Origin of the sequence: Mycobacterium sp. GA-1841 (assembly GCF_001954135.1) — a bacterium.
In the GTDB taxonomy this organism is placed as follows: domain Bacteria; phylum Actinomycetota; class Actinomycetes; order Mycobacteriales; family Mycobacteriaceae; genus Mycobacterium.
This window is the reverse complement of sequence record NZ_MBEQ01000114.1, coordinates 1-114,945: the sequence shown is the minus strand read 5'-3', so window position 1 is coordinate 114,945 and position 114,945 is coordinate 1. Positions and strand designations below refer to the sequence as shown.

The 114,945-nt window shown below is 66.0% G+C and carries 104 protein-coding genes, 1 tRNA gene and 3 pseudogenes (1 of these 108 only partly in view); 55 read left to right on the top strand and 53 right to left on the bottom strand.

Annotated elements, in window-relative coordinates; genetic code table 11:
• The 3 genes in view from A5740_RS26305 to A5740_RS26295 are tightly spaced (at most 28 nt apart) and all read left to right on the top strand, a layout consistent with a single transcriptional unit that may run on beyond the window.
• Positions 1 to 712, top strand: partial view of an MFS transporter gene (locus tag A5740_RS26305; protein WP_254849347.1) — the 3' portion only. It extends 512 nt beyond the left edge of the window; only the last 712 of its 1,224 coding nucleotides appear in the window; its start codon lies off the left edge, out of view; the stop codon is at positions 710 to 712.
• On the top strand, positions 712 to 1,869 hold the full coding sequence (locus A5740_RS26300) for an acyl-CoA dehydrogenase family protein (protein WP_076199062.1): 1,158 nt from the start codon (positions 712 to 714) through the stop codon (positions 1,867 to 1,869). Before A5740_RS26305 ends, A5740_RS26300 begins: the two co-directional genes overlap by 1 nt.
• Before the next feature lie 28 nt (positions 1,870 to 1,897).
• Positions 1,898 to 2,704, top strand: coding sequence for an acyl-CoA thioesterase II (locus A5740_RS26295; RefSeq protein ID WP_076199060.1), 807 nt, complete (start codon positions 1,898 to 1,900; stop codon positions 2,702 to 2,704).
• Here A5740_RS26295 and A5740_RS26290 read toward each other — a convergent pair.
• Complete coding sequence (locus tag A5740_RS26290) at positions 2,694 to 4,172, bottom strand: PucR family transcriptional regulator (RefSeq protein WP_076199058.1); 1,479 nt, start codon at positions 4,170 to 4,172, stop codon at positions 2,694 to 2,696. The two genes, A5740_RS26295 and A5740_RS26290, sit on opposite strands and share 11 nt — an antisense overlap.
• Before the next feature lie 111 nt (positions 4,173 to 4,283).
• Here A5740_RS26290 and gabT point away from each other — a divergent pair, with 111 nt between their 5' ends.
• Together gabT and A5740_RS26280 are read left to right on the top strand one after the other, a co-directional pair.
• The gene (gabT, locus tag A5740_RS26285) at positions 4,284 to 5,630 is read left to right on the top strand and encodes a 4-aminobutyrate--2-oxoglutarate transaminase (protein WP_076199056.1); all 1,347 of its coding nucleotides are present in this window, start codon (positions 4,284 to 4,286) and stop codon (positions 5,628 to 5,630) included.
• Positions 5,627 to 7,078 (top strand): NAD-dependent succinate-semialdehyde dehydrogenase, encoded by a 1,452-nt coding sequence (locus tag A5740_RS26280; protein ID WP_076199054.1) that lies wholly within the window; start codon positions 5,627 to 5,629, stop codon positions 7,076 to 7,078. Before gabT ends, A5740_RS26280 begins: the two co-directional genes overlap by 4 nt.
• A gap of 14 nt (positions 7,079 to 7,092) precedes the next feature.
• Here A5740_RS26280 and A5740_RS26275 read toward each other — a convergent pair whose 3' ends face one another.
• From A5740_RS26275 to A5740_RS26265, 3 genes are all read right to left on the bottom strand, one after another.
• On the bottom strand, positions 7,093 to 7,473 hold the full coding sequence (locus tag A5740_RS26275) for a hypothetical protein (protein WP_076199052.1): 381 nt from the start codon (positions 7,471 to 7,473) through the stop codon (positions 7,093 to 7,095).
• Between the two features lie 78 nt (positions 7,474 to 7,551).
• Entirely contained in the window at positions 7,552 to 9,441 is a 1,890-nt protein-coding gene (locus A5740_RS26270; protein WP_076199088.1) for an acyl-CoA dehydrogenase family protein, read from the bottom strand.
• A 112-nt stretch (positions 9,442 to 9,553) separates the two neighbouring features.
• Positions 9,554 to 10,033: a nitroreductase family deazaflavin-dependent oxidoreductase gene (locus tag A5740_RS26265; protein WP_076199050.1), complete on the bottom strand. Its 480-nt coding sequence runs from the start codon at positions 10,031 to 10,033 to the stop codon at positions 9,554 to 9,556.
• A 79-nt stretch (positions 10,034 to 10,112) separates the two neighbouring features.
• Here A5740_RS26265 and A5740_RS26260 point away from each other — a divergent pair, with 79 nt between their 5' ends.
• Positions 10,113 to 11,324: a CaiB/BaiF CoA-transferase family protein gene (locus A5740_RS26260; protein WP_076199048.1), complete on the top strand. Its 1,212-nt coding sequence runs from the start codon at positions 10,113 to 10,115 to the stop codon at positions 11,322 to 11,324.
• 185 nt (positions 11,325 to 11,509) lie between these two features.
• Here the strand turns inward: A5740_RS26260 and A5740_RS26255 are convergent, their stop codons facing one another.
• Together A5740_RS26255 and A5740_RS26250 are read right to left on the bottom strand one after the other, a co-directional pair.
• Complete coding sequence (locus A5740_RS26255; RefSeq protein WP_076199086.1) at positions 11,510 to 11,824, bottom strand: hypothetical protein; 315 nt, start codon at positions 11,822 to 11,824, stop codon at positions 11,510 to 11,512.
• Complete coding sequence (locus A5740_RS26250; protein ID WP_076199084.1) at positions 11,824 to 12,177, bottom strand: heme-binding protein; 354 nt, start codon at positions 12,175 to 12,177, stop codon at positions 11,824 to 11,826. Before A5740_RS26250 ends, A5740_RS26255 begins: the two co-directional genes overlap by 1 nt.
• 295 nt (positions 12,178 to 12,472) lie before the next feature.
• On the opposite strand from A5740_RS26250, the gene A5740_RS26245 reads away from it, so the two are divergent.
• Positions 12,473 to 13,921, top strand: coding sequence for a DUF1254 domain-containing protein (locus A5740_RS26245; RefSeq protein WP_371454812.1), 1,449 nt, complete (start codon positions 12,473 to 12,475; stop codon positions 13,919 to 13,921).
• A 166-nt stretch (positions 13,922 to 14,087) separates the two neighbouring features.
• On the opposite strand, the gene A5740_RS26240 is transcribed toward A5740_RS26245, so the two are convergent.
• From A5740_RS26240 to ligD, 5 genes are all read right to left on the bottom strand, one after another.
• Complete coding sequence (locus A5740_RS26240) at positions 14,088 to 14,537, bottom strand: STAS domain-containing protein (protein WP_076199046.1); 450 nt, start codon at positions 14,535 to 14,537, stop codon at positions 14,088 to 14,090.
• A gap of 129 nt (positions 14,538 to 14,666) precedes the next feature.
• Positions 14,667 to 15,296 carry a lactate utilization protein C gene (locus A5740_RS26235; protein WP_254849346.1) on the bottom strand — a complete coding sequence of 210 codons (630 nt, stop codon included), beginning with the start codon at positions 15,294 to 15,296 and terminating at the stop codon, positions 14,667 to 14,669.
• Positions 15,289 to 16,755: a LutB/LldF family L-lactate oxidation iron-sulfur protein gene (locus A5740_RS26230; RefSeq protein ID WP_076199042.1), complete on the bottom strand. Its 1,467-nt coding sequence runs from the start codon at positions 16,753 to 16,755 to the stop codon at positions 15,289 to 15,291. Before A5740_RS26230 ends, A5740_RS26235 begins: the two co-directional genes overlap by 8 nt.
• Complete coding sequence (locus tag A5740_RS26225; RefSeq protein WP_076199080.1) at positions 16,752 to 17,486, bottom strand: (Fe-S)-binding protein; 735 nt, start codon at positions 17,484 to 17,486, stop codon at positions 16,752 to 16,754. The genes A5740_RS26230 and A5740_RS26225 overlap by 4 nt, the downstream gene beginning before the upstream one ends.
• Before the next feature lie 5 nt (positions 17,487 to 17,491).
• A complete protein-coding gene (gene ligD, locus A5740_RS26220) occupies positions 17,492 to 18,724 on the bottom strand; it encodes a non-homologous end-joining DNA ligase (RefSeq protein WP_076199078.1) in 1,233 nt (410 codons plus the stop codon).
• Between the two features lie 54 nt (positions 18,725 to 18,778).
• Between ligD and fadD2 the strand changes: the two genes are divergently transcribed.
• Both fadD2 and A5740_RS26210 read left to right on the top strand, forming a co-directional pair.
• Positions 18,779 to 20,452, top strand: coding sequence for a long-chain-fatty-acid--CoA ligase FadD2 (gene fadD2 / locus A5740_RS26215; protein ID WP_076199040.1), 1,674 nt, complete (start codon positions 18,779 to 18,781; stop codon positions 20,450 to 20,452).
• A gap of 29 nt (positions 20,453 to 20,481) precedes the next feature.
• Positions 20,482 to 21,264, top strand: a complete 783-nt coding sequence (locus A5740_RS26210; protein WP_076199038.1) for an SDR family NAD(P)-dependent oxidoreductase — start codon at positions 20,482 to 20,484, stop codon at positions 21,262 to 21,264.
• A 16-nt stretch (positions 21,265 to 21,280) separates the two neighbouring features.
• Here A5740_RS26210 and A5740_RS26205 read toward each other — a convergent pair whose 3' ends face one another.
• From A5740_RS26205 to A5740_RS26180, 6 genes are all read right to left on the bottom strand, one after another.
• Positions 21,281 to 21,592, bottom strand: a complete 312-nt coding sequence (locus A5740_RS26205) for a hypothetical protein (RefSeq protein WP_076199036.1) — start codon at positions 21,590 to 21,592, stop codon at positions 21,281 to 21,283.
• 30 nt (positions 21,593 to 21,622) lie between these two features.
• Positions 21,623 to 21,910 (bottom strand): hypothetical protein, encoded by a 288-nt coding sequence (locus tag A5740_RS28880; RefSeq protein WP_076199076.1) that lies wholly within the window; start codon positions 21,908 to 21,910, stop codon positions 21,623 to 21,625.
• 131 nt (positions 21,911 to 22,041) lie between these two features.
• Complete coding sequence (locus A5740_RS26195; protein WP_076199034.1) at positions 22,042 to 24,249, bottom strand: acyl-CoA dehydrogenase; 2,208 nt, start codon at positions 24,247 to 24,249, stop codon at positions 22,042 to 22,044.
• Between the two features lie 86 nt (positions 24,250 to 24,335).
• Complete coding sequence (locus A5740_RS26190; RefSeq protein ID WP_175616371.1) at positions 24,336 to 25,325, bottom strand: 2-hydroxyacid dehydrogenase; 990 nt, start codon at positions 25,323 to 25,325, stop codon at positions 24,336 to 24,338.
• Entirely contained in the window at positions 25,301 to 26,428 is a 1,128-nt protein-coding gene (locus A5740_RS26185; protein WP_076199032.1) for an alpha/beta hydrolase, read from the bottom strand. The genes A5740_RS26190 and A5740_RS26185 overlap by 25 nt, the downstream gene beginning before the upstream one ends.
• The gene (locus tag A5740_RS26180; protein WP_076199030.1) at positions 26,425 to 27,054 is read right to left on the bottom strand and encodes a TetR/AcrR family transcriptional regulator; all 630 of its coding nucleotides are present in this window, start codon (positions 27,052 to 27,054) and stop codon (positions 26,425 to 26,427) included. The genes A5740_RS26185 and A5740_RS26180 overlap by 4 nt, the downstream gene beginning before the upstream one ends.
• Before the next feature lie 98 nt (positions 27,055 to 27,152).
• Between A5740_RS26180 and A5740_RS26175 the strand changes: the two genes are divergently transcribed.
• On the top strand, positions 27,153 to 27,737 hold the full coding sequence (locus tag A5740_RS26175) for a VOC family protein (RefSeq protein WP_076199028.1): 585 nt from the start codon (positions 27,153 to 27,155) through the stop codon (positions 27,735 to 27,737).
• A 127-nt stretch (positions 27,738 to 27,864) separates the two neighbouring features.
• Here the strand turns inward: A5740_RS26175 and A5740_RS26170 are convergent, their stop codons facing one another.
• Together A5740_RS26170 and A5740_RS26165 are read right to left on the bottom strand one after the other, a co-directional pair.
• A complete protein-coding gene (locus A5740_RS26170) occupies positions 27,865 to 28,701 on the bottom strand; it encodes an SAM-dependent methyltransferase (RefSeq protein WP_076199026.1) in 837 nt (278 codons plus the stop codon).
• Between the two features lie 16 nt (positions 28,702 to 28,717).
• Positions 28,718 to 29,587 carry a helix-turn-helix transcriptional regulator gene (locus A5740_RS26165; RefSeq protein WP_076199024.1) on the bottom strand — a complete coding sequence of 290 codons (870 nt, stop codon included), beginning with the start codon at positions 29,585 to 29,587 and terminating at the stop codon, positions 28,718 to 28,720.
• A gap of 101 nt (positions 29,588 to 29,688) precedes the next feature.
• Here A5740_RS26165 and A5740_RS26160 point away from each other — a divergent pair, with 101 nt between their 5' ends.
• Both A5740_RS26160 and A5740_RS26155 read left to right on the top strand, forming a co-directional pair.
• Positions 29,689 to 30,594, top strand: a complete 906-nt coding sequence (locus A5740_RS26160) for an MBL fold metallo-hydrolase (RefSeq protein WP_076199022.1) — start codon at positions 29,689 to 29,691, stop codon at positions 30,592 to 30,594.
• Positions 30,595 to 30,596: 2 nt separating this feature from the next.
• Positions 30,597 to 31,996: pseudogene (locus A5740_RS26155) on the top strand (carboxylesterase/lipase family protein).
• Position 31,997: 1 nt separating this feature from the next.
• On the opposite strand, the gene A5740_RS26150 reads toward A5740_RS26155, so the two are convergent.
• Positions 31,998 to 32,612 carry a TetR/AcrR family transcriptional regulator gene (locus A5740_RS26150; protein WP_076199020.1) on the bottom strand — a complete coding sequence of 205 codons (615 nt, stop codon included), beginning with the start codon at positions 32,610 to 32,612 and terminating at the stop codon, positions 31,998 to 32,000.
• A gap of 75 nt (positions 32,613 to 32,687) precedes the next feature.
• On the opposite strand from A5740_RS26150, the gene A5740_RS26145 reads away from it, so the two are divergent.
• The 13 genes from A5740_RS26145 to eccE all read left to right on the top strand — a co-directional run bounded on the left by A5740_RS26145 (position 32,688) and on the right by eccE (position 49,326).
• Entirely contained in the window at positions 32,688 to 33,590 is a 903-nt protein-coding gene (locus A5740_RS26145) for an oxygenase MpaB family protein (protein WP_076199018.1), read from the top strand.
• A gap of 27 nt (positions 33,591 to 33,617) precedes the next feature.
• A complete protein-coding gene (locus tag A5740_RS26140; RefSeq protein ID WP_076199016.1) occupies positions 33,618 to 34,523 on the top strand; it encodes a class I SAM-dependent methyltransferase in 906 nt (301 codons plus the stop codon).
• A gap of 186 nt (positions 34,524 to 34,709) precedes the next feature.
• Complete coding sequence (gene eccA, locus A5740_RS26135; RefSeq protein WP_076199014.1) at positions 34,710 to 36,479, top strand: type VII secretion AAA-ATPase EccA; 1,770 nt, start codon at positions 34,710 to 34,712, stop codon at positions 36,477 to 36,479.
• Positions 36,476 to 38,032, top strand: coding sequence for a type VII secretion protein EccB (gene eccB, locus A5740_RS26130; protein ID WP_076199012.1), 1,557 nt, complete (start codon positions 36,476 to 36,478; stop codon positions 38,030 to 38,032). The genes eccA and eccB overlap by 4 nt, the downstream gene beginning before the upstream one ends.
• Positions 38,029 to 41,997 carry a type VII secretion protein EccCa gene (gene eccCa / locus A5740_RS26125; protein ID WP_076199010.1) on the top strand — a complete coding sequence of 1,323 codons (3,969 nt, stop codon included), beginning with the start codon at positions 38,029 to 38,031 and terminating at the stop codon, positions 41,995 to 41,997. The genes eccB and eccCa overlap by 4 nt, the downstream gene beginning before the upstream one ends.
• The gene (locus A5740_RS26120) at positions 41,997 to 42,308 is read left to right on the top strand and encodes a PE family protein (RefSeq protein WP_076199008.1); all 312 of its coding nucleotides are present in this window, start codon (positions 41,997 to 41,999) and stop codon (positions 42,306 to 42,308) included. Before eccCa ends, A5740_RS26120 begins: the two co-directional genes overlap by 1 nt.
• A 1-nt stretch (position 42,309) precedes the next feature.
• A complete protein-coding gene (locus A5740_RS26115) occupies positions 42,310 to 43,884 on the top strand; it encodes a PPE family protein (RefSeq protein WP_076199006.1) in 1,575 nt (524 codons plus the stop codon).
• 61 nt (positions 43,885 to 43,945) lie between these two features.
• On the top strand, positions 43,946 to 44,239 hold the full coding sequence (gene esxG / locus A5740_RS26110; RefSeq protein WP_067765159.1) for a type VII secretion system protein EsxG: 294 nt from the start codon (positions 43,946 to 43,948) through the stop codon (positions 44,237 to 44,239).
• Between the two features lie 29 nt (positions 44,240 to 44,268).
• Positions 44,269 to 44,556: a WXG100 family type VII secretion target gene (locus A5740_RS26105; RefSeq protein ID WP_067765147.1), complete on the top strand. Its 288-nt coding sequence runs from the start codon at positions 44,269 to 44,271 to the stop codon at positions 44,554 to 44,556.
• Between the two features lie 68 nt (positions 44,557 to 44,624).
• Positions 44,625 to 45,515, top strand: coding sequence for an ESX secretion-associated protein EspG (locus A5740_RS26100; protein WP_076199004.1), 891 nt, complete (start codon positions 44,625 to 44,627; stop codon positions 45,513 to 45,515).
• Between the two features lie 61 nt (positions 45,516 to 45,576).
• On the top strand, positions 45,577 to 47,022 hold the full coding sequence (eccD, locus tag A5740_RS26095) for a type VII secretion integral membrane protein EccD (protein WP_076199002.1): 1,446 nt from the start codon (positions 45,577 to 45,579) through the stop codon (positions 47,020 to 47,022).
• Positions 47,023 to 47,029: 7 nt separating this feature from the next.
• A complete protein-coding gene (mycP, locus tag A5740_RS26090) occupies positions 47,030 to 48,409 on the top strand; it encodes a type VII secretion-associated serine protease mycosin (protein WP_076199000.1) in 1,380 nt (459 codons plus the stop codon).
• Entirely contained in the window at positions 48,406 to 49,326 is a 921-nt protein-coding gene (gene eccE / locus A5740_RS26085) for a type VII secretion protein EccE (RefSeq protein WP_076198998.1), read from the top strand. Before mycP ends, eccE begins: the two co-directional genes overlap by 4 nt.
• On the opposite strand, the gene A5740_RS26080 is transcribed toward eccE, so the two are convergent.
• The gene (locus A5740_RS26080) at positions 49,282 to 50,490 is read right to left on the bottom strand and encodes a S9 family peptidase (RefSeq protein WP_076198996.1); all 1,209 of its coding nucleotides are present in this window, start codon (positions 50,488 to 50,490) and stop codon (positions 49,282 to 49,284) included. The genes eccE and A5740_RS26080 overlap by 45 nt on opposite strands.
• Positions 50,491 to 50,516: 26 nt before the next feature.
• The gene (locus A5740_RS26075) at positions 50,517 to 51,425 is read right to left on the bottom strand and encodes an amidohydrolase family protein (protein WP_076198994.1); all 909 of its coding nucleotides are present in this window, start codon (positions 51,423 to 51,425) and stop codon (positions 50,517 to 50,519) included.
• Between the two features lie 46 nt (positions 51,426 to 51,471).
• Here A5740_RS26075 and A5740_RS26070 point away from each other — a divergent pair, with 46 nt between their 5' ends.
• On the top strand, positions 51,472 to 52,239 hold the full coding sequence (locus tag A5740_RS26070) for a trans-aconitate 2-methyltransferase (protein ID WP_076198992.1): 768 nt from the start codon (positions 51,472 to 51,474) through the stop codon (positions 52,237 to 52,239).
• A gap of 65 nt (positions 52,240 to 52,304) precedes the next feature.
• On the opposite strand, the gene A5740_RS26065 is transcribed toward A5740_RS26070, so the two are convergent.
• From A5740_RS26065 to A5740_RS26055, 3 genes are all read right to left on the bottom strand, one after another.
• Positions 52,305 to 53,144, bottom strand: coding sequence for a Stf0 family sulfotransferase (locus tag A5740_RS26065; protein ID WP_076198990.1), 840 nt, complete (start codon positions 53,142 to 53,144; stop codon positions 52,305 to 52,307).
• A gap of 78 nt (positions 53,145 to 53,222) precedes the next feature.
• Complete coding sequence (locus A5740_RS26060) at positions 53,223 to 54,593, bottom strand: sulfatase (RefSeq protein WP_076198988.1); 1,371 nt, start codon at positions 54,591 to 54,593, stop codon at positions 53,223 to 53,225.
• 84 nt (positions 54,594 to 54,677) lie between these two features.
• A complete protein-coding gene (locus A5740_RS26055) occupies positions 54,678 to 55,160 on the bottom strand; it encodes a hypothetical protein (protein ID WP_076198986.1) in 483 nt (160 codons plus the stop codon).
• A gap of 58 nt (positions 55,161 to 55,218) precedes the next feature.
• Here A5740_RS26055 and A5740_RS26050 point away from each other — a divergent pair, with 58 nt between their 5' ends.
• Positions 55,219 to 55,890: a phosphatase PAP2 family protein gene (locus A5740_RS26050; RefSeq protein ID WP_076198984.1), complete on the top strand. Its 672-nt coding sequence runs from the start codon at positions 55,219 to 55,221 to the stop codon at positions 55,888 to 55,890.
• Here the strand turns inward: A5740_RS26050 and A5740_RS26045 are convergent.
• Positions 55,844 to 57,307: a bifunctional phosphatase PAP2/diacylglycerol kinase family protein gene (locus A5740_RS26045; protein WP_076198982.1), complete on the bottom strand. Its 1,464-nt coding sequence runs from the start codon at positions 57,305 to 57,307 to the stop codon at positions 55,844 to 55,846. The two genes, A5740_RS26050 and A5740_RS26045, sit on opposite strands and share 47 nt — an antisense overlap.
• Before the next feature lie 78 nt (positions 57,308 to 57,385).
• Here A5740_RS26045 and A5740_RS26040 point away from each other — a divergent pair, with 78 nt between their 5' ends.
• Positions 57,386 to 58,039 (top strand): L,D-transpeptidase, encoded by a 654-nt coding sequence (locus A5740_RS26040; protein ID WP_076198980.1) that lies wholly within the window; start codon positions 57,386 to 57,388, stop codon positions 58,037 to 58,039.
• Between the two features lie 3 nt (positions 58,040 to 58,042).
• Here A5740_RS26040 and A5740_RS26035 read toward each other — a convergent pair whose 3' ends face one another.
• Entirely contained in the window at positions 58,043 to 58,501 is a 459-nt protein-coding gene (locus A5740_RS26035; RefSeq protein WP_076198978.1) for a nuclear transport factor 2 family protein, read from the bottom strand.
• A gap of 39 nt (positions 58,502 to 58,540) precedes the next feature.
• A complete protein-coding gene (locus A5740_RS26030; RefSeq protein ID WP_076198976.1) occupies positions 58,541 to 60,043 on the bottom strand; it encodes an FAD-dependent oxidoreductase in 1,503 nt (500 codons plus the stop codon).
• Between the two features lie 703 nt (positions 60,044 to 60,746).
• On the opposite strand from A5740_RS26030, the pseudogene A5740_RS29250 reads away from it, so the two are divergent.
• Positions 60,747 to 60,833: pseudogene (locus A5740_RS29250) on the top strand (DUF2510 domain-containing protein); the annotation flags it as partial.
• Between the two features lie 162 nt (positions 60,834 to 60,995).
• Positions 60,996 to 61,154: a hypothetical protein gene (locus tag A5740_RS29245; protein WP_254849349.1), complete on the top strand. Its 159-nt coding sequence runs from the start codon at positions 60,996 to 60,998 to the stop codon at positions 61,152 to 61,154.
• Positions 61,155 to 61,529: 375 nt separating this feature from the next.
• Here the strand turns inward: A5740_RS29245 and A5740_RS26015 are convergent, their stop codons facing one another.
• The gene (locus A5740_RS26015) at positions 61,530 to 61,826 is read right to left on the bottom strand and encodes an HNH endonuclease (protein WP_076198970.1); all 297 of its coding nucleotides are present in this window, start codon (positions 61,824 to 61,826) and stop codon (positions 61,530 to 61,532) included.
• Between the two features lie 218 nt (positions 61,827 to 62,044).
• On the opposite strand from A5740_RS26015, the gene A5740_RS26010 reads away from it, so the two are divergent.
• Complete coding sequence (locus A5740_RS26010; RefSeq protein ID WP_076198968.1) at positions 62,045 to 62,572, top strand: hypothetical protein; 528 nt, start codon at positions 62,045 to 62,047, stop codon at positions 62,570 to 62,572.
• Positions 62,573 to 62,616: 44 nt separating this feature from the next.
• Here A5740_RS26010 and A5740_RS26005 read toward each other — a convergent pair whose 3' ends face one another.
• The 5 genes from A5740_RS26005 to A5740_RS29425 form a co-directional block, all read right to left on the bottom strand.
• Positions 62,617 to 63,054, bottom strand: a complete 438-nt coding sequence (locus A5740_RS26005; protein WP_076198966.1) for a hypothetical protein — start codon at positions 63,052 to 63,054, stop codon at positions 62,617 to 62,619.
• A complete protein-coding gene (locus tag A5740_RS28115; protein WP_083654437.1) occupies positions 63,051 to 63,296 on the bottom strand; it encodes a hypothetical protein in 246 nt (81 codons plus the stop codon). Before A5740_RS28115 ends, A5740_RS26005 begins: the two co-directional genes overlap by 4 nt.
• Before the next feature lie 74 nt (positions 63,297 to 63,370).
• Positions 63,371 to 64,144 (bottom strand): hypothetical protein, encoded by a 774-nt coding sequence (locus A5740_RS26000; protein WP_076198964.1) that lies wholly within the window; start codon positions 64,142 to 64,144, stop codon positions 63,371 to 63,373.
• A gap of 429 nt (positions 64,145 to 64,573) precedes the next feature.
• Entirely contained in the window at positions 64,574 to 66,343 is a 1,770-nt protein-coding gene (locus tag A5740_RS25990; RefSeq protein WP_139335351.1) for a hypothetical protein, read from the bottom strand.
• Positions 66,344 to 66,779: 436 nt separating this feature from the next.
• Positions 66,780 to 67,496: a helix-turn-helix domain-containing protein gene (locus tag A5740_RS29425; RefSeq protein ID WP_076198958.1), complete on the bottom strand. Its 717-nt coding sequence runs from the start codon at positions 67,494 to 67,496 to the stop codon at positions 66,780 to 66,782.
• 1,570 nt (positions 67,497 to 69,066) lie between these two features.
• Between A5740_RS29425 and A5740_RS25975 the strand changes: the two genes are divergently transcribed.
• The 3 genes from A5740_RS25975 to A5740_RS25965 all read left to right on the top strand — a co-directional run bounded on the left by A5740_RS25975 (position 69,067) and on the right by A5740_RS25965 (position 71,097).
• Positions 69,067 to 69,534: a hypothetical protein gene (locus A5740_RS25975; RefSeq protein ID WP_076198954.1), complete on the top strand. Its 468-nt coding sequence runs from the start codon at positions 69,067 to 69,069 to the stop codon at positions 69,532 to 69,534.
• A gap of 49 nt (positions 69,535 to 69,583) precedes the next feature.
• A complete protein-coding gene (locus A5740_RS25970; protein ID WP_139335350.1) occupies positions 69,584 to 70,105 on the top strand; it encodes a hypothetical protein in 522 nt (173 codons plus the stop codon).
• A gap of 812 nt (positions 70,106 to 70,917) precedes the next feature.
• Positions 70,918 to 71,097 carry a hypothetical protein gene (locus tag A5740_RS25965; RefSeq protein WP_076198940.1) on the top strand — a complete coding sequence of 60 codons (180 nt, stop codon included), beginning with the start codon at positions 70,918 to 70,920 and terminating at the stop codon, positions 71,095 to 71,097.
• 23 nt (positions 71,098 to 71,120) lie between these two features.
• On the opposite strand, the gene A5740_RS25960 is transcribed toward A5740_RS25965, so the two are convergent.
• A complete protein-coding gene (locus A5740_RS25960) occupies positions 71,121 to 72,596 on the bottom strand; it encodes a recombinase family protein (protein WP_076198938.1) in 1,476 nt (491 codons plus the stop codon).
• Between A5740_RS25960 and A5740_RS25955 the strand changes: the two genes are divergently transcribed.
• From A5740_RS25955 to A5740_RS25945, 3 genes are all read left to right on the top strand, one after another.
• A complete protein-coding gene (locus tag A5740_RS25955; RefSeq protein ID WP_076198936.1) occupies positions 72,595 to 74,451 on the top strand; it encodes an Hsp70 family protein in 1,857 nt (618 codons plus the stop codon). The two genes, A5740_RS25960 and A5740_RS25955, sit on opposite strands and share 2 nt — an antisense overlap.
• A 47-nt stretch (positions 74,452 to 74,498) precedes the next feature.
• Positions 74,499 to 74,948: a cupin domain-containing protein gene (locus tag A5740_RS25950; RefSeq protein WP_076198934.1), complete on the top strand. Its 450-nt coding sequence runs from the start codon at positions 74,499 to 74,501 to the stop codon at positions 74,946 to 74,948.
• Positions 74,949 to 75,036: 88 nt separating this feature from the next.
• Positions 75,037 to 75,930: a family 16 glycosylhydrolase gene (locus A5740_RS25945; RefSeq protein WP_076198932.1), complete on the top strand. Its 894-nt coding sequence runs from the start codon at positions 75,037 to 75,039 to the stop codon at positions 75,928 to 75,930.
• Positions 75,931 to 75,942: 12 nt separating this feature from the next.
• Here the strand turns inward: A5740_RS25945 and A5740_RS25940 are convergent, their stop codons facing one another.
• From A5740_RS25940 to A5740_RS25925, 4 genes are read right to left on the bottom strand one after another with little or no spacing between them, the layout of a single operon-like run.
• Complete coding sequence (locus A5740_RS25940) at positions 75,943 to 76,959, bottom strand: zinc-binding dehydrogenase (RefSeq protein ID WP_076198930.1); 1,017 nt, start codon at positions 76,957 to 76,959, stop codon at positions 75,943 to 75,945.
• Positions 76,935 to 78,524, bottom strand: a complete 1,590-nt coding sequence (gene phnE / locus A5740_RS25935) for a phosphonate ABC transporter, permease protein PhnE (RefSeq protein ID WP_076198928.1) — start codon at positions 78,522 to 78,524, stop codon at positions 76,935 to 76,937. The genes A5740_RS25940 and phnE overlap by 25 nt, the downstream gene beginning before the upstream one ends.
• Positions 78,521 to 79,333 carry a phosphonate ABC transporter ATP-binding protein gene (phnC, locus tag A5740_RS25930; protein ID WP_076198926.1) on the bottom strand — a complete coding sequence of 271 codons (813 nt, stop codon included), beginning with the start codon at positions 79,331 to 79,333 and terminating at the stop codon, positions 78,521 to 78,523. The genes phnE and phnC overlap by 4 nt, the downstream gene beginning before the upstream one ends.
• A gap of 6 nt (positions 79,334 to 79,339) precedes the next feature.
• The gene (locus A5740_RS25925) at positions 79,340 to 80,308 is read right to left on the bottom strand and encodes a phosphate/phosphite/phosphonate ABC transporter substrate-binding protein (RefSeq protein WP_076198924.1); all 969 of its coding nucleotides are present in this window, start codon (positions 80,306 to 80,308) and stop codon (positions 79,340 to 79,342) included.
• Positions 80,309 to 80,486: 178 nt separating this feature from the next.
• Here A5740_RS25925 and A5740_RS25920 point away from each other — a divergent pair, with 178 nt between their 5' ends.
• The 5 genes from A5740_RS25920 (at position 80,487) to A5740_RS28870 (ending at position 84,123) form a co-directional block, all read left to right on the top strand.
• Positions 80,487 to 81,212 carry a GntR family transcriptional regulator gene (locus A5740_RS25920; RefSeq protein ID WP_076198922.1) on the top strand — a complete coding sequence of 242 codons (726 nt, stop codon included), beginning with the start codon at positions 80,487 to 80,489 and terminating at the stop codon, positions 81,210 to 81,212.
• 153 nt (positions 81,213 to 81,365) lie between these two features.
• Positions 81,366 to 82,046 (top strand): hypothetical protein, encoded by a 681-nt coding sequence (locus tag A5740_RS25915; RefSeq protein ID WP_076198920.1) that lies wholly within the window; start codon positions 81,366 to 81,368, stop codon positions 82,044 to 82,046.
• A 57-nt stretch (positions 82,047 to 82,103) separates the two neighbouring features.
• Positions 82,104 to 83,000, top strand: coding sequence for a hypothetical protein (locus A5740_RS25910; RefSeq protein ID WP_076198918.1), 897 nt, complete (start codon positions 82,104 to 82,106; stop codon positions 82,998 to 83,000).
• Between the two features lie 86 nt (positions 83,001 to 83,086).
• On the top strand, positions 83,087 to 83,518 hold the full coding sequence (locus tag A5740_RS28875) for a hypothetical protein (RefSeq protein ID WP_076198916.1): 432 nt from the start codon (positions 83,087 to 83,089) through the stop codon (positions 83,516 to 83,518).
• Positions 83,512 to 84,123 (top strand): CopD family protein, encoded by a 612-nt coding sequence (locus A5740_RS28870; protein ID WP_076198914.1) that lies wholly within the window; start codon positions 83,512 to 83,514, stop codon positions 84,121 to 84,123. The genes A5740_RS28875 and A5740_RS28870 overlap by 7 nt, the downstream gene beginning before the upstream one ends.
• A gap of 1 nt (position 84,124) precedes the next feature.
• On the opposite strand, the gene A5740_RS25895 is transcribed toward A5740_RS28870, so the two are convergent.
• From A5740_RS25895 to A5740_RS25880, 4 genes are all read right to left on the bottom strand, one after another.
• Positions 84,125 to 84,757, bottom strand: a complete 633-nt coding sequence (locus A5740_RS25895) for a maleylpyruvate isomerase family mycothiol-dependent enzyme (RefSeq protein ID WP_076198912.1) — start codon at positions 84,755 to 84,757, stop codon at positions 84,125 to 84,127.
• Positions 84,758 to 84,760: 3 nt separating this feature from the next.
• Entirely contained in the window at positions 84,761 to 85,246 is a 486-nt protein-coding gene (locus A5740_RS25890) for a MarR family winged helix-turn-helix transcriptional regulator (protein ID WP_076198908.1), read from the bottom strand.
• Positions 85,247 to 85,529: 283 nt separating this feature from the next.
• The gene (locus A5740_RS25885) at positions 85,530 to 86,018 is read right to left on the bottom strand and encodes a GNAT family N-acetyltransferase (protein ID WP_254849342.1); all 489 of its coding nucleotides are present in this window, start codon (positions 86,016 to 86,018) and stop codon (positions 85,530 to 85,532) included.
• Positions 85,967 to 86,287 (bottom strand): DUF1778 domain-containing protein, encoded by a 321-nt coding sequence (locus A5740_RS25880; protein WP_254849348.1) that lies wholly within the window; start codon positions 86,285 to 86,287, stop codon positions 85,967 to 85,969. The genes A5740_RS25885 and A5740_RS25880 overlap by 52 nt, the downstream gene beginning before the upstream one ends.
• A gap of 441 nt (positions 86,288 to 86,728) precedes the next feature.
• On the opposite strand from A5740_RS25880, the gene A5740_RS25875 reads away from it, so the two are divergent.
• Positions 86,729 to 88,048, top strand: a complete 1,320-nt coding sequence (locus A5740_RS25875) for a DUF262 domain-containing protein (RefSeq protein ID WP_217696714.1) — start codon at positions 86,729 to 86,731, stop codon at positions 88,046 to 88,048.
• A gap of 152 nt (positions 88,049 to 88,200) precedes the next feature.
• Positions 88,201 to 89,763, top strand: coding sequence for a M48 family metallopeptidase (locus A5740_RS28615; protein WP_139335349.1), 1,563 nt, complete (start codon positions 88,201 to 88,203; stop codon positions 89,761 to 89,763).
• A gap of 13 nt (positions 89,764 to 89,776) precedes the next feature.
• Here A5740_RS28615 and A5740_RS25865 read toward each other — a convergent pair.
• Positions 89,777 to 90,050: pseudogene (locus tag A5740_RS25865) on the bottom strand (IS1634 family transposase); the annotation flags it as partial.
• A gap of 358 nt (positions 90,051 to 90,408) precedes the next feature.
• Positions 90,409 to 90,482: transfer RNA gene (locus tag A5740_RS25860), tRNA-Gly, on the bottom strand.
• Positions 90,483 to 90,485: 3 nt separating this feature from the next.
• Between A5740_RS25860 and A5740_RS28865 the strand changes: the two genes are divergently transcribed.
• The 9 genes from A5740_RS28865 (at position 90,486) to A5740_RS25820 (ending at position 99,811) form a co-directional block, all read left to right on the top strand.
• Positions 90,486 to 90,656, top strand: a complete 171-nt coding sequence (locus tag A5740_RS28865; RefSeq protein ID WP_175616369.1) for a hypothetical protein — start codon at positions 90,486 to 90,488, stop codon at positions 90,654 to 90,656.
• A gap of 148 nt (positions 90,657 to 90,804) precedes the next feature.
• Positions 90,805 to 91,989, top strand: a complete 1,185-nt coding sequence (locus A5740_RS25855; protein ID WP_076198902.1) for a hypothetical protein — start codon at positions 90,805 to 90,807, stop codon at positions 91,987 to 91,989.
• Positions 91,990 to 92,005: 16 nt separating this feature from the next.
• Positions 92,006 to 92,572: a dCTP deaminase gene (gene dcd / locus A5740_RS25850; protein WP_076198900.1), complete on the top strand. Its 567-nt coding sequence runs from the start codon at positions 92,006 to 92,008 to the stop codon at positions 92,570 to 92,572.
• A 178-nt stretch (positions 92,573 to 92,750) separates the two neighbouring features.
• Positions 92,751 to 94,076, top strand: a complete 1,326-nt coding sequence (locus A5740_RS25845) for an ammonium transporter (protein WP_076198898.1) — start codon at positions 92,751 to 92,753, stop codon at positions 94,074 to 94,076.
• A gap of 220 nt (positions 94,077 to 94,296) precedes the next feature.
• Positions 94,297 to 95,907 (top strand): hypothetical protein, encoded by a 1,611-nt coding sequence (locus tag A5740_RS25840; RefSeq protein WP_083654443.1) that lies wholly within the window; start codon positions 94,297 to 94,299, stop codon positions 95,905 to 95,907.
• A 76-nt stretch (positions 95,908 to 95,983) separates the two neighbouring features.
• Entirely contained in the window at positions 95,984 to 97,315 is a 1,332-nt protein-coding gene (locus tag A5740_RS25835) for a UDP-glucose/GDP-mannose dehydrogenase family protein (protein ID WP_076198897.1), read from the top strand.
• A 38-nt stretch (positions 97,316 to 97,353) separates the two neighbouring features.
• Entirely contained in the window at positions 97,354 to 98,670 is a 1,317-nt protein-coding gene (locus tag A5740_RS25830) for a cytochrome P450 (RefSeq protein WP_076198896.1), read from the top strand.
• Position 98,671: 1 nt separating this feature from the next.
• Positions 98,672 to 99,424: a maleylpyruvate isomerase family mycothiol-dependent enzyme gene (locus tag A5740_RS25825; RefSeq protein WP_076198895.1), complete on the top strand. Its 753-nt coding sequence runs from the start codon at positions 98,672 to 98,674 to the stop codon at positions 99,422 to 99,424.
• Positions 99,425 to 99,442: 18 nt separating this feature from the next.
• On the top strand, positions 99,443 to 99,811 hold the full coding sequence (locus tag A5740_RS25820) for a nuclear transport factor 2 family protein (protein ID WP_076199068.1): 369 nt from the start codon (positions 99,443 to 99,445) through the stop codon (positions 99,809 to 99,811).
• A 3-nt stretch (positions 99,812 to 99,814) separates the two neighbouring features.
• Here A5740_RS25820 and A5740_RS25815 read toward each other — a convergent pair whose 3' ends face one another.
• From A5740_RS25815 to A5740_RS25795, 5 genes are all read right to left on the bottom strand, one after another.
• A complete protein-coding gene (locus A5740_RS25815; protein ID WP_076198893.1) occupies positions 99,815 to 101,917 on the bottom strand; it encodes a xanthine dehydrogenase family protein molybdopterin-binding subunit in 2,103 nt (700 codons plus the stop codon).
• Positions 101,914 to 102,909: a xanthine dehydrogenase family protein subunit M gene (locus A5740_RS25810; RefSeq protein ID WP_076198891.1), complete on the bottom strand. Its 996-nt coding sequence runs from the start codon at positions 102,907 to 102,909 to the stop codon at positions 101,914 to 101,916. The genes A5740_RS25815 and A5740_RS25810 overlap by 4 nt, the downstream gene beginning before the upstream one ends.
• Positions 102,906 to 103,424, bottom strand: a complete 519-nt coding sequence (locus tag A5740_RS25805; RefSeq protein ID WP_076198889.1) for a 2Fe-2S iron-sulfur cluster-binding protein — start codon at positions 103,422 to 103,424, stop codon at positions 102,906 to 102,908. Before A5740_RS25805 ends, A5740_RS25810 begins: the two co-directional genes overlap by 4 nt.
• A 42-nt stretch (positions 103,425 to 103,466) precedes the next feature.
• Positions 103,467 to 104,696, bottom strand: coding sequence for a YibE/F family protein (locus A5740_RS25800; RefSeq protein ID WP_139335348.1), 1,230 nt, complete (start codon positions 104,694 to 104,696; stop codon positions 103,467 to 103,469).
• A gap of 155 nt (positions 104,697 to 104,851) precedes the next feature.
• Positions 104,852 to 106,141, bottom strand: coding sequence for a pyridoxal phosphate-dependent aminotransferase (locus tag A5740_RS25795; protein WP_076198885.1), 1,290 nt, complete (start codon positions 106,139 to 106,141; stop codon positions 104,852 to 104,854).
• A 214-nt stretch (positions 106,142 to 106,355) separates the two neighbouring features.
• Here A5740_RS25795 and A5740_RS25790 point away from each other — a divergent pair, with 214 nt between their 5' ends.
• On the top strand, positions 106,356 to 106,586 hold the full coding sequence (locus tag A5740_RS25790; protein WP_076199066.1) for a hypothetical protein: 231 nt from the start codon (positions 106,356 to 106,358) through the stop codon (positions 106,584 to 106,586).
• A 61-nt stretch (positions 106,587 to 106,647) separates the two neighbouring features.
• On the opposite strand, the gene A5740_RS25785 is transcribed toward A5740_RS25790, so the two are convergent.
• The 3 genes from A5740_RS25785 to A5740_RS25775 all read right to left on the bottom strand — a co-directional run bounded on the left by A5740_RS25785 (position 106,648) and on the right by A5740_RS25775 (position 114,144).
• Positions 106,648 to 109,776 (bottom strand): heterodisulfide reductase-related iron-sulfur binding cluster, encoded by a 3,129-nt coding sequence (locus A5740_RS25785; protein ID WP_083654428.1) that lies wholly within the window; start codon positions 109,774 to 109,776, stop codon positions 106,648 to 106,650.
• A gap of 104 nt (positions 109,777 to 109,880) precedes the next feature.
• Positions 109,881 to 112,337, bottom strand: a complete 2,457-nt coding sequence (gene iniR, locus A5740_RS25780; RefSeq protein ID WP_076198881.1) for an isoniazid response ATPase/transcriptional regulator IniR — start codon at positions 112,335 to 112,337, stop codon at positions 109,881 to 109,883.
• A 10-nt stretch (positions 112,338 to 112,347) separates the two neighbouring features.
• Positions 112,348 to 114,144 (bottom strand): Hsp70 family protein, encoded by a 1,797-nt coding sequence (locus A5740_RS25775; protein WP_076198879.1) that lies wholly within the window; start codon positions 114,142 to 114,144, stop codon positions 112,348 to 112,350.
• A 197-nt stretch (positions 114,145 to 114,341) separates the two neighbouring features.
• On the opposite strand from A5740_RS25775, the gene A5740_RS25770 reads away from it, so the two are divergent.
• Entirely contained in the window at positions 114,342 to 114,902 is a 561-nt protein-coding gene (locus A5740_RS25770; RefSeq protein ID WP_076198877.1) for an IniB N-terminal domain-containing protein, read from the top strand.
• The last annotated feature ends 43 nt before the right edge of the window (positions 114,903 to 114,945 follow it).

Sequence of the window (114,945 nt, the reverse complement as noted above, 5' to 3'; positions counted from 1 at the left end):
GGCGATCGCCGTGACCATCGCGGTGGTCGGTGCCGTCGCCCTGCTGCTCGTCCCCCGGCGAGACGCGGACACCGGACCGGCGGCGCGGAAACACAAGACCGGCAACGATTATCGAGCCATCTGCCGAAGCCGGGTGTTCTGGATCCTGTTACTGGGTGTGCTGTTGTGCAACCTGTACCACTCGGTCACCACCACCCAACTCGGGATCATGCTGGGTGACGCCGGGGCCGGTGGCTCGGTCGCGGTACTCATCACCGTGTTCGCCACCGCCGTCATCGTCGGCCGGTTCGTGTGCGGGGTGGCCCTGGACCGGTTGCCGCCCCAGATGGTGGCTGCGGTGGCGATGGCCCTGCCGGGGCTCGGCTGCCTGCTGGTGGCGTCGCCGGCCGACCACATCGGCGTGCTGACGGTCGCGGTCTGTTGTCTGGGCGCCGCCTGGGGAGCCGAAGGCGACGTGATCGCCTATCTGGTGGCCCGCCATTTCAGCCTGGACGTGTACAGCACGGTGCTCAGCATCCTGTCCGCGGTGATCGGGGTGTCCTCGGCGCTGGGTGCGGTGGTGCTCAGCCGGATGTTGGCCGCCAGTAACAGCTTTGACGGATTTCTGGTCCTGGCCGGCGTCGCCGCGCTCATCGGCGGTGCGCTGTTGCTGCTGCTGCGGCGACGCGACGTCGTCTTTACAAATGATTCGGAAAATGTCACGGTGTCCTGATGGACTTCTCCCACGTCGACCTCTCCGCGGACGATCTGGCGTTCCGCGATGAGCTGCGGGCCTTCCTCGCCGAGGTGGTCACCGACGAGGTGATCGAGCATGATCGCGTTACCGGCGAGAATTTCGACGAGACAGTGCATCTGGCCTTGGGCGCCGCCGGGTACCTGACCGGCGACTACCGGGCCGAGGCCGACGGCGGATTCAGCGCGGTCCGGCGCCGCATCTGGGAGCTGGAAGTGGGCCGGGCGCACACCCCCTGGTTCCACTGGGGAACGACCGCGATGGTCGCGCATTCGATGGAGAAGTTCGCCTCACCCGAGCTTCTCGACGAGGTACTGCCCGGTGTCTTGGACGGGCGACTGCGGCTGTGTCTGGGCTACACCGAACCCGAAGGCGGGTCCGACGTCGCCACCTGCAAGACCCGTGCGGTGCGGGAAGCGGATGGATCAAGCTGGGTTATCAATGGGTCCAAGATGTTCACCTCGAACGCGCACAATGCCCAGTACGTGTTCCTGCTGACCAACACCGATCCCTCCGCCCCGAAGCACAAGAGCCTGACGATGTTTCTGGTGCCGCTGGATTCGCCCGGTGTCGAGATCCAACCGATCCGCACCATCGACGGAGACCGCACCAACATCACCTACTACAGCGACGTCCGGGTCAGCGACCGCTACCGCGTCGGCGAGGTCAACGGCGGCTGGACGGTGTTGCGCGGTGCCCTCGAGCTCGAACACGGCACCTTCGAACGCGAGACCCGCGGCCTGCAGAAGCTCGCCACGATGACCGAGCACATCACATTGACGGCCGAGGCGGTGGACCGGGTGGCGGCCATCGCGCCCGACGACGCCGCGTCGCGATACCGGCTGGGACGGGCCATCGCCCGACTGGAAGCCGCGATGAGCAGTCCGGACATGTACGGCCGCGTGGCCATCGCCCAGACCATGCGCGACATCTCTCCGGACCTGATGGACATCGCCGGCCCGGCGGCGGCCCTGCCAGTGGGGGCCGCCGGGGCCGCCGACGACGGTGGTGCCGAGTACATCTTCCGATTGGCCGGCCCGACCGGCATCTACGGCGGCACCCTTGAGGTGTTCCGCAACATGATCGCCCAGCAGGCGCTGGGGCTGGGCCGGCCGAACTACGCATCGGCCAAGTAGCCGTTCGTCGCATCGGTAGGGTGGCCGGGTGCATCCCTTGGACAAGGCCCTCGAGCTCGAACCAGCAGGTGATGACCTCCTGCGCGGGCGGACGCTTTCCGAGTGGGCCAACATGGTCGGCCCGTTCGGCGGCGTCACCGCAGCCACCATGGTGCGGGCAGTCGAGCTGCATCCGCAGCGGCACGGCCAGCCGATCGCGCTGACGGTCAATTACGTGGCGCCCATCGCCGACGGTGAATTCGAGATCGTGACACGGTGCGTCAAGACCAACCGGTCCAATCAGCACTGGGTTGTCGAACTCAGCCAGGACGGCGAGGTCAAGACCACTGCGACCGCAGTTTTCGGGCTGCGTCGCGACGGCTGGTCGGACACCGAGATCGATCCGCCGCAGGTCTGCCCACCCGAGGACATCGAGCCGTCGGTCCCGCCGTTCTCAGTGGCCTGGTTCGACAACTACGACATGCGGTTCGTCGACGGCGCGATGCCGGATGCCGCGAATGATCCGGTCGAATCGGCCGGCTCGACCACGACGTTGTGGGTGCGCAACAATCCGGCCAGGGCACTGGATTTCGCCGCGCTGACCGCCGTGAGCGACATCTTCTACCCGCGGGTGTTCTTGCGTCACGGCAGGTTCGTGCCGGCCGGGACGGTGACGATCTCGGTGTACTTCCATGCCGACGAGCCGCAGCTCGCGGCTCAAGGGGACGACTTCATCCTGGGAACCGCACGGGCGCACCAATATTCCGGCGGCTACTTCGATCAGAGCGCACGTCTGTTCGGCCGGAACGGCACGCTGCTGGCCACCAGCCACCAGTTCGTGTACTTCAAGGCCTGAGACCCTCGGGAACCGATTGCAGGGCGATCCACGCGCTCACCCGGGTCTGCGGATCGTCGAGCTTCCCGGGCAGCGCCGCCTCGATCGCCGCGAGACGGTTACGCACCGTATTGCGGTGCAGGCCGAGCTCTTCGGCGACCTTGAGTCGAGATCCGTGGTGGCGCAGGAAACAACGCAGCGTTTCCAGCTGCTCGGAATCGAGGCCGCGCAACCACGATTCGGCGAATGCGGCGGCCTTCGCCGGATCGATCAGACCGAGCGGCCCGTTGTCGATCACCCGGTCCCACACCACAGCGCCGGATCCTTCGGTGGCCTGGGCCAGAGCCAGCCCGGCCGTCCGGTAGCCGGTCTCGCCGTCGCCGGGGGCGACCGAGTTGCCGACGCCGACCAGCAGCCCGTCGTCGGTCAACCGGGACGCGGTCGATTCGGCACGGGAAGGTTCGGTGATCGCGCACAGCTCACCGGCATAGACCCCGGCGAGGATGCCGCGTCGCTCCAGAGCGGCCACCGCATTCTCGATGGCAGACTCGTCCCCGCCGGCCCGGAGGAATCGGATGCGCTTGGGCAGCACGGTCGCCGTCTGGTCCACCTCCAACACCAATTGGGCGGTGCGGACATCGCTTTCGGCGAGCAGCTCGAGCGCCCGGCTACGGAGGTGTTGTCGAGTCGTGGCGCGGCTGCGGTCCTGCTCGTCGATGAGCCCCAGCAGTGCCACCGCTGTCGTCACCGCCTGACGGTGGCCCTCCGACGCCCTGGCCGGCATCAAGGCGGCCAGATAGGCCGACGCCCGGCCGCGCAACCCGATCGGGTGTACCGACACCGACAACGTCGGATCGGACTGTGCTGCAGCCGAACGCAGTCCGTGGGCCTGCAGCCTCCTGACGTCGTCGGCGACCTCGTCGAGCGGAAACTCGCTGCGGCGGGCCCCCACTGGACCGGTGACGACGCGGCCGTCGGGATTCATCAGGCAGGTCGCGCCGTCGAGTGCGGCGGCCAGCGCCGTGATGACCGCAACGGCAGGATCCGGTTTGGCCGCCGCCGAGATGAGTTTGCGCTGCGTCTTGAGCGACTCGCGGTTAGCGCTGGATTCCTGTTCCTCCAGAAGGTGCGCGACGTGTCGGCTGATCGCGACGAACGTGGTCGGGCGCGGCACCTCGAACAGATTCACGTGATGTCTGCGGCAGGCCGCGGCGAGTTCGGCGGGGGTCTCGGCGTGGGTGAGTCCGACCGCGAACCCGACTCCCGCCACGCCGGCGTCGGCCAGTCGGTGCACGTAACGGTCCCACTGGTCGTGCCAGTCGCCGGTTTCCAGGCCGGTGGTCAGCAGGATCTCGCCGCCCTCCAGGAACGGCCCCGGATCAGCGAGTTCACTCGTGGCCACCCAGCGGACCGCCGCGTCCGGCCGTCCGACCTCGACTGCGCGCAGCCCAAGGGCCCGCGTCTGCAGTAGATCACCGACCAGCACCATCGTGCCAGTCTTGCACAATCCACCGGGAGGGCGATGTGCATTTCAGACCTCCCGCCGGAACGCTGAGTTGCCTAGCGTGAGCGTCATCACCGCCAGCAGCAGGAGGAACACGTGACCATCGCCGAGATCGCCGGTGCGGCCATCACCCAGGAACGTCGGCTCGTCACGCCCATCCCGGGCCCCGTCTCGCGGAAATTGCAGGCCAGAAAGGTCGCTGCGGTGGCCGGTGGCGTCGGCACCACGCTGCCGGTCTATGTGGTGGCCGCCGGCGGCGGAATCCTGGTGGACGCCGACGGCAACCAGCTCATCGACTTCGGCTCCGGCATCGCGGTGACCACCGTCGGCAACAGTGCTCCCGCCGTCGTGGACGCGGTGACCGAGCAGGTCGCCGCTTTCACCCACACCTGCTTCATGGTCACGCCTTATGAGGGCTACGTGCGGGTGGCCGAAGAGCTGAACCGGCTCACGCCCGGCGATCACGACAAGCGCAGCGTGTTGTTCAACTCCGGTGCCGAGGCCGTGGAGAACGCCGTCAAGATCGCGCGTGCCCACACCCGCAGACAGGCTGTCGTGGTGTTCGACCACGCCTACCACGGTCGCACCAACCTCACCATGGCCATGACCGCCAAGAACCAGCCCTACAAGCACGGGTTCGGGCCGTTCGCCGGTGAGGTGTACCGGGTGCCCACCTCGTTCCCGTTCCGGGACGGCGAGACCGACGGTGCGGCCGCGGCCGCCCGCGCCCTGGACCTCATCGACAAGCAGGTCGGTGCCGACAACGTCGCCGCCATCGTGATCGAACCCATTCAGGGTGAAGGTGGATTCATCGTTCCCGCACCGGGATTCCTGCGCGCTCTGCAGAACTGGTGTACCGACAACGGCGCGGTGTTCGTCGCCGACGAGGTGCAGTCGGGCTTCGCCCGCACCGGCGCGATGTTCGCCGTCGAGCACGACGACGTGGTGCCGGATCTGATCGTCACGGCCAAGGGCATCGCCGGAGGGCTGCCGCTGTCGGCGGTGACCGGTCGAGCCGAGATCATGGACGCCCCGCACGCCGGCGGTCTCGGCGGTACCTACGGTGGCAATCCGCTGGCCTGTGCGGCCGCCCTGGCGGTCATCGAGACCATCGAACGCGACGGATTGCTCGCCCGCGCCAGGCAGATCGAGGAGACCATGACCGGCCGCCTCAAGGCCATCGCCGCCCAGGACTCCCGGATCGGCGAGGTCCGTGGCCGCGGCGCCATGATCGCCGTCGAACTCGTCAAACCCGGCACCGTCGAGCCGGACGCCGACCTGACCAAGCGCATCGCCGCCGCCGCGCACGCCCAGGGGCTCGTGGTGCTCACCTGCGGCACCTACGGCAACGTCCTGCGTTTCCTGCCGCCGCTGTCGATACCCGACAACCTGCTCGACGAGGGCCTGGACATCCTGGCCGCCATTTTCGAGGAGATCCGATGAGCCACGATGTGATCGCCGAACTCGACGCCAAACACGGCATCCTCATCGACGGCCAGGCGCACAGTGCCGCCACCACATTCGACGTGTTCGACCCGGCCACCGGCCAGACCATCGCCCAGGTCGCCGACGGCAGCGTCGCCGATGCACGCTCGGCCGTGGACGCCGCGCACCGTGCATACCGTGGCTGGGCCGCGACGAGCCCGCGACAGCGCAGCGACATCCTGCGCCGTGCCTACGAGCTGATGCTCGCCGACGCCGATCGGTTGACGGCCCTGGTCTGTGCAGAGAACGGCAAATCGCAGACCGACGCCCGCGCCGAGGTGGGATACGCCGCCGAGTTCTTCCGCTGGTTCGCCGAAGAGGCGGTCCGCACCGACGGCGGGTACGGGGTGAGCCCGGCCGGAGGCACCCGAACCTTGGTCACCCACAAGCCCGTCGGGGTCGCCGCGCTGGTGACGCCGTGGAACTTCCCAGCTGCGATGGCGACCCGCAAGATTGCCCCGGCACTGGCGGCCGGCTGCACCGTGGTGCTCAAACCCGCGGCCGAGACGCCACTGACCGCGCTGGCGATCGTCGGCATCCTGTCCGCCGCCGGGGTGCCCGACGGTGTCGTCAACCTGGTGCCGACCTCCGATGCCGCCGGCGTGGTGGAGACCTGGCTCAGCGATGCCAGGGTCCGCAAGATCTCGTTCACCGGCTCCACCGGGGTGGGCCGGGTGCTGTTGCGGCAGGCTGCCGAGCGGATCGTCAATGCCAGCATGGAGCTCGGCGGAAACGCCCCGTTCGTCGTCACCGCCGACGCCGACGTCGAGGCTGCCGTGGCGGGTGCGATGGTGGCCAAGTTCCGCGGTGGTGGCCAGGTCTGCACCGCGGCCAACCGCTTCTACGTCCACGCCTCCGTCGTCGACGAGTTCGTCGCGCGGTTCGGCGCCCAGATCACCGCTCTGCGGGTGGGCCCGGCTTCCGATCCGGCGTCGCAGGTGGGCCCGCTGATCACCGAGCGCGCCGCGCAGCGCGTGACCGCGGCGGTCGACGCCGCGGTGGCCGCCGGCGCCGTCGTCGCCGCACAGGCCGAGGCGCCCACCGAGGGATGGTTCGTCGCACCGACCCTGCTGACCGGCGTCGCGCCGGACGCCGAGATCCTGGCCGACGAGATCTTCGGGCCGGTCGCCCCGCTCGTGGTGTGGGAGGACAACGACGAGCTGCTGCGTTGGGTCAACGACACCGAATACGGTTTGGCTGCATACGTTTACGCCGGACGCCTGCAGGACGCGGTGCGGCTCGCCGAATCGTTCGACGCCGGCATGGTCGGCATCAATCGGGGAATCGTGTCCGACGTGTCGGCGCCGTTCGGCGGAATGAAGCAGAGCGGGCTCGGTCGTGAAGGCGCCCGCGACGGGTTGCGCGAGTTCCAAGAGACGCAATACTTCAGCGTGGCGTTCGACTGAGCCCGGCCATCGGCTCAGAACGGTGTCGAGTGCGACATCAGGCTCAACATCAGCACGGTGGCGCACAACAGGGCACCGAACATCACCACGCCCATCACGATCACCACGAGCCACTCTATGCAGCGCTGTTTACCGCGAGCCAGCTTCGAGAAGCGTTGATCCTGCATGAGTTCGCATGCCACAACGGCGAATTCGACGTTCGTGACTTCAGCATTGGCGGCGGGCGCGCCGGAGGAGATCTGGCGTAGCCGGGCCGGGTCGATCGCGACGCCGACCCCGGCAAACCGCCGACTCATCTGCCGCGCCTGTCGCCGGCTGAGCCGGTGATCGAGCGTGGTCATCGCATGCGGCTGATGTCCCGATCCGCCGCCGTACGCGCTTGACGGGGTCGTCATAACGCTCTAAGTCTACGAGCGTGGCGGGTTCTCAGGAAGCCTGCGCGCGTGCGGTGTTCACGTGCGCAAGTACTTTGCTCACCGGATGACCCGGTGTACATCGTCGGTGACATCGCCACCGTCCTGAGCGATCCACGGACCATCGATCGACGGATCGATGATCCCCTCCTCCAACCACGCGTACCGACCGTCGAGCACGCGGTGGGCCAACGCCCGGTCAGTGTCGTCGCTGTTGTCCCAGAGTTCGGTGAACAGTCGGTCGGCCCGGCGCCGCGACTGTCGGCAGAACGCGTCGGCGAGCTCGACCTCGGCGTCCGGCCCGTCGCTCCCGGTCCGGACGCAGGCCGCCGTCATCGCGAAGAGTTCGGCGCCGATGTCGACGATCCGGCCGAGGAAACGCTGCCGGTACTCCAGCTTGCCCTGCCATCGCGACATCGCGTAGAAGGTGCTGCGGGCGAGCTTGCGGCTGGCCCGCTCCACATAGCGCAGGTGCTCGGCCAGCGGCCCGAACTCGGCGAAAGATGTTGGCAGCCGGCCTTTTCCGGTGACCAGGGTGGGCAACCAGCGGGCATAGAACTTGCCGGCTTGCGCGGCCGCTTTCGCTTTGTGCTTCAGATCGGCGTCAGGATCGATGATGTCGCCGGCCACCGACAGGTGCGCATCCACCGCTTCGCGGGCCAGCATCAGATGCATGATCTCGGTGGAGCCCTCGAAGATGCGGTTGATCCGCATGTCGCGCAGGATCTGCTCGACGGGCACGCCGCGTTCTCCGCGGGCGGCCAGCGATTCGGCGGTCTCGAAACCACGGCCGCCACGGATTTGCACCAGCTCGTCGGCGATCAGCCAGGTCATCTCCGAGCCGTACAGCTTGGCCAGGGCTGCCTCGATCCGGATATCGGTGCGGCCGGCGTCGGCGAGCTCGCCGGCCAGCTCGACCATCGACTCGATTCCGTAGGCGGTGGCCGCGATGAACGCCACCTTGCCGGCCACTGCGTCGTGCTCACCGACCGGACGGCCCCATTGGACACGCTCCTTCGACCATTCCCGGGCGATCTTCAGACACCACTTCGCCGTTCCGGTACACACCGCCGGCAGCGACAGGCGCCCCACGTTGAGTGTGGTCAGCGCGATCTTGAGGCCTTCTCCCTCGCGACCGATGCGGTTGGCTGCGGGCACTCGCACGTCGGTCAGCTTGGTCAGGCCGTTCTCGATGCCGTGTAATCCCATGAATGCGTTGCGGTTCGTGACGACGATGCCGGGGGAGTCCGCTTCGACGACGAAGGCGGTGATGCCACCTTTGTGTCCCTCGCCCGGAGGCACCTGGGCCATCACCACCAGCAGGTCGGCGATCACACCGTTGGTGGTCCACAGTTTGACCCCGTTGAGCAGGTAGTCGTCACCGTTGGGGGTGGCGGTGGCGTGCAATCTGGCCGGATCGCTGCCGACGTCCGGTTCGGTGAGCAGGAAGGCGCTGATCTCCCGCGTGCACCGCGGCAGCCAGGTCTGCTTCTGCTCGGCGGTGCCGAACATGGATACCGGCTGCGGGACGCCGATCGACTGGTGCGCCGACAACAAGGCGCCCAATGCGGGGTGGACCGAGCCCACCAGCGCGAGCGCCTTGTTGTAATACACCTGCGACAGGCCGAGCCCGTCGTAGTCGGTGCCGATCTTCATGCCGAACGCGCCGAGTTCCTTCAAGCCGCGGATGACCGCGTCGGGAATCTGGGCGTCGCGTTCGATGACCGCGGCGTCGATCTGCGTCTCGCAGAACTCCCGCAGCTTGACCAGAAATGCCTCGCCCCGTTCCATGGTTCCGGCGGGACCGCGTGGGTGCGGGTAGACCAGGTCCAGCCGTAATCGGCCGAGGAACAGTTCTTTGCCGAAGCTGGGTTGGTGCCACTGCGCTTCTCGCGCGTCCTCCGCGACCTGCCTGGCCTGTCGTTCGTTGACTTCTCCGGTAGCGGTCATCGCGGCCTCCATACGTCGGGCCCTAACCGTGACGGGATACCCGGCATTCGGTCAGTTCACGCGCATGGTCGACGGACCTCTGCAACCGTCGCTTCACCGGCCACCGGCAGACCTACCCGGAGGCCGCCGGCCGTAATGCAAATATCTGAAAAGTGCGCTCGCCCGCCCGTTCCTGCGCCAACGCATAGTTGGGCCAGAAGTCGAGAATGGTGTGCCACGCGCGCCGGCGTTCGACGCCGGTCAGCAACTCGACGGTGACGGTCTCGCGGTGACCGCCGCGATCGACGTCCGCGTGGTAGGTGGCCGCAAGATTGCGCGCCCACTCCGGATGTTTCGCCAGCCCCCAATTGGACCCGACAACCAGCAGTGACGAGTCGTCCGCGACGTATTGAACGGTGACGGTGCGCGGGATGCCCGACTTGCGCCCGGGCACAGTCAGTTGCAGCGATGGCAGGCCGGCCAGCTCGAGTACGCCGAGCCGGCCGCGGCTGGCCCGGCGCAGCAAGCGTTCGATGGGCGGGACCAGCCGGTGCCATTTGAGCATCAGCCGGTAGGAATGCGGACTGCCGGCCACCGCACCAAGAAGTCCCATCCGGTAAGCATAGGTACCTGGCCCGGTCTCGCTACACTTACCGTAAGTCCAACGGTTAGGAGTTGCGTTGATCAAGGTCATGCAGGGCGTGCGAGTGCTCGAGGTCGCGCAGTTCACCTTCGTTCCGGCGGCCGGGGCCATCCTCGCCGACTGGGGCGCTGACGTCATCAAGATCGAGCACCCATTGCGAGGTGACACCCAGCGAGGCTTCATCAACATGGGCGGGTTCCAGCTCGACCCCGACCGCCACCCCCTCATCGAGCATCCCAATCGCGGCAAGCGCAGCGTCGGTATCGACGTCTCCACGCCCGGCGGTCAGGAGGTCCTGTACGAGATCGCCAAGACAGCCGACGTCTTCCTGACCAATTACCTTCCCGCCCAACGGCAGAAGAACAAGTTCGACGTCGAGCACATCCGGGCGGTGAACCCGGACATCATCTACGCCCGCGGCAGCGCCTACGGGGACAAAGGGCCCGAGCGTGATACCGGCGGCTTCGACGGCACCGCCTTCTGGACCCGCAGCGGGGTCGGGCACGCGCTCACCCCGGAGGCGATCAACGGCGCACTGTCCCAAGGCATTCCGGCCTTCGGCGATTCGATCGGCGGGATGAACATCGCCGGTGGGATCTCGGCGGCGCTGTTTCACCGGGAGCGGACCGGGGAGACCGCCGAGATCGACGTCTCGCTGCTGAGCACGGCGTGGTGGGCGGCCGGCGCCAGCGTCACCCAGGGTATGGAGACCGGTGAGACCATGCGCTCGTTGATGCCCGACGATGCCACTTCGGTGAACCCGTTCATGGCCAACTACCGGACGTCCGACGGCGGCACCATCAACCTGTGCATCGTCAGCCCCACCGGTTACATCCGTGATGCCTTCGAACATCTCGGACTGCCCGAACTGGCCGATGATCCGCGGTTCTCCGATGTGTTGCCGCTGATCGAGAACGCCTCCGAAGGCGTCGAACTCATCGCGAAAGCGATCGGCAGCAAGCCCTTCGAGTACTGGCGTCAGCACCTCAAGACCATGAAGGGTCAGTGGGCGCCGTTCCAGAGCCTGGTCGATCTGGCCTCGGACGATCAGGCGGTGGCCAACGACATGATCGTCGAGGTGGAGGCCGCCGACGGTGGCAAGCCGTTCAAGGTGGTGCGCGGCCCGGTGCAGTTCAACCACGAACCGCTCGAGACCACCCGGGCGCCCCAGGCCTCCGAGCACACCGAGATCGTGCTGATGGAACTCGGCATCGACTGGGATCGGATCGAAGAACTCAAGAATTCCGGCGCCATCGCCTGAGCTGGTCCGTCGCGCCTGGTGTTGACCCGGTCCGGCGCTGCACCATTTTCCACGTGAGGGTTGTTGATTGGCGGGCTTGGCGACCCTCACGTAGAAACCGGCGTGGGACCCCAGGTTCGGGTTGAGGTGTCTGGAGTTGGCGCATGCCTAAGAGTGCGCGCTCGGGCAGGTGTGCGCCCAACGCTCTAGTTGCAGCCGCCCGCGTGGACCCACCGGCCGTTGTAACCGATGCAGCCGCTGACGTTCGAGCCCGGCGGCGGCGGTGGCGGCGGCGCGTCCTCCGGTAGCGGGGCGTAATAGGCGGGCGGCGGAACATACGGGGCGACGGCGTCGGCGATGTTGACGCAACCGCCGACGGAGATGCGGCGCCCGGCGCTCGCGCACACATCGGCGCCGGCAGTACCGGCGGGAGCGAGAACGACGGCGCCGGGCAGCGCGGTGAATGCGAGCGCCGCGGTGGCTGCGCGGAGCCACGGCGAACGCGAGGATGAGCCGAACATCATTGTCCCAGAGGTTGATCAGGTGCCTTGATTCCGCAGCGGTTGCGGAAGTCGGTCAACGGCTGACGGATACCGGCGAGGTCGGCGTGAGCTTGCGGGTTCGCGTCGAAGAACTCCTTGGTGGCTTGCGGAACCTCGTCATGCGGGCGACCGTGCAGGTTGGTGTAGAAATCGTTGACGTCGGGATGCGTCCACAGGTAGGTGGACGTCGCAGCGGCGACCCCGGAGGCGATGCCGGCGAGGTCGGCTGCGGTGCAGTTGGGCGGGCGCGGCGGTGGCTCGGCGGCGGCGGTCACGGGAACGAACACACCCACGACAACCCCGATGGCGCCAGCGGCGAAAGCCGGCACCATGCCGTAGCGCACGGTCTTCGGTGTGCGGGACACAGCGGGACTCCTTCCCCGAGGTGGGCAGGTGCCGTTTGCATCGCCCGGCGGGCCGAATTTTAGCAGGTAAGGCGGGGTATTGCGGCGAATCCGATCGCGCTCGATCTGTCCGCGTTCAGCGCCGCGTTGCTGCACCTGGATGCCCGCTGCTCGACTACCGTGAGCGCGTGCCGTTCCCCTTCGGCTGTATCCACCGCATCCCACGTCGCTTACATCTGATCAACCCTGGTCAATGGAAAACCCAAGAGAGGAACGGCGTTTCGTGAAAAAGGATCGCCGCGCGGCCAAATGGCTGGTCGCGCTCGGCACGACGATGTTGATGATGACCACGCCGGCATGTTCACCGTCGTCATCGGAGGAATCCGGTCGATCCGGATCCGGGCAGCTGACGCCCGATGACGCCAAGGCCATCGCCCTGGATGCGTACGTCTACGGCTACTCGCTGGTGACGATCGAGATGACGCGGCGGGTGATGACCAATGTCGAGAAGGTGGACGGCCCCCGCGCGCCCATGGGCCAGCTGATGCGGATGCGTGAGTATCCGAACGCCCAATTCCGCGACGTCACCGCACCCAACGCCGACACGCTGTACACAAACGGGTTCGTCGACGTCAAAGATGAGCCGTGGGTACTGAGCCTGCCGGACGCAAGCGACCGCTACTACCTGTTTCCGATGCTCGACGGCTATACGAATGTCTTCGAGGTACCCGGGAAACGCACCACCGGCACCGGGCCTCAGACTTACGCCATCACCGGCCCCGGCTGGAAGGGCACGCTGCCCGCGGGCGTGAAGGAGTACAAGTCGCCCACTTCGACGGTGTGGCTCCTGGGCCGGATCTACTGCGACGGCACGCCCGAGGATTACACCGCCGTGCACAAGATGCAGGACGAGATCTCGCTTGTCCCACTCAGTTCATACGGCAAGCCCTACACCCCGCCGGTCGGCAACGTCGATCCCGCCATCGACATGAAGACCCCGGTGCGCGAGCAGGTCAACAACCTGAGTACCGAGGCGTTCTTCGACCTGATGGCCGGCTTGATGAAGGACAACCCGCCGGCCCAGGCCGACCAACCGATCGTGGACAAGATGGCCCGGCTCGGCATCGTTCCCGGCGAAAAGTTCGACATCGACAAGCTCGGCGCTGACGTCGCCGCGGCGCTGCAATCGGTTCCCAAGGACGGCGTCGCCAAGATCCTCGCCCGGTTCAAGGAACTCGACGACGTCAACGGGTGGCAGTTCACCACCCAGACCGGTCAGTACGGCACCGACTATCTGCAGCGCGCGCTGATCACCTATGTCGGTCTCGGCGCCAACCGGCCCCAGGACGCCGTCTACCCGACCTCGGAAGCCGACACCGACGGCAAGCCCTACGACGGCGCCAACAAGTACACGGTGCACTTCGACAAGGGACAATTTCCTCCCGTCGACGGGTTCTGGTCATTGACCATGTACGACGAGGGTTATTTCTTCGTCGACAACCCGCTCAACCGCTACAACCTCAGCCAGCGGAATTCCTTCGTCACCAACTCTGACGGGTCGGTCGACCTCTATCTGCAGCACGACAATCCCGGTCCTCAGAAAGAAGCCAACTGGCTACCGGCACCGGGCGGAAAGTTCAACCTGATGCTGCGTCTGTACTGGCCGAAAGAAACCCCGCCGTCGATCATCGACGGCACGTGGAAACCACCTGCGGTCCACAAGGTTCCCTGACAACGGATCTGCCACGCACCTGACAAAAACGAGATGGCTGCCAGACCAGGTCTGGCAGCCATCTCGTTTACGTGTAGCGATGAATCAGGTGTGCACCGCCCGGTGGCGATGACGAAGCAGGCGGGTCAACCAGCGGACATCGATCAACATTGCGTTGGCCTTTCTCTCAGGCGCTCTTGGTAAGCAGGGGCAGCAACCGGCGACGTGCCGTGTTGCCTTCGGCGAAGTGATGCAGGACTTCTGGCACCGAGGAGCCGAGCGGTACGCCCACCTCCTGGCGGCGGATTTCGGCGGTCACCGGCTGGCTGGCCACCACTGCCCAGTCCACCCCCAACTCGCCACACCGATCATCGATGTCGAAGAACAGTGACATCGCCTGAGGTGCAAAGCTGTTGACGCCACTCAGATCGAGGGCCAACGGCTTCTCGGCAAGGATGAACCGATTCACGTAGGACGCGATCTGGTCGATGTTGTGACTGTCGACATCTCCCTTGACGGTCACCACCGTTGCCAGCTGGCGGCACTGCGCGCGCATCGATGCGCCCTCGCAGATGACTGCCGAGTTCCCGTACCGAAAATGGCGATCCAATGCCGGGGTGTTGTTCGTGAATGTCATGATCAGCCTCCCGCCGTCTTTCCTGAGCTCTGGCTGAGCTCCGTCGCGTCAACCTGTTCCCAACGCTAAGTGGGCAAAATAAGGCTGCTGGGAGCTGGCGTTAATGCTTTGCTAAGAACATTCGTCGACTTACCCGTCGGTAAGGTCGGCGACGATCAGTACGTCCAGGGTGCGGGGTCCGTGGACGCCCTCCACCCGCTGCAGTTCGATGTCGCTGGTAGCGCTCGGGCCGGAGATGAAAGTCAACGGCCGGAGTGGGTCGAGCGCGGCGAATGCCTGGGGCACGGTGTCGACGATCTGCTGTGTGCGCACCACACAGATGTGATGGTCGGGCACCAGGGTCAGCGCCCGCCGTCCCTGGCCGGCGCCGGCGTCGAGCACGATCGTCCCGGTCGCGGCAATACCCAGCGCGCACCCGGTCAGCACGGCATCGGCCCGGTCGAGTTGCTCGACGCTCAGTGGGGGCGCGTCGGGAACGGTCGTCAGCCCTGTCACCCAGTCGTGCGGCAGATCGGTGGGGACGACCACGGTGGCCTGCGGCCCGACCAATCCCAGGACTGTCGACGCGATCGCGTCGGCGTCGGTTCGATGCACCCGGGCCCGGTACTCGGCGACCGTCTCGGCGAACCGCTCCACATCGCCGGCTCGCGTCAGCGGCTCCCGGTGATAGTCGCGGGGCACGACGACCGGCTGTGGCGGCGCGGCAGCCAGCGCCGCCCGGACCCGGCCGAGTACCGCGGTCCTCGCCTGATCAGCCACCGTCGCCTCCACCATGCGTGCGCTTCCACCACTGCCGGAACGTCTCGGCGGGCGGGGCGGGAATGTCGCGGCTGGCCGTCCACGCCGACGCCGGCCACGGCAGCGTCGAGATCCGCCCGTCGCGCCCGGCGATCAACCGCCCGGCGGCCAGGGCCTTCTCCGCCAGCGCGAACCTGCCGGCCTCGGACATCGCCCAGCCCGCCGCCTTCATCGCCAGGTCCTGCCCGCCCGGCAGCCCGGTTCTGTCCTGGTCCACCTGCTCGGCACGAAGGTGCACCAGGATCGAGGGGATGTCGATGCGCACCGGGCAGGCTTCGAAACATGCCCCGCACAGCGACGACGCATACGGCAGGCTGGCGTTCGGGTCGTCGTGCCCGGTGGTGCCGGTCAGCATCGGGCTCAAGATCGCCCCGATCGGCCCCGGATAGACCGAACCGTAAGCGTGACCGCCGGTGCGCTCGTAGACCGGGCAGACGTTGAGGCACGCGCTGCACCGGATGCAGTGCAGCGCCGGGCGGCCCACTTCGTCGGCCAGCACCCGGGTGCGGCCGTTGTCCAGCAGCACCAGATGGAATTCCTGTGGCCCGTCGCCGGGATGCACGCCGGTCCACATCGAGGTGTAGGGGTTCATCCGTTCGGCGGTGGAGGAGCGTGGCAGCAACTGCATGAACACCTCGAGATCGGCGAAGGTCGGCACGATTTTCTCGATGCCCATCACCGTGATCAGGGTCTGCGGCAGTGTCAGACACATCCGGCCGTTGCCCTCGGACTCCACCACGGCCAGCGTGCCGGTCTCGGCGACGCCGAAATTCGCCCCGCTGACCGCTACCCGGGCGGTGAGGAACTTGTGCCGCAGGTAAGCCCGAGCCGCCATCGCCAGCACCCGGGGGTCGTCGGTGAGCTCGCCGACGCCGGGCATCTCGCGGGTGAAGATCTCCCGGATCTCGGCGCGGTTGCGGTGAATGGCCGGCACCAGGATGTGACTGGGCTTGTCGTGGCCGAGCTGCACGATGAGCTCGGCCAGGTCGGTCTCGAACGCGGCGATGCCCTGGGCTTCCAGGTATTCGTTGAGGCCGATCTCCTGGGTGGCCATCGACTTGACCTTGACGACTTCGTCGGTGCCGGTGGCGCGGACCAGGTCGGCGACGATGCGGTTGGCCTCGTCGCCGTCGCGGGCCCAGTGCACGACCCCGCCGCGCCGGGTGACGTTGTCCTCGAACTGCTCGAGCAACTCGGGCAACCGTGCCATGACGTCCTGCTTGAGCGCGCTGCCTGCTTCGCGCAACTGCTCCCAGTCGTCGCACTCGGCCACCGCGGTCAGCCGCTTGGTTCGAATCGTGTGGGTGGCATGACCGATGTTGCGGCGTAGTTGGGAATCCGCCAGTGCGGATCGGGCGGCTTTCGGAAACGGCTTGTCGCCCCGCAGGTTTCCGACTCCGGGCGTGCCGAGGAAAGTCATGGGGCGGCCGCCAGGATCTCGGCCAGGTGCACCGTGCGCACCCCGGAACGCAACCGGCTCAGCCCGCCGCCGATGTGCATCAGGCACGACGAATCCCCGGCGCTGCAGACCTCGGCATCGGTCTGCAGGATGTGGGCCATCTTGTCGGCCAGCATCGCGGTGGACGTATCGGAGTTCTTGATCGCGAAGGTTCCGCCGAAACCGCAACAGGATTCGGCCTCCGGCAACTCCACCAGGGTCAACCCCCGTACATGGCGCAGCAGGCGCAGCGGCTTGTCACCCACGCCCAACATGCGCAGTGAGTGGCAGGTCGGGTGGTAGGTGACCCGGTGCGGATAGTAGGCGCCGACGTCGTCGACACCGAGGACGTCGACCAGCAGTTCGGACAGTTCGTACGTCGTGGTGGCCAGCTTTTCGGCCCGTGACGCCAACTGCTCGTCACCGGCGCGTCGCGCCACCATCGCATGCTGGTGCCGCGCCGAACCCACGCATGATCCCGACGGCGCCACCACGGCATCGCAGCCCGCCGATTCGAAGGCCTCGACGTGATTGCGCACCAGCGCGGTGGCTTCCTTGAGATAGCCGGTGTTGACATGCATTTGGCCACAACAGGTTTGACCACTCGGGAAGATCACCTCGTGGCCGAGGCGCTCAAGCAATTCCACCGTGGCGATCGCGGCAGACGGAAACAGCGCATCCGCCAGGCAGGTTGCGAACAGGGCGATTCGCACCCGTCTCACCCCCGCTTCCACTGCGCGCCGCGGTAGTGCTCCCACGGGTTGTAATCGGCGATCAACTCTTCCTGCGGCGGGCGCTCGTCCTCGGGTACATGCTGCAGGTTGAGCCGCACCCGGTACCAGATCGAACTCGGCCCGCGCATGCCGTCGAGGAGGACGTCGACGGGCTCCAGTCGTGCGGCCGCGGCCGGATGATGTTCACGCCAGACCTCGAGGGCGGCGAGTGCCTCGTCCTTGGTCTTGGTCTTGGCGATCTCGATGAGCGGCATCGAAGAGACTCGGCGCCCGTCCCGGGACGCGCCCTTGGGCGCTTTCTCGGCCGGGCCGAGTTCCTTCGCGAGCGCGAGCAATCCGTCCAATTCCCCGGCCGTGGTGTCCATGCCTTCCCACGGGTCACCGATCTCGGCGAACCGGTCGGGCACGGTGGCGATCGTGAACGCCTCGGGGCGGCAGCCGTCGACCTCGTCCCAGCGCAGCGGGGTGGACACCCGGGCATCCGGGGTGGCCCGCACGGAATAGGCCGACGCCACGGTGCGGTCCTTGGCGTTCTGATTGAAATCGACGAAGACCCGTTCGCCCCGTTCCTCCTTCCACCACCGCGCGGTGGCGAGCTGAGGCACCCGATTCTCGACCTCCCGGGCCACGGTCTCGGCGGCCAACCGCACCTTGGTGAACGGCCAGCGCGGGTGGATACGGGAGTAGATGTGAAAGCCGCGCGATCCCGACGTCTTGGGCCAGGCGGTCAGGCCATGGTCCTCGAGTACCTCGCGCGCGACGTGGGCGACGGCGACGATCTGCGACCAGTCGACGCCGGGCATCGGGTCGAGGTCGACCCGTAATTCGTCGGGGTGGTCGAGGTCCTCGGCCCGCACGGGATGGGGGTTGAGGTCGACGCAACCGAGGTTCACCGCCCAGGCCAACCCGGCGGCATCGCGCAGCACCGCCTCCTTGGCCGAGGTGCCCGACCGGTACTTGAGCTCGGCCACCTCGACATAGTCCGGCCGCTTTTCCGGCGCCCGCTTCTGGAAGATGGCCTCGGTCGTGATGCCCTTGACGAACCGTTTGAGGATCATCGGGCGGCCGTACACCCCGCGCAGTGCGCCGTCGGCGACAGACCGGTAGTAGTTGATCAGGTCGAGCTTGGTTACGTGCACGTCGGGAAAAACGACCTTGTCGGGGTGGCTCACCGCCACCTCGAGGCCGTCGATCTCCAGCGACATTGCACCGGCCATGACCACATGCTAGTTACCGTCCCCGGCTTGATAGCTGTCACATATTGTGGCGGCATGCCTAGTTTGTCTGACCTGCCGGCGAACCTCACGGCCAAGGCCAAAGAGTATGTGGAGCGCGGTGCGGCCGAATTGCACTACGCGCGCAAGATGTTCGAGGCGGGTGCGCTCCGGTTGGAGCCGCCGCAACACATGGTCGCCATGTTGGCCGACATCCGCACCTGGGGTGAGATCGGGATGATCCCGGCTCTCAACGCGCGTCGTCATCCCGAGCGTGTCGCCGTCATCGACGACGAGGGCGAATTCACGTTCGGTGAGCTCGACGCGGCCGCCCACGCGGTGGCCAACGAGCTGCTCACGATGGGTGTGCGGGGCGGTGACGGGGTGGCGATCCTGTGCCGCAACCACCGGTGGTTCCTGGTGTCGCTCTACGGCGCCGCCCGGGTGGGCGCCCGGATCATCATGCTCAACACCGAGTTTTCCGGGCCGCAGATCAAAGAGGTGTCTGCGCGCGAAGGCGCGAAGGTGATCATCTACGACGACGAGTACACCGGTGCCGTCGCACAGGCCGAACCGGAGCTGGGCAAGCTGCGGGCGCTGGGCCACAACCCGGATTCCGAAGAACCGTCGGGCAGCACCGACGAGACACTGGCCGACGTCATCGCACGCGGCAACGGCCGCCCCGCGCCCAAGGCCGCCAAGCACCCCTCGATCATCATCCTGACCAGCGGCACCACCGGAACGCCCAAGGGCGCCAACCGTGCCGCCCCGCCGTCGCTGGCCCCGGTCGGCGGGGTGCTCTCGCATGTCCCGTTCAAGGCCGGCGAGGTGACTGCGCTGCCGGCGCCGATGTTTCATGCGCTCGGGTTCCTGCACTCCACCATCGCGATGATGCTCGGCAGCACGCTGGTGCTGCGCCGCCGGTTCAAGCCGGCCACGGTGTTCGACGATGTCGAGCGCCACGGCGTCACTGCCATGGTCGTGGTGCCGGTGATGCTCTCGCGCATGCTCGACCACCTCGAGCAGATGAAGCCCAAGCCGAATCTGTCCTCGTTGCGGATCGTGTTCGTCTCCGGGTCTCAGCTCGGGGCGGAGCTGGCGTCGCGGGCGCTGAAGGATCTCGGGCCGGTCATCTACAACCTGTACGGATCCACCGAGATCGCGTTCGCCAGCATCGCGCGACCCCAGGACCTGTCGATCAACCCGTCGACGGTCGGGCCGGTGGTCAAGGGCATCACCGTCAAGATCTTCGACGACAACGGCAACGAGCTCCCGCAGGGTGAGGTGGGCCGAATCTTCGTGCGAAACACCTTCCCGTTCAAGGGATATACGGGCGGCGGGCACAAGCAGATCATCGACGGCATGATGTCCTCGGGCGACGTCGGTTATTTCGACGAACACGGGCTGTTGTACGTCAGCGGCCGTGACGACGAGATGATCGTCTCCGGAGGCGAGAACGTGTTCCCCGCCGAGGTCGAGGATTTGATCAGCGGACACCCCGAGGTCGTCGAGGCCACCGCGCTGGGTGTGGAGGACAAGGAGTGGGGTGCGCGGCTGAAGGCCTTCGTGGTGAAGGTCGAGGGCGCCAGCATCGACGAAGAGGCGATCAAGGCCTACGTCAAAGAACATCTGGCCCGCTACAAGGTTCCGCGCGAGGTGGTCTTCCTCGACGAGCTGCCGCGTAACCCGACCGGCAAGATCCTCAAGCGCGAGTTGCGCGACCTGGAATAGGTTGCCCGCGTCGGTGGTAGTACAGCCTTGTGAACATCGATCTGACCGGAAAGACCGCGCTGGTCACCGGCTCGACCCAGGGCATCGGGCTGGCCATCGCCGAACAACTGGCCCGCGCCGGTGCCCGGGTGGCCGTCAACGGCCGCACGGCGGCGCGCGTCGACGAAGCCGTTTCCAAGCTGGGTGACCTCGACGTTCTGGGGGTGGCCGCCGACGTCGCGACCGAGGAGGGGACAGCTGAGCTGGTGCGTCAGCTGCCCGACGTCGACATCCTGGTGAACAACCTGGGCATCTTCGGTGCCGTGCCGCCGCTGGAGATCACCGACGACCAGTGGCGCACCTACTTCGACGTGAACGTCCTTGCGGCAGTGAGACTCATCCGTAGCTACCTGCCCGGGATGACCGAGCGCGGCTGGGGCCGCGCCATCCAGATCGCCAGTGATTCGGCGATCGTGACACCGGCCGAGATGATCCACTACGGGGTGTCCAAGACGGCACTGCTCGCGGTGTCGCGCGGTTTCGCCAAAGAGGCCGCGGGCACCGGTGTGACCGTGAACTCGGTGATCGCCGGACCGACCCACACTGCCGGGGTCGAGGATTTCGTCTACCAGCTGGTCGACAGATCATTGCCGTGGGAGGCCGCGCAGCGGGAGTTCATGATCAAGCATCGCCCGCAGTCTCTGATCCAGCGGCTGATCGAGCCTGAAGAGATCGCGAACATGGTGACCTACTTGGCTTCTGCGTTGGCTTCGGCCACCACGGGCGGGGCGTTGCGGGTCGACGGCGGTTACGTCGACTCGATCCTGCCTTAGATTCGCCCGAGGGGTGCTAAGCCATCATCGCGCTGCCCGGTACGGCCAGGCACACGAGCGACAGTGCCAGCAGGAACCAGCCGGCCCCCTGCCAGATCGGCCAGGTGCCCTCTGCTCGCCACACCTGATACGTCCGGATGAACGCGCCGACCCCGCCGAGGAAGGTGATGGTCGGGACCAAGACGGCCGACAGTGTCGAACGGTCGAAGGCGTAGAAAGCAAGGGCCACACCGGCGACCGCGGCGACGCACACGACGTAGGTCACCGCGGCACGAAACACCGCCGGGTCATGCCAACGCTTTTCGACATCGTTCTTGTCGCTGCCCATATCGCCCACTCACATTGTCAGGTCACGTTGTCATGGCGGCCCGTTGATGTACCAGGCCAAGCAGCCCGGCCGGTCCCGGCACGCGATGATCGCGCCCGCATCAGGAGCGGCCCCGCGTACCCGAGGTTGCCGTGGCGGCAGATTGCAGTTCACCACGTAGGGGTTCCACGGAACCACCCCGTTCACACATGGTGGCTGGGCCTGGGTGTCGGCGGGTGGGGCGAGTTGAGACCAAACGGCGGTCGGTGCGACGACGACCGACAGCGCGGCTGCGCCCACCATGATCGGGCGCAGAAGGCGTTGTCGTGACGTACTCATCATCGAGTGTCAACCGTTTCTGGTAGCCGTCTATTTCGACGGTACGCCTGACACCTTGGCGAGCAGACACAAACCCGCACCAAAACCGGCAATTTGGTACGGGTTTATGTCTTTTCGCAGGAAGGAAAGACTTACGGATCGCGCGGCAGGCCCAGCAGGCGTTCGGCGATGATGTTGAGCTGCACCTCGGTCGTGCCGCCGTAGATCGTGGTGGCCCGGCTGGCCAGCAGGTACTCGGCCCACCGGCCGTACTCCTGATCGGGATCGCCGATGGCGCCGTCGGTGCCGAACGAGGCCACCGCGAACTCCGCATAGCCCTGACCGGTCTTCATCGACAGCAGCTTGGAGATCGCGGCGGCGGGCATCGCGTCGCCCCCGGCCAGTGTCAGCAGGGTGGACCGTAGGTTGAGCACCTTGGCGGCATGCCCCTCGGCGATCAGCTGGCCCGCCCGGTTCTGGTCGATCTGGTCGAACTGTCCCGCCCCGAGGAACGCCACGAACTGATCGAGATTGGCGAGGAACGGTGGCTCGCTGCTGCCGATCGACACCCGCTCGTTGGTCAACGTGTTGCGGCTGACCTCCCACCCGCGGTTGACCTCACCGAGCACCATGTCGTCAGGCACGAACACGTCATCGATGAACACCGTGTTGAACATCGCGTTGCCGGTGAGCTCGCGCAGCGGCTTGACCTCGACACCCTCACTGAACATGTCGAGCAGGAAATACGTGATGCCCTGGTGTTTCGGCGCACTCGGGTCTGTCCTGGCCAACAGTGCGCCCCATTGCGAGAACTGGGCCCCGGTCGTCCAGATCTTCTGTCCGGTGATCCGCCAGCCGCCGTCGACCTTGGTGGCCTTGGTGGTCAGGCTGGCCAGGTCCGAACCGGCACCCGGCTCGGAAAACAGCTGACACCAGATCATCTCGCCGCGGAACGTCGGCGGCAGGAACCGCTGCTTCTGCTCGTCGGTGCCGAACGCCACGATCGACGGGATGATCCAGGAGGCGATGCCCATCTGCGGGCGCTTCACCCGGCCGGTGCTGAATTCCTGGGCGATGATGATCTGCTCGATCGGTTCCGACGCGCGGCCCCACGGCGTGGGCAGGTGTGGTTGTACCCAACCGCCCTCGGCGATCGCGGTATTGCGCTCGGCCCCGCTCGGAATCGCTTTGAGTGCAGCCACTTCGGCGCGGATTTCGTCACGCAGCTTCTCGGTGTCGGGATCCAGGTCGATATCGACCGGGCGCATACCGGTGGCGGTCGCGGTGTCGACCACCAGCTGCGGGTAGTCCGCGGCACGTCCGAAACACGCCGCCAGCACCAGCGCACGGCGGTAGTACACGTTGGTGTCGTGTTCCCAGGTGAATCCGATGCCACCGTGCACCTGGATGCAGTCCTGGGTGGTGTGCTGCGCTGCGGCGGGAGCCAGGGTGGCGGCCACTGCGGCGGCGAACTCGAAATGGGTTTGCGCAGAGGAGCTTTCCTGCGTCTCGTCCAAGGCGCGGGCCGCGTCCCAGACCGCCGCGGTGGCCCGTTCGGTCTCGGCGATCATCCCGGCGCACTTGTGCTTGATCGCCTGGAACTGGCCGATCGGCCTACCGAACTGTTCACGGATCTTGGCGTAACCGGTTGCGGTGTCGGTGGCCCAGCGCGCGACACCGATGGCCTCGGCGGACAACAACGTGGAAATCAGCGCCCGGGCCCGGGCTGCGCCCAGGTTGGCCAGCACGCGGTCGGCCTCCTCAGCGGGGCCGACCTCGACGGCGTTGGCCCGCACATGCGCCAGCGGACGCAGGGGATCGACGCTGGGCACCGGCTCGATCTCCAGGTCGGCGGCGTCCAGCACCACCCACTCCACCCCGGAATCGATCGCGACCGGCAGCACCAGCACCGAGGCCTGCGCCGCGGCCGGCACCGCCCGGGCCTCGCCACGGATCACCAGGCCCTCGCCGTGACGAGTCGCGGTCAGGCCGGAGTCGATGGCGTATGCGGCGATGGTGTCACCGGAAGCCAGGCCGGTGAGGATCTTCGCCTCGGGGTTGTGCGCGGAGATCAAGGTGCTTGCGATGGCGGACGGCACGAACGGTCCCGGCACCGCGCCGTAGCCGAACTCGGCCAGGGTGATGGCCAATTCGAGGACGCCGAAGCCTTGCCCGCCAACGGTTTCCGAGAGGTGGACACCCTGCAGGCCCTGATCGGCTGCGGCCTTCCAATACGGCGGGGGGTTGGGGACCGGTGTCTCGAGCGCTTCGTGCAGCACCTCCGCCGGCGCCACCCGGGCGACCAGGGATCGGACCGAGTCGGCCAGATCGCTGTGCTCAGACGTAATCGCAATGGGCATGCGGTTCCTCCATCCGGGGCATATCTCTATTAACCGGTCGGTTGGGCCCGAGGGTACCCCGACGTGACCGGCGCCACTCCGTCGCCCTATCTCACCCCGTTCACCACGTGGGCCAGTGGTTCACCATCGCGGATCCGGCGGCAGTTGTCGATCGCCATGGTCAGATAGCGGCGCATGGTGTCGACGGTGTACCAGGTGACGTGCGGGGTCAGCACCACGTTGGGCAGCGCGAGCAGGGGATTGCCGGGCGGCACCGGCTCCTCGGCGAACACATCCAGACCGGCCGCGGCCAACGTGCCGGTGCGAAGGGCGTCGATCAGGGCGGGCTCGTCGATGATCGGCCCTCGTGCGGTGTTGACGACGACGGCGCCCGGCTTCATCTTCGCCAACGCCTCGCGGTCGAGTAGTCCGCGGGTCGCGTCGGTCAACGGCAGATGCAGCGAGACGATGTCGCTGGCCCCCAACAGTGTCGACAGGGTGCGCCACTGCGGATGACCGGTGTCGCGAGTGCTGGTGTGGATCACCTGGGCGGGGTCGGCGCCCATGGCGATGACGATCTTCTCGACGCGCTTGGCGACATTGCCGTAGCCGAGTAACCCGACCGTGCAGCCACCGATGTCGCGGACGGTCTCACCCAGGCTGGGATCCGATGGCCAGCCGTTGCCGTCCCGGGTGGCACGGTCGAGTTCCGGTAATCGGCGCAGTGCAGCCAGCATGAGCAGCACGGTGCCCTCGGCCACCGACGGGGCGTTGGCACCGGGCATGTTGGCCACCAGGATGCCGAGCCGGTCGGCGGTGTCCACGTCGATGGTGTTCACCCCGGCACCCAGCTTGTGCACCAGCCGCAGCCGCGGCCCGCGCTGCAGGTCGTCGCCAGAGATCGGCCGCAGGACGTGCCAGAGCACCTCGGCGGCTGGGAGTTCCCGGTAGAACGTGGCGTCGTCGTCCTCGTCGCAGAAGTGTACGTCCAGCCAGTCTTTATGGGCTGCAAGGAGATCCAACACTTTGTCGCCCGGGGTGAAATGCGCCAGGACTCGGATCGGTTCCGGATTCACTGCCACCGCTTCGCGATCCATCCGGCGATGGTATCGGCTTGCTCACCGCGGGCGCCCGGGGTGGTGAAGTAATGATCGGTGTGGATGGAGCACTGCTCCTTGTCTGTGCTCGCCAGCGCATTGTAAATGCGTTGGGCGTCCGACGGATACACTCCGGTGTCCTGGTCGGCGTTGATGACCAGCGCCGGGCAGGAGATTCGGGCCAGGTGTGGTTCGGCCCGCGTCTGGGCATGCCGCAGGCTCCACATGCCGATCCAGTTGCGCAGCGTGGTGGCGGCGGCGATGCCGCGGGCCGAGCGGTTCGCCTTGACCGGTACCCCGGCATAGCACAGGTTGGCCTGCCGGTTGGTCGGCTCGATGGCCGGATCGACCATCCGTGGATCGGCCCAGGTGCGCATCACGGTGAACGGACGGTCTGAATAGCCCTCTGCCTTAACCCGTTTCAGCTCGTGCTCGGCCCAGTCGGTGATCTTGTCGTTGCGTGCCACCTGCGCTGCGCGATAGCGGTTGACGAAGTCGGCCGAGAACGGCGGGCCGTTGCGCTCGTCGAACAGGTCCAGCTCGGGATCGCCGGCGATGGCGTCGTTCTCGTCGACGACGGAGGCGTCCATCCAGGCGGTCAGCACATCCGGCCGACCGGGATGGGCCGCGCTGGCCACGTATCCGTCGGCGGGTAGGAGGTCGGTCAGGCCCGTCGCCGGCCGCATCCCCTCCAGTGGCTGCACGTTCGGGTCGACGGCCTGGGACTGGTAGGCGGCCATCAGCGAGCCGCCGCCGGAGTTGCCCAGCAGGACAACAGTTTCGATGCCCTGTACTTCACGGAGCCAGCGCACGCCGACCCCGATGTCGACCAGTGCGTGGTCCAGGAGAAAGCTGCTCTCGAATCCGCGGAACCGGGTGTTCCAGCCGAGAAAGCCGATGCCTCGGGTGGCCAGATGGTCGGCGATGTAGTGCTCGGAGAAGTCGATCTGGTAGTGCGTGGCGATCACGGCCACTGTGGGTTTGTGTTCCGTGCTGCGATAGTAGAGCCCCTGGCACGGGTGCCCACCCGCGCCGGCGCGGTGGCCGGTCGGTGATTCCAGGCCGATGAACTCGCGAACCACTGCCGGTGACGCTGTACTCATGAACGCGGGGTCTCCTCGTGGTAGATGGTCCGGTAGAACACATTGGCCAGGGTGGTGATGCAGGCAGTGTCGTCGGCGGTGGTGTCGCGTCCGCCGGACAGTTGGGTGTAGCAGAACTGGTTGAGCATCGACACCAGCGCCACCGCGGTCAGGTGGGCGTCATCATCGGGGCAGAACCCTTGCTGCTGAGCATGTTTGACCATTTCGGTGATCATGGCGATCGGTAGCTGGCAGATCTCGTCCCAGTACTCGGCGAAATCGTCGTCGATCATCGCCATCTGCGACACGCTGATGATCTCGGCCAGGCGGTGCCGGTAGGTCGTCCAGTGCGCGGAGGCCGCCTGATGGCAGCGTTCCCAGTTGGTCAGATTCGGTGCCGTCGCCGGAAGCGCGCGTTCGCGGGCCTCGTTGCGAAACCGCAGGGCCCATTCACGGACCATGGCCTCTTTCGAGGCGTAATAGTTGTAGAACGACGCGGCAGAGCGGCCCGCCTCGGAGGCGATGTCGGTGATGGTGGTGGCCAGGAGGCCCTTGCGGGCGATCACCGCACGAGCGGCGTTGTCGATCGCCGCCTGGGTTTGGCGGCCGCGGGCGGTCGGCAGAGGGGTACGAGGGCTGACGGTCACGGATTTCCTCACTCCATTGATCACATCTAAATCTGATGTTAGATTCAGATGCGCAGCCGCGCCAGTCATCGGCGCGTTCGGCCCGGAGGTGTATCGACGTGATCAAGCCTGACAATCCCAACCCGGAGTTCGAGTTCGGCGGCATCAACCATGTCGCGCTGGTCTGTGCGGACATGGCGCGCACGGTGGACTTCTACACCAACGTGCTCGGGATGCCGTTGATCAAATCGCTCGACCTGCCCGGCGACATGGGTCAGCACTTCTTCTTCGATGCGGGCAACGGCGACTGCATCGCGTTCTTCTGGTTCCGCGATGCCCCCGACGGGGTACCGGGGATTTCGGCGCCGGCCGCGATACCGGGCATCGGTGAATTCGTCAGCGCCACCGGCTCACTCAACCACATCGCCCTACACGTGCCCGCCGAGAAGTTCGACGAGTATCGGCAGAAACTCAAGGCCAAGGGCGTTCGCGTCGGCCCGGTGCTCAACCACGACGACAGTCCGATGCAGGCGTCGGCGACCGTGCATCCCGGCGTGTACGTCCGGTCGTTCTACTTCCTCGACCCCGATGGCATCACACTGGAATTTGCCTGCTGGACCAAGGAATTCACCGACAACGACGCCCAGACGACGCCCAAGACCGCCGCCGATCGGCGTCCGCCGGTGGGTGTCGATGCCCGCTGATTTTTCGCCCTGGTCGGGCTGGCACTTTCGGCCTTACGCGTCATTGTCACGCCGGCGTGGCTGTCACACACCGCAGTCACTCTGGCGTGACTGTGGCGGACCGTGACAGCGCAAGGCGCCACGACGCTTACCGCTTCGTGGCGGTGACGAAATATCCGCGTGGGACGCCTGGAACATCCAGCGGCACCGCCGGGGCGAACCACCGATTCCACTTGTTTCCCGGTTCGGCCACATCGGTGACCACCGCTGACCAGCCTAACGGTTCGCACAGTTGTTCCGGGCTGTCGGTGCCGAACAACCACGGTGCACCATTGCGGGCCATCTGCTCGCGGACCGCCGCGAGCATCACGTTGTCCAACAAGGTCTTGCCGACGATGTCGTAGAGCAGCACCGAGCCTTGCACAGACAAGGTGTTCACCCGCCGGAACAGGGTGTGTACGGCGTCCTCGTCGAGATATTGCAGCAATCCCTCGATCAACCACACGGTCGGTTGCGCCGCGTCAAAGCCGTTGGCCTGCAAGGTTTCGGACCAGTCGGTGGTGAGATCGACGCCGATGGCGACCCGACGGCAGCGGGGCCGGTCGCCGGCCAGCGCGTCGGCCTTGGCCGCGATCACGGCCGGCTGGTCGAGTTCGTACAGCGTGCTGCCGTCGGGCCAGGGCAGCCGGTAGGCGCGCGCATCCAGGCCCGCGGCGAGAATCACCACCTGCCGCGCCGCCGACGCCGCGTCCAGCAGTGCCTCGTCCCAGAACCGGGTGCGCACCACGATCTGCAATGTGGATTTGTCCCCGGCCGCGGCGACGGCCTCGGCGAGCATGCGCTGTCCTGAATCGCCGGCGAGCTTCTCCGCGAATGGATCGGTGAAAAGCCGGTCGGGGCGCCGGTTTTCCCGGGCACGAATCGCGGCCACCAGGACACCGGTATCGGCCACACCCTGTCCGGGGGTCTGCTCGGGATCGGTCATACCGCCATCATGCGCGTCACAGGGCACTCGGGGCGTGGATATCTTTGTCCCGGCGTTCCCGCGCGAGGAGCTGCAACGCATCTGCTGAACTCGAACCCTCCGCCGTCGTCACCACACACAGTGATTGTTCGACGTCGCGGGCGAGTTTCAGGTTCTGCATGGTGACGGTGAGCGGTCCGGCGAGCGGATGGCGAAGGTCATAGGAGTCTGCCTCGCACGGTTTGACACGGTGATCGGCCCACAGCGACGCGAATTCCGGGCTCTTCACCGACAATTCACCGATCAGCCCCGACAACAGCGCATCGTCAGGATGTCGGCCCGCGGCCAGGCGCAGGCTGCCGACCACGGTCCGAACCTTGCGATGCCAATCCACATAGAGGTCTCGGGTGTGCGAGTCGAGGAACAGCAGCCGGGCCAGATTAGGCCGGGTCGCCGGATTGTCCACCGACGTGAAATCCACATGGCCGGCCAACAGGGCATGCCCGAGCTCATTCCACGCCAGCACATCGGTGCGACGGCCGATCACCAGCACCGGCAGGTGATCCAGCGAACGCAACAGGTCACGGGTCGGTGCGCTGACGCGTTCGACCGGGGGACGTCGGGGGGGTTGTGCGCGTTGGGCCGCCAATTCCCGCAGATGCGCCTGCTCGTGAACATCCAATTGCAGGGCCCGTGCCAGCGCGTCGAGAATTGCCTCCGAGGCATTGACCGACTGACCCTGTTCCAGGCGGGTGTAGTACGACACGCTGACCCCGGCAAGCTGGGCAACCTCTTCCCGTCGCAGCCCCGCCACCCGGCGTCGTTCGCCGTACCGGGACAGCCCCACATCCTCCGGGCTCAGCCGTCCACGCCGGGCCCGCAGGAATTCTCCGAGTTGTCCGGTCATGACCCCACTATGCCCCCGATCGTCCGAGCCGTGCCTGTCCCTGCCAGTGGTAGGCACAGCTGAGCCTGGTTGGCGGATGCCCGCGAAATCACGCTGGGGACATGAACGAAATCGTGTTGGGCAATGTCCGCGTGACCCGGGTGATGGAGTACTACGGATCGGTCCGGCTGTCGCCGCAGGAGTTCTTCCCGGAAAGTCCCGACGAGATATGGCGTCGCAACGAAGGATGGCTGGCGCCGGACTTCTACGACCCCGGTGACGACGTCTGCGTCTCGGCCATCCAGACCTGGGTACTGCGCAGCGAGGGCCGGACCATTCTGGTCGACACCGGGGTGGGCAACCACAAGGACCGGCCCCATGCCCCGGTGTGGCATCACCTGGACACCGATTTTCTCGGGAACCTGGCCCGGGCCGGTGTTGCTCCCGAAGATGTCGACGTGGTGATCAACACCCATCTGCATGTCGACCACGTCGGCTGGAACACCTACCTCGATGACGACGACTGGATCCCGACCTTCCCGAACGCCACCTACCTGATGCCGCGAGCCGACTTCGATTTCTGGAATCCGGACAACAGGAGTGACGTGGTCGCGGGACGGGACAACGTGTTCCTCGACAGCGTTGCGCCGGTCCACGCCGCCGGGCAGACGGTGCTGTGGGAAGACGTGTTCCAGATCGATGCCAACCTGACGCTGGAAGCGGCCCCGGGACACACCCCGGGCTCCGCGGTCGTCAGGCTGCACTCTGGCGGCGACCGTGCGGTCTTCGTCGGCGACATGATGCACACTGCCTTGCAGATCGTCGAACCCGACACCAACAGCTGCTACTGCGAGGATCCGGCACAGGCGCGGGCCACCCGGCGGCGGGTACTGGGCCAGGCCGCTGACACAAACACCCTGGTGATACCGGCCCACTTCGGCGGGCACGGCGGTGCCGAGGTGAGCCGCGACGGCGACCGGTATGCGATCAGGGCGTGGGCACCGCTGGACCGGGTGACGGGGGCCTGAGCATGGTTGAACCGATCGTCGAGACCGCAACCGGTGCCGTGCGGGGGCTGCGGACCCCGCATGCCCTGAGGTTTCTCGGCGTTCCGTATGCCGCCCCGCCCTCGGTGGCGGGCCGGTTTGCGGCTCCGGCGGCCCACGAGCCGTGGCGTGATGTTCGCGATGCGACGCAGCCCGGCCCCACCGCACCACAGCCATGCCGTAACGGCTTCGGCCGCCTGGACATGTCGCCCTTCTTCGGTCCGGGCTGGGTGCGGGGCTCTGACTACCTCACGGTCAACGTCTGGGCCCCGCCGAACGCCGACCGCCGACCGGTGCTGGTGTTCGTGCACGGAGGCGGTTTCGTCGCCGGCTCCACCCGTTCCCCCTTTACGACGGCACCGCCTTCGCCCGTGACGGCCTGGTGTTGGTGACGGTCACCTACCGGCTGGGAATCACCGGATTTCTGGACCTCGCCGGAGCGGTACCCAATCGTGGCCTGCTCGACGTGTTGGCCGCACTGGGCTGGGTGCAGGACAACATCGAGGCATTCGGCGGCGATCCCGGCAACGTCACCCTGTTCGGACAGTCAGCCGGCGCGACGATCACCGCCGGCGCGCTGGCCACGCACGGCGTTCAGCGGTTGATCCGTCGGGCAATCCTGCAGAGCGGCAACGGCTTCGGTGCGTTCAGTCCAGAACAGGCTGCACGGGTGAGCCTGGCCGCGGCCGCGGCTCTGGATCTCGAGCCCACCGTCGCGGCCTTCGATCGGTTGACCGACGACCAACTCGTCGAGGTGGTTGCCGAGGTGTCCGGGCTCGACCTGCGCACCGAGGCAAGTTTCGACCCGCTGCTGGGTTTGAGTGCGTTCAGCTTGGTGCTGGAAGAACAGCCGGCGCAGCGGCTCAACCCCGCGGTGGGTCTGCTCATCGGGACCAACACCGAGGAAGGCAATTTGTATCTGGTTCCGCAGGGTCTCGTCAACACGTCGACCCGCGATGACGTCGAGCAGATCGCCGCCCGGGTGGACTCTGACCCGGCCGCCGTCGTGCAGCGGTACCGCGCCCGCTTCCCCCGGGCCGGCTGGGGCGCACTGCGCGCAGCGATTCTCGGTGACGCGTTGTTTCGGACCGGCAGCGAGAGGACGGCCCGAACCCATGCGGAACTGGGTGGCGCCGCTACGCACCGTTACGAATTCTCTTGGCGCTCAGGAGCTGTCGACGGTGCACTCGGTGCAGCCCACGCGGTGGAGCTGCCGTTCGTCTTCGACTGCATCGGCCTGGAGTCACTACGCGGACCGCACGGGCTGGTCGGGCCCGGCGAGCCTGCGGTCACGTTGGCCGACCAGATGCACGGCAGCTGGATCCGCTACGCCACCACCGGGGATCCGGGCTGGGCGCCGTCGGTGACGCGCAGGTTCGAATAGGTCAGCCTCCTGGGTGCTGCATCCGGGCCAGCGCATCGAGCATCGAGCGCAATCGTCCGATGAGCTGTTCGGGGGAGAGCGTGACTTCCCCGGACAGCCAGGCACTGATCGTCTGCGTCACCCCGCCGACAGCGAAATACGAGGTGGCCTTGCGGAAGTCGTTGTCCTCGAGGCGCAATGCATCACCGGCATGTTGGCCCAGTAGTCGAGCGAACAGCGCCACCGACTCGACGCGTTTGCGGGTCAGCACGTCGTTGGACAGTTTGACGCTGAACAGCAGCCGACCGATCCGCGGATCCTCGGCGATCAGGTGGACGATGTTGGCCATGCCCGCGGTGCTCTGCTCGGCCAGTGGCACGGCGGCCACGGCGGCCTGCGTCGAGGTGGCGATGTCGGTGATCACCCAGTCGTACACCGCGGCGATGAACTGATCCTTGTCGACGAAGCTTTCGTAGAAATACCGCGCGGCCAACCCGGCGGTGCGGCAGACGGCGCGCACTGTCACCTCGGCGTCCTCGGCTCCGAGCAGGTCCAACCCGGCCTCCAGTAGCTGGCTGCGTCGTTGCGCGAGGCGGTCGGCCGCTTCGACGCCGCGGTACGGGCGGACCTGCTTCATCCCCACATCTTGACACCTGTCAGACTGCCAGGCCAGTATCAGGAAACATGAGTTCTCAGTTCTAGGAGGGTGGCCATGACGGTCAGCGATCCGGTGCCGCATGTCGAACGGTCGATGAGCGAGTCGTCGGGACCCGGGGTAGCGCCGAAGCGGCGTCGACGCGGGGCAAGCTTCGACGACGGTCTGATGGGCGTGGCGTTGTTGGCCGGCCCGGCCAACGTGGTCATGCAGCTGGCCAATCCGGGCGTCGGGTACGGCGTCGTCGAGAGCCGCGTCGAAAGCGGGCGCACCGACCTGCACCCGATCAAGCGGGCCAGGACCACGTTCACCTATCTGGCCGTGGCCACCCGGGGCAGCGACGCGCAGAAGGCGGCCTTCCGTCGCGCGGTCAACAAGGCGCACGCGCAGGTCTACTCCACCGAGGACAGTCCGGTGCAGTACAACGCGTTCGACAAGAACCTGCAGCTATGGGTCGCCGCGTGCCTCTACAAGGGCGGGGTGGACGTGTTCCGGATGTTCGTCGGCGAGTTGGACGACGAGACCGCCGACCGGCATTACCGCGACAGCGTGACGATGGGCACGACGCTGCAGGTGCCCGAGGACATGTGGCCGGCCGACCGGGCCGCGTTCGACCGGTACTGGGAGGAATCGCTCGAGAAGCTGCACATCGACGACACCGTGCGGTCCTACCTGTATCCGATCGCGGCGGGCCGGCCCAAGAAGCCGATTCTGCCCCGCGCGATTCAGCGTCGCCTCGACGCCACAGCCCTGCTGATCACCACGGGATTTTTGCCGCAGCGCTTCCGCGACGAGATGCGGTTGCCCTGGGACGCCAAGAGCCAGAAGCGGTTCGACCGGCTGATCGCGGTGCTGCGCACGATCAACGACCTGCTGCCCTCGTTCCTGCGGCAGTTCCCGTTCAACCTGCTGCTCAAGGACCTGGACCGGCGCATCCGCACCGGGCGTCCACTGGTCTGACTGTCAGCTCGGCGTACCCTCGCGCTCGTGCATAGCGAGGGTAGGACAGACAACGACAACTGGGATATCACGACGAGCGTCGGGCAGACGGCGTTATTCGTCGCCGCCTCAAGGGCTTTGGAGGCACGCAAGGCCGATCCACTCGCCGTCGACCGGCATGCCGAGTGGTTCTGCCGCGCGGTCGGCGGTGACTGGACGACCGCCGTAGAGGGCACCGACCCCGAGCATCCGCTGCACACCGAGTTCGGTGAGAACTTTGTCAACTTCCAGGGCGCCCGCACAAAGTACTTCGACGAGTACTTCATCCGGGCGATCGGCGCCGGCGTCAAACAGGTGGTGCTGTTGGCGGCCGGGCTGGATTCGCGCGCCTACCGGTTGCCGTGGGCCGACGGCACGGTGGTCTATGAGTTGGATCGGCCCCGTGTGCTCGAATTCAAGCGCGACATCATGGCCCGACATGGTGAGACGCCGACGGCGGAGCGGCGCGAGGTGGCGATCGATCTGCGGGAGGACTGGCCTGCGGCCCTTCGCGCCGCCGGTTTCGACCCGTCGCAGCCTTCGGCGTGGATTGCCGAGGGCCTGTTGATCTATCTGCCTGCCACAGCACAGGAACGGCTGTTTGCTGGCATCGATGCGCTGGCGGCGCCGGGCAGCTTCGTCGGCATCGAGGAGGCGACGCCGATGCCGGCCGAGGCATTCGAGGCCAAGCGTGCCGAGGCGCTGGCTTCCGGCAACGAGAACGAATTCTTCACCCTGGTGTACAACGAGCAGCACGCTCCCGCTGAGCAGTGGTTCGGTGCGCGCGGCTGGGATGCGCGTCCGACGCCGCTACATGCGTATTTGGCCGAGAACGGCCGCCCGGTCCCGGCTCCTGATTCCGAGGCGGGCTTGATGACGGGAACTATCACCTTGGCGGTCGCGACCAAAAGGTGAGGCAGTTCACGAGCTAGCCCGGATACGTGCCTCTCGACAGTGAAGTTATGCAATGCTAACTTCAGCAAAAGTTAGCTTAGCCATACATAAGGGAGAGAGACGGGGGCTTTGTCGCTCCCGTGCACACATATGGGTAGTGACACGCTTGCGGCTCCGCCTCACGGAGCGCCCCGGCTCGATCGTGATGTGATCAGCCGCTTCGCCACATGTTGTCGTGCGCTCGGCCTGACGGTGAATGACCGGCAACGGCCCGCCGATCTCGCCGCGGCCCGGAGCGGCTTCGCCGGCCTCACACGCATCGCACACGACCACTGCGACGCGTGGACGGGGCTGGCCGCCGCGGGCGACGTGTCGGGTCCGGTGATCGATGCGGTGTGGCGTACCCGGGGCAGCGCCGGGCTGCTGCAGCGCGAGATCGACCTCTCCGCCGGCGATCTCGGATTCGTCTACGACACCGGACTGTATCTGCAGTTCCGGGCCACCGGCGTGGACGATTTCCAGCTTGCCTACGCCGCCCGGCTCGCAGCGGCAGGCTCTTGCGCCGAGGCTGATGCGCTGGTGGGTGAGGTGCTCGCCCGGAGGGCCGGATGGCTGAATGCCACCTGGCTGCGGGTGGCGATCAACCATCGTGCGCAGCGGTGGTCTGACGTGGTGCGACTGCTGACGCCCGTCGTCACCGATCCGTCCCTCGACGAGGTCACCGCGCACGCCGCGCGGGTCACCCTGGGCATCGCCCTGGCCCGCCTCGGCATGCTGGCGCCTGCACTGTCCTACCTGGAGGATCCGTCCGGCCCCATCGCGGTGGCCGCCCTCGACGGCGCACTCGCCAAGGCCCTGACCTTGCGCGGCCAGGGTGAGGACGAGGACGCGAGCGAGGTGCTGCAGGACCTCTTCGCCGCGCACCCGGAGAACAAACAGGTCGAAGACGCCTTGTCGGATCCGACCTTCGGGCTGCTCATCACCACCGCCGCCCGCATCGACGCCCGCACCGATCCGTGGGACCCCGACACCGAACCCTCGGAGTCCGACTTCGTCGACCCGGGTGCCAAGGAACGCAAGGCGCACCTGCTCGTCGAGGCAGAGGCCGAACTCGCCGAGTTCATCGGCCTGGAAGAAGTGAAGTTCCAGGTGGCCCGGCTCAAGAGTTCGGTCGCCATGTCGATCCGGCGTCAGGAACGCGGGCTCGCGGTGGCGCAGCGCACCAACCACCTGGTGTTCGCCGGTCCGCCCGGAACCGGTAAGACCACCATCGCCCGCGTCGTCGCCAAGATCTACTGCGGCCTCGGACTTCTCAAGAAGGAGACCGTCCGCGAAGTGCACCGCGCCGACTTGATCGGTCAGCACATCGGTGAGACCGAGGCCAAGACCAACGCGATCATCGACAGTGCACTCGACGGTGTGCTGTTCCTCGACGAGGCGTACGCGTTGGTGTCCACCGGCGCCAAGAACGACTTCGGTCTGGTCGCCATCGACACCCTGCTGGCCCGCATGGAGAACGACCGCGACCGGCTCGTGGTAATCGTCGCGGGCTACCGCAAGGACCTCGACATGTTCCTGGACACCAACGAAGGTCTGCGTTCCCGCTTCACCCGCAGCATCGATTTCCCGTCGTACTCGTCGTCCGAACTCGTCGAGATCGCCGAGCGGATGGCCGAGAAGCGCGACAGCACGTTCGAAAAGGCCGCGCACGACGAGATGGAGCGGCTGTTCGGCTACCTGGCGGAGGCCACCACGCCCGACGCCAACGGTGTGCCGCGACGCAGCCTGGACATCGCCGGTAACGGCCGCTTCGTCCGCAACCTGGTCGAGCGTTCCGAGGAGGAGCGCGAATACCGCCTCGATCATTCCGACAATGACGACTTCACCGACGAGGAGATGATGACGATCACCGCCGGTGACGTGAACAGCTCGGCTGCCCCGCTGCTGCGTGGCCTGGGTCTGACGGTGCCCGCATGACCGCGCCCGACCCTCAGGACGAGCGCCGCTCTTTCACTTCCCGTACGCCCGCCAACGACAATCCCGACCAGGTGTCCTACCGGCGCGGCTTCGTCACCAAGAACCAGGTCACGGGCTGGCGATTTGTCCAGCGCCGCATCGCTTCCGGCGTGGCGCTGCACGACACCCGGATGCTGGTCGACCCGCTGCGCACACAGAGCCGGGCAGTGCTGACCGGTGCCCTGATCCTGGTCACCGGCCTGATCGGCTGCTTCCTCTTCTCGCTGTTCCGGCCGGGAGGAGTCGCGGGCAACGACGCGATCCTCGCCGACCGGTCGACCGCGGCGCTGTATGTGCGGGTCGGTGAGCAGCTGCATCCGGTCCTCAACCTGACCTCGGCGCGGTTGATCGCCGGCAAGTCGGACAACCCGACCACGGTCAAGACCAGCGAGATCGACAAGTTCTCCCGGGGCAATCTGCTGGGCATCCCCGGCGCGCCGGAGCGCATGGTCCAGAGCGCGGCGAGCGCCGCCGACTGGACGGTCTGCGACGCCGTGTCCGGAACCGACGCCGGCGTGACGGTCATCGCGGGTGAACTCGCGACCGGAGATGGCCGGGCATTGCCGCTGCTGTCCGATCAGGCTGTGCTGGTACACAATCCGGTCGGACCGACGCCGGGTGACTGGCTGCTGTGGGACGGCAAGCGCAGTCCCATCGACCTGGCCAACCGCGCGGTCACCGATGCCCTCGGTCTCGGCGCGCAGATCCCGGCGCCGCGACCGATCGCGGCCGGGCTGTTCAACGCCATTCCCGAGTCGTCGGCACTGACGGTTCCGCCCATCGCCGACGCCGGTGCACCGACGAGCTACGCGTTGTCGACCCCGGTGCCCGTCGGTGGCGTGGTCGCCGCCCACGACGCCGACAACACCGCCCGCTACTACGCGGTGCTGTCCGACGGGCTGCAGCCGGTCTCCCCGGTGCTGGCCTCGATCCTGCGCAACACCAACTCCTATGGCTTGGACCAGGCTCCGCGAATCGGTCCCGACGAGGTGTCGCGGATGCCGGTCTCCGGTGCGATCGACACCGCGGGCTACCCGGACGCGCCGGTCACGTTGGTGGCGCCGTCAGCGGCCCCGGTCACCTGCGCGCAGTGGATCAAGCCGGCGGGTGCCACCGAGAGCGGATTATCGGTGCTCGTGGGCGCGGCACTGCCGGTGCCCGAGGGACTGCACACCGTCGACCTGGTCGGAGCCGGCGCTGACGGCACTGCCTCCCGAGTCGCGCTGACCCCCGGTAGCGGTTACTTCGTGCAGACCGTCGGGGCCGAGCCCGGGTCACCGACCGCTGGTTCGTTGTTCTGGGTGAGTGACACTGGCGTCCGCTACGGCATCGACACCGCAGGTGACGACAAAGTTGTTGAGGCACTTGGTCTCACCTCGCCTGCCCTGCCCATCCCCTGGTCGATACTGACGCAGTTCGCGGCCGGCCCGACCCTGTCCCGTGGCGACGCCCTGACCGCACACGATGCGCTGTCGTCAAATGCAAACGCTGCACGCCTGGAGGCGACCCGATGAGCCGGCTGATCTTCGAGCACCAGCGCAGGCTGGCCCCGCCGACCACCCGCAAGGGCACCATCACGATCGAGCCGCCACCCCAGTTGGAGCGGATCGTTCCACCGTCACTGCTCCGCCGGGTGCTGCCGTACCTGATCGTCATCCTGATCGTCGGCATGATCGTGGCGCTGTTCGCCACCGGCATGCGGATGATCTCGCCGACCATGCTGTTCTTCCCGTTCGTGCTGTTGTTGGCAGCCACCGCGCTCTACCGCGGCGGCGGCAACAAGATGCGTACCGAGGAGGTCGACGCCGAACGCGCCGATTACCTGCGCTACCTGTCGGTGGTCCGCGACAACGTCCGCGCCCACGCCGCCGAGCAGCGCAAGGCGCTGGACTGGTCGCATCCGGACCCCGAGGTGCTGGCCACCATTCCGGGCACCCGCAGGCAGTGGGAACGCGACCCGCGTGACCGTGACTTCCTGGTGCTGCGCGCCGGGCTGCACGATGTGCCGCTGGATGCCGCGCTGAAGGTCAAGGACACCGCCGACGAGATCGACCTGGAACCGGTGTCGCACAGCACCCTTCGCGGTCTGCTCGATGTGCAGCGCACCGTACGCGACGCACCGACGGGCATCGACGTCACCAAACTCGCCCGGATCACCGTGATCGGTGCGCCCGACGAGGTTCGCGACGTGTTGCGCGCCTGGATCGCCCAGGCCGTCACCTGGCACGACCCGACCATGCTCGGCGTGGCGCTGGCCACCCCCAACGTCGACGCCGACGACTGGTCATGGCTGAAATGGCTGCCGCACGTAGACGTTCCGAACCACGCCGACGGCGTCGGTCCGGCTCGGTACCTGGCCAACAGTGTTGCCGAGCTGCGTGGACAATTGGATTCGGCCCTGGTCGGCCGGCCTGCGTTCCCGACCGAAGCGGATCAGGCCTTGAAGCACCTGCTGGTGGTGCTCGACGATCCCGAAGCCGATCCCGACGACATCGCGCGCAAGCCCGGCCTGACCGGGGTGACCGTGATCCACCGCAGCGACAAGCTGCCCAACCGCGAGCAGTACCCCGATCCGGAGCGACCCATCCTGCGGGTCACCGAGGGCCGTCTCGAGCGGTGGCAGAGCAGCGGTTGGCAGCCCTACGTCGACCGGGCCGACGCGATGTCAGCCGCCGAGGCCGCCCACATCGCGCGGCGGTTGTCGCGCTGGGATTCCAACCCCGGCTATGTGCGGTCCACCGCCACCGGCGGGGCGACGTTCACCACGCTGCTGGACATCCCGGACGCCGCGGCGCTGGATGTGGCCAGCCTGTGGGCGCCGCGTAACCGTGACGACGAACTGCGTGTGCCGATCGGCATCACCGCCACCGGCGAGCCGCTGTACTTCGACCTGAAGGACGAGGCCGAGGGCGGCATGGGTCCGCACGGCCTGATGATCGGTATGACAGGCTCGGGCAAGTCCCAGACCCTGATGTCGATCCTGTTGTCGCTGTTGACCACTCACTCCGCCGAGCGGCTCATCGTGATCTACGCCGATTTCAAGGGTGAGGCCGGAGCCGACATCTTCCGCCACTTCCCGCAGGTCGTCGCGGTCATCTCGAACATGGCCGAGAAGCGTTCGCTGGCCGACCGGTTCGCCGACACCCTGCGCGGTGAGGTGGCCCGTCGTGAGCAGCTGCTGAAGGAGGCCGGCCGGCGGGTGCAGGGCAGCGCCTTCAACTCGGTCACCGAGTACGAAGCGGCGATCGCCGCGGGCCATGACCTGCCGCCGATGCCGACGCTGTTCGTGGTCGCCGACGAGTTCACCCTGATGCTCGCCGAGCATCCGGAGTACGCCGATCTGTTCGATTACGTTGCCCGTAAGGGCCGTTCGTTCCGGATCCACATCCTGTTCGCGTCGCAGACGCTGGACGTGGGCCGGATCAAGGACATCGACAAGAACACGTCCTACCGGATCGGTCTGAAGGTGGCCAGCCCCAGCATCTCCCGCCAGATCATCGGGGTCGAGGACGCCTACCACATCGAATCCGGCCGCGAACACAAGGGCGAGGGCTTCCTGGTGCCCGCTCCGGGCGCGGTGCCGATCAAGTTCCGCAGCACCTACGTCGACGGCATCTACGATCCGCCGCGCGCGGAGAAGTCGATCGTGGTGCGGGCACTGCCGCAGCCGCAGCTGTTCACCGCTTCGCGGGTCGAGCCCGAGCCCGACACCATCATCGTCACCAACGAGCCGGAAATCCCGGCGGCGCCGCCGCGCAAGCTGATCGCCACCATCGGCGACCAGCTCGCCACCTACGGCCCGCAGGCACCGAAGCTGTGGCTGCCGCCGCTGGACGACGCGATCGCGCTGGACGACGTGTTGGCCCGTACCGACATCGAGGCCGGTCAATTGCGTTGGCCGCTGGGCGAAATCGACAAGCCCTTCGAGATGCGCCGGGATGCCTTGGTATTCGACGCCAACTCGTCGGCAGCCAACATGCTGATCCACGGTGGTCCGCGCTCGGGCAAGTCCACGGCGCTGCAGACCTTCGTCCTGTCGGCGGCAGCACTGCACTCGCCGAGCGAAGTGAGCTTCTACGCCCTGGATTACGGCGGCGGGCAGCTCGCGGGCCTGGCCGAGCTGGCCCATGTCGGCAGTGTGGCCTCCCCGCTGGAGCCCGAGCGCATCCGCCGTACGTTCGGTGAGCTCGAGCAACTGCTGCGGGCGCGTCAGCAGCAGGGCGCCGTCAGCCGGGTCGGTCGGTACGCCGACGGTTATGGCGAAGTGTTCCTGCTCATCGACAACCTGTATGCGTTCAGCCGCGACAACACCGACACCTTCAACACCCGTAACCCGTTGCTGGCCAAGGTGACCGAGCTGGCCAACGCTGGGCTGGCCTACGGCATCCACGTCGTGATCACCACGCCGAACTGGCTGGAGGTGCCGCTGGCCATGCGCGACGGCCTGGGCCTGCGGCTGGAGCTCAAGCTGCACGACAGCCACGACAGCATCGTGCGGGTGGTGGGCGCGATGCGTCGGCCGGCCGAGTCGGTGCCCGCCGATCAGCCGGGCCGCGGCCTGACCATGGCCGCCGAACACTTCCTGTTCGCCGAACCTCAGCTGTCCGACATCGCCGTGATCAACGCCCGCTACCCGGGACAGAGCGCACCTCCGGTGCGGCTGCTGCCAACCCAGCTGGCCCCGGCGACGCTGGCACCGCTGTATCCCGCCCCCGAGCAGGTGGTCATCGGTCAGCGCGAAGAAGACCTGGCACCGGTGCTGCTCGACTTCAAGCACAACCCGTTGCTGGCGGTGTTCGGTGATGCGCGGTCCGGCAAGACGACACTGCTGCGGCACATCATCCGGACCATCCGGGAGAACTCCCGGCCGGACGAGGTGGCCTTCACCGTCATCGACCGGCGGTTGCACCTCGTGGAGGAACCGCTGTTTCCGGACAACGAGTACACGGCCAACATCGACCGCGTGCTGCCCGCGATGCTGGGACTGTCGGCACTCATCGAAAAGCGGCGTCCGCCGGCTGGTTTGAGCCCGCAGGAGCTCAGCGCGTGGGACTACCGGTCGGGGACCGACAGTCACATCCACTACCTGATCGTCGACGATGTCGATCAGATTCCCGACGGGCCGGCGGTCAGCGGCCAGTTTGTCGGGCAACGGCCGTGGACCAACATCGTGAACCTGTTGGCCGAGGCGTCCGATCTGGGTCTGCGGGTCATCGTGACGGCCCGGGCCACCGGATCGGCCCACGCCGTGATGACCGCCCCGCTGCTGCGTCGTCTCAACGATCTGCAGGCGACAACGCTGATGCTGTCGGGCAATCCGGCCGACAGCGGCAAGCTCCGCGGGCACCGGTTCGCCCGGTTCCCCGCGGGACGCGGCATGTTGCTCGGGGACGGCGACGCGCCCGAGTTCGTCCAACTCGTCAACCCACTCATCGATGACGCGGCACTGTCCGTGAACAACGGGAGAAAGGAATTCTGATGACATTGCGCGTAGTTCCCGAAGGATTGACCGCGGCCAGTGCTGCCGTGGAGGCGCTCACCGCCCGGCTGGCCGCCGCCCACGCCGCGGCTGCGCCGCTGGTGTCGGCGGTGATCCCGCCGGCGGCCGACGCGGTATCGCTGCAGACCGCAACCGGTTTCAGCGCCCACGGTGCCCAGCACACGGCACTGGCCGCCCAGGGCGTCGAGGAACTCGGACGCTCGGGCGCCGGTGTGGCCGAGTCCGGTGCCAGCTATGTCACCGGCGACGCAATGGCCGCTTCGTCGTACCTGACCGCGCGCGGACTCTGACATGACCGCCCCCATCTGGATGGCCCTACCACCCGAGGTGCATTCGACCCTGCTCTCCAGCGGGCCGGGCGCGGGGCCCTTGCTGGCCGCCGCGGGGGCTTGGCAGTCGCTGAGCACCGAATATGCCTCGGCGGCAGCGGAGCTCACCAGTGTTCTGGGTGGGGTGCAGGCCGGATCGTGGGAGGGCCCGAGTTCGGAGCAGTACGTTGCCGCGCACGGTCCGTACCTGATGTGGCTGGCACAGCAGAGTGCCAACAGTGCCGCGGTGGCGGTGCAGCACGAGACCGCGGCCGCTGCCTACACCACGGCCCTGGCCACGATGCCGACGCTGCCCGAGCTGGCGCTGAACCATGCCGTGCACGGCGTGCTGTTGGCTACGAACTTCTTCGGTATCAACACGATTCCCATCGCGGTCAACGAGGCCGACTACGTCCGCATGTGGGTCCAGGCGGCCACCGCCATGACCACCTACCAGGCGGTCTCGGGAGCCGCGGTGATGGCAGCGCCAACCAGCACGCCGTCGCCGCTGTTGCTCAAGCCCGGAGTGGGCGAGGCAGGCACCGCATCGGCCAACGCGCAGCAGATGATGGCGCAGGCCACCGCCACCGATTCCGGTTCCGCGCTGACCACTGCCGACGCGACGGCGGAGAATCCCTACCCGAATCTGCCGCAATGGTTGGTCGATTACCTCGGCAACGACTCGATGATCGGCGGCAAGGAACTGCTGCAGTTCCTCAACGATCCTTTGGGCACCATCCAGGACATGCTGACGTCGTTGTTCACCAACCCGTCGGGCTTCCTGACGACGTGGGGTCCGTTCCTGTTCGGCGTCATCTATCAGCTGATCTTCCAGCCGGTGGGCTGGGGAACCTGGATCGGTGTCGCGCTGTCGCCGTTCCTGATTCCGTTGCTCGCCATTGGGTTGGCCGGCTTGGGCGCTCTGGACCTGCTCCCCACTGATGCTCCGGCCGACACCCCGGCCGAGGGTGACGCTGCCCCGGCGGCCCCGGTGCGCGGCGATCAGGGGCTGCCCGTGGTCGGCCTGGCTCCGGCCGGCGTCGGCGGCGGTGCGGGCGTTGCTGCCGCGCCGGCGGCTGCACCTGCGGCCGGAGTTCCGGCCGCCCCGGCTCCGGTGGCCGCCGCGGCATTCGCGCCGTACGCGGTGATGACCAATGACCCCGACGAGGGTTTCAGCCCGACCGTGGGCGGTAAGTCCAGCGCCCACGCGCCGGCGTCGGGGATTCCGGCGGCGGCCTCGGGTGTGGCAGCCTCACTGGCGGCGCGGCGCAAGCGCCGCCGCAAGCGGGGCGCGGTGTTGGAGGACCACGCCTATGCCGACGCGTACATGGATTACGAGGAGCCCGATCCAGACCCGGCGTCCCAGCCGGAGCCACGGGTACGCGCCTCCGAGCAGGGTGCCGGAGAGATGGGATTCACCGGCACCACAACGAGATCCGAGGCGGCGGCCGCCGGCTTGACCACCTTGTCCGGCGAGACGTTCGACGACCGGCCGGTGTCGCCGATGTTGCCGGGCACGTGGGATCCCGACGATCCGGAGGGGGGACCGCGCAGCTGACCAGATCACCCTCACCACTGAAGACGCACTGCCAATTGTCTACGACCCGAAAGGAATATCCATGAGTCTGTTGGACGCTCACATCCCTCAGCTGATCGCATCCGAGGCCGCCTTCGGCGCCAAGGCCGCACTGATGCGCAGCACCATCGCCCAGGCCGAGCAGGCCGCCATGTCCTCGCAGGCCTACCACATGGGTGAGGCCTCGGCCGCGTTCCAGGCCGCGCACGCCCGGTTCGTCGAGGTGTCGGCCAAGGTCAACGCGCTGCTCGACATCGCCCAGCTCAACCTCGGCGACGCCGCGGGCACCTACGTCGCCCAGGACGCCGCCGCCGCCAGCACCTACACCTCCGTCTAACCGGATACCGAACGGATACAGGAGTTTTCATGTCGCAGATCATGTACAACTACCCGGCCATGCTGGCGCACGCCGGGGAGATGAACACCTACTCGGGTGCCCTGCACGCCGTGGGTGCCGACATCGCCGCCGAGCAGCACGCCCTCGCCAGCGCCTGGCAGGGTGACACCGGTATGACCTACCAGGCCTGGCAGGTGCAGTGGAACCAGGCCATGGAGGAGCTCACCCGGGCCTACCGCGCGATGGCGTCCACCCACGAGATGAACACCATGTCGATGAGCGCGCGTGACGCTGCCGAAGGGGCCAAGTGGGGCTAGTGCCGGAGGCTCCGCGTTGAGCACCGGAGTCGGAGGCTCCGCATGAACACCGGAGTCGGAGGCTCCGCATGAACACCGGAGCCAACGCTGTCGAGCTGACCACGGATCAGGCCTGGTACCTCGCCGATGTACTGGGCGCCGGAGCGTATCCGTGGGTGCTGGCCATCACGCCGCCCTACAGCGAGCCGGCACAGCGGTTCGGCTTTGTCGCCGAGCAGATCGCTGAGCTGACCAGGATGGGCGTGCTCGATGCCGATGGCGGGGTCAATCCGCGGGTGGCGCAATGGGTTCGGCTGGTGTGCCGGGCGACCCAGTGGCTCGACCTACGGTTTGTCTCCGGTCCGGGGGATCTGCTGCGCGGCATTGTCGCCCGCCGACGAGCGCTCGCGCGAGGAGCCGATGAGCAGGGCGCAGACCGGACCGTGGTGGTCTTGCGCAACGCACAGCTGGTGACGTTCACCGAGATGGACATCACCCACCCGCACGCGCTGGTGCCGGTGCTCACCGTCGGACTGTCACAACGCAAGCCGGCGCGGTTCGGCGAGTTCGCGCTCCCGGCCGCGGCCGGTGCCCGCGCGGACGAACAGATCCGCAACGGCACTCCGCTGACCGAAGTACTGGGATTCCTCGGGGTCCCGGAATCGGCCCGACCCATGGTGGAATCGGTGTTCGACGGGCGACGCACGTATGTCGAGATCGTCGCCGGAGAACACCGCGACGGCCATCGGGTCACCACGCAGGTGGGCGTCAGCATCGTCGACACCCCCGAGGGCCGGATTCTGGTCTCCCCGTCGAAAGCCTTCGACGGGGAATGGATTTCGACCTTCACCGCGGGCACTGCCGAAGCGATCGCCGTGGCGATCGAACGGCTCACCGCCTCATTGCCCAGCGGCTCCTGGTTCCCCGACCAACCGCTCTTCCGCGACTTCGACGACGTCGCGGTGAGGGCAACGCACTAACCGACCATGTCTCGTCCCATCGAGATCCACGCTCCACGAGAAGAACCCAGAAAGCATAGGAATGTCCGACAACACTGTGATGCCGATCGTCCGGGTGGCCGTCTTGGCTGCCGGCGACGACGGTGGCCGGCTGACCGAATTGGCCTTGCCGTCCGAGCTGCCGCTGCGCGAGATCCTGCCTGCGGTCCAGCGGATCGTGATCCCCGCCAGGGGCGAGCGAAGCGACGGGGAAGGTACTCGCGGTGACGACGGTGCGAGCGCCTCGGCTCCGGTGCGGCTGAGCCTGGCGCCGGTCGGGGGTGCACCGTTCAGCCTGGACGCCACACTCGACACGGTCGGCGTGGTAGACGGGGACCTGCTTGCACTGCAAGCTGTTCCGGTCGGCCCGGCGGCCCCGCGCATCGTCGAGGACATCGCCGACGCCGCGGTGATCTTCTCGGCCGCCCGCCGGCGGCCGTGGGGTCCCGCGCATATCGCCCGGGCCGCGGCGCTGGCCCTGATCGGACTGATCCTGGCGGGCACGGGCCTGGGTGTCGCCCACCGGGTCGTCACCGGTGAGGTGCTCGGCCTGTTCGTCGTCGGCGGCATCGCCGTCGCCACCGTGCTGGCAGCACTGTCGACCCGGGGCCGCTCACCGGCACTGGCCACGGCACTGTCGATCACGGCGCTGGTCCCGATCGCTGCCGCGTTCGCCCTCGGTGTCCCAGGCGATTTCGGTGCGCCCAACATCCTGCTGGCCGCGGCCGGCGTGGCCGCCTGGTCGCTGATCAGCATGGCCAGCTCAGCCGACGACCGCGGCATCGCAGTGTTCACGGCCACCACAGTGGCCGGAGCCGGTGTGCTGTTGGTCGCTGCGGCGGCCAGCCTGTGGGAGATCAATGCGACGGTGATCGGGAGCGCTCTGATCCTCATCGCCCTGGTGGTCACCGTGCAGGCCGCGCAGCTCTCCGCCATGTGGGCACGTTTTCCGCTGCCGGTGATCCCGGCCCCCGGCGATCCGTCTCCGTCCGCCCAACCCCTTTCGGTTCTGGCCGACCTGCCGCGCCGGGTCCGGGTGAGCCAGTCGCATCAGACCGGCGTGATCGCTGCGGGCGTGCTGCTGGGAGTGGTCGGATCGGTGGCCCTGGTCGGCTCGCCGTCCGCATCGCCGTGGGCCTGGTACGTCGTGGCGGCCCTTGCTCTGAGTACCGCGCTGCGGGCCCGGGTGTGGGATTCGGCCTCGTGCAAGGCCTGGCTGCTCGGCCACCCCTACCTGCTGGCGGCCGCGCTGCTGGTGACCTTTGCGATCGACGACCGCTATCAGGCTGCCTGGTGGGCGCTGGCGGCGCTGGCCGGCCTCGTCGTGGTGTGGGTGATCGCCGTGGTGAACCCGCGGATGGCAACCCCGGACACCTACTCGCTGCCGATGCGGCGCCTGGTGGGCTTCCTGGCGACGGGTCTCGACGCGTCGCTGATTCCGGTGATGGCCTTCCTCGTCGGGCTGTTCAGCCTCGTCCTCGACAGGTGATGAATCGGTGATCCACAAGAGCCTGGGAGTTCTGGCCTCAGCCGGTCTAGTGCTGTTGGTCAGCTCCCCGTCGGCGGGCGCCATCAGCCCGCCCGAGGTCGACCCGCAGGTCGCCCCACCGGCCGGCAGCGCAGGTCCGGTCGAGGCCATGGCGCAGCGCTCCGAGTGCATCACCACCGGGGTGTTGCCGGGAACCGATCCGGGTGCTGTCAGTCCGAACCAGTTGGCGCTCAACCTTTCCGGTGCGTGGAAGCACAGCCGGGGGCAAGGCCAGACGGTGGCGATCATCGATACCGGGGTGCAACCGGGTCCTCGGCTGCCGCATGTCCAGGGTGGCGGGGACTTCATCGAATCCACCGACGGACTGACCGACTGTGACGGCCACGGCACCGCGGTGGCCGGTCTGATCGCCGGCCAGCCCGGTCCCGACGGCTTCTCGGGCGTGGCGCCCGAGGCTCAGCTGATCTCGATCCGGCAGAACTCGCCGCGTTTCGCGCCGCGCGTCCCGGCGGCCGATGCGGTGCAGACCCGCGCGGCAGCCGATGTGGCCAGCCTGGCTCGGGCCGTGGTGCGCGCGGCTGACATGGGTGCGCGCGTCATCAACATCTCCGTGGTGACCTGCGTGCCCGTCGACAAGCAGATCGACCAGACCGAACTCGGTGCGGCACTGCGGTATGCCACCGTCGAAAAGGACGCGGTGATCATCGCGGCCGCGGGCAACACCCAGGGTGGCGTGACCACCGGGGCGGCGTGCGGGTCAAACCCGCTTGCCGACGCCGGCGCGCCCGGTGATTCGCGCAACTGGGGCGGGGTCTCCTCGGTGTCCATCCCGTCGTGGTGGCAGCCCTACGTGCTGTCCGTGGGTGCGCTGAACGCGTCCGGCCAGCCGGCCGGGTTCACCATGGCCGGGCCGTGGGTGGGGATCGCCGCGCCGGGGGAGAACATCGCCTCGGTCAGCAACGCGCCCGGCGGAGGGCTGGCTAATGCGCTGCCCACCGACCAGGACAAGGTGATCCCGCTCAGCGGCACGAGCTACGCCGCGGCCTACGTCTCCGGGGTTGCGGCCCTGGTACGCAGCAAGTTTCCCGACCTGAACGCCCGCCAGGTGGTGCACCGGCTGACCACGACGGCTCAGGGTGCGGCCCGGTCGCCGTCCAACGTGATCGGTGCCGGTGGCGTCGATCCGGTGGCCGCACTCACCTGGGACGTCGCCGACATACCGCTGGACGGGCCGGCGGCCCCCGAGGGCAAAGCGATTGCCGCACCACCAGAACCGGCCCCGCGTGACAACACCGGGCGAATCGTCGCGTTCGCCGGTGCCGGAGCACTTGCGCTGGCGGCCACCGCCGTTGCGTTCAGCGCATATCGACGGAAGGAACCCAAATGACCGCCCGACTTGCGCTGGCGTCCCTGTTCATCGTGGCGGCGATCCTGGCCCGGCCGTGGCAGACCGACACCGAACGCTGGGTGCTCGGTGTCTCCGCTGCCGCGGTGATCCTCCTGCTGGCGTGGTGGGGTGGGCTGTTCCTGACCACCCGGATCGCCCGCCGAATTTCGATGTGGCGGCGTAACCTCGCCAAGAGCACACCGGCCGAGTCCGCCGACGCCGAAACCATTGTGCTGCGAGTGGATCCCGCCAATCCGGACCAGCTGCCGATCGTGGTGAGCTACCTGGATCGCTACGGCATCCGCTGCGACAAGGTCCGCATCACCCATCGCGATGCCGGTGGTGCGCGCCGCAGCTGGATCAGCCTGACCGTCGCCGCTGTCGACAATCTCGATGCCTTGCGGGCCCGGTCCTCGCGAATCCCGTTGCGGGAGACCACAGAAATCGTGGGTCGTCGACTCGCCGATCACCTCCGTGAGCAGGGCTGGACGGTCACGCTCGTCGATGGCGTCGACTCCCCGCTACCCGAACCGGGCAAGGAAACCTGGCGCGGGGTGAAAGACGACTCGGGGTTCGTGGCGGCCTACCGCGTCGGCGTCAGCGACAAGGTGGAGGCGGTGCTCGCCGGGATCGGGGCGCTGCCTGCCCAGGAAACCTGGACCGCACTGGAATTCACCGGTTCACCGGCGGACCCGCAGCTGACCGTGGGGGCGGCGATCCGTACCCAGGACCGGCCGCCGGCCAAGGCTCCGTTGGCTGGTCTGACGCCGGTACGCGGCCGGCACCGTCCGGCGCTGGCGGCGCTCAACCCGTTGTCGTCGCATCGGTTGGACGGCACACCCGCCGCGGTGCCCCCGGCGCTGCAGCCGTCGTCAGTCGAACATGAAATCCCGCAGGAAGCGGGTCATCCGGCGTAGGTAGTCCGGCTGGCTCACGTGCAGCAGGTGGTTGCCGGGGAACCAGTGGAACGCACAGCGATCCCAGTGTTGCCACAGCATTTCGGCCTGCTGCGGTGGAGCCAGCCGGTCGCCCAGCCCGGTGATGATCAACCGTCGCTCCTTGGGTACCAGAGGCCGGTAGTTCAACGGTGAGGCGTACCGGGCAGCGGCTTCGAGCAAGGCCGGGTCGGTCCTGGCCACCAACCGCTGTAGCGCCACCAGCTTGTTGGCCGGAAACCACTCGTCGACCGTGCGATCCGGCGTCACCACCGGGACGTTCGGCACCACCGCCTGAATCCGGTCGTCGACGCTCGCCAGCAAGGCCGAGGTGAAACCGCCCAGGGAAATGCCGGTCAGGGCGATCCGGTCCACCCCGGTGAACTCCAGATAATCGATCACGGACCGGAAGTCGTGCACGGCCTGGGCCATGCCCTCACAGAACCCGGCGTAACCGTGCGCGAAGAAACCGTGCCCGCTGAACGGTGAGAACCGTTCGGCGCGGCGGCCGTGAAACGGCAAGGTGTACAACAAGACGTCGTAACCGGACCGGAAGAACCAGGGCAGCGACAGAAAAAGGCCGTTGGCCAGATACGGCGACCCCATGAAGCCATGGATCACACACAGCGTGGGGTGCGGACCGTCGTCGTGACGCCAATGCTGGGCCCGCACAACGTTGTTGTGGGTGAAACCACCGCACATCTCGCGCAGCGCCGGGTTGACGGCGGTGAAGCTGCTGTCGAACCGGAGGTTCTCGACGCGGCCGTGGGCGGTCACCTGCGCGACCGGATTGGCGGGGCGAGTGGACACTCGAGGGGGTCGGGTGGGCGCCGGAAAGGACACCGCCGGATCCTGGGCCGTGGCCAGGTCGGCATAGAACCGCATGTGCTCGTGTTCGGTTCGCGAAGCCGACGGCCGCACCATCGAGGCCAGCGTGGTCGGGATCATCGACGTCGCCACGATCGAGGCGACTCCGGTGCGTAGGGCGATGTCGGCGACTGCGGAGGCGTCCACGATGGCCCGTTGCCGCAGGGTCAGGTCGACGCGGCGCGGCAACCCGCGGGCACCGGCATCACCACCCGGAACGTTGGGAACCGGGATGGGAGGTTCCACCGGATCGACAGGGTCGACGCGAGACGGGTCCACGATTGCCGATGCTAACCGTTGCGCATTCAGTCGAGTCCGAAAAGCCTCGCGGCGTTGTCGTGTAGGACGTTGCGACGCCAGGTGTCGTCGATACCCGGCAGGTCGATGAGGTGGTGCACGGCCTCGGCGTAGCCGTAGGGGATGTTCGGGAAATCGCTGCCGAACAGGATGTGCTCACCGAGAGCGCGCAATCGGGCTGATTCCGAGGTGGGAAACGGCATCATGGCTTCGACGAACGGGGTGAACGCCATCGTGGTGTCCAGCCGCACGTTCTCGTGGCGCTCGGCGAGGTCGAGGAAAGCCGAGTACTCGGGCATGCCCATGTGCGCGACGATCAACGCCAGCCGCGGATGGCGGCCCAACAGCGCGGCGATCGGCTCCGGGCCGGTGAAGGTTCCCGGTGCCGGACCGGAACCGCAGTGGATGACCACCGGGACACCGGCATCCTCGATCAACCCCCAGACCTGGTCGAGCAACGGGTCGTTGGGGTCAAAGTTGCCGACCTGGATGTGGGCCTTGAACACCTGGGTGCCCGCGGTGATCGCGTCGGCGACATAGGTGGGCGCCTGCGGTTCGGGGAAGAAGGTGGCGGTGGCGAGGCAATCCGGGGTGTCCTTCGCGAACCCGATCGCCCACTGGTTGAGCCACGCTGCCATGTCCGGCTTGTGCGGGTAGATCAGCGAGGAGAACTTGCGGATTCCGAACTCCCGCAGGGTGGCGACCCGCTGCGCCTCGTCGGCGCGGTAGGTGATCGGCCATTCCCGGCCGATCAGCGGGCCCTGGCTGTCGAAGTACTGCCACACCTTGTCCATCACGTTCTTGGGCATGAAGTGGGTATGCACGTCGACGATGCCGGGCAGTCCGAGGTCCGTCCAGATCGCGCGGACCGCCTGCGCCTCGTCGGCTTTGTCGCTGGTTTCGGGGGTTTCGGGCATCGTCGACGATCATGCACCCACCGCCCGGTCGGGGGATGATCGGGGCGTGTGGAACCCCGAAACCTATCTGGCCTTCGCCGATCACCGAGGGCGGCCGTTCTACGACCTGCTCTCCCGCGTGGGGGCGACGGCTCCGCGGCGGGTGGTGGATCTGGGCTGTGGGCCGGGGAACCTGACCGAGGCCCTGATCCAGCGGTGGCCCGGCGTCACGCTGGAGGCCTGGGACAATTCGCTGGAGATGGTCGCGGCCGCACAGGACCGCGGGATCACGGCATATCTCGGCGCGATCGAGGACTGGGAACCACAACCCGACACCGACGTGGTGATCTCCAACGCGGCGCTGCAGTGGGTGCCCACACATCGGGCACTCGTGGTGCGCTGGGCCGCGCAGTTGCCGGCGGGAGCCTGGATCGCGTTCCAGGTGCCGGGCAACTTCGACGCGCCGTCGCATCATGCGGTGCGGGCGTTGGCGCGGCGGGAACCGTTCGTCGACGCGCTGCGCGACATGCCCTGGCGTGACGTGGGCCAGGTGGACGCGCCCGCCGACTACGCCGGGTTACTGACCGATGCCGGATGTACGGTCGACGCCTGGGAGAGCACCTACGTGCACCAATTGTCCGGGGAGACACCAGTTCTGGACTGGATCACCGGGACGGCGCTCACCCAGGTCAAGAGCCGGCTGAACGATGAACTGTGGGAGCAGTACCGCCAAGAGATCATCCCGATGCTGGCCGAGGCCTATCCCCGGCGGGTCGACGGCATCACGTTCTTTCCGTTCCGGCGGGTGTTCGTGGTCGCCCAAGTCGCGAGGTAGGCATTACCTACGACGTAATCGACATGCGTACCCGCGCCGTCGTCGTCGACGCGATTTCGGTGCATTTAGTAACGCCAGCCGTTACTGGATGCACCGAAATCACCGGTGGGTAGGCCCTCCTTCTCGGCATCGCGGCGGTAACGGTCCACCCACTCGTCGGAGCGCTGGTCGGCTTGACGCTCCAGTACCGGCTGCGGGGCGAGCCGGGGGTCCAGGCCCAGCGCTTCGAGCACTGTGGCCACCACGGTGGTGAGGTTGCGCCACAGATATGGGTACGACACGTCGATGGGGGAGATGTTCTCCTCGGCGAACCAGGACCGCCAGCCCTCCTCCTGGGCCTGCAGCAGTCGCACCACGTGGGCGATCGCGCCGGCGTGATACTCGGCGCGCGCATCGCGCACCGGGTCGGCCCGGCCGCGCCAGACCCGGGTCTGCACTGCCCGCCAGAACGAAACCGCCTGCGACACAACATCGGGCCGGTAGACGTGGATCAGCACCGGGTCGCTGCCCACCACATCGCGGATCGCGGCGAGCAGGCCGGGGCCGGAACGCTCGGGCAGGCTTTCGGCGCGCTCCAGGAGGAGCGGGGTCTGGTTCCACATCAACTTGCCGCCCCACACCCCGTTGGGGGTGCGGCCGACCGTGCGGATGTAGTCGCGCCAGATCTCGGCCGGCGCCAGGTCCGGCTTGCCCTCCACCAGAGGGTCGAGCAGGCGCAGGATCGACTCGTCCTCGACACCGGCGAACCATTCCCGCGGCTGTGGCGACATGCTGGTGGTCGGCAGGTACTGGAAGAACTCCTGGGGCTCGCCGGCCATGCCGGTCGCGCGCAGGGATTCCACCAGCAATGTGCTGCCGCTGCGCTGGGACGCGAGCACCAGGTAGGCGGTCGGATGATCTGACATGGGCGAGACTTTAACCATGAATTGTTTGCGGCGCCTATTCAACTGGGCGTCAAGAGTTTTCGCTCGCCGTGAGAAAAACTACCGATTGGGCTCGGTAATGCCGCGGTCGGCGGCGATCGCCGATCGACTGGTCGCCGGACGTCCGTGGATGCTCAGATACGTCTCGGTGTAACGCTCCGAAATGCGGGTGCCGGCGAATTCGGAGGGAATCACGTCGAGCGTTTTCTCGCGCCAGTCGTTGAGTAGCAGGGCAAGATCGTTGGCGATGGCCTCGGCTTTGTCGGTGGCGTCGGCCCCGAGCAGGTTGTTGCGTTCCGTCGGGTCGGCGACGAGGTCGTACAGCTCACGCGCGGGCCGTGGAGTACCGATTTGGTCGCCGAGAGCACGTCCGGGTGGGCTGTCGGCGATATCCCAGGGCAGATCCAACAATGGTCGTGTCGCGTAATTCTCGATATAGCTGTATTCCTTCGTGCGGATGGCACGAATTGGATCGAACGAATCGTGGTAGGTCTTTGCCGTGTACACCTCCGAGCGGATCTGTTCCGGTTCGGAAGCAGATGTCGTGAGGTTGCCGGCGTGTGACAACCCTTCGACCTCGTCGGGGATGGGGACGTCGAGCAACTCCAGCAGGGTCGGTAGGAGATCCACCCCGCTGAACAGTTCGTCATAACGGCGCGGCGGTATGCCGGCCGACCGCGGCGGACGCACGATCATTGCGATGCCGGTGCCGGCGTCGTACAAGGTCGACTTGGCTCGCGGCAGCGCCGGCCCGTGATCGGTCATGAACACCACCCAGGTGTTCCGGTCGAGACCCGTCTGCGTCAGGACGTCGAGCAGTTCACCGACCTTCGCGTCCGCCACCGCGATCGATCCGTAGAAATCGGCCAGATCGTCGCGCACCGCGCCGGTGTCGGGCAGATAGTCGGGCACGGCCACCTCGTCGGCGTCGGCCGGTTCGTACCTGTCGTGCGGATAGGGCCGGTGGGTTTCGAAGAATCCGGTGGTCAGCAGGAACGGTTGCCGCGGCGGATCGGTCAGCCAGGCGGTCGCCTGTTCGACGACGTACTCGCAGTAGGCGTTGGACACGTCGAACTCGTCGTAACCGAGGTTGGCTGGATAGGACGTTTCGTGTTGCATGCCGAACAGCGCTGTATACCAACCGGATTCACCCAGAATGTGGGGGAGGGTGCGCACGCCGGCGCGGTACTCCCAGCCGTGGTGGGCCAACCCCACCAGGCCGTTGCTCTGCGGGTACCGCCCGGTGAACAACGAACCGCGCGACGGCGAACACAGCGGCGCGGTGGCATGCGCCCGGGTGAACAGGATTCCCTCGGCGGCCAACCGGTCGAGGTGGGGACTGTCGACATCGGAGTGGCCGTACGCGCCCAGATAGCGCCCGAGGTCGTGCCAATGCACGATCAGCAGGTTCTGCCGTTGCGGCTCGGTCACGTCACGTCCTTTCGATCCCCGCACAACCGAAGCGGGTGCGCCGCCGGAGGGCAACCGTTTGGCTCATCGCGAGCACGTTATTTGCTACGGGTGGTACGGCACGCCCACCGCGCGGAAAACGTACTCCGGACCCACGTCGAAGGCCAACGACCGGCTCGGCAGCCGCTCCAGCACCTCCTGGGGGATGTCGGTCTTGAAGTGCAGCGACAGCTCACCTTCGCACCGCTGGTCGATCTCGCCGACATCAGCCTGCAGGGTGAGGCCCGTCGCGGTGAGCTCGGCATGTACCGCACCGCTCTGTGGGGCCGACCACGGTTGATCGATACTGCGGCCGGCAAGCTTGGGCAGGGTGGACATCGTCGCCAATGCCCGATGGTTGGTCAGGACCACCGAACCGGCGTAGCTCGCGACGCTGCCCGACGACCGCATCCCCGGAATCGTCCCGGTGAAACGCCTGGTGACGGGGATGTACTCGGCAAGGAACAGGACGCCCTCGGCCTCGGCTTCCGCCCGCAGCCCCTCCGGCAGTCCGCCGATGTGCATCAGCTTTCGCAGGATCAATGCCATGTGTTCGACGGTAGCGCGCAAACATGGCGGAACGATTGGAGCTGGTAGAGATTATCTGGTGGGAACCCGTGTCAGGTGGCTGATCGTGACCGCCGTGGCGGCCGTCGCGGTGTACGCGGCCCTGTGGATCGGTTATGCGATGCGCTGGCCGTGGCTGGTCGGTGTCGACACCACCGGGCTGTCCGTTGCGTACCGCTATCTCTCAGCGCATCCCGGCTGGGTGATCGCGTGGAACGTGTTCTGCGAGGTGCTCGGGCCCTTCGCGTTCCGGTTGCTGGCCTTGGTGCTCATCGTCGTCGCGCTGGTGCGCCGACGGCGACGTCTGGCGCTGTTTCTGCTGTTGACCATCGAGCTCAGCGCGGTGGTCACCGAGGTGGCCAAGGCCTTGGTCAACCGTCCGCGTCCGGACACCGCGATGGTGCATGCCCTGTCGAGCTCGTTTCCCTCCGGACATGCGGTGGGGGTGATGGTCGCCGTGCTGGCGTTGACGGTGCTCGTCTGGCCGACGCTTCATCCGCCGCTGCGGAAATGGTGGGCGGCGGCCGGCGTGCTGGTCGTCGTGGCGATCGGTGTGGGCCGCGTCGTGCTCAATGTCCATCACCCGTCCGACGTGGTGGCAGGCTGGGCCTTGGGTTACATCTGGTTCGTGGCGGTATTCCTGATCTGTCCGCCGTATCCGCCCGTCACGACAGTGGACGAAACACCGGAAGCGCTCGGTAGCGCACGCTGAAACTGGCCTCGCTGAGCGCTTCGCCGACCTCGCCGTCATGGGCCACGGTGGTGGGCCCGTCGACGGCGACGAAGCTGAATTGCGGCACCCGCAACTCGTGATACAGCGGGCTGCGTTCGAGCCGGCCCAGGGCCACGGCCGTGGCGAGGCGCACCCGGCTGAACCGCCGTCCCGCCTCCAGGATCCGCACGTCGAGCAGGCCGTCGTCGAGACGGGGGCGCTGCGACGGGGCGAAGCCCGACGGAATGTAGGTCGAGTTGCCCAGGAAGAACAGCGACGTCTCAAGTGTCTTGTCGTCGTAGCGGATCCGCACCGGCTTGTCTCGGCGCAGCGTCAGGTACAGCGCATATACCGCCGCCAGTCGTTTGCCGAGCCGGTGTTCGAGTTTCTCGCGGGTCCGCACGTAGCGGGGGTAGGCGCCAATGCTGGCGGTGTTGACCACCATGTGTTCCTCGTTGAGGCACACCAGGTCGACGTAGGCCGCGCTGCCCTCGGTGATTGCCGTGACGGTCTGGGCCACCGAATCGCAACCGATGTCCTTGGCGAAGTGGTTGAACGTGCCGCCGGGAAACACCGCCAGCGGCACACCCGCCCGGTCCGCCGCGGCGGCCGCGCAGGCCACCGTGCCGTCGCCGCCGCCCACCGCGAGCACTTCGGTCCGTCCGGCGGCGTCTCGCAACACCGTCTCGATGTCGTCGTCCTCGCCGACCTCGATGATCTCGGTGCGCGGCAAGGCGTTCCGCACCTCGTCGATGATCCGTGCGCCGGTGCCGTCACCGGAGGCCGGATTGATCACCATCGTGACACCGGCACCGTCGGGGCGGGGTTCGGTGTGGAACCGCAGCGGATCGGCGGCAGGCACGGCGGCGGCCGGTACCGTGGGCACCACGCGCGCACCGAGGATGGCGATGGCCGCTCCGATCCCGAATCCGGCGAACACGTCACCGGGATAGTGCGCGCCGGTGGCCACCCGGGACAAACCGACCAGACCGGCCACCAGTGCGAGCGGAAAACCGGCCGCGGCGGATTCCAGACCGACGCCCACCGCGAACGCCGCCGCGCTCGCCGAGTGACCCGACGGCAGCGAATGCGATGTGGGGACGCGTCGGGTGCGCCGGGCCAGCGGGATCAGGCTGCGGTCCGGCCGGGGACGCCGCCAGATCCGCTTGGCCACCTGATTGGTCAGCAGGCTGGTCACCGCCAGGCTGATCACGCCGCGCGTCGCGCCGCGCCGCAACGACGTGCTGCCGAGGGCACCCATGCCGGCCGCGATGGCGAACCACAGTTTGGAGTGGTCTGCGGCCCTCGTCAGTCCGGGCATGACAGTGTCCAGAAGCGGGCTCGGGGACTCCGCGACCGCCTCGAACACTTCACGGTCCAGCGTTCCCAATCCCTTGCCGATCGCGTGCAGATCCATCCCGCCAACGTAGCTGTCGCGACCGGATCGTGCTCCAAGCTTTACCGGGCCGAGAGGGGCAGCGGCGACGATGTACTGATGCGCCGACTGCTCGCCATGCTGTGCGCCGGGGTGCTGGCACTGGCATGCGCGCCCACCGCCGGTGCTGTCGACCCGCCCTGGTTCGCCTCATCGGTGGGCAATGCCGCCCAAGTGATTTCCGTTGTCGGAGTGGGTGGTTCGGACGCGAAGATGGATGTATGGCAGCGGGGCCCGGCCGGGTGGCAGCCGATCGGCGCCGGGATTCCGGCCAAGATCGGCGCCAACGGGATGGCCCCGCAGACCCACGATGGTGAGATGAAGACGCCCATGGGCGTGTTCACCCTCGATTTCGCGTTCGGCACCGCACCCAACCCGGGCGGCGGACTCCAGTACGTCCAGGTGACGCCCGACCACTGGTGGGACGGGGATATGAAGAGCCCGACCTACAACACCATGCAGGTGTGCAAGAAGGCGCAGTGCCCGTTCAACACCGACCTCAGCAGCGGCACTGAGAACCTGAACATCTCGGCCTACAAACATGCCGTGGTGATGGGCGTCAACAAGGCCCGGGTACCCGGCAACGGTGGCGCGTTCTTCCTGCACACCACCGACGGCGGGCCGACGGCCGGGTGCGTGGCGATCGACGACGGCACCCTGGTGAAGATCATGCAGTGGTTGCGGCCGGGCGCCGTCATCGCGATCGCAAAATAGCCGTCAGATGTTCAGGGCCGCACCCGGTTCCAGGTTGAAGTTGAGGTTCTCCAGCGAGAGCGTGGCATCGTAGGTGCGGTCATAACCGGTGGCGCTGATCCGCCAGCCGTCAGCGGTCCGCCGGTAGCGATCGCGATAGAACGCCGAGCCGAACAACATGAAATTCAGGCTCGCGACGATCACCCGGTCCTGTAGATACCAGATGCCGGTGGCCTCGTCGCCGTCCACGACGATCTCGGGGTGCGCGACGCGATGCTCGGTGATGACCTCCGGGCCCAGTGAGCTCTTCATGTACTCGACCAGGGAATCACGTTCGGTGAAGTGCAGCTTCTGGCCCATCGACTGCCCGTAATCACCCTCGACGTCCTCGGTGAGGGTGTCGGCGAAATCCTCCCAGTGCTTGGTGTCCAGCGCACGCAGATACCGGTATTTGACTTGCTTGATGTCGTCGATGTCACCCATGCCCGTCATTTGAGCACACCCGCCGTAGCGGGTCATCGCTTATCCCGAACGGGTGAGGTCGCGGGTGGCCGGCCCTTCGATCAGGGTGCCGTCGGGGGCGAAGCGGGAACCGTGCAGCGGGCAGTCCCACGACTTGTCGGCATCGTTCCAGTTGACGATGCCACCCAGGTGTGGACACACCGGCGACACGGTGCGTTCGACTCCGTCGACGACGCTGTCGGCCTGCAGGTGCCAGGGCGGTCCGCTGACGACGCCGCAGTTCTCCCCGGCGGCGGCACCGCTGCGGGTCACCGGTGCGATCCAGCCCTTGGCCATGTTCCATCCGACCGTCAGGTTGGTCTGCGCTGCAGTGGTGAGCCCGGACAACTCGTGCGGATTCCAGCTGGCGAACGCCTCGGCCCAGTCCATCCGGCCGCCCAGGATGCGAGCGGCCAACGACAGCGCGGCGGCGACCCCGTTGGTCATGCCCCATTTGTCGAAACCCGTTGCCACGTGGATCTTGTCATGGCCCGGCAGGATCGGGCCGACGTACGGCAGCGCATCGATGGGCGTGTAGTCCTGCGCCGACCAGTAGTGCGTCTGCTCGGCTCCGGGCCAGTGCAGTGTGGCCCAGGTGGCCAGCTCCTGCACCGACGCTGCGGGGTCACTGCTACGCCCCACCGTATGGCCTGCCCCGCCGACGATGAGCCGGTCCCCGTCGGGCGTCGGCGCCGAACGCGTTGAGCGGGTGGGGGAATCAGTGGAGATGTACATGCCGCGGGTGATGTTGTCCGGGACCCGGAACGCCAGGCAGTACGAGCGATGTGGGCTGAGGCGGGCGAAGAATCCGCCCCGATCCAGGATGGGGATACCGGTGGCCAAGATGCACTGCTCGGTATGCACGTCGACCTCGCCGCCGGCGGTCTGCACCCGTATCGTCAGCCCGGCCCCGTCGTGGGAAACCCGTTGCACGCGGGCGCCTTCGGCCAGCCGCCCATTACGCTCACCGAGCTCGGCAACCAGACTGTCCAACAACGGCATCGGATCGAACTGGGCTTGATCGGCCAGTCGCACGCCACCGTGGAACGGGAACGGCACGTCTGCCTCGTCGACCCATTCGACGTCGAGCCCGGCCGCCCGGCAGGCTTCCAGCTCGGCCTTGGCGCGCGGCACACCGCCGGAGGACTGGGCATAGGTATAGGCATCCTCGCGCTGCACGTCGATCCCGTGCGTCTGGCAGTAGCCGGTCAACCACTGTTGGCCTTCGAGATTGCCCTTGGCGTATTGCTGCGCCACCTTCGGTGAATGCTTCGCCACGATCTGTGACATCTTGGTGCCCTGCAGCAGGCTGATCTTGGCCGTGGTGTTGCCCGTCGTGCCCGCACCGGCGGTACGCGCCTCCAGGACCAGCACGTCTTTACCGGCCCGCGCCAGCAGCACCGCGGTGACGAGACCGGTGATGCCGGCGCCGACCACGACGATGTCAGCCCGGCGAGCCGCTTCGTCGGTGAGGGCGGGTGCGATCGGGCGGTCCGGACGGTTCGCAAGCCACAGGGAAGTCATGGCCTTGGCTGTACCCGTAGACGGCGGACGCAAACCCGCAGCGGGATCGGAAAGTGGTTGCCCACGCGGCGGGCGGGTTCGTTGTCCGGCGTGATCACCGGGTTTTCCAGGCTTTTCGACCGAGTTGCTGCGAAGGTCAAACGTGTACGGGCGTAAAGGGCTTGGGTCCGGCTCCCGCGGAGTGTCGGGCAGCCGTGACGAAACGCGGCGGCTATCGTGGCCTGCGTTATGAGCGGCCCGTTGGGGTTGTCCAACGCAACGAATTGCTCAAACTAGTCGCGTCGCTGGTGGATCATTTTGGGCCATGTATTGAGCCCACCGGCCAAGTCGTTCCACGACAACAGCGTCATTCTGCGCAACGCCTTTGGCTTCCTCTAGAGATGCAACGTTACGGTTGAGCCGACTGTGAAACACCACCTGCGAGGACCGTTGCACATTCCACGCTTCGCCACTTGGCTGAATCCGGTAGAAGTCATGGTTGGGATCGCCACCTGGGACGGTCGCGCCGTACTCCTTGTGGTTGCCTACGGTCCGCTCTTCCCATTGCAGTTCCGTCCACATTGGGGTTCCTCCCTTGAATCGGCGGTATGTGTGATTCCCAACGCTAGGCGGCTCGACCACCGGCGGATGGTCGATACGGCAAACTTGTGTCGGCCCTCGTTGGTAATCTGCGCCGACAACAATTACGAGGGGAAATCTGCATATGTCCACCCCATCACCTGCACCCGGCTGGTACCCCGACCCGTCTAATCCCGGAAACCGGATCTACTGGGACGGCACAACATGGAGCAGTCCGGCGTCAGTACCGACTGCAACGGACAAGGCCAATAACGGCAAGCAGGCCGCTGTCGCCGCCGGCGTCTGTGTGCTCGTCGTCATCGGCCTTGTGATGTCGATGCAATCGGTAAGCCTTCTGACGGGGTCAGGTCCGATATGGACCGGGGTTGCCGTCGTGGCAGCTGGTACCGCTGTCGCGTTTTTCCTAGGCGCTGCGAAGTGGGTTCGAATCGTCGCCGCGGTGTTGTTGGCTCTCGCTCTGGTGAACGCGATCTACATCGAGAACGAGATGTCGAACAAGCGAAACGAGATCTCCCAGATGTTCGATCGCTAAGGCCGTGATCGTGGCAATCGTTATCGCGATGACGTTAGGACCGGACAATCACGTAGTCGACGTGGCGGGTACGTCGTGACCCGTTGAACCTTATGGGTTCTCCGTCGATAGCCCAGCGTTCACCGTTCCATTCGATCTGTGCCTGAGCTCCAAGTTCCTGCGGGTAGTTGACCAGACGCATTCGGTAGCGGCTACTCGTCTCGTAGCCGGTCTCCTGGGTCTCCGTAGGTGAACCAACAGGCTGTATCACAGCCCTTGCCGGCTCTCCGACCTCTCGCGGTCGGGAGCGCTTGTTGCCCCACTTTTCTTCGGCTATCTCCTCTTGGAACACGATTACTTCGTCTGTTCCTCGGTTTAGAAGGCTCATCGGGGTTCCTATCTCAGCGCGCCCGGATGGCGCTCTGCTCGTCGGTATCTCGCTTCCCGTAGCTGCTTTCGGCGTGCTACGGATTCGGCGGATGTCTTGTCTAGGTGGCAGGGCGAGCAAGCGCTTTGGAGGTTGTCCTCCGCGTGGTCATTCCCGCGTTGGATGTGGTCAACGTCGCTAGCAGTAACTAGGCATCGTGGGCCTTGGATCTGGCATCGGTGGTTGTCCCGCTCAAGGATGCGCTTGCGTAGCGCGGGCCAGTTCTTCGGGAGTCCGTTGCGGCGGTCCGAGCTGTACCAGGTCATATACCTCTCTCGATCTATGCATAAATATTCAATGTGTCTCGCGACTCTCAAACCTGATCGACTTGAAAACCCGTACAAAACCGTGCGGGCGCATTACCGTGCGATCTAGAGAGGCCGGGGTAGGGGTATACCGGGCGGGGGTCCACTGCATAGCTATGCGTTGTTATGCATGGCGCTCGTGCCCGTCGCTAATCGGGGCTCGCTGCCACAATGTCCCCATGAAAGATTGGGCTCCCACAATTGGCAGTGGAATCATCGCCCTCGTGACGCTCTTGGTGCTGGTCGTAACGCTGCGGCAGAACCAACGAGTGCTCACAGAGACACGTGCCCACGAATATGCGGAATGGGAGCGGAACACCATCACCGCGAATACTGCTAAAGCTGTTGAGGCAGCTGGCCGTGTCGCACATGAGTTGAGGAATGCACTGGCCCGGAGAGCGCTGGATGGGGAGTACATCAACGGACTTCATCGTGAGGCAGCAGTCGTGTATTCCTCCGCTGCGGTACTGATGCTCTTCGCCGGAGATGACTTGTGGAAGCGATGCAACGAGTTAGGTGTCGCCTGTCAACGAGCAACCGCACACATGATACTCAACTGGCATGAGGCCAAAGAGCAGTTCAAAGGTGGAACTAGCGAAGAATGGCCGCCTGCTCTGAACGAAATCTTTTCGTGGACTTCCGAAGTCGACAAGGCAACCACTGCACTGTCTGAGGCATTCAGACAGAAGTTTGTGCGTCAGACGTAGAGGCCCCGGCTCTAACACCGGGTCCTTTCGCCTAAATAGGGGGCTCATAGAGAGCTCCCGTTGACCGTCACTCTCCCCCCGAGGCCGCGGACAGCTGCGCGCATAATGCCAGCACCGTTGAGCGGTGGCGGTCCTCCTGTGGGTTTGTCGTTGGCTTTGCGTATTGCCTCGATGAAGATCTCACCCGCCGACATACCTTGCTGGCGTTCGGCTTCGGCCTCGGCTTCGCGCTTGGCTTGCCGTTCCTCGTCGTACTTACCGCTTTGATAGTCGCGGTTCCACTGGGCCAGCTCTCGCATCGCCTCCCGGCGTGCTTCTGCCGGGTCTGGTTCGTCGTCGGAGAGGTACTTACCTAGGCCGCGCTCTTCCAGCTTGCGAAGAAACGCGACGGCTAACGGGTCTGTTGGTTCGTCCTGTGGTTTGGTGTTGGCGGCTTTGTCGTTCAACTGCCGTGCCAGCTTCTTGGCTATTGCCGAACTCATGCCGCAACCTCGTAGCCGGCGGCTGCGGGAGTCCAGCGGCGATGCTCGCCACGGATCACAGCGAGCGATACGGGCGGTAGCCCCTGGGGCGGTTGTGGCCGTTGGTATCGACGCAAATACAGCTCTCGTCGTCGCTCGATGTTCCCACCGTGCCAAGGCTGATCGCCTGATTCGATGATCGCTGCGTTGTAGTTCTCGGAGGCTTCTACGTAGCGTTGAAACGCTTCCTCACGTTCGTCCATGTTCGTAACCCTTTGTGTAGTAATGAGAAAACCCCAGGGGGCGGTCCCTGGGGTTCGTCGTTTGGTGTGTTCGGTCAGACCAGCTGTTTACGCGCCGACCGTTCTGTCAGTTCCAGCTCTCGTCGGATCTCGGCGCACTCAGCAAGGGTGTTGATCTGGAACGGGACACCGTAAATGCAAGCTGTGAGGTACACGTGACCCACAGGCGCGGTAGCCTTACCCGGCTCGCCAGATTCTCGGTGTGCTTCGTCCAACCGATAAAGCTGCTCGTAGGTATCGGGTCGCAGCACTCTCAGAACTGGATCGGGTGAACCTGCTCGAAGTAGGCTCGTGCCGGCTACCCAAGCGGCGATAGCGTCGATCTCTTGCGCTTCGCGCTGTGCAGCCGCGAACGCTTCGACAACTGCCGGCCCTCTGCTAATCAACGATTCTGGTGTCAGTTCGTTTGCCGCTGGAAGCGCGGCTACGGCTTCGGTGTATGCCTGCGCGTGCTGGTCAAGCTTCGGCTGAAGCTGTCCAACGATGTTCGGGATTGCTTCGGCAGCGTGACGGATGACAGCGCCCGCAGCTGCTTCTGACAGCTTGTTTTTAGCCCGCTGCACCGGGGCGAACTCTGTTCCTACAGAGTCGATACGGATCAACTCGTCAGCCAGTTCGTGGACCTTGGCCTCTGCGTTCTTGGTCGTGACAGAGCTGAGCGTTACGGATGGCTTCGTGGCAACTGGCACCTTGCGGATTGCGCGGTAGAGCTCGATAGCGTCCGAGAGTTCTTTGGGAAGTTCGACTTCGAGATTCTTTTCCCACCGGATGACGTTATCCGCGACGGTGGAATGGGAGTAGTAAGACATAGTTTCTTCTTTCTCGTGGAGTTAGTTGTTGTCGGGCATTGCCGTAGCCGTGACGGACTATGTGGTGTTCATCAGGATTAGGTTCCGTGCGTCTGGAGTTGCGTAGTGGCTCACTTCGGTGAGCCCGTATATGTCCTCCTCGCGGGTGAACTCAGACGAGACCAGGACTAGACCAAAGTCTCGGATGTAATGGAGTACAGGCAGATAGCGAGGATCTGCGGTGCTAAAGGCAAGGCTCCGTCTAGTGACTAGCTGGGTCCCGTCGCCTTCCGCCGTCAGAAACGGCCAGCTGCGAATAGAGAGCCTGTCTCTGCTCATCGCTTGTGCCTCTGGTTCGTCGGTCATGTGACTCCTCTCGGTGTTTTTGGGTAGTGACGACAAAGCCCCCGGTTTGTGGCCGGGGGCCTATCGTCAGTTTGGTTGTGCTGCTTACTTCTCCCACTGAATCGCTTCTCGGTTGCGGTTTCTGCGGTCGAGGGCGATAGCGTCATCTACGTTGCCGACGTTGTAGACGATGCTCGAACCTGTGACGGCTTTCTTAGCCATACCGATGCCATAGTCCAGCAATGCATTACCGATGCCGGTGATAGCTCCACCGCCGATACCTAGATCGGCCATCGCCTGATCTCCGGTGGCTCGTGCGAAGTTGATCCCGACGTCGGTGAACTTCGATGCCCAATCCTCCGACGCGCTGGCTTGGTCGGCCAACTCTCCGCCGTACTTCTTAGCGTTGTCGAGTTGCTGCTTCTGGAGAGACAGCAAGTTGGTCTCCGCTTGCAGCTGCGACATCTTGTCTCGGATCTGCCTCCGAGACTCTTTGTCAGGGGTGCTGTCGAGCTGGACCCGCAACGTCTTACGTTCGGCTGCGAGCTCATCGAGCATCTGCGTCAGACCGGGGAGCTTCTTACCGCCGAGCAGGTCGGCCACGTTGGTCCCGTTGGACATAGCCTCGGAGATCTGTTGAGCCATCGACTTGGCTTTAGCCAGCACAGGTTCAAAGCCGGACGTCAGACCTGCTTGCAAGCCCTCCATCAGCGCCTGACCGTTGGGTACAAGCACCTTTTTGTCGTACGGCAGAGGACCTTTGTGGTCTGCGATCCACCCGGCGATACCCGAGACGAACGACTTAACCGACTCCCAAGCGGACGTAATCCCTTTCAGCAGCCCGTCCATCAGAGACTTACCAGCGGCTACCAAGGTGCCACTGAGATCTCCGATAGCTGCGGTGATCCTGCCGGGGAGACCTTGGACGAACGACACCACACCGTCTATCCCGGTGGAGACAGCGTTCTTGATCGCCTCCCACGCGGTAGACGTGTTTGTCGTTATCCAGTCCCACGCTCCGCTAGCTGCGGACTTGACCGTCTCCCACAGCTTGGCGTTGGTTTCCTTAAAACCCTCGAATACTTTGCCGTATCCACCTTGGTTTTCGATCTCGTCGTGCATCCCGACGATGCCAAACGTAAAGCCAGAATTGGACATAGCGTTAGAAGCCGAGATGATCGCGCCTAGTCCGGCTCCGATCTTTTCAATAGCGACAGCCCACCGTTCGACAGCCTCGGGGTTATCGAAGAAGTCCAGACCCTTATCCATGATCGTGCCGAGCGCGGTACCTACCGACGAGAACAGCGTTCCCAGACCGTCGAAGATCTTGTCTAGCTTGCCGTTGTCGTTCATCTGGGTAATCCAGGCGTCGAACTTCGTTCCGACGTCGTTGAACCACGTAGCGATCCCCGGCAGCTTGGTAGATAGCTTTTCGGCCAGCGTCAGCAGCCCGTTGGTAAACGAACCGACGCCCGGTGCTGCCGTAGATAGCGCAGTGCCGATGTTGGAGATGATTCCTTCGATCTTCGCCATGCCGCCGGATGACGTGATCGTGTCCACCACAGACTGGGCCAGGTCGGCCATGCCCTGGGTGACCTTGGGCAGTGCAGAGGCCAGCATCGGGAAGACAGAACCGAGCTTGTCGAACACTGGTCCGAACTGGCTCTCTACGGCTCTGCTCATCGTCGCCTTGAGATCCTCGAACGGGGTTTTAAGCCGTTCGGCGGCTTTCTTCAGTCCGTCCATGCCGAGGGCGAGTGCTCCCACTGGGACAGCTACAGCGGTGATTAGACCGGGCAACGTCAGCAGCGCGCCTGTCAGCACGCCGACAGCCGGCCCGACCGCCAACAGCGCTGCGGATACAGCAGCGGCCATAACCGCTAAGTCAGCCTGCGGCAGTCCGGTCCTGGGCATCGACGGAGCGGATACCTGCGGAGCCCGTACGTTATTGACCGCAACAGCGGCCAGACGTTGAAACCTGTCGATACTCGACCTGTCGACGTTCAGCCGTACGTCGGCCTCTAGGTTGTGGGTTGCGGCTCTGATCCGCTCGCGGAATCTGCTTAGGTCCGGGGTTACCCGTACCTCGGCCTCGACCCCGTCAGTCTCACGGTCTAGCTGCCGTTGTGCTTTCTGCCGGAATCCGTCAGAGTCTGGGACGACTCTTACGGACACCCTGCCGATCTCGTGGCCTCCAGGTGAACTAGCCATCTAGCACCTTGCCTCCTTCCTGGGGGCATGAAAAAGACCCGCTAGCTTCGACGCTGCGGGCCTAACGTGTGTTGGTTGGTGTGGTGGGGCTCGAGACGCTCTAAGAGCGGCTCAGTATCTCGCCGGTTTCGTCGTCGACGTAAGTCGTCCACGGATCGGACGGCAGCGGCTTGTTTCTAGGCCAGGGGACCCGAACGTCTTTCGGTTCCACGTATTCCGACGTCGGGGGAGGTCCCCACGGATCTGAACTACCCCCATCGGTGACAGGTGAACTACCCGCATCCCTGCGGGGAGTCGGAATCTCATTGGTTGCAATGGGTGAAGGATCAACACCACTCGATCCCTCCCAAGGATCGAAGTGGTTCTCTAAAGAACCACCCTGTATGGGTGGTTCATGAGTAGTTGTATGAGTAGTTAGGACCGCATCCCTGCGGGTAGTACTACCCGCATCGGTGCAGGGAGTTGGATGCACGGCTGCCGGGGGTACTCCCTGCGTCCCTGCGGGGAGTTGGTCCGTGGGTGTCGATGGACTCCCTGCGTCCCTGCGGGGAGTGCAGAGCTGGTATTCGGTAGCTCTCTTGTATGAGTTGCCTTGCTTGATCTTTCGCAGCCATCCGGCCTCCACATTCTTTCGGATGTGCCGGCTTACCGTGTCAACCGATGCCCCGGTGTCCTTCGCAAGCGTCCGCTGTGAGGGGTAGCAAGTAAGGTCATCGAAGTCCGCGTAGGTCATCAGCGCGGCCATCGTCGCCTTTGTCTCATGCAAGTTCCGGTCGGCGCTGCGGAAATACAGCTTCGACCATTCAAAGACGTTCACGGTGTCGGCTCCACGGCGGTCAGCAGCCGAGCAGAAAGCTCGGCAAGCGTCGGTCGAGCGAATATCTCGGCTAGCTGGTCAGCCATCTTGGCCTTATCTCTGATCCTCTGCGAGTACCTACGTTGGTTCTCGCGCTGGCAGCGGATGCAGCCGCCGTTAGGCCGGCGATCCTGCGATGACTTGATAACGTGCCGCCCACTGCGGCAACGGATCTCATCCATAGTTGGCGGTCCTTTCAATTTCGATAGCTGTATCGGTAAGTCGTCAAAAAAGCCCCCGGCTCCCCGACGCAAGCGAACGTCGGGGAGTCAGCCCGGACAGTGCTGTCCGGTGGGCTAGGTGCGTCGAACACTGGGAGTCAGACAGCGGAGCACGCTAGACGAGAAAGCGGCGAATCATATACACCGTTCCCATACTTAACAAGCTAATCGGCCATGCATGTCTGTGATCTTCCACACATTAGTTGCCTTGCTCCACGGACTGCGAAGCCGGTAGGTCTTGCTAACGGTGTGGGTGACGGCTGTTTCATGCTCGTCGTAGTGCCACACGTTGAGCCTGCGACGTCTCACCGGGGGACGTGACTGGACGTACCAACCTCGTTCGTCCCTGGGCCATTTGCGGCCTGCTCGTCTCCGTTTGTTGCGTCGCTCCCTGCCTCCGACAGTCGAGCAGCTTTCAGAGCAGTATTTGCGTCGACCCTCCGGTATCTCGTTTCCGCAGCGACACACCGTCAACGCTTCCGACCATCGGTCTCCACCTATCACCGCTCGACCTAGCAGCTCGTCGCTAAGCGATCGTTCGTCTGCCCAACCTTTGGACACGTGCCACGTGCCGGCTGGCATTGTGTTCTTTACCGCGTCAACGTCAGCAGCCTTGCCCGAGTGAAGATCTCGTCTCCCACCCCGTTTGGTGGGCTCGTGGTTGAACAGTCCCGTACCTCCCACAGGAGTGTTCTCGTCGGGTATGCGAGTTTCGGCGAACGCTGAGCCTCTGTGGTCGTGGGATTTTGTAGCGGGGGTCTCGTAACCCGCTGCGGGCTCCCACTTCTTCGATGACTTCGATTCCTCGGGCATCAGCGGCATATCTGCCTCTAGGTCTAGCCACTCTTTTGTGGCTACCTGTCGATCTAGGCCTTTGGCGAACGATCCTCCGAGGTACTCCAGATCCTCCGTACTCCAGTTCTCCAGTCGGTAGGTTCGGTTCTGCGTCACGACGCAACCTCTACGAGGTCGGGGTGAGGTCCTGGGATGAACCTGCACTCGCAATCGTCAGCGTGCCACCGGAACGCACCGGGCCACGCTTGCCGGCACCGTGGGTCTGTACTCGCCTCATGTAACAACCCGGCATAGACCAGCTCCCCGACTAGGTGAGCCACCCGACGACCGCGCTGTGCGGCCAGCTCTGCGATGGATAAGACCCCTGCGTCTTCCTCTATGTCTGTTGGGTACGGGTACTTAAAAGTTCGGCTCTCCATGCGTTCCCTCTCTGTATTCGGATCGTCTCCGCTGACGGATAGACCGTCTCATGAGACAGTCGACTATGTCAATACCGTTCTGATACGGTCGAGATCATGGAGATTCGCAAGATGAACCCCGACATCGAGACCGGCTACGAGGACGGTCAACTGGTGATGGTGAAGGTCAGCGGCAACCTGGGCTATGCCGAACTAATGCACGCGGCAAAGCAGATTCAAGAATTTGCGAGACGCGAGTTTGGTTCAGGCCTGATGCCGAACCTTGAGGCAGTAGCTGGGAAGATTGCCAAGGACGTGGTCCGTGAGGTTGCGGAACCACGACGTGGGACGGTCAGTGACGATTACTTGGCACGGCTGGCGGTTGCATACGAGGAACTGGCACCCCAAGGCAGGGACGTTTCAGCGCGGTTGGCTGTGGAGCTGGGTAGACCGCTATCGACCGTCAAGCGTCACATCAGGCTAGCTAGGGATAAAGGGTTTCTCACCGAGGCGGTTGTAGGCCGCGAGGGTGGTGAAGCAACCGAAAGTGCGCGCAAGCTGCTAGCCGGAACAGATCGGAAATAGCTACCTGGCAGCGGTTTTCGTGCGATGTCAAGCATCTACGATGCCTCACGTGACGGTTCGAATCGTGATTACAGGCAAGCTAGGGAAGACGGTCGAGGCTGACGCGCTGGCGTGGTTGGCGCGATGCATCGCGGACGTGCGTCCCGACGAGGTTGTCTGCTTCGAAGCGTCTATTCCGATGCTTGACCAACTGCGGGAGGTCTACGCGGGGCCTATCGGAATCCACGCGGGGGAGTTCGATCCACGGCACGGGGTCATCGAACTACAGGACGTCCACAGCATCGGCCCCGGCTGGGTGACGATGTGTCGAATCGACGGCTGCGAGCCAAGCGAGATCGCCGGCAATACCGCTCTGCGCGCTGCGAAGGCGCTCCAAACGAGCGTTGTGCTCGGACATACCGGAAGGTTGGGTATCGGCTCCTGCACTACCGGATACGGAGGCGAGGCCGCTTGGACTGTGACCGGCATGGAAGTCGGACGATGTGAGCAAGCGGTAGGGCTGCTCACGATAGATGGTCTGAACGTCGAGCCGGAGATTGTGCAATTGCGGTCGCGATCAACGCGAAACTAGAGCTCGCTGCGGAGGTCGTGAACTTCTACATCCTCGCGAACAGTATGTTCTCGCGCTTAACGGTGGAGAAGGCGCAATGTCTTCTCCGGCCAGCGGTAATGCGGATACTCGCCGGCTGTGGATAACTTCTCATGTGTTCATAACGCGGCATGACGGCATGTGCGCGTCGGTTCGCTCGAATAGCGTTTTATGCATGACTTTCGGGATCTTGACCCTCATCGCTCTCGGAGTGCTCTCGCTCGTCGCGCTACGTCTATGGCTTACCTACTGCAACGGCATCGCAAACGCTCATCCCAAGCACGCTGCCAAGATCATCGAGGCCTCTGGCCGATGGCTTCCGAGACTTCCACCGGGCAAAGGTGGGTGATGTCGATGTGGTTATCGGTGGACCACCGTGCCAAGGATTCATGGAACCGGGAAGCCCGACTCAACGTCTAACCGGGTATGGATGAAATCGAACGTGAAGCGATGAGAAGACGGCTGGGACCCCGATGACCCAGCCGTGGTGGCGGCAATAGATCTGGTGCGTTGGGATTTGGAGCTATTAGCTAGCACATTTGGGGAGGACGTGAAAGCCGGGGAGTGTCAAACGCGGGCGACACGCCGGGACCGCTCTTGAAAAGTTTGATCCACATTCATGGTTTTTTGCCTTGGCCTGCGGAAATGGTCCCGGTCTCTGTGGATTTGAGCGCTTGTGAATCGAGTTATACACAGGGATAGGTCGGGTGTAGGCGCGGTTATCCACATTCCGCTCACAGGATTGCTAACAGGGATGGTTTCAAGTTGATGCGGAAACCTCTACGTTGTGCGTCATGACCGCTCTGGGCTTCGCAATCGCCATCGCTATGACTTCCGCTTTCACGTTTTGTGTGTGGCTGGGGTTCTCTGCGCTGATTACGCATCTGCATCCCAAAGAAGCCGAAAAGATCATCCGTGCAACGGGCCGGTGGTTTCCGCTTCGGATGCCTCTGCGATGGCCGTGGCACAAGTGAGGGCGGCTGATGAAGTCAGCCGGTCAGCGCATCGTCATCCTGTCCCGAATGTCATCCGGCACATGAAGGTTGCTCTTGAAAGCCCCACCTTGGTTGCGGGTCCTGCCCTCTAGCAGGACCTCGTACCGGATACCGGAGTCGAGCAACAGTCTCCGTCTAGCATCGGCATCGGAGTCGAGCGACTCCCAAAGCTCCCGATACTTCTGCCCGGTGGCAACGTGTTCCGTCCTGGCCGGCTGGACCGGCAGAGCCTCCAGCTCAACTATCCGAGCGTCGAGCTCTGAGATCTGCTCTGCGAGCGTCTCCATGACAGCGAGCGATGTCGCCTTACGCATAGCCTCGGTGATTACCTCTAGCCGCATACGTGCCGCTTCCAGCTCGTCGGTGTGGTCCGACGCCGGGAGTATCACCGGCACGTAAACCTCGGTATCCCCGAGCTCGTCTAGGAACGCTTCCTCTAGAACCTGCTCCAGCCATTGGGCGGTGATCTGATCGCCGTGTCGGGGCCTCTCCGGGCAGTAGTAATAGCGGTATCTCTTGCCCTTGGCCAGCTGGGACTTTTGGTGCATCGGACGCTGACACTCCAGGCAGACCGCGATACCGAGCAGCGGGGAAGCGTTGCCGGTGCGGTTGGTCGTCTTCGGACGCTTGCGGAGGTCTAGAACAGCTTGCAGCGAACGATATTCCGACGCTGACAGGATCGGCTCGGACTTCATAACCTCGGGGTCTGCATCTCCCCGGTGGACGGTGTACCCGAGCAGAGTCTTGGACTCCAGCAGCCGGTGCAGCGTCGTGGTACTCCAGGCTGCTCCCGTCGTCGGCTTGTCCTGTAGCTCCCTCTGTCGATCCCTCGGAGACGAGACACCCTCGGCGGTCAGCCGGTCAGCGATGGACTGGACAGAATCACCGCGCACGACGTCGGAGACGATACGGCGGATTACCTCTACTGCCACGGTGTCGTGGACTAGCTTCCATCCACCATCGGGGAGCTTCTGCGGTTTGAGCCCGTAATGCACGGTCTCACCGGCCCACCGGCTTTCAGCCCGCAGCTTCTTACGGGCTTGGGTAGTCCGCTCTTTGATTGCGTTGCGTTCGACCTCGGCGAAGATCGAGGCGAGTTTTACCCACACCTGTCCCATCTGGGTATCGGTGTCGATCCCGTCGTCTACGCAAACGATGCGCTTGCCACGCTCCAGGCACCAGCGCAACAGAGTCTCGGTGTCCATCGAAGACCTAGAGATTCTGTCGAGCTTCCAGGCCACCAGGACGTCCCAAGGTTCTGGGGGAGTGTCGGTAAGCCACTTGCCGAGTGATGCGCGTTTGAATGGGTCTACCGCCCCGGATATGTCCATATCTTCTGAGATCGACACAACCGTGGCAGGCTTGTTGCCTTGTGCCCACCACTCGATACGTTCCCGCTGCCGATCGGGGGAGGTTGATTCGTCTGTCAGTTTCGACAAACGCACAGCTCCGAGCACCCGGAGAGGAGCGGTAGACATGGTTGAGCACTCTAGCCCGTTGGGGTTGTCGATCGGGACCACCAACTTGGTTGCGGCGCGTGTCGGCAATCAACCTGTCAGCCGGCGTTCGGTGTTGACCTTGTCGACGGACCGGACGCCGCAGGTCGGTGTGCCCGAATCCGGTCACGGTGTCACGCTGAGCGGATTCGTCGAGCGGGTCGGCGACCCGGTGCCGTTGGTGGCGCCCGACGGCTCCTCCTATCCCGCCGACACCCTGCTGGTCGAGGCCCTCGACGCGATGGTCGAGTTGGCCGGCGGCCCGTCCGGGCAACTGGCCATCGCCGTGCCCGCCCACTGGGGCGCGCCCACGATGCGCGCCCTGCGCAACGCGCTGCGCACCAATCCGAACCTGTCCCGCGACGGAATGCCCGCCCGGCTGATTCCCGACGCCGTCGCCTCCCTGGCCGCGCTGCGGGCAAACCCCGGCCTGCCGGCCAATGGTGTGGTGGCGTTGCTCGACTTCGGCGGCGGAGGCACCAGCATCACGCTGGCGGACGCCGCCGCGGCGTTCGAACCGATCGACGAGACCGTCCGGTATCCGGATTTCTCCGGAGACCAGATCGACCAGGCCCTGCTGAGCCATGTGCTCGACGGCGTCGCCCAGGCCGGCGGGATCGATCCGGCAGGTACCGCGGCGGTCGGGTCGCTGGCCCGGCTGCGCGAGGAATGCCGTCAGGCCAAGGAACGGTTGTCGGCGGACACCGCGACGGATCTGGGGGTCGAGCTGCCCGGGTATTCCGCCACCGTGCGAGTGACCCGGACCGAACTCGAGTCGTTGATGCGCACGCCGCTGTCGGGGGCGTTGGACGCTCTGGAAAAGGCGTTGGAGCGCAACGGTATCGGTTGGCCGGCGATCTCGGCGGTGGTGACCATCGGTGGCGGCGCCAGCATTCCCCTGGTGACGCAACAACTTTCGGAGCATTCCCATGCGGTGGTGGTGACGACACCGCAACCGGCGCTGGACGGCGCGATCGGCGCCGCGTTGTCGGCCGCCTACCTGGCCGACGCCGACGCGCACACCGGCATGGCCTCCACCCTGGGTGTCGCGGCGGCCCTTCCGACAGCTGGAATGCCGACGGAGGCAACCGGTTCGGTGGAGGAGGGCTCGTCGACCTTTCGCGCGCTGGCCTGGTCGGAAGACCAAGCCGGCGACGACGTGGTGCCCTACACCGGGCCGGATCTGGTCGAGTCCTACGGCAGTGAGACTGCAGCCCGTCCGGCTGTGCAGTACGTACCGCCCACCGGGCCGATCGAGCAACCACGCGACGGTTGGCAGCGGTTGCCGTTGACGGTGTTCGCGGTGGCCGTCGCCCTGGTCGTGGTGGCCATCGGCGGCGTCACGTACGCGTTGACGAGCTCCACCGGTACGGCACCGAGCACCGACGTCAAGACCGCCGAACCCAAGCCGATGCCGCAGGAGGTGGCGCCGAGCCCGGTCGAGCCTCCGCCGGCGGTCGAGCCGCCACCGGCCCCCGTGACCCAAGAGCCCGCGCCGCCGCCGGTGACGGTGACGCAGGCCCCGCCGCCGCCGGTGACCGAGACGCGTGTCGTCACACAGACGACGACGCCGCCTCCCCCGACGACGACCACCACAACCACGACGACCACGACACCGTCGACGACCACAAGCACCACGACCACCACGCCGCCGACCACCACGACGACGACCACCAATCCGATGACGACGACGTACGTCACGGTGCCGTTTGTCCCGGTGCCCATTCCGATTCAGGTACCCAACCGCGGCGAGACGCAGAATCCGTACCCGTACCAGCCGCAGAACCCCTACCCGTACCAGCCGCAGCCGCAGAACCCGTTCCAGCCGTATCCCTGACGGCCTGACCCGGTCGCTGTACCTTTCGGTCAACACCGGGAGGGCAGATGAGGCTCGTACACCTGATCGCAGTCGGGGCCATGATCACCGCCGCCCCAGGCGTATTGGCCGCGCCCGCCGCCGCCACACCCGCCGAAGGTGAGGTGGTGCGCACCGATCTGGGCCAGGGCACTACCACCACGCCCATCTGGGTTGTCACCGCGGGGCAGCCCACCACCCTGTACGTCCAGAACCTTGTTCTCAAACCGGGGGCCGGCAGCGGCTGGCACCGCCACCCCGGGCCGGAGCAGTCGGTGATCAACGATGGTGCTGTGGTGGTGCAAACGGCACCCGACTGCTCGCCGGTGACGTGCACCGCGGGCCAGGTGGTGATGATTCCGGGCGGCGTGGTGCACCGGGTGACCAATGAAGGCGCCGAAGACGCCGACGTGGTCGTCACCTACACCCTGCCTGCCGAAGCCCCGGTGCGTGACGACGCGCCAGCCCTGTGCCCCTAGCCTGCGGAAACCTGTTCGAGCTCCTGGGAACTTGGACCGCCTTCGGAAATGTGGGTAAGAGTTCGGTTAAGGTTCTGCTGTGCCTGAGATGGATCGTCGCAGTGTGATGTTCATGATGGGTCTGGGGGTGGCAGCCGCCGCGTTGCCGGCCGGGATGGCCAACGCCGACCCGGCAATTGGTGATAATCCGCCCGGACCGGGCCCCAACGCGCCGTCTCCCGGCGGTTCCACCGCCCCGGGCGCCGCGGCGCCGTCGCCGACGTTCCTGTTCCAGGACGAGTTCAACGGTCCGGCCGGCGCTCCGCCCGACCCGACGTGGTGGCATCTGATCCCGGAGCGCGAGACCATCAAGAACCCGGTCGAGTGGGACAAGCCGTTCAACATGGGCCGCTATGTCACCGACACCGAGCACGCCTTCCAGGACGGCAAGGGCAACCTGGTGATCCGTGCGACGCGCGGCCCGGGCACCACGGTCCAGGAGAAGTACGCCAGCGCCAAGGTCGTCGGCAACTGGCGTGGCGGTATCGGGACCACGTGGGAGGCCCGGGTCAAGCTCAACTGCCTCACCGACGGAGCCTGGCCGGCGTTCTGGCTGCTCAATGATGACCCGGTCCGCGGTGGCGAGGTCGACCTGGTGGAGTGGTACGGCAACCGCGACTGGCCGTCGGGCACCACCGTGCATGCGCGTCTGGACGGTGAGTCGTTCGCCACCGACCCGCATCCGATCGACAGTGCGTGGCACACCTGGCGGATGTCGTGGACGCCGCAGGGTATGTACTTCTGGAAGGACTATGCCCCCGGCATGGAGCCCTTCTTCGAGGTGCCGGCAAATTCCTTGCAGGACTGGCCTTTCAACGATCCCGGTTACACCTTGGTGCCGGTGTTCAACATCGCCGTCGGCGGCTCGGGCGGCCGCGATCCGAGCGGTGGCAACTACCCCGCCGAGATGTTGGTCGACTGGATCCGCGTCTTCCAGGGCTGAGCTTTCCCGGTGTCAGGGTGAGACTGCCCGGCGCAGCTTACCTGCCGGCGGTGGACGCAGCGCCGAGTCGATCTGGGACAGCGGCACCGGCTCGGTGACCAAGCTCTGCCACGGGTAACGGTCGCGGGTGCGGACGAGAAAGTCCACGGCACCGTGCAGATGTCGAGGCTCGTAGTTGTGCACACCGGTGATCGTCAACCAGTGCCGCACGACGGTCTCCGGGTCCACCGCCAGCGCCGGGCCCGGGGTCACCGACCCGGCCAACACCAGGGTGCCGCCGATGTCGAGGCGACCCAGCGCATCGGAGACCGCCGCGGAAGATCCCGTGTAGTCGATCGCCACGTCGACCGGATTTCTGTCGGAGGCCCGGCCACCGAACCGCGTCGCCACCGCCATCCGGTCGGCATTGCGGTCGATCACCTGGACGTCGGCTCCGGCCTCGGCGCAGGCCGCAATCGCGGTGAGCCCCAGCATGCCTGCCCCACCGATCAGTACCCGCCGTCCGGACAGGTCACCGGCGGCCTCCAAGGTGGCCATCACTGTCGCCGTTGCACATGCCGCCGGTGCCGCCACCGCGTCGGGCAGTGCCTCGGGCACCACGGCAATCGTGGTGCCACGCGGCAGAACCACATGTGCGGCATAGGAACCCGACAACGGCCAGTCCCCGTCGAACGGTTCGTGGCCCACCTTGCGCACCGACTCGCATTTGGCGCTCCGGTCGGACCGGCAGCGCCCGCAGGTGCCGCATGCCACGGTCACTGACCAGATGATGCGTTGGCCTACTCGGACATTCGCGTCGCAGCCGACATGGACAACCTCACCGACCGCCTCATGACCGAGGACCGAGGGGCACGCCGCGGGGCGCCGACCGCTCACGGTGTGCAGATCACTGCCGCACACCGTGGCCAACCGGACCCGGACCAGAACCTCGCCGGCCCCGAGTTCGGGAATCGGCACCGTTCTCAACCTGATGTCCGAGGTGCCGGCCCAGACCGCGGCCACCGTCACACCAGGTGCGCACGAATCCATCCGGACAACCTTTCGATGGCGTAGACGATCACGAAGATGACGATCACGATGGCCCCGGCGACGTCGAAGTTCAGCGTGCGGATCGACTCGAACAGCAGGTAGCCGACCCCGCCCGCGCCGACGATGCCCAGGATCGTCGAGGTCCGCACATTGACGTCGAACAAGTACAGGCTGGAGCCGACCATGGCGGGCATGGCTTGCGGGATCACCCCGGAGCACAACATCTTCCACCAGCCGCCGCCCACGGACCGAATTGCCTCCAGTGGCTCGGGCTCGATCTCCTCGACCGCGTCGGCGACCAGTTTGGCCAGGAAACCGACCGACCCGATGGCCAGCGCGCACGTTCCGGCGATCGGGCCGAGGCCCAACGCGGCGACGAACACCACGGCCAGGATCAGTTCGGGTACCGCCCGTACCGCCAGGATCCAGGCCCGTGCCGCCCAGTACACCGCTGGATGTGGAGTGACGTTGCGAGCGGCGAGGATTCCGACGGGAATCGACAGCACGATGCCGATCGCCGTGGAAACCACACCGATCGCGACGGTTTGCCCAGCGGCGGTGAACAATTCGCTGCCCAGCGCCGAGAAGTCGGGTGGGATCATCCGGGTGAACACCTCGATCGCCGGACCGACCCAGGTGACCAGAGACAGCGGACTGACTTTGAGCACCACCAGGGAGATCACGCACACCCCGCCCAGCGCCCCGCCGAACACGAAGCGGGCGACGCGATCGCGGGCCGGGCTCGAGTGACCAGAGTCCAACAGCATCCGCCGGATCACGATGGACAGCAGTTCCATGGCGGCGATGATCACCAAGATGGCGCAGGCGATGCCGAGTGCCCGCGGATAGATCAAGCCCCGCAAGGCGTCCTGCAGCGCGAAACCGATGCCGCCGGCGCCGACGAAACCGAGGACGACCGACATGCGCAGGTTGATGTCGATGCGGTAGATGAACGTCGCGATCCAGGACGGGACGGCCTGCGGCACCACGGCATTGAGCATTTCGCGGAGATAGCCGACGCCCGTGCTGCGCACCGCCTCGCGCGGTCCAGGGCCGGTTTGTTCGATGGCATCGGCGAACACCTTGCCGAGCATGCCGATGGAATGCAGGGCCAACGCGAGGATGCCGGGGAGCACTCCGATTCCGAGGGCACGTACGAACAACACGGCGAACAACAGGTCCGGCATGGCCCGGCAGAAGGTGATGATCGCCCGCGCCACGGCCTGTACCGCCGGATGCGGTGTGGTGTTGCGGGCGGCCAGGAAGGCCAGCGGCACTGAGGCGATCGCCGCCAGCACGGTACCCAGTACCGCCATCAGCAGGGTCTCGACCGCCAGCCCGGCGATCCGTCCCGGGTCGTCCAGTCGTGGTGGCAGCATGCGCTGCAGCAGCGCTGCCACGTCGTCGAAACCGTTGAGCAGCGTCGTCGGGGCGAAGTCGATCGACCAGGCGGCGACGATTGTGGCCAGCAGCGCACCGACGGTGACCAGGTGCAGCAAGCCGGGCAGTGGCGGGCGGGCTGCCGGCGCGGGCGGGGCGGAGCGTTCGGTGAGGTCGGTGCTCACGACGGCCGGGCCGCCGAATGTGTTGCGGGGTCGACGCGTTGGTAGATCTCCATGACGTCGTCGCGAGTCATCCCGACGGCGGGGCGGTCCAGGATCTTCTGACCGTTGCGCAGACCCACCAGTCGGTGCGCCCAACCCAACGCGAGGTCGACCTGGTGCAGTGTGCACACCACGGTGAGCTTCTCCTCGATGCACACACGGAACAACAGATCCATGACCACGTCGGCATTCTCGGGATCCAGCGATGCCACGGGTTCGTCGGCGAGCACCAGGCCGGGCCGCTGCATCAGGGTGCGCGCGATCGCAATGCGCTGCTGTTGGCCGCCGGAGAGGGTGTCGGCGCGCCGGTCGGCGTAGTCGACCAAACCGACGCGGTCCAAATGTCCCAAGGCCTCGGCCCGCATGGCCCTCGGGTAGGTCAACGCGCCGTAGCGGGGCAGCCGCAGTTGCCCGAGCCCACCGATCAACACGTTTTCCAGGCAGCTCAACCGGCCGACCAGATTGAAATGCTGGAACACGAACCCCACATTGCGGCGCAGCGCGCGCAGCTGTTTGGCCGATGCGGTGTCGACGTGGGTGCCGCCGACTTCCACGCTGCCGGAGGTGACGGGCTGCAGTCCGTTCAGGCAGCGCAGCAGCGTGGATTTACCCGAGCCGGACAGACCGAGCAGTACCAGCATCTCGCTGCGTCGGACGTCGAGGCTGACCCGGTCCAGCGCCAGGGTGTCCCCGAAGCGCTTGGTCACGTCGCGGGCGATGACGACGAGATCGTCGCCCGCGACGGGATGGTGAGGGCCGTTGGTGCTCACTGGTTCTCAGCCCTTGCACTTCTCGGAGCCGGTGACGTCGCAGACGTGACGTACTCCGTCGTAGTCGGCATCCTGGGCCGGTGCGAATCCCCAGGCGCGTTCGTCGGTCATCCGGCACGCGTCACCTTGGCAAAAGCCTTCTGCCTCAAGGTTGGTGACGTTGGCCTTGTCGGTGAAGATCGTCTTGAGCTTGTCGATGGCCTCGGTGCCCAGCGAGTCGTTGGCGGCGGCCACCGATCCGGCGATCATCTCGGATTTCCAGATGGTCTTGAGTTGGCCGGGCTTGAGATCGCCCTTGGCGATCATGGTCTTGTCGACCATGGTGTCGAACGCGAAGCCGGCGTCGCAGTCGCCGTTGGCGATGGCGAGGGCAGAGGAGTCGTGTCCACCGGCGTAGATCGGGGACATTGCCGAGGAGATGTCGGCTTCGGAACCGGATTTGATCACCCCGGCCTCGATCAGGCCGGCGGTCGGATAGAGAAATCCCGAGGTCGAGCCGGGGTCGACGAAGCAGACCTTCTTGCCGGCGAAGTCCTTGAGGCCGTTGATGTTCGATTCGTCGGCGCGGGCCAGGCCGTAGGACTGGTAGCCGGGTTGGGCGCCCGGTTCCTGGATCACCGCGCCGACCGGGGTGATCTTGGCGCCGTTGACGCCGGCCACCACATACGCGAACGGCCCGAAGAAGGCCAGGTCGACGTTGTCGGCAATGATTCCCTCGACCACGCCGGCGTAGTCGGAAGCCTGGACGAAGTCGACCTTGGCGCCGGTCTCCTTCTCCAGCAGCTTGATCAGCGGTTCGTAACTGGCCTTGAGGTCGGTGGAGTTCTCGGCCGGGATCGCCGCCAAGGTCAAGGTTTGGGGAAAGCCCTGAGCGGTCTTGGCCTCGGAGTCATCGGAAGTCGAGCATCCGGACAACGTGAGGGCGGCGCTGGCGGCGACCACGGCAACTGCGGTACAGGCGGTGCGGAACGTCATGGCGGGCGGGACCTTTCGGGGTGGAAGCGTTTGACGGACAGAACCTCTCGATGAGGCCGGTTCTGCCACGCCCCACACCCTGTGGGGTGGTCTATACCAACGGGTGCACCGAAGAAGGCCGCGAGGTTAACAGCATTGAACGTCTTTGGTCTAGACCAACACTTGCTACCGTGAGCGGGTGTCCGCGAGTGCAGAACCCCGGGTGCTCAAGCATCAGGTGGTGCGTGCCCAACTCGAGCGACTGCTCGATGACCTTGCGGTCGGCGACCCATTTCCCGCGGAGCGAGAACTCGCCGACCGATTCGACGTCGCGCGCGAGACCGTCCGGCAGGCGTTGCGTGAGCTGTTGCTGGCCGGCCGCATCGAACGACGTGGCCGGACCACCGTCGTCGCGCGGCCCAAGATCCTGCAGCCGCTGTCGATGGGCTCCTACACCGAGGCCGCCAAAGAGCAGGGCCGCAGCGGCGGGCGGATCCTGGTCGGCTGGAGCGACCTGATCGCCGATGACCTCCTGGCGGCTCAGCTGGCGATCGAGGTGGACGCGCCCATCCTGCAGCTGGAGCGGGTCTTGACCACCGACGGCGTACGGGTGGGACTGGAGACCACCAAGTTGCCGGCCGCCCGGTACCCGGGCCTCCGGGAGACGTTCGACTACCGTGACTCGCTCTACGCCGAGATCCGTAGCCGTGGCATCCACTTCGAGCGCACCGTCGACAGCATCGAGACCGCCCTTCCGGACTCGCGCGAATCAGCACTTCTGACCGTCGACAGCCGCACGCCGATGTTTCTGCTCAACCGGGTCTCCTACGACCAGGATGGCGTGCCGATCGAGCAGCGCCGCTCCCTGTACCGGGGAGATCGGATGACGTTCACCGCGGTGATGCACGCCCCCGAGGGACGCTGAGCGCAGTCTTAGAAAATCGTTTTTACCGTGACCAATTTGTGACCTTTGACCTGCCGAAACACGCCGACGACAAGCTTGACAGGCGGTTAAGGAAACTCTCAGAACGGGGGAGCGGTTGCTGTAATCCGTCAGAAGTGCCCGTATGGTGCCCGTGTGGGCCGACACGCATTAGCCAGCCCGCGGCGGCGCAAACTCCCGGCCGTTGCGGCGGCATTCGCGGCACCGGTCGCTGCGTTCCTCGCCGTCGGCGCTGATGCCCATCCATACCCCGCACAGGAGCCCGCCAAACCTGCCGCGGCTCCCGCGACCGAGGTGCCGCCCTGCTGCCTGGAGATCGTGTCGGCACCGGCCGCGTCCGCCTCGACCGCCGTGGCCCAGACCGTCACCCTGAGCGCGGCGCAGACGCAGCCTGGCACGGCCTCGCGCTGGCGTGTCATCAACATTCCGCAGCTGCTGCCCGTCGGCGTCGCCCCGGAACGGGGACTGCAAGTCAAGACGATCCTGGCCGCCCGCAGCGTCAGCGCGGACTTCCCGGAGATTCATCAGATCGGCGGCGTCCGTCCGGACGCGCTGCGCTGGCACCCGAACGGGCTGGCGCTGGACGTGATGATCCCCAACGCCAGCAGCGCCGCGGGCATCGAGCTGGGCAACCGGATCGTCTCCTACGCGCTCAAGAACGCCGACAAGTTCGCGCTGCAGGACGCCATCTGGCGGGGCACCTATTACACGCCTGACGGCGGTGCGCAGTCCGGCGGCTACGGGCACTACGACCATGTGCACCTCACCACCAAAGGTGGCGGCTACCCGACCGGCGGCGAGCTGTACCTGCGCTGAGCGTGTCATCGGGCCCTGACTGCGGGTTCGGCTTAAATTCGCCTCGTGGCGCGCAGAATGTCGTTCCGCCGGGCACGGTCGGTGATGAGCGCCGAAGTCGCCGCCATCCGCCGCTCCGATCCCGACCTCGATCCCGGGGATATCGCCGGCTTCACCCTTCCCATCGTGGTGCGCATCCTGGGCGTGGTCGCCATCGGGCTGGTGCCGCTGCTGGTGGTCCGTAACGGTGACACGGAGAACGCACAACTGGTTCCGGTGATCGGCTCGCTGGCGCTGGTGATCATCTGCGCGGCCGTGGTGGCCTGGATGATCTCGATCGTCATCTCCGGGCTGGTGGTGATGATCCTGTACCGGACCTCGCCGTCGTCTTCCTCCCGCCTGGTGGTGCGGATCCTCACCGATTCCTTCATGCGTATCGACGACTCGACATCCGCACTGACGCTGTTGGCACTGTTGGCCGGGCTGCTGTCGCTGGCGTTCGGGCTGCCGACGCGCAAAGGCGATGAGCTGGCCAACTCGGTGCTCGACGATCTGCTGGCCGCGCAGATCGGTGTCCTGTTGGTCGCACTGGGGTTCTTGTTCATCGCCGAATCCATCCGCTCGTCCGCCGACATCGTCGACAACCAGTCGTTGTTGCTGGCCTGGCCGTGGGCGCTGGTCATCGCGTCGCTCAGTTGGGTGCTGGCCACCGCCGCCGGCCCGTTCGAAGCCACCCGGATGCTGACGATCCTGTTGCACGAATGGTTGCCCGCGGTCGTCGACGGACGGCCCAGCGCTCAGGTGATCGCCGAGCTGGTGCCGCCCTCGTCGCGGTGGTGGGTGACGTTCGGCCCCGTGCCCGTCATCGCGGCGATCTGGGCCTATGAGGCGTACCGGCGCGGCGGCTTCGTCGAGATCCGACGCTTCTTCGAGGACGATGCACCGGCGACAGTCCCCCATCCGGGACATAGCTGATTCAAAGCCGGTGGCGCTAGGTTTGTCCAGGGATTTTGTAGTTCGAAGACGTTTTGCAGTTCGAAGACTAAGTGTGAGGACACACCATGGCCGGATCGGCACCGCCCGCACCGGGTTTCGTTGCGGTGGCCACCGAAGCCCTTCATTGGCTCAGCCTTTCGGTGCCGGTGGGCATCGGCCTGTCCATCGCCGTCCTCGCCCTGCCGGAGAACCGCGGAGTGGTCGCGGAAACGGTTCGGTCCCTGGTACTTCCGGCCGCAGCGCTGGTCGCCGTGGGCGCGCTCGTGCAGTTCTTCTTCTCGCCACCGGGGCGGGGCAGTGGTCTCGCTGTTCAGGTGCTGCCCGGTGCCCAGCTCGCGGGTGCGTTGTCGGCGGCACTCGGCCTGGTGCTGATGCGCACGACAACCTCACGTCGCCTTGCCGCCGCGGTGGCGGTGGTGGCGACGCTGACCGCCGTGCTACACCCGATATTCCCCTGTCGGCGCCGACCGTCAACGTACTGGCCCACGAAGTGCTGACGGCTGCGCATGTGATCGGCGCGCTGGTCTGGGTGGGCGGCCTGGTGGTCTTGTCGGTGGCCGGACTCGCCTCGCGCCGAGGCGGACCCGATGGTTCCGAGGACGACGCGGCGCGTGACTGGATTCAGACGTGGGAACGGTTCGCCGTTGCGGCGCTGTTCTCGGTGGGCGCTTTGATCGTCAGCGGAACGTGGTTGTCGTGGATCCATGTCGGCACCGTCGGTCAGCTGTTCACCACCGCGTATGGCCGATACCTCACGGTCAAGCTGGTTCTGGTGCTCGCCCTGCTGATCGCCGGTGCCTACAACATGCGGATTCTCATCCCGAAGATCTTGTCCAGACAGGCAGGCGGCGATACCCGTTCAGCCCTGCATCTGGCGGTCGGGCACTTTCCCCGGGTCGTGCTGGTCGAGGCGGTGACGGCGATCGGCATCCTCGTGGTGGTGCCGTTCCTCCGTGGCTCGGCCAGGTCCGAGGCCGGCTGGCCGGGCGCCCGCGCGTTCGACCTGACGGTGTTCGGTACTGGTGTACTGCTCGTTGCACTGGTGGCCTTTGCGCTGTGGGCGGGGACGCGCACTCCCGCCGTATCGGCCGACCGCAGCTGACTCAGTCGCTGTCGTTGTTGCCGTCGTTATCGTCGGGTTCCGGTTCGGGGGCCGGCACGTCGCGGCGTCGCGCGAACATCATCACGATGTCCTGAATCGGCGCCTCACGTCGTGCGCCCCAGGATGGTCCCACCGCAAAATCCGCGTCGGTGGCGACGAAGTGGTAACCCGGTAGGTCGCGTTGCGGGGCGAACGGAAACTTCATGTGCCACAGGTGTTTTGCCACCGCTGACGCCGCCTCGGTGGGCATCGGCCGGTCGATACCCAGGGGTGCGCAGATGTCCTGCGTGTGGATCAGCAGATCCATCAATGGATCGATTTCCTTGGTCATCGGGGGACGCTTGCGCGAGCCGACCATGGACCGCAAGCGTGCAGTGATGGTGGGCGGGCCGGCGGAATCCTCAAGCGCCAATCGGCGCACCATGGCATCGAACCGGAAACCTGACCGCAGGACCGCGCGGACCATCTCCGCACGGGTCAACTGTGTGTGGGTGAGGTGGACCGCGACGTCACGTACGGTCCAGCCCTGACACAGCGACGGTGTCGCCCACTGGTCCGCGTCGAGGGTGTCGAGAAGATCGGCCAGCTGCGCCCGCTGTTCATCGACCGTGCGCCAAATTGCTTGAGAATCCATGGCTTACAGGGGAATCGGACGGTTCAGGTCGTCCGCGTCGTCGGCGGCCAGCAGTTCGTGAAAGCGACGCAAGACCGACGCGCACGCCGCACGCTCGGCCGGCTCGAGGCGGTCCAGCACCCGACTCAGCTCCCGCCGGCGCCGGGTGCTGACCTGTCGGACCAGCTTGCGGCCATGGCTGGTCAGCTCCAAGGTGACCACGCTGCGGTTGGTGGGATCCGAGCCCCGGGTCAGATGGCCGCTGGCGTCCAACCGGTCGGCAAGGCGCGTCACCGTCGAGCCGACGACGCCGAGCGCCTGGGCGCACTCCGTCGAGGTTGATGTGCCACGCTCATGCAGGACGAGCAACAGCCGGAACTGCGGCAACGAGATCTCCAACTGGTCCACGCTGCGCAGGGCGACACCCACCAGGTCTCGGGTCGCGACTTCGAACGCCGACAATTCGTCGACCGGTGTGCGGGTCATCTCGTGCTGCGGCGCGCTGCCCATCCCGCGAGTATCCCACGCGAAGCCGTGTGGAGGCTGTGAGTATGTGTCATCGTGGTGCGGCTCCGTTGCGCTGCGGATTTCGTAGTTTTGTGGAAACTATTGGCGGGCAAGGCTATTGAGTGTGTCGTTTCTCCGCCGCCATTGCGTCGCTTTCTACCGCACGGCTGTGATCGCGTGCGGTTAACCGCCCTGGCGTCGAAAGCGGTGAACCTCGATTGCCGATGATGGCTCTCGCTGCCTCGGGAAGATTAACGCAGTGCGCCGCAAGCGGTCTCGTGGGAACCTAGTAGCGTTCGCCAAGCGCCTCCGCGGCGGTGGAAACCTTCATGACCAGGCGGCCTGGGCGGTTCTTCACCGGGGAGAAACCGAAATGCACGTAGAAGGCTTCTGCCTCGGCGTCGACGGCATCCACAACGACGAGGCGACCGCCGCCGATCTCAGAAGCCGCTACCGCCTTGCCTAGGGCGTCTACCAGTAGCTGCTCTCCGTAACCGCTCCTGTGCAGCGAACGGTCGAGCGCCAACCGCGCGATGAGATAGCCCGGGATTCGGGAGTATCCGCCGGCCAGGCTGCTCGATAGTCCATCGTCCTTCCGGACCACCTCGGTTGGGCATAGCGCGAAGTAAGCGCAAACCCTGCGTTCTTCGAGCGGAGTCCATACATAAACATGCGCGATCCTGCTGCGGTTCGCCCGCGCAGCATCATCGAGCAACCACTTGTTCAGCGATTCCTTGCCGCAGTCGAACCCTTCAAGTATGTGGTGGTCATCCAAGCGTGCGGACGCGAAGCACACCAGCGCCTCTTGAACGCCGCAGGCTTACGCGCCGCTGCAGCGAGTCGTGGTGCGGCATCTGCGACATCCAACGAGGACATCAAGGCATCGAACTGTTCGGGTTCCATGGGCGTCACTAGCTCGTGTCGCAGGACATCTTCGGCCCGCTGAAGCGCGGCTTTGCGGACAAACTCCGACGTCTGCTCATGAACCGCACTGGCGGCCCGCTGGATGCGCGCCAAGCTCGCCTCTTCCGTTCGGAACTCCACACGTTGCGTCTTCGCAGCCACTAGTTGGCACCTCCTGACGTGTATCCGTTCTCCAATGTACGGCGAATGTCCGTACAGCGCAATTGTGCGACAATTAAGGCACGAGGCGCGGATTCTGAAACTGATGCCGTGCTGGAGCACGGGCTGAGCAACCGTGTTTGGAGCCGGGAAATCGAACTCGCGTATTCAACTTGGGAAGTCGTTTCGTAGTGTCCTGCGAGGTCCGTTATTGTCGCCGCGACCGGTGTCACCAGCGTCGGGCATCCACGAGTGTCCGCTCTCGTCCGTCCGATGTCGACCGAGTTGTGACATTGACGTGACACGGAGGGACACTCGCTGCACGGCTTCGGTCGATTGCAGCGCCGAGACGGTGCGTGTGCTGGGTGTCTGATTCCTGGCGATCAACAAACTTAACGGTGCACGGCTATCCAGGATGCGGCGGTGGCAACGGCGCACCAGGGATTGGGTTCAGCGAACCGTTTCATCGTCAGCTACGGCGTTTCCTGGATCCATGTGTCTAAAATCAACATCACAACCGGCAATGCCGAAGTTATTGCGAGCGTATCTATAGGCGAGGCAAGGTGTCATGAATTGAAGCTAGACAGGTCTGATCTTCAGCTTGAGACGATCGTTTCAAGGATCATCAACGGTGAACTTGATCTGCAACCAGATTTTCAACGGGGTGAAATCTGGGACCTGAAACGGAAGCAACGCCTCGTAGATACGATACTACGAGAGTGGTACGTGCCTGCGGTGCATATTGTTCGCGATACGGCCGGCAACGAGCTCGTACTAGACGGGCAGCAGCGTCTGGTCGCAGTGCGCGATTTCTTTTCCGATTTGATTAAAATTGATGGCCACACCGAACCCCATGATGAGTCAATCGCTGCCCTGCACAACATGACTTACTCGGACCTGCCTGAAAGTGTGCGGCGCGCCGTAAATCGATTTCCGTTGCAATCTGTAACTCTGCGTGACCACACCCCAGCCGAGCCGAATGAACTGTTCTTCCGGTTGAATCAAGGCTCGACTCTGACGCCGGCGGAAAAACGGAATGCTTTACATGGTAGGGCACGGGACCAAGTAAAGACTCTTGTGAACGATTTGACTCAGATGGGCTTGCTAAGTCGTGAAGCTATCGGCCTCGGGAATATGCGGCTCGCGTACGACGATATTATTGCGAGAGCATGCGTCGCAATTGATGTAAACGATATGCGGAAGCATATCAACAATACCGTGGTCGAACAGCGCTATCGTCAACAGGAACCATTTCAAGATCACACCCTTGAAATCGTCAGGAGCGCCGGAAGAGCGTTGCTTGATCTGATTAATGAGTGCGAGTATCCAGTTCGTTTCAATAAGGGGACACTTCAGACTTGGCTGGTTTACTGTTGTTGGGCGCCGATCGTGACAGATCTCCCCAAAGGGCTGTTGCAGCTATTCGAATCGCAGCGACGCCATTCCCAAGGGCGTGCGAGCGATCTTGACGATAGCGAATTTGATCCTGCCATGGTCTGGCTTATTAAGGCGTATGAGGATAGGGCTTCATATAGAGTTACGGATGTCTCATCAGTATTGATTCGCGACTTCGCAATACACTTCTTTTCGTTTGTCAATCTTCGAACACCTGACCGCCGAGACTCGGCTGCCTTTCTTCGGCACCTTGTCAGTTCGCAACGAAGTATTTCGCCAATAGATCTGTCGGAGGTTGTACAGGAAATTGGGTGGGGAGCGCCCATAATAGAACCGGTGTCATCATGAGAAGGGCCGCCTACTCACAGTCGTGGCTCCAGCTAAGGAAGCGGCATGAGAGGGATGCGACTGAACCGCGAAGTGTCTTGGAAAGCGTTTCCCTGGACTTATCGGAACCCTGCATAATCCTAGGCGGCCGAAACGGAGCTGGTAAGACGCGAGTGCTTCGTGCGTTAGCCGGCGACAATGACGTCCCCACGGTATATATTGATTTGTATCGTCTGGCTATCAAGACTTTAACGCTATTGGGAACGAGGACAGATCGTGGTGACCTCTGGGATGACTACTCGCCTTTAGTTCTATCTGACGACATGAAATCGGCAGTGAATTTGGTAGTGGGAAAAAACTACTCTTCGATCGACTGGTATGAAATCGATCTGGCGCCCGATGAAGAAGATGCCTATCAAGAATTTCGATGGGGCGACGATGATTTTTTGTTTCCATACTTTGTAGTTACTCGTGGCGATCACAAATATACATCGCTCACGATGGGGCACGGAGAACTGTGTGTTCATATTCTTTTCTGGATCTTAAACCACCACCGGGATATCAAAAACCTAACCATCCTCCTCGACGAGCCAGACGCATTCCTACCTCCGGTCGGGATATCTTCTTTACTACAGCATCTGCTGTACCTATGTCATTCCAATCACTGGAAACTTATTCTATCCACTCATTCAGAGGAAATGATTAAGCAAGCTAGGTTGCATGAGGGCTTCGTGCTACTGAGGTCCGATAATAAGGGAGTTGTATCTGCGATAAATTCTAAGGATGAGCCAACGGCTGGTGACAGCCTGCTGCCGGCCCCGCCATCCGAGATTGTCATATTTTGTGAAGACGAATCGGGACAGGCGCTTATCCGCGGCATTTTGAACACCCACGAGCCTGGTCTATCGCGACAGATCACTGTAATTTGGGGATCTGGTAGTGGTGATCTGGTTGCCCTGCAACGCGCACTTCCGCGTCCGCCTGACCCTGATATAAGATTCGCTTTCGTACATGATGGGGATAAGCGCGGCAGTAAGGATGTACCCGCCTCGGCAGTGGATGAATGGCCAACAATTTTCTTGCCTACCCGGCGAGATCCAGACGAGCTGTTTATGTCACTGGCTGATAGCACAGACGATCTAGTTATTGCGTTAGGCGCTGCATCTCGTCAGGCATTAGAAGAGCAGATCGAGAGCCTCGCTGGGGAGGACGTGCACGACTGGGTCAACAAGCTTGGCGACATCTACGGACGTCAACAAGTTCTTACTCGCTTGGCGGCGTTGTGGAGTGCTAACAACACTGATGAGTGTAATAAATTTGTTGAAGAGCTGAAGCAAGGAATTGGGCTCGCGATTACGAACCTGGGGTGGTTGCGACATGCTTTCGAGCAGACCAAAAAAGATCTTGGTCGCAGCAATCGACTCACCCTCAAGTTGCAGGCCGATTATGCGGACGAGATGATTCGACACGGCAACGCTAATGAGGCTTTGGCGATACTAGAAAATGCGATTCAATCCGCTAAAGAGGACGAGTTAGTGATCGATTTTTATCGTCTGAAGGGGTCCGCATTGGCGGGGTTGGGCGATGAGCGGCTCGCTAGTCGCGCGTTTCGCAAAGCACACGATCTGGCTGCTGAGGTTTTTGGCCCGACCGACCAGCGCACACTGGTTCTGCGGTTAGAAGATGTGCCCAAGACGGATCTGGAGAAGGTGCCGTCCGCTGATCTCGATGCATAACTTCGTCTTGGATCTATGGAAGGGTTGAAGCCCCGAGGTCGGTGAGGATCTTGCGTTCGGTGTCGGGAATCTCGGGTGGGAAGGTCTCGGGTGGGAAGGTCTGGGGTGGCGCCGTCGATGTGGATGGTCGCCGAGCGCAGTGGCCGCAGTAGCTTGACGACTTTGGCGACCGACAGTCCGGTGCGCGTTTGGATGGCGTGAGAGACAGCCAGCGCGGCGAACACGATGGTCAGGTGAGCCTCGATGGCATCGCGCATGCGGTTGAACATGGGCCGGGCAGCGAGGTCGTCCGACAAATCTCGCCTGCGGTGCGTGGCTCCGTGAACTTCGCGATGTAACTCTCGGGGAGGTTGAGAGGGTCTTCTATTGGCACAAACCAGGTGAATACGGGGAATCGCGGTTGTGTGTTGGGCACCGAGCCCTCCTTACGCAGCAGACGTCGTTGGGACGCTATCCGCGCTCACTGACAGTAGGCCGTGGCGAGAGCGAAGTGCGCTGGACTTCTGGCGGGTTCGCCCTGGCGGTGTCGGTCAAACCCCCGTGAATGTGTCGGTGAACGTTGCAGTCCAGTGACGGGTTTCGCGTCAGTTGTGACATCGTGGGTTGCTGTTCAAATGATTCGAACGGCATTGATGCTGGTCACAGTGGAGCCGATGACGGGAATCGAACCCGCGTATTCAGCTTGGGAAGCTGATGTTCTGCCATTGAACTACATCGGCCTGGTGCTGACGAAGGATAGCAAGCCCGCAGCGGCCATGGGGCAGGCGGTGCGGGCTTGGCCCCGCGAGTCTGAGAAATTGACGTCGTGGGAGCCCGATGTCGGTGCCCGCCCCGCGGCGAAGGCCGCCGACACACCAGTCGCGCTGCTGTCCAGTGGCGACCCATCGACTTGAGGGTTGGGGGCGAAACATTCGACCTACGAACATGATTGCCATGCGCAGCCGACCCTGAGAGTCGTGTAAATCCTCGGGCCGAGGTTCTCAGGGCCCGTCGCTAGCGTCGAATCCGGTCGGGTCAAAATCAACCGAGGGATTTCAACGAATGGATGTTGTCATCGGCATTGCCATGACGTCGCGGGACGCCCGGCTTCTCCTGGTGGAGGGCGCGTGTGGCGACGGCACGGTGATAGACCACGACTCGTTCGAGGTAGACACCCGCATCGGCGTCGAGCAACCGGGCTTCAGCGAGCATGTGGTCAGCGCGGTCCTCGGGACGTACGCCGCGGCTTCGGCCACCAGGAACACTGTCGTGCGTGTGGTGCTGACCTGGACCGACGCCGTCTCCATCGAAGCCAAGTTGGTTCTCGACTCCCTGCTGGAGGCCGGTATCACCAATGTGGCGGTGGCCTCCGCCTCCGATGCGCTCGAAGCCGCCGCTGAGTACATGTGCACGACGACGGGGCGGAACTCGATCGCGCTGTGTGTGGTGGAACCCGACGCGACCATGCTGGCCGTGACCGGCGTCGGCGAGGATGGTGCGCAACACCTGCGTAGCCGCACCCTCGACGACCCGGATGAGGCCACCGCGGTGCTGGCACTGCGCGGTATCTGCGACAGCTTCGGTGAACCGATCGACGCCGTCGTCATCGCCGGATCGGTGACTGGCTTGGAAAGCCTTGTCGAGGAAGCCAATTCAGTGATGGAGCGCCCCGTCGCGCTCGGCGATGACGCGGCCTTCCTGATGGTCCGCGGTGCGATACTTGCCGGCGCCGACACCCCACCTCCCGAACCCGACGAGGCAACCGGGTCGATCTTCGTTCCCCGTGCCGCGCGACTGCCTACGCCGGGAACGGAAGAGCCCGATGCCGCGCCAACCGCCGTCAAAGACCCACTGGTCCGCACCCTGACGATGATCGTGGCCACCGCGGTACTCGTGCTGGCGGGCTCATTGGTGGTCGCGCTTGCCGTGGAAGGAGGCGACGGCGATCCGCCGACTCAGGCGTCGAAACCGGCCGCGCGGGCCGAGCCGCTCGCGCCGCCGGCACCGGCTCCCGAACCGCCGCCGGTGCTGATGCCGCCGCCCAACATCGTTCCCGCTGTGGCTGCGCCGCCAATGGCTCCGGCCCAGCCGCCCAATCCGCTGCTCGTCGCGGCGCTGAGCAACCCGCAGATCAACGCCGTCGCACAGAAGGTGGTGCCACCGGCGGTGCACGCGGCGCAGACACCCATCACCGTCCCGCACACCGACATCACCTTGCCGGCACTGACGGAGATGATCGGTAAGTAGCGGATACGCTCGTCGGGTGCTGCTCTCCGATCGAGACATCCGCGCCGAAATCGCTGCGAAACGCCTCGCCCTCGAGCCGTTCGACGATGCCCTGGTGCAGCCGTCGAGCGTCGATGTCCGCCTGGACAACCTGTTCCGGGTGTTCAACAACACCCGCTACACCCACATCGACCCGGCCAAGCAGCAGGACGAGCTGACCACGCTGGTCGAACCGACCGAAGGGGAGCCGTTCGTGCTGCACCCCGGCGAGTTCGTGCTCGGCTCCACGCTGGAGGTGTGCACGCTGCCCGAGGATCTCGCCGGCCGCCTGGAAGGCAAGTCCTCACTGGGCCGGCTCGGATTGTTGACGCACTCCACGGCCGGGTTCATCGACCCGGGCTTCTCCGGGCACATCACGCTGGAGCTGTCCAACGTGGCCAACCTGCCGATCACGTTGTGGCCGGGCATGAAGATCGGCCAGCTGTGCCTGCTGCGGTTGACCAGCCCGGCCGAGCATCCCTACGGCAGTGACAAGGTGGGCTCGAAATACCAGGGCCAGCGTGGCCCGACGCCATCACGCTCGTATCTGAACTTCGTCAACTAGCGAGCATCTGCGCCGTTTTCCTCCAGGGGGTCGTGCCGAGCGCCGATCAACCGCCCTGCGCTAGAAACCCGCGTGCCAGAAGCGCGCAGAAGCCGTGCGCACACAGCGTGAGAAGTCAGAAACACGGCTGAAACACGCTCGCCGCGCAGTTGAAACTCGCGGCCGACATTCTCGCCAAATGCACGAGATCGATCCGGCCGCCACCGCCTGGCTGCTGGCCAGCACGGCCCTGGTTCTGTTGATGACTCCGGGCCTGGCCATCTTCTACGGCGGCATGGTCCGCACCACCGGCGTGCTCAACATGATCATGATGAGCTTCATCTCGATCCCGCTGGTCACGGTGGCTTGGCTGTTGGTTGGGTACAGCTTGGCGTTCTCGGACGACGCCGGTGGCGGTCTCATCGGCGGCCTGCACCACTTCGGCATGCTCGGCATCACCCCGAGCACGGCTCACGGCTCGGTACCCGAACTCCTCTTCGCGACGTTCCAGCTGACGTTCGCCATCATCACCGCCGCTCTGGTCAGCGGCGCCATCGCGGACCGGGCGAAATTCGCCGCGTGGATGTTGTTCGTGCCGGTGTGGGCGGTCGCGGTGTACGCCGTCGTCGCACATTGGGTCTGGGGTCCGGGCGGCTGGCTGGCCGGACTCGGTGTGCTCGATTACGCCGGCGGCCTGGTCGTCGAGATCGTCTCCGGCTCCTCGGCGCTGGCCCTGGCCCTGGTGCTCGGCCCGCGGATCGGCTTCAAGCAGGACGCGATGCGCCCGCACAACCTGCCGTTCGTGCTGCTCGGTGTCGGCCTGCTGTGGTTCGGCTGGTTCGGGTTCAACGCCGGCTCGGCGCTGGCGGCCAACGGCACCGCCGCCGCGATCTTCCTCAACACCCTGGTCGCCGGCTGCCTGGGCATGCTCGGCTGGCTGACCGTCGAACAGGTCCGCGACGGCAAGCCGACCACGTTCGGCGCTGCCTCGGGGGTGGTTGCCGGCCTGGTGGCGATCACGCCGTCGTGCGGCACCGTCAACACCCTCGGCGCGGTCGTGGTCGGACTGGCCGCCGGCGTGGTCTGTTCCTTTGCGATCGGCCTGAAGTTCCGGTTCGGCTACGACGACTCCCTCGACGTGGTCGGTGTGCACTTCGTCGGCGGCGTGGTGGGTGTGCTGCTGATCGGTTTCCTGGCCACCGAGGTGATGACCGCCGGTCCACAGGGCCTCTTCTATGGCGGCGGGTTGACCCAGCTGGCCAAGCAGCTGCTCGCCGCCGTCGTGGTGGCCGCCTATGCCTTCACGGTGTCCTATGGGCTGGCCAAACTGATCGACCGGTTCATGGGATTCCGGCTCAGCCCCGAGGACGAGACCACCGGCGTCGACTTCACTCAGCACGCCGAGTCCGCCTACGCCGAGGGCGTGCACGGCCATCTGCCCCAGCGCCGGCCCGGGCTGTTCGGCGGACATGGCGGGACCCTGGTGCAGCGCCCAGATCCGGCCGAAGAGGAGCCGGCGGGATGAACCGGCCGGCGCCATCTGTCGTAATACCGAGTAGGGTCTAACTAACCGGCGCCGGCGTGCACCAGGCCGTCGCGGTCCGACCGGAATCCAGCGCTGTAGCTAATACGTGCGGGTGTAACGATCGAGCAGGTTGCACCGATGAAGGTTCTAGTTGTCGGCTCGTGCGGAATGTGTGCGCAACGGTGACAACGACAGTGCAGCAAACAAATTGGAGGGCTTGGTGGACATCGTACTGGGTGTGGCGATGGCACCTACGACGGTCCGCATGGTGCTGGTCGAGGGGGAGAAAGCCGACGGGGTCACCGTCGATCACGACGTCTTCGACGTCACCGCCGGCGATGATTCGGCAACCACCGGCGCGGCCGATCAGGTACTCGCCGCGATCCTCGGCACGAAAGAAAGCGCCACGACGGGTGGGCACCACCTGAAGGCGATCGGTGTCACCTGGACCGACCATTCCGACGCCGCCGCCCTGCGCGACAAGCTGGCCGCCCACGGCATCGACGACGTCATGCTCGTCTCCGAGGGTCATGCCGCCGCGGCACTGGCCCAGGCGGTCGGCCGAGCGGTCGGTTACGACACCACGGCGCTGCTGTTCATCGACCGTGACGCCGCGACGCTGTCGGTCGTCAAGACCGATGACGGCTCGGTGGTCAAGGTGTTGGCGCAGTCGCTACACAGCACCGACGCCATGGCCGTGCTCACCGAGATGGCCGCCGCGGTCGAGGCGTCCGATACCGCGCCGGACGGCATGTTCGTCCTCGGCTCCGGTGTGGACGTCGCCTCGGTCAAATCGCACCTCGAACATCTGGTGTCCCTTCCGGTCAGTGCCCCCGACGAGCCGGAGATGGCATTGGCCCGCGGCGCGGCGCTGGCCTCGGCCAATGCGCCCGCCTTCGAGGCCTCCACCGTCGGCCTGGCCTACTCGCAGGATCCGGACGGCACCACCGCGGGCAGTGCCTATTCGCTGGCCGGGCTGGCCACCGAGATGGCCCCCGTGGGCGCCGAACCGATCGACGGCATGGACTTCGCCGCCGGCGAGATGCCGCTGGAGGAGGAACGGAAACCGTTCCTGCTGATCGGCAGCGCATTGAGCTCGGTCTTCATCGTCGGTGTTGTCGCGCTGGTCATTTCGCTCGCGGTGAGCATCCGGCCGACGGTCGATCAGCGTCCGTCTCCGGCGCAAGGCGCAGTGGCGCCGACGGCCCCGATCAAGATGCCTGCGCCCGCACCGCCCCCGCCGCAAGCCCAACCCGTCCAGCAGGCGCCGCCGCCGGCCCCGCCGCCGGAGACCATCAAGGCGCCGATCCCGGTGGTCCAGGAAGCTCCCCCCCCCCCCGCCCCACCCCGCACGGTCTATGTCGAGCAGCCCGCCGCGGCGCCGCCGCCCGCACCGGAGGCTCCGGCTCCGGCGCCGGCTCCCGAGGCTCCGGCACCCGCGCCGCCCCCGGTGGCGCCCGCGCCGGTCTTCACGCCGCCGGCTCCGTACATCCCGCCGCTGGTGGTGTTGCCCCCGCCGCCGCGACTGCCGGACATCTTCCGTCCGCCGTGGGATCCGCCACGGCGTGAGCAGCCGCAGCGCCCGTCGTGGGAACCGCCGTCACGTGACGTGCCGGATTCGCCGCGGTGGCCGGGCTCGGGCCCGGGTGACTGGCGCCCCGGCTCTGATTCGGGTCCCGGCTCGGGGTGGAATCCCGGCCGCTCCGGCGGGTCCGATGATTGGAAGCCGGGCCGTTCAAGTGGATCCGGTGATTGGAACCCCGGCCGGTCCGGCGGTTCCCACGGCGGTGACGGCGGATCGCTGTTCCCGTTCCCGTTCGGCCGGCACTGACAACCGTCACCTGACGTTGGCCTGCCGCTCAATGTCACGTAGCGGCTAGCTCATCCGCGTCGCTTATCCAGTCTGTATGCGATGCACCGTTTTCGGTACCGGCTATCTGGGCGCGACACATGCCGCGGGGATGGCCGAGCTCGGCCACGAGGTGATCGGGGTCGACATCGACCCGGGGAAGGTGGCCAAACTCGCCGCCGGTGACATCCCGTTCTATGAACCCGGGCTGCGCAAGGTGCTGAACGACAACCTGTCCGCCGGACGGCTGCGGTTCACCACCGACTACGACGAGGCCGCCGATTTCGCCGATGTGCACTTCCTCGGCGTCGGCACCCCGCAGAAGAAGGGCGACTACAGCGCCGACCTGCGCCACGTCCACGCCGTCATCGACACCCTGGTGCCGCGGCTGCACCGAAACGCGGTGATCGTCGGCAAGTCCACTGTCCCGGTCGGGACCGCGGCCGACCTCGCGGAGCGGGCCCGGGCGCTGGCGCCGACGGGTGTGGATGTCGAGATCGCCTGGAATCCCGAGTTCCTGCGTGAGGGCTACGCCGTGCACGACACGCTGCACCCCGATCGGATTGTGGTTGGTGTCCAGCGGGATTCGCAGCGCGGGGAAGCCGCGGTGCGTGAACTGTATGCCCCGATGATCGCGGACGGCGTGCCGTTTCTGGTCACCGATCTGGAGACCGCCGAGCTGGTCAAGGTGTCGGCCAACGCGTTTCTGGCCACCAAGATCTCGTTCATCAACGCGATCTCGGAGGTGTGCGAAGCTGTCGGGGCCGATGTCACCCTGCTGGCCGACGCGCTCGGCTACGATCCGCGGATCGGGCGACGATTCCTCAACGCCGGGTTGGGTTTTGGTGGTGGCTGCCTACCCAAGGACATCCGGGCGTTCATGGCCCGGGCCGGTGAGCTCGGCGCCAACCATGCTCTGACCTTCCTGCGTGAGGTCGACAGCATCAACATGCGTCGCCGAACCGCCATGGTGGAGTTGACCACCCGCGCCTGCGGCGGATCGTTGTTGGGCGCCAACATCGCCGTCCTCGGCGCCGCGTTCAAACCCGAGTCCGACGATGTGCGGGACTCGCCGGCGCTCAACGTGGCCGGGATGCTGCAGTTGAACGGTGCCGCGGTGAACGTCTATGACCCCAAGGCGATGGACAACTCGCAGCGGGTGTTCCCCACGCTGAACTACTCGACCTCGGTCATCGAGGCCTGCGACCGGGCCGATGCGGTGCTGGTGCTCACCGAATGGGCGGAGTTCGTCGACCTCGATCCGGCGGAACTCGCCGACACGGTCCGGGTCAAAGTCGTTGTGGACGGACGTAATTGCCTGGACAGCCTGCGGTGGCGGGACGCCGGCTGGCGGGTCTTCGCCCTCGGTCGTCCGGTGGCTGCTGTTTGACGGTTGTAGAACAAAATGGGCGGTCGTAGGCTCGATCCATGCGGGAACAGATCCGGTGGATGGCCATCCACGGAGTGGTTCGGGGGATGTCGGCGGTCGGGATGCGGCGCGGAGATCCGCAGGCGCGGCTGATCGCCGATCCACAGGTACGCGCCGACCCGGCGCCGTTCGCCGACGAGATGCGTCAGATCGGGCCGATCGTCCGTGGCCGTGCGGTCCTGATGACCTTTCACTACGACGTTGCCAGCGATCTGCTGCGGTCCGACGATTTCCGGGTCTCCCGGTTGGGCGGCAACCTGCCGCGTCCGCTGCGTTGGGTGGCCGACAAGACCGACACCGGCAAGCTCCACCCGCTGCTGCCACCGTCGCTGCTCGCGGTGGAACCGCCCGATCACACCCGCTACCGCAAGCTGGTCTCGTCGGTGTTCACCACCCGCGCGGTCTCGCGGTTGCGTGAGCGAGTCCAGCAGACCGCCAACGATCTGCTGGACTCGATGGAAAACGACGCCGGCGTCGTCGACATCGTGGAACGCTACTGCGCGCAGCTGCCCGTCTCGGTGATCAGCGACATCCTGGGCGTCCCCGACAGCGACCGTGCGCAGATCCTGCGCTTCGGTGAGCTCGGCGCGCCCAGCCTGGACATCGGCTTGTCCTGGCAGCAGTACCGCACGGTGAACGAGGGCATCGACGGCTTCGAAACCTGGCTGACCGAGCACCTGCGCCGGCTGCGCCGGGCTCCCGGAGACGATCTGCTCAGCGAGGTCATCAAAGCCTCCGAGGCCGGAGCGGCCGGTGAGCCGCTCGACGAGGCGGAACTGCGGGCGCTGGCCGGGTTGGTGCTGGCCGCCGGGTTCGAGACGACGGTCAACCTGTTGGGCAACGGCATCCGCATGCTGCTCGATCACCCGGAACACCTGCAGACGCTGGCGGCGCGCCCGGAGCTGTGGCCGAACACGGTGGAAGAGATCCTGCGGCTGGACTCGCCGGTGCTGATGAGCGCCCGGGCCGCCCGCGTCGACACCGAGGTGGCCGGCACCCGGGTGAAGGCGGGCGAGTTGGTGATCGTGCACCTGTCGGGAGCCAATCGAGACCCCGCGGTGTTCACCGATCCGCACCGCTTCGACATCGAGCGGGAGAACGCCGGCCGCCACCTGTCGTTCTCGGGTGGCAGGCATTTCTGCCTCGGCGCCGCCTTGGCCCGAGCCGAAGGTCACGTGGGTCTCCAGACCTTCTTCGACCGGTTCCCCGACGCCCGGATCGCCGGTGCCGCCAACCGCCGCGACACCCGGATCCTGCGCGGCTGGTCGACTCTGCCGATAGCGCTCGGAAAGGCGCGCACAGCGGTAGGTTCGTGACGTGGACTTCCGAGCTGCGCTGCTCGACCAGACCCGGATCTTCGGGGAGCTGATCGCCGCCAACGATCCCGACACACCGGTGCCATCGTGCCCGGACTGGACGCTCAAGCAACTGTTCCGCCACGTCGGCCGCGGAAACCGTTGGGCGGCACAGATCATCTCCGAGCGACGGGTCTCGCCGCTGGATCCGCGGGAGGTGCACGACGGCCGACCGCCCGACGATCCCGAGGCCGCGATCGACTGGCTCAACGCCGGCGCGGCCCAAGTACTCAAATCCGTCGACCAGGTCGGCACCGATGCCCGGGTGTGGACGTTTTTGGGGCCCAAACCCGGGGGCTGGTGGATCCGGCGGCGGCTGCATGAGGCGACGGTGCACGGGGCCGATGCGGCGCTGGCGGTGGGAACGGACTTCGATCTGTCTGCCGATCTTGCCGCCGACGCTGTCAGCGAATGGCTTGAGATCGCCACGGCCATGGCCACCAAACGGCACACCGACCCGCTCCCGTCGGGCACCAGCATCCATCTGCACGCCACCGACGACGGGCTCGGTCCGACCGGTGAGTGGACGGTGGAGCACGACGAGGACGGGCTCGGGTGGTCGCACAGTCACGGCAAGGGCAGCGTGGCATTGCGGGGCCCCGCGCGTGACCTGCTGATGGCCGTCACCCGCCGGCGCAAAGCCGGCGACCTCGGGTTGGACGTGTTCGGCGACACTGCGCTCTGGGACGCCTGGCTCGACCGCACGCCGTACTGAGTGGCGTACGTTTCGTTCATGACCACATCCGAGATCGCCACGGTTCTGGCCTGGCATGACGCCCTGAACGACAACGACGTCGACACCCTGATCACGCTGTCCAGCGACGACATCGAGTTGGGTGATGCCGACGGGGCCGCCCAGGGACATACCGCCCTGCGGGAGTGGGCATCATCAGGCGGGGCCACGGTGACACCAGGGCGGATGTATGTCCATGACGGCGTGGTCGTCGTCGAACAGACCATCATGGCCGTCGACGGCACCTCGCACACCGGCGCGGCCGCCTTCCGGGTGGTGCACGACCACGTCACCTCGGTGTTCCGCCACGACACGCTGGCCGCGGCGTTGGCCGCCACCGAGCTCACCGAAAAAGACCTCGCCGGCTGACGGTCAGGGCAGCCCGGGCAACACCTTGTCGAGGGTGACCGGGAGATCGCGGACCCGCACCCCGGTGGCGTGGTGAACAGCGTTGACCACCGCCGCGGCGGCGCCGACGATGCCGATCTCGCCCGCGCCGCGCGAACCCATCGGGTTGAGGTGCTCCTCGACCTCGTCGAGCCACATCGCGTCGATGTCGGTGACATCGGCGTGGGCGCTGATGTGATACGAGGCGAGGTCCTGCGTGACGACGTGCCCGAAGCGCGGGTCGCGAATGCTCTCCTCGTGTAATGCCATGGACAACCCCATGGTCATGCCGCCGATCAACTGGGAACGCAGGGTGCGTGCGTTGATGGCCCGGCCCACCGAGAAGACCCCGAGCATGCGCGGAATCCGGATCTCGCCGGTGTCACAGTTGACGTGGGCCTCGACGAAGTGGGCGCCGAACGATTGCACGGTGAACTTCTCGGCATCGGGATTCTGCGGCGCCTCGGCTTCCGAGGAGGCTCCGAGCGGAGGGTGATCGCCGTGCTCGCGACGAAACTGCTTGGCGGCGGCCACAATCGCCGAACCCCATGAGGTGATGCCCGAGCTGCCGCCGGCCACCGAGGCCTGCGGCAGTTCGGTGTCGCCGATGTGCAGATCGACTTCCGCGAGTGGGCATCCCAGCGCGTCGGCGGCGATCTGGGCCAACGCGGTCCACGTTCCGGTACCGATGTCGGCGGCGCCGATCTGCACGGTGTAGCGACCCTGTTCGGCGTGGCTGATCCGGGCGGTGTTGCCCTCCATCGCCATACCCGGGTAGGTGGCAGCGGCCACCCCGGTACCGATAAACCAGTTGCCGGCACGGTATTTGGCCGGACGGGGATCACGTGGCGCCCACCCGAAGCGCTCCGCCCCTACGCGCAGGCATTCGACGAGGTGGCGTCCGGACCACGGCTTGCCCGATTCGGGATCGACGTCGGGGTCGTTGCGCACGCGCAGTTCGATCGGATCCAGATTGCAGGCCACCGCGAGTTCGTCCATCGCGACCTCGGCGGCGAATGTGCCCGGACACTCACCCGGGGCGCGCATCCAGAACGGCACCGCCACGTCGAGGGCGGCCAGCCGGTGTGATGTGCGCCGGTTCGGGCTCGCGTACATCTTTCGGGAGGTGACGGCGGTCTGCTCGGCGAATTCCTTGACGGCTGAAGTCTGTTCGACGACGTCATGAGCGAAGGCGGAGATCCGGCCGTCCCGGTCCGCGCCCAACCGCAGCCGCTGGATGGTCGGGGTGCGATAGCCGACGAGGGCAAACATCTGCTGGCGGGTCAGCGCGAGTTTCACCGGTCGGCCGTCCGCCCGCTGCGCGGCCAGCAGGGCCAGGACATCGTGGGCGTGCGGTGCTCCTTTCGAGCCGAACCCGCCGCCCACGTGCGGGGCGATCACCCGCAACTGCTCGGGTTGCAGGCCCAGTATCGGAGCCAGTGTCTTGCGGACGACGTGTACTCCCTGCGTGGAGTCGTACAAAGTCACCATGGGATGTCCGGCGCGCGTCGACCACTGGGCGATGCAGGCGTGCGGCTCCATCGGATTGTTGTGCTCGATGGGTGTGCGGTAGGTCTGGTCCACCGTCACCTCGGCCGTGGCCAGCGCCGAATCCAGGTCTCCCTGCTCAGAATCCGGCGGAAACGACGGATTGACCGATTCGGGCGTGTAGAGGCCGGGATGATCCTCGCTCAGTTCGGTGTCGTGGGGTTCCTCGTGATAGGTCACGTGCACGAGATCGGAAGCCTCCCGGGCGATCTCGGCGGACGATGCCACCACGCCCCCGATGATCTGGCCACGGAAATGCACGCGGTCGTCCTGCAGGATCGCCAGCTCGCCGTCGGAGGTGTCGGCCAGAGAAGGGGCGTCGAACACGGTCAGCACGTCGAGCACCCCGTCAAGTGCGGCGGCCGCGGCGGTGTCCATCACAGTGACCCGGCCGCGCGCGATCGTGGCCTGGATCGGATGCAGGTAGACCGGATCCTCGACGCGGTGCTCGAAGGCGTAGCGCGCGGTGCCGGTGACCTTGGCCCGGCCGTCTGTGCGTTCAGTCGGTTGACCGATCGCGTGTGGTTCGAGGATCGTCATGGCCGTCTCCGCTCGGTCAACATGCGCAGTTGCGCGACGAGGGTCCGGCGGGCCAGTTCCACTTTGAACTCGTTGCCCGGCAACGGCTCGGCCTGCCTGAGCTCGGCATCGGCGGCCGCGGCGAAGTTCTCCGGCGAGGGCTGGTCGCCGCGCAGCAGCTGTTCGGCGCGCCGCGCGCGCCACGGCTTGTGCGCCACTCCACCCAAAGCGATGCGCGCCGAACCGATCTGGAACGTCGAGGTGAAAGTCAGCTCGGCGGCCACCGACACCAGCGCGAAGGCGTAGGACGCGCGATCGCGCACCTTGCGGTAGTCCGAGGCGGCGTCGGGCGCAGGGGCGGGCAACTCGACGGCGGTGATCAGGTCACCGTGTGCCAGCACCGTGTCGCGGTCGGGTTCATCGCCGGGCAGCCGGTAGAACTCGTCGACCGGGATGCGCCGCTCGCCGTCGGCGGTGTGCACCACCACCTGGGCATCCAACGCGCACATCGCCACCGCCATGTCCGACGGGTGTACCGCGACGCAGTGCGGGGAGGCGCCCAGGATCGCGTGGTAACGCACGTAGCCGCCCACCGCCGAGCAACCGCTGCCGGGTTCTCGTTTGTTGCACGGTGTGGTGACGTCTTGGAAGTACACGCATCTGGTGCGCTGCAGCAGGTTCCCGGCCGTGGTGGCCGCATTGCGCAGCTGCCCGGACGCGCCCGACAGCAGGGCCCGCGACAGCATCGGGTAATGCGAGCGGATCACCGGGTCGGCGGCCAGATCGCTGTTGCGCACATTCGCGCCGATGCGCACGCCGCCGTCGGGGGTGACGACGGTCTCGGTGAGATCGAGCCGGCTGACATCGACCAGCAGATCAGGCTCGGCCACACCGAGTTTCATGTGGTCGACGAGGTTGGTGCCGCCGGCGAGATAGGCGGCGTGCGGGTGCGTGGTGACGGTGGCCACCGCGTCTGCGGGGCTGGTGGCCACGTGATAGTCGAAAGGTTTCATCGGGTCGACGCCCGTTCGATCGCCGCGATGATGTTCGGGTATGCCGCGCAGCGGCACAGATTGCCGCTCATGCGTTCGCGGATCTCGTCCTCGGTGAGAATCGGTGGCAGTTCGAGATCGGGGGAGACGAAACTCGGGGCCCCGGCCTTGGCTTCGTCCAACATGCCGACCGCAGAACAGATCTGGCCGGGAGTGCAGTAGCCGCACTGAAAGCCGTCCTCGTCGCAGAACGACTGTGCCACCGGATGCAATTCGCCGTCCCGCTCGAGCCCGGCCGCCGTGGTGATCTGCGCCCCGTCGGCAGCAACGGCGAACGTCAGGCACGTGTTCACCCGGCGGCCGTCGAGCAGAACCGTGCACGAGCCGCACTGACCGTGGTCGCAACCCTTCTTCGGCGCAGTCACCCCCAGCTTTTCCCGCAGGGCGTCCAACAGGGTCATGCGGTTGTCCACGGACAACTGACGTCGTGATCCGTCGACCTCGAGGGTTACCTCACTGTGATGGGGCTGATTCACCGTCGCCGGGTACCCCGGGCAGGGACGGTCAAACGTGCCGGGTCACTGCCTGCTGGTTTGTGGAGTGGCGAGCACCGCGGCGATCCCCGTCGTCAACGGCACCGACAGGGCCAGCGCGATGCCACCCACAGCGGATCGGGCGATCTCGATCGCCACGCTCTCACCGGTCAGCACATCGGCCAGCGATCGGTTGGCCACGCTGAACAGCAGCAGCAGCGGCAGTGCGCTGCCGGCGTAGGCCAACACCAGGGTGTACACCGTGCTGGCGATGTGGTCACTGCCCACCCGCATCGCGCCGGTGAAGACCGACCGCCGGCTACCGCCGTGCTCCGCCAGTTCGAACACCGCCGAGGCCTGGGTGATGGTGACGTCGTTGAGCACACCGAGGGAACCGATGATGAACCCGGCCAGCAGCAGTCCGGTGATCGACACGTTGCCCATGTAGGCGGCGACCTCGTTGTTCTGGTCCTCGGACAGGCCCGTCAGATGCGCCAATTCGATTGCTGCCCAGGACAACAGCGCGGCCAGTAGCAGTGAGGTGAGCGTGCCCAGCAGTGCGGCGCTGGTGCGCAGGCTGACGCCATGGGCCAGGTAGATCACGGCGTAGAGAATGGCCGCCGAGGCCACCAGGGCCACCGGGATCGCCGGGGCTCCGTCGCGCAGCGCCGGTAACAGGAAGATCATCAATACCCCGAAGGCCACGGCGATACCGACAATGGCGCGCAGACCCCGCCAGCGGGCCACCGCGACGATCACGACCGCAAACGCCAGCGCCAGCAGAACCAGGGGCCAGGTGCGCTCGTAGTCGAAGAAGGCATAGCTCGTCGTCCCGGCCTCGTCCACCTGCCGGCTGATCCGGATATCGTCCCCGGCAACAAGATTCGGTTGTCCCGGTCCGGTGGTGAACTCCAGCAGCGTCTTGGCACCCTTGTTCGGCCCGGAGTCGATGGCCACCAGGTTCTGCACACAGGTGCCGCCCCCGGGAACGGCCGGCCTGGGTGCGGCGGTCAGGACGGCACCGGCCGACGGGCTGCCACAGTCGGCCAGCGTGCTGGACACGACATGCCCGGACTCGGTGGTGACAGCGCCCCCGGCGGCATTCTGGAACGGCAGCGGGATGTCCACCTTCTGCTGGCTGGGCCACAGCAGAGCGGCACCGGCGAGTACCGCGACACCGATGGCGACCAGCAGGCCGACCACGATGCGGGCGGCCAGTGGGCCCAGCGGAGAGGGTCCGGCCAACGAGTGGGAGTGGGAATGCGTGTGCGCCACTCGCACAGCGTAGAGGGAGCGGCTGTCGGGTTCCTGATCTCCGCGTGCGTAACGCAGTGGCGGAATCTGGCGCGATTTTCCGCCACCACGTTACGAACGCGGGCATTGCTTGCCCGTCGGACGCCTATACCGCAACAACGGGTGGTGAGTCGGCTTTACTGCCGGTAGCTGACCAGGAAGTTGCCGAGTCGCTCGATCGCCTGGGCCAGGTCCCGCGCCCACGGCAGGGTGACGATGCGCAGGTGATCCGGTGTGGGCCAGTTGAATCCGGTGCCCTGGGTCAGCAGGATCTTCTCCTGCAGCAACAGGTCGAGCACCAGTTGCTCGTCATCGTGGATGTCGTGCACCTCGGGGTCCAACCGCGGGAACGCGTACAGCGCACCGGCGGGTTTCACACAGGACACGCCGGGGATCTCGTTGAGCTTCGTCCACGCGGTGTCACGCTGCTCGAGCAGCCGGCCGCCCGGCAACACCAGATCATCGATGCTCTGATGACCGCCGAGAGCCACCTGAATGGCATGTTGGGCAGGCACATTCGGGCACAACCGCATGTTCGACAGCAGGCTGATGCCCTCGATGAAGCTGGTCGCATGCTCCTTGGGTCCGGTGATGACCAGCCAGCCGGAGCGGTAGCCGGCGACCCGGTAGGCCTTGGACAGGCCATTAAAAGTTAAACAGAGCAGGTCAGGCGCTAACGTGGCCAGGGAGATGTGCTTGGCGTCGTCATAGAGGATCTTGTCGTAGATCTCGTCGGCCAACAGCAGCAGCTGATGCTTGCGGGCCAGCTCGACGATCTGCTCCAGCGTTTCGCGGCTGTACACCGCGCCGGTGGGGTTGTTCGGGTTGATCACCACGAGAGCCTTGGTGCGTTCGGTGATCTTCGATTCGATGTCGGCGACGTCGGGATTCCAGCCCTGGGTCTCGTCACACATGTAGTGCACCGGGGTGCCGCCGGCCAGCGCGGTGGACGCCGTCCACAGCGGGTAATCCGGCGCCGGGATGAGCACCTGATCACCGTTGTCCAACAACGCCTGCAGGGTCATGGTGATGAGCTCGGAGACGCCGTTGCCCAGGTAGACGTCGTCGATGTCGAACTTGGGAAAGCCCTCGACCAGTTCGTATCGGGTGAACACGGCGCGGCGCGCACTCGCGATGCCCTTGGAGTCGGAATACCCCTGCGCATGCGGCAACGCCTGGATCATGTCGCGCATGATCACGTCGGGGGCCTCGAAGCCGAACGGCGCCGGGTTGCCGATGTTGAGCTTGAGGATGCGGTGCCCTTCAGCTTCCAGCCGGGAGGCCTGCTCGTGTACCGGCCCACGGATCTCGTACAGGACATCCTGCAATTTCGTGGACTGGGCAAACGTACGCGGCTTCGGGTGCTGTCCGGTCTGCCACGGCAACTGATGGGTAGTCACGATCACCATGGTCTCATCACCGTCCACTGATTTTGGAATTTGTCGATGTCGGAGGTGGCGGGCACCACAATCAGCCGGCGTCGATTCTGCGATTCGTGTGCCAAACCGCTGTGGAGTCGCTTGGGCCGGCGAGCATCGGGCAAACACTTGGGAAACGATGGTGGCACATCTACAGCGCGCGGATTCCCCAGGTCAGACGGGGTGGTTCCGGGCCACATCACTCAACCCGATCGGCAATCACATGACATCCCACTTCCTGCGGGCCAACAGCCTGGCCACCGTCCTGGGCGGCAGCGCCCTCATCGCGATGGGCGTGATCGGTGCACCTTTCGTCAATGCACCCGACGGCCAGGGCCTCATCCCCAGCAGCAAGATGACCCTCGGCGAGACCACGACCGTCACCAATTCCGGAACCGTCGTACCCATCGTCGCGGCCCCGCCCGTCAAGGCCAAGCCGTACGGGAAAGGCTGACCCCGAAACGCCGAACGGCCACCTCCGCAACAGAGGTGGCCGTTCGGTGCGTCAGGAACTTCTAGCGCTTACCGGGACGCTTGGCGCCGGGCTTGATGCCCAGGCCGACGACCGGAGGTTCCGGCTTGGCGGGCTCGGCGGCCTCGGCAGACGTCTCGGCGGGCTTCTCAGCTGCCGGTTCCGGCGTCTCATCGGCGGCAGGAGCGGCAGGAGCGGCAGGAGCGGCAGGAGCGGCAGGAGCCGGGGCAGCCGGAGCGGCCGGCTTGGCCGCCTTCTTGGCACCCGGACGACGTGCGCCTGCGGCGATGCCGAGACCCACGACCGGCGGTTCCGCCTTGGCCGGCTCGGCGGCCTCGGGAGCAGCAGCCGGTGCCTCGGCGGCCGGAGCGGCAGGTGCCGCCGGAGCCTGAGCAGCTGCAGGAGCTGCCTTCTTGGCGCCCGGACGCTTCGCGCCGGCCGCCAAGCCCAGCCCCTTCACCGGAGCAGCCGGAGCCGCCGGGGCGGCAGGGGCTTCAGCGGGTGCTTCGGCAGCCGGTGCGGCCGACGCGGCGGGAGCTGCAGCCTTCTTGGCACCGGGACGCTTGGCGCCACCCGCGATACCAAGCCCCTTGACCGGAGCCGCCGGGGCGGCAGGGGCTTCAGCGGGAGCTTCGGCAGCCGGTGCGGCCGACGCGGCGGGAGCTGCAGCCTTCTTGGCGCCCGGACGCTTCGCGCCGCCCGCCATGCCCAGCCCCTTGACCGGGGCCGCAGCCGCAGCCGGTGCGGCCGGTGCTTCGGCAGCAGGTGCAGCTTCGGCAGGGGCAGCTTCCTCGGCGGGAGCCGGTGCCGGTGCCGCGGCTGCCGCCTTGGCCTCGGCTTCGGCGCGGGGCTCGGCCCGCTTCTCGGATTCCTTTGCCGCCGTGCCCTTCTCGGGCAGCGTGATGGCGCTCTTGTCCAGCGAGTTCAGCAGCAGCTGGGCCACGTCGAGCACTTCGGCCTTCTCGACGTTGCGGGCAGCGGCCACGTCGTCGACACCGTCGGTGATCATCACGCGGCAGAACGGGCAGCCGGTCGCGATGGTCGAGGCGGTGTCCATCGCCTCTTCGGTGCGCTCCACGTTCACGCGCTTGCCGATGTGCTCTTCCATCCACATGCGCGCGCCACCGGCACCACAGCACAGGCCGCGGTCGGCGTGGCGGGGCATTTCCTTCAGCGTCACGCCGGAGGCCTCGACCAGCTCACGCGGAGCCTCGTAGACCTTGTTGTGGCGACCCAGGAAGCACGGGTCGTGGTAGGTGACCTCGGGGCCGCCGGTGGACTTGACCGGCACCAGCTTCTTGTCCCGCACCAGGCGGTTCAGCAGCTGCGTGTGGTGCACGACGGTGTAGTTGGCACCCAGCTGCGGGTACTCGCGGCCGATCGTGTTGAAGCAGTGCGGGCAGGTGACGATGATCTTGCGGTCGACCGTCTCGACACCCTCGAACAGCTCGTTGATGGTCTCGACGTTCTGCGCGGCCAGCTGCTGGAACAGGAACTCGTTGCCGGAGCGGCGAGCCGAGTCACCGGTACAGGTCTCACCGGTGCCCAGCACCAGGAACTTCACGCCCGAGGCGGCCAGCAGTTCGGCGACGGCCTTGGTGGTCTTCTTGGCCCGGTCCTCGTAGGCGCCGGCGCAGCCGACCCAGAACAGGTATTCGAAGCCGTCGAAGCTCTCCACGTCCTCGCCGTAGACCGGGACGTCGAAGTCGACCTCGTCGATCCAGTTGGTGCGGTCCTTGGCGTTCTGGCCCCAGGGGTTGCCCTTGGTCTCCAGGTTCTTGAACAGCACACCGAGCTCACCGGGGAACTCAGACTCGACCATGACCTGGTAGCGGCGCATGTCGACGATGTGGTCGATGTGCTCGATGTCCACCGGGCACTGCTCGACGCAGGCGCCACAGTTGGTGCAGGACCACAGCACGTCGGGGTCGATCACACCGCCCTGCTCCTCGGTGCCAACCAGTGGGCGCAGCGCCTGCTCGGGGCCGGAACCGGTGATGCGTTCGTAGCCGTCCTCGGGCACCCCGTGCCTGTGCTCGTTGGGCCCGAGCTCGGCGAAGTCGACCGAGCCCTCTTCGGGCATCGGCTTGCCCTCGATGATGTAGGGCGCCTTGGCGAACAGGTGATCGCGCAGGTTCATGATCACGAGCTTGGGAGACAGCGGCTTGCCGGTGTTCCACGCCGGGCACTGCGACTGGCAACGACCGCACTCGGTGCAGGTCGCCATGTCGAGGTTGCCCTTCCAGGTGAAGTCCTCGATCTTGCCGCGGCCGAACACCGCGTCCTCGGCGGGATCCTCGAAGTCGATCTTCTCGCCCTTGTGCTCCATCGGCAGCAGCGGGCCGAGGCCGTCGGGCAGGCGCTTGAAGGTGACGTTGATCGGGGCCAGACCGATGTGCAGGTGCTTGGAGTGCAGCACGATCAGCAGGAAGGCCAGCATGACGCCCAGGTGGGCGAGCAGTGCGATGGTCTCCAGCCACACGTTGGCGGTGTGACCGAGCGGCGCCAGCAGCGCGGCCATGCCGTCCGAGAAGAAGGCGCCGGACTGATACGGGAAGTCTTCGCCCAGGACGTTGACGGCAGCGCCGCGGAAAATCGCGTAGGTCAGGATGACCAGGAAGATCATGTAGAGGATCTGCCAGGCGCCGCCGTTGTGTGAGCCGTAGAAGCGGGATTCGCGGCCCAGCTGCTCGGGATTCTTCCGGATTCGGATGATCGCGAACACGATGATGCCGGCCAGCACCGCCGCGGCGAAGAAGTCCTGTAGGAAGCCCAGCACCGGCCAGCGGCCAACGAGCGGAATGTGGAATTCGGGGTTGAAGAGGACGCCGTAGGCCTCGAGGTACACCGTGGCCAGGACGAAGAAGCCCCACATCGTGAAGAAGTGCGCGAGACCGGGGATCGACCATTTCAGGAGCTTCGACTGGGCGAAGACTTCCTTGTTCTGGTTGAGGAAACGCTGGACGAGTTTGTCCTTGCGGCCGCGCTCGTCGCCGACCGTCTGCCCGGAGCTGATCAGCTTGGTCAGCCACAGTATCCGCTTGGCGGCAAACACCAGCACGATGAGCGTGGCGAGCACACCCAGAACCAGCCGCGTCAAAACCAGGGTGTGTTCGAGACTCTCCACAGAAACGCCTCCATTTCGCGAGTTACCGGTCGGTAACTTGAGCATAGTTACCCGTCGGTAACTTAGCTTCCTTCAGCTCATAGTGACATTTAGGAGTTTCTTACCGCTACCGAGGCTTACCTAAGTTGGAGGCCACTGTGGTGGAGCTCTCAGCCTTGCGGGGTCAACATCGCCCGCAATAGCGACAGCATTTCCGTGCGCGATTCCGCGCCGAGACGCCGACGAATCCGGGCCACATGGTGTTCGACGGTCTTCGCGGAAATAAACAATTGACTGCCGATGTCGCGGTACGGCATCCCGAGCAGAAGCAGCTCGGCCACCTCGCGTTCGCGGTCGGACAACTTGGTCGAGGCCGGGGCCGAGACGGTCTGGGCGGCAGCGCCACTCGGAGTCCCTGAGTGTCCCGGGCCGATCTCGATCTCTTCGGCCACGGCCGTCTGCTTCAGATCGCGGGCCAACTGCAGCATCGCCTGCGACACCCGGGCGTCCGGCGTCTGCAACGCGGCCTGGCTGGCCAGCCGGGTGCCGTCCCAGGTGAGACCGAACTGCGCCAGCGCCCGTGCCGCCGACGTCACCTCGTCGGTGTCGACGTGGTTGGCCAGCACCCGCAGCCAGGTCCGGCCGGCGTTGGCCAACGCCCGGGCGAACATGCTCTGGGCGGCCGCGGCGGTCAGCGCCTGCCCGTGCGGCGCGACCGCCCCTGGCGAATTGGCCAGGATCCCGGCATGTACGCCGGCCCAGTGCAGCGGCACCGACCACAACACCGGGTTGCCGAGCGATTCGAGCAGGTGCCATGCCTCGGCCAGGGTGTGCTGCAGGCGGTCCACCTGGCGCATGCGGGCGGCGGCCACCCACAGCTCGCCCAGCGGCAGCAGGGAGAACAGGTCGATCGAATACTCGGCGAGCACTTCCATCGCGGCGTACCAGTGCTTCTGCACGGCGCCGCTGTCCCCGCTGCGGCGAGCGATCGCGGTGCGCAGCGCCGCAGCCCACAAGGCCTCCCGCCGGTGCAGGCCCGCGCCGGCTTCCGCGGCCGCCGCGTCGGCCGCGGCCGAGCCGAGCTGACCATCCTGCATCTTCACCCAGCCCAGCAACAACCGATGCCGGGCCGCACTGAAGGCACTGAAGGCTTCATCCGTCGCGCCCTCGACGCGCACCGCTCGGCTGATCACACTGCGGGCCCGAACCGGGTCGCCGCCGTGCAGGGCTGCCAGCGTGACCAACGCCGCGGGAGTGTCGGGGGTGACCCCACCGGATCGGTATTCGGCAGCCACCGCCTGACCGAGCCGAGCCACCGTCACCGCGAATGGCTGATCCAGCGACAGCACCAAACCGTCGGCCAGGCTGTGGGCGGCCCGCGCCGTCGAGGTGGGCGGGCCGGTCATCTCGGAACGCGACGACGCCCGCGCGGCCCCGGCGTCCCCGGCGGCCAGGAAGGCAGTCGCGCCGGCCGAACTGATCACCGTGTCGGGATAGGGACCGAGCCAGCGGAACAGGTCGGCGGCCTGGGCCGCGTTGCCGTCGTGCATGGCGATACTGGCCGCGATCCGTACCGCGGTGGCCCGCTCGGCCGAGTCCTCCGAACTGAGCAGCTCATCGGCCATCCGGGCCGCGCCGGCGCAATCGCCGGCCAACGCCAACGCATCCGCCAACCGGGTGTTCGCCGCGGCCGCCCCGGCCGTGACCGCGGCGCGGTACAGCCGGGCTGCCCGCGCCGGCTGAGCTCCGGCGGCGCGCTCGGCCAGTACCTCGGCCAGCCGATCGTCGCGCAAACCATGTTCGGCCAGGGCCAACGCGAGGTCGGTCGACAGCGTGGAGAGCTCCAATTGTGAAGTGAGCAGCGAAGTTTCGATCTCATGGTGGCGGGCGGCGCCGGCGATCTGAGCGAGGGACTCATGCACCAGGTGCCGGAAGCGCCGGTCGTGCGAGGGCTCGACCAACCCACCGGCTCGGGCCTGATCGACCAGGGCCGAAGCTCGGTCGCCGGACAACCGCAGCGCCGCAGCTACGTCGTCGGGTCCGAGATCCTGGCTCAGCGACAGGATCAGCAGCGCATCGCGGGTGTCTTCTCCGACGCGGCGCAACCGTTGCAGCAGCGCGTACCGGGCCCCGTCCACAGGTGCGTCGACGGCATCGGCGGCGGCGTGCAAGAGAAACGGTAGTCCCGCCGTCACCGCCGAGACCGATCGCACGGTATCCGCAGTTGCCGCTACCCCCAGCGCCGCGGCCAGCGTCCGGTTCGCCTCGGTGCTCCCCAGCGGTCCGAGTCGGACCACCGGGTTCTCCCGCTCCAGCGCGGTGGTCAGCGTGTCCAGGGGCCGACGTTGGGTCAGCGGCTCGGCGGCCACCACGACCGTCGACCCCGGGTCGGCGACTCGCTCAGCGAGACAATCGATTTCGTCATCGGTCAGCAGATGTGCGTCGTCGACGACGAACGCTGCCTCCGGTGCGTCACCCGGTCGGGGTGCGCGGGTGAGCACGGTGCGACCTGCCTCCCGCAGTGTGCTCCGGATCTCGGCGAGTGTCGTGCTCTTCCCCGTGCCGATGCCACCGGACACCAGCAGCTTGACGGGTGCAGACGGGTCGGTCAGCACCGGGGCGGTCATCAGCGTCCGCCTAGGCGCCGTCGTCAGAAGCCTCGGCTGCGGTCGTAGTGACCGGCGCCTGGGTGGTGGTCGGCGGGTTGGTCGTCGTCGGCGGCTGCGTCGTGGTCGGTGGCTGCGTGGTCGTGGTGGTGCGGGTGGTCGTGGTGGTCGGCGGGGTAGTGGTCGTGGTGGTCGTCGTGGTGGTCGTTGTGGTCGTTGTGGTCGGACTGGTGGTGGTCGTGGTTTCCGACGCCGACGTGGTGGTCTCCGGTGGTGGCGGCGGGGGTGCGATGACCGTGGTGGTCTCGATCCCGTCCGGGCCCTGGGTCACGGTGGTGACAGGCTCCGGCGGTGGGCCTTCGGGGGAGGGGCCCATCGAATAGGTCGTGCTGGTCTCGGTGACCGGTGTCGAATCCCCTTCTGAGGCAGTCAAGGTCACCGCCAGACCGCCGGCCGCCAGGAGGACGGCCGCAGCGGCCGCGCCGAACAGGATCGGCGGGCGTTTGTACCAGGGCAGCGGCGCCGGCTCGGTGTCGTACGCCTCCTCTTCGTGACTGAACTCCACCGGGGGCCGCGCCGCGGTCGCCTCCGGGGAGGTCACGTAGTCGCCGCCGGCGTACGGGACCGGTTCGTTACCGGGTGCGTCGTCCTGTGACCAGGCCAGGGCCCCGACGTTCTCGGCATCGCCACCGGCCGCGGCCTGGGCTGCGGTCGCGCCTGCCGCCCAGGCGGCCGGGCCCATGCTCGTCGGAGCCATGCCGGTGGGCGCGTCGGCGGCTAACACCTCGGGGGCCATGCCAGTCGGTGCACCGGCATCGGCGACGGTCTCGGCCACCAATGCGGCGCCGACGGCGGCGCCGAGTTGAGGCTGCGGGGCGGTCACCACCGGCGCCCGCAGGTGTTCCGACAACCGCTGGGTCACCAGGGGGATGGCCGCACCGCCGCCGACGGTAGCCACCGCGTTGACGCTGGACAGCGCAATGTTGTTGCGCTGCAAGGTGTCCGATATGACGTCCAGGAGTCCGGTCAGCGGTGGGGACATGAGTTGCTCGAGTTCCGGCCGGGTCACCCGGACATCGCCGGTGTATCCGGGCAACTCGACGGGGATCGCTGTCGCGGTGTCGGCGGACAGTCGTTCCTTGGCCTGACGGCACTCGGACCGCAACCGGGCGAGCGAACCCACAGCCGCGGTGCCCCCCGGATCGGCATCGTTGGCGGTGGCCACACCGCTGAGCACATGGTTGAGCAACGCCTGGTCGATGAGATCGCCGGAGAAATCGGCATGGCGCACGGTCTGTCCGACCGGTGTGAGACCCGCCCCGGCGTCGGCCAACGTCACGCTGGTCCCACTGCCACCGAAGTCGCACAACACCACCACGCCGTCAGCGGGCAGCCCCGGTTCGGTTCGCAGCGCCGCCAGCGCGGTGAGGGCGTCGGAGACCAGGGTCGGCGGAACACCGTCGGGTGTCAGCGCACGCTTGTTGCGCAGCGCACCCCGCAACGCGCCGACGGTACTCGGACCCCAATGCGCCGGCACGGCGATCGTGACAGGGTTGCCGCCTCCGACGGCACGGGCCAACACCTCGAGTGCCTCGGCCAGCACCAGCTCTCCCCGGTGTTGTGACCCGTCGGCCGCGACCAGCGGCACCGGGTCACCGACCCGCTCCACGAAACCGGCCAGCGGTAGACCGCTTCCGGTGTACTCGCCAACTTCCGGAGCACGGTCGTTGTGCAGGGTGAGAATCGATCGGCGGATCACCGGTGGGCGGCCTTCGCGGGCTGCCACCAGGTTGGTCATCCCGATCGACAACCCCAGTGAGTCGGTCATCAGGCGTCACTCCCGTTGTCTCGGCCGACATTCACCCTAACCGCTCCGATCCCCCGGGCCCGGAATTGATCCCCTAGTGGCGTCGATCCCCTAATGGTCATCCCCCTAATCACGTGCGGTCAGGGGTGGGATCGGCACCGATCCCAGCCGGCTCACAGCTGGCTAGCATTCGAATCGAACCGTTGAGGAGGTGGAGCATGGCGAACTCGTTGCTGGACTTTGTCATGTCGCTGGTACGCGACCCCGACGCGGCAGCCCGCTACGCCGCCGATCCGGCCCAGGCCATCGCCGACGCCCACCTGACCGATGTGACCAGCGCGGACGTCAACAATCTGATCCCGGTCGTGTCGGAATCGCTGTCCATGTCCGGCACCAACGCCGGATTCGGTGACGGCGGTACCGCCGATCCGGGCGGCAACGTCTGGGCCAGCGGTGCGGCCACGGCAGCGTTCGACGCCTTCGGTGACCACGTGCCGCTCGACACGGCCCACGACGCCTGGGATGCAGCGGCCGGGCCGGTGATCAACCAGTCGGAGTCGACAGACGATCTGGTATCTGCAGTGTCGTCAGCGTCTTCGGTGATCGACGACATCGGTCCGTTGCACCAGCCGTTGGACGATCCGTCGCAGCAGTTCGACGACGCCGTGACCGCCGATCCGGGAATCGTCGATCCGACACCGGCCCCGGACTGGTCCCATGCGGGCGTCGACGACCACCACCACCCCGACAACGCCGGCGGATTCGACATCTTCGACTGAGTTCTGCCCTCCCGCGATGAGCGCACGACCACTTGGGTCGGTC

What these genes read in the sequence shown, in the direction of transcription:
- A5740_RS26195 (WP_076199034.1), bottom strand. Translation starts at nt 24,249, where the DNA reads ATGCCCATTGCGATTACGTCTGAGCACAGCGATCTGGCCGACTCGGTC.
- A5740_RS25975 (WP_076198954.1), top strand. Translation starts at nt 69,067, where the DNA reads ATGGAGATTCGCAAGATGAACCCCGACATCGAGACCGGCTACGAGGAC.
- A5740_RS26065 (WP_076198990.1), bottom strand. Translation starts at nt 53,144, where the DNA reads ATGTCAGATCATCCGACCGCCTACCTGGTGCTCGCGTCCCAGCGCAGC.
- A5740_RS26035 (WP_076198978.1), bottom strand. Translation starts at nt 58,501, where the DNA reads ATGGGTGACATCGACGACATCAAGCAAGTCAAATACCGGTATCTGCGT.
- A5740_RS25785 (WP_083654428.1), bottom strand. Translation starts at nt 109,776, where the DNA reads ATGCTCAAGTTACCGACCGGTAACTCGCGAAATGGAGGCGTTTCTGTG.
- A5740_RS25965 (WP_076198940.1), top strand. Translation starts at nt 70,918, where the DNA reads ATGACCGCTCTGGGCTTCGCAATCGCCATCGCTATGACTTCCGCTTTC.
- A5740_RS28875 (WP_076198916.1), top strand. Translation starts at nt 83,087, where the DNA reads ATGGCCGGATCGGCACCGCCCGCACCGGGTTTCGTTGCGGTGGCCACC.
- A5740_RS25955 (WP_076198936.1), top strand. Translation starts at nt 72,595, where the DNA reads ATGGTTGAGCACTCTAGCCCGTTGGGGTTGTCGATCGGGACCACCAAC.
- A5740_RS26040 (WP_076198980.1), top strand. Translation starts at nt 57,386, where the DNA reads ATGCGCCGACTGCTCGCCATGCTGTGCGCCGGGGTGCTGGCACTGGCA.
- eccB (WP_076199012.1), top strand. Translation starts at nt 36,476, where the DNA reads ATGACCGCGCCCGACCCTCAGGACGAGCGCCGCTCTTTCACTTCCCGT.
- A5740_RS26120 (WP_076199008.1), top strand. Translation starts at nt 41,997, where the DNA reads ATGACATTGCGCGTAGTTCCCGAAGGATTGACCGCGGCCAGTGCTGCC.
- A5740_RS26205 (WP_076199036.1), bottom strand. Translation starts at nt 21,592, where the DNA reads ATGGGCAGCGACAAGAACGATGTCGAAAAGCGTTGGCATGACCCGGCG.
- A5740_RS25790 (WP_076199066.1), top strand. Translation starts at nt 106,356, where the DNA reads ATGACATCCCACTTCCTGCGGGCCAACAGCCTGGCCACCGTCCTGGGC.
- A5740_RS26170 (WP_076199026.1), bottom strand. Translation starts at nt 28,701, where the DNA reads ATGACCGATCCCGAGCAGACCCCCGGACAGGGTGTGGCCGATACCGGT.
- A5740_RS26255 (WP_076199086.1), bottom strand. Translation starts at nt 11,824, where the DNA reads ATGTTCGGCTCATCCTCGCGTTCGCCGTGGCTCCGCGCAGCCACCGCG.
- A5740_RS26165 (WP_076199024.1), bottom strand. Translation starts at nt 29,587, where the DNA reads ATGACCGGACAACTCGGAGAATTCCTGCGGGCCCGGCGTGGACGGCTG.
- A5740_RS26290 (WP_076199058.1), bottom strand. Translation starts at nt 4,172, where the DNA reads ATGGTGCTGGTCGGTGATCTACTGCAGACGCGGGCCCTTGGGCTGCGC.
- A5740_RS25945 (WP_076198932.1), top strand. Translation starts at nt 75,037, where the DNA reads ATGGATCGTCGCAGTGTGATGTTCATGATGGGTCTGGGGGTGGCAGCC.
- A5740_RS25940 (WP_076198930.1), bottom strand. Translation starts at nt 76,959, where the DNA reads ATGGATTCGTGCGCACCTGGTGTGACGGTGGCCGCGGTCTGGGCCGGC.
- eccD (WP_076199002.1), top strand. Translation starts at nt 45,577, where the DNA reads ATGTCCGACAACACTGTGATGCCGATCGTCCGGGTGGCCGTCTTGGCT.
- A5740_RS26250 (WP_076199084.1), bottom strand. Translation starts at nt 12,177, where the DNA reads ATGGTGCCGGCTTTCGCCGCTGGCGCCATCGGGGTTGTCGTGGGTGTG.
- A5740_RS26280 (WP_076199054.1), top strand. Translation starts at nt 5,627, where the DNA reads ATGAGCCACGATGTGATCGCCGAACTCGACGCCAAACACGGCATCCTC.
- A5740_RS26160 (WP_076199022.1), top strand. Translation starts at nt 29,689, where the DNA reads ATGAACGAAATCGTGTTGGGCAATGTCCGCGTGACCCGGGTGATGGAG.
- A5740_RS26010 (WP_076198968.1), top strand. Translation starts at nt 62,045, where the DNA reads ATGAAAGATTGGGCTCCCACAATTGGCAGTGGAATCATCGCCCTCGTG.
- A5740_RS25775 (WP_076198879.1), bottom strand. Translation starts at nt 114,144, where the DNA reads ATGACCGACTCACTGGGGTTGTCGATCGGGATGACCAACCTGGTGGCA.
- A5740_RS25815 (WP_076198893.1), bottom strand. Translation starts at nt 101,917, where the DNA reads ATGACGATCCTCGAACCACACGCGATCGGTCAACCGACTGAACGCACA.
- A5740_RS25835 (WP_076198897.1), top strand. Translation starts at nt 95,984, where the DNA reads ATGCGATGCACCGTTTTCGGTACCGGCTATCTGGGCGCGACACATGCC.
- esxG (WP_067765159.1), top strand. Translation starts at nt 43,946, where the DNA reads ATGAGTCTGTTGGACGCTCACATCCCTCAGCTGATCGCATCCGAGGCC.
- A5740_RS26105 (WP_067765147.1), top strand. Translation starts at nt 44,269, where the DNA reads ATGTCGCAGATCATGTACAACTACCCGGCCATGCTGGCGCACGCCGGG.
- eccCa (WP_076199010.1), top strand. Translation starts at nt 38,029, where the DNA reads ATGAGCCGGCTGATCTTCGAGCACCAGCGCAGGCTGGCCCCGCCGACC.
- A5740_RS26270 (WP_076199088.1), bottom strand. Translation starts at nt 9,441, where the DNA reads ATGACCGCTACCGGAGAAGTCAACGAACGACAGGCCAGGCAGGTCGCG.
- A5740_RS25895 (WP_076198912.1), bottom strand. Translation starts at nt 84,757, where the DNA reads ATGGATTCTCAAGCAATTTGGCGCACGGTCGATGAACAGCGGGCGCAG.
- A5740_RS26300 (WP_076199062.1), top strand. Translation starts at nt 712, where the DNA reads ATGGACTTCTCCCACGTCGACCTCTCCGCGGACGATCTGGCGTTCCGC.
- A5740_RS25890 (WP_076198908.1), bottom strand. Translation starts at nt 85,246, where the DNA reads ATGGGCAGCGCGCCGCAGCACGAGATGACCCGCACACCGGTCGACGAA.
- eccE (WP_076198998.1), top strand. Translation starts at nt 48,406, where the DNA reads ATGACCGCCCGACTTGCGCTGGCGTCCCTGTTCATCGTGGCGGCGATC.
- A5740_RS25950 (WP_076198934.1), top strand. Translation starts at nt 74,499, where the DNA reads ATGAGGCTCGTACACCTGATCGCAGTCGGGGCCATGATCACCGCCGCC.
- A5740_RS25910 (WP_076198918.1), top strand. Translation starts at nt 82,104, where the DNA reads ATGTCGTTCCGCCGGGCACGGTCGGTGATGAGCGCCGAAGTCGCCGCC.
- A5740_RS26240 (WP_076199046.1), bottom strand. Translation starts at nt 14,537, where the DNA reads ATGACATTCACGAACAACACCCCGGCATTGGATCGCCATTTTCGGTAC.
- iniR (WP_076198881.1), bottom strand. Translation starts at nt 112,337, where the DNA reads ATGACCGCCCCGGTGCTGACCGACCCGTCTGCACCCGTCAAGCTGCTG.
- A5740_RS26000 (WP_076198964.1), bottom strand. Translation starts at nt 64,144, where the DNA reads ATGTCTTACTACTCCCATTCCACCGTCGCGGATAACGTCATCCGGTGG.
- A5740_RS26075 (WP_076198994.1), bottom strand. Translation starts at nt 51,425, where the DNA reads ATGCCCGAAACCCCCGAAACCAGCGACAAAGCCGACGAGGCGCAGGCG.
- A5740_RS25855 (WP_076198902.1), top strand. Translation starts at nt 90,805, where the DNA reads ATGGATGTTGTCATCGGCATTGCCATGACGTCGCGGGACGCCCGGCTT.
- A5740_RS25960 (WP_076198938.1), bottom strand. Translation starts at nt 72,596, where the DNA reads ATGTCTACCGCTCCTCTCCGGGTGCTCGGAGCTGTGCGTTTGTCGAAA.
- A5740_RS26260 (WP_076199048.1), top strand. Translation starts at nt 10,113, where the DNA reads ATGCAGGGCGTGCGAGTGCTCGAGGTCGCGCAGTTCACCTTCGTTCCG.
- A5740_RS26190 (WP_175616371.1), bottom strand. Translation starts at nt 25,325, where the DNA reads ATGGATCGCGAAGCGGTGGCAGTGAATCCGGAACCGATCCGAGTCCTG.
- A5740_RS25810 (WP_076198891.1), bottom strand. Translation starts at nt 102,909, where the DNA reads ATGAAACCTTTCGACTATCACGTGGCCACCAGCCCCGCAGACGCGGTG.
- A5740_RS25770 (WP_076198877.1), top strand. Translation starts at nt 114,342, where the DNA reads ATGGCGAACTCGTTGCTGGACTTTGTCATGTCGCTGGTACGCGACCCC.
- A5740_RS26115 (WP_076199006.1), top strand. Translation starts at nt 42,310, where the DNA reads ATGACCGCCCCCATCTGGATGGCCCTACCACCCGAGGTGCATTCGACC.
- A5740_RS26145 (WP_076199018.1), top strand. Translation starts at nt 32,688, where the DNA reads ATGACGGTCAGCGATCCGGTGCCGCATGTCGAACGGTCGATGAGCGAG.
- A5740_RS25830 (WP_076198896.1), top strand. Translation starts at nt 97,354, where the DNA reads ATGCGGGAACAGATCCGGTGGATGGCCATCCACGGAGTGGTTCGGGGG.
- A5740_RS28115 (WP_083654437.1), bottom strand. Translation starts at nt 63,296, where the DNA reads ATGGACGAACGTGAGGAAGCGTTTCAACGCTACGTAGAAGCCTCCGAG.
- fadD2 (WP_076199040.1), top strand. Translation starts at nt 18,779, where the DNA reads ATGCCTAGTTTGTCTGACCTGCCGGCGAACCTCACGGCCAAGGCCAAA.
- A5740_RS25845 (WP_076198898.1), top strand. Translation starts at nt 92,751, where the DNA reads ATGCACGAGATCGATCCGGCCGCCACCGCCTGGCTGCTGGCCAGCACG.
- A5740_RS26045 (WP_076198982.1), bottom strand. Translation starts at nt 57,307, where the DNA reads ATGGATCTGCACGCGATCGGCAAGGGATTGGGAACGCTGGACCGTGAA.
- A5740_RS25820 (WP_076199068.1), top strand. Translation starts at nt 99,443, where the DNA reads ATGACCACATCCGAGATCGCCACGGTTCTGGCCTGGCATGACGCCCTG.
- A5740_RS26230 (WP_076199042.1), bottom strand. Translation starts at nt 16,755, where the DNA reads ATGACTTTCCTCGGCACGCCCGGAGTCGGAAACCTGCGGGGCGACAAG.
- A5740_RS26005 (WP_076198966.1), bottom strand. Translation starts at nt 63,054, where the DNA reads ATGAGTTCGGCAATAGCCAAGAAGCTGGCACGGCAGTTGAACGACAAA.
- A5740_RS26185 (WP_076199032.1), bottom strand. Translation starts at nt 26,428, where the DNA reads ATGAGTACAGCGTCACCGGCAGTGGTTCGCGAGTTCATCGGCCTGGAA.
- ligD (WP_076199078.1), bottom strand. Translation starts at nt 18,724, where the DNA reads ATGGCCGGTGCAATGTCGCTGGAGATCGACGGCCTCGAGGTGGCGGTG.
- A5740_RS26150 (WP_076199020.1), bottom strand. Translation starts at nt 32,612, where the DNA reads ATGAAGCAGGTCCGCCCGTACCGCGGCGTCGAAGCGGCCGACCGCCTC.
- A5740_RS26275 (WP_076199052.1), bottom strand. Translation starts at nt 7,473, where the DNA reads ATGACGACCCCGTCAAGCGCGTACGGCGGCGGATCGGGACATCAGCCG.
- A5740_RS26030 (WP_076198976.1), bottom strand. Translation starts at nt 60,043, where the DNA reads ATGACTTCCCTGTGGCTTGCGAACCGTCCGGACCGCCCGATCGCACCC.
- A5740_RS25925 (WP_076198924.1), bottom strand. Translation starts at nt 80,308, where the DNA reads ATGACGTTCCGCACCGCCTGTACCGCAGTTGCCGTGGTCGCCGCCAGC.
- A5740_RS26100 (WP_076199004.1), top strand. Translation starts at nt 44,625, where the DNA reads ATGAACACCGGAGCCAACGCTGTCGAGCTGACCACGGATCAGGCCTGG.
- A5740_RS26055 (WP_076198986.1), bottom strand. Translation starts at nt 55,160, where the DNA reads ATGGCATTGATCCTGCGAAAGCTGATGCACATCGGCGGACTGCCGGAG.
- A5740_RS28880 (WP_076199076.1), bottom strand. Translation starts at nt 21,910, where the DNA reads ATGAGTACGTCACGACAACGCCTTCTGCGCCCGATCATGGTGGGCGCA.
- A5740_RS26015 (WP_076198970.1), bottom strand. Translation starts at nt 61,826, where the DNA reads ATGACCTGGTACAGCTCGGACCGCCGCAACGGACTCCCGAAGAACTGG.
- A5740_RS26265 (WP_076199050.1), bottom strand. Translation starts at nt 10,033, where the DNA reads ATGGGACTTCTTGGTGCGGTGGCCGGCAGTCCGCATTCCTACCGGCTG.
- A5740_RS25990 (WP_139335351.1), bottom strand. Translation starts at nt 66,343, where the DNA reads ATGGCCGCTGCTGTATCCGCAGCGCTGTTGGCGGTCGGGCCGGCTGTC.